The 115343-nt window shown below is 70.3% G+C and carries 85 protein-coding genes, 7 pseudogenes and 1 riboswitch (1 of these 93 running past the window's edge); of the genes and pseudogenes, 37 read left to right on the top strand and 55 right to left on the bottom strand.

Going from position 1 to position 115343, the window contains the following annotated elements:
• The 4 genes from AV521_RS19060 to AV521_RS19045 form a co-directional block, all read right to left on the bottom strand.
• A protein-coding gene (locus AV521_RS19060) for a GAF domain-containing protein (RefSeq protein ID WP_076089667.1) crosses the window boundary here: on the bottom strand, positions 1-1426 show its 5' portion. Its footprint begins 293 nt before the window's first position; only the first 1426 of its 1719 coding nucleotides appear in the window; it begins with the start codon at positions 1424-1426; its stop codon lies off the left edge, out of view.
• A gap of 374 nt (positions 1427-1800) precedes the next feature.
• Positions 1801-2289: a cytochrome P450 gene (locus AV521_RS19055; protein WP_218639357.1), complete on the bottom strand. Its 489-nt coding sequence runs from the start codon at positions 2287-2289 to the stop codon at positions 1801-1803.
• Between the two features lie 30 nt (positions 2290-2319).
• Entirely contained in the window at positions 2320-2997 is a 678-nt protein-coding gene (locus tag AV521_RS19050; protein WP_076089803.1) for a pyridoxamine 5'-phosphate oxidase family protein, read from the bottom strand.
• Positions 2998-3096: 99 nt separating this feature from the next.
• A complete protein-coding gene (locus tag AV521_RS19045; protein WP_076089666.1) occupies positions 3097-4167 on the bottom strand; it encodes a zinc-dependent alcohol dehydrogenase family protein in 1071 nt (356 codons plus the stop codon).
• Positions 4168-4379: 212 nt separating this feature from the next.
• Here AV521_RS19045 and AV521_RS19040 point away from each other — a divergent pair, with 212 nt between their 5' ends.
• The gene (locus AV521_RS19040) at positions 4380-4772 is read left to right on the top strand and encodes an STAS domain-containing protein (RefSeq protein ID WP_079249307.1); all 393 of its coding nucleotides are present in this window, start codon (positions 4380-4382) and stop codon (positions 4770-4772) included.
• A gap of 539 nt (positions 4773-5311) precedes the next feature.
• Positions 5312-6013 carry a response regulator transcription factor gene (locus tag AV521_RS19035; protein WP_076089665.1) on the top strand — a complete coding sequence of 234 codons (702 nt, stop codon included), beginning with the start codon at positions 5312-5314 and terminating at the stop codon, positions 6011-6013.
• 44 nt (positions 6014-6057) lie between these two features.
• Here AV521_RS19035 and AV521_RS19030 read toward each other — a convergent pair whose 3' ends face one another.
• The 4 genes from AV521_RS19030 to AV521_RS19015 all read right to left on the bottom strand — a co-directional run bounded on the left by AV521_RS19030 (position 6058) and on the right by AV521_RS19015 (position 11891).
• Complete coding sequence (locus tag AV521_RS19030; RefSeq protein WP_076089664.1) at positions 6058-6501, bottom strand: universal stress protein; 444 nt, start codon at positions 6499-6501, stop codon at positions 6058-6060.
• A gap of 197 nt (positions 6502-6698) precedes the next feature.
• Positions 6699-9452, bottom strand: a complete 2754-nt coding sequence (locus AV521_RS19025; RefSeq protein WP_076089663.1) for an alkaline phosphatase family protein — start codon at positions 9450-9452, stop codon at positions 6699-6701.
• A gap of 7 nt (positions 9453-9459) precedes the next feature.
• Positions 9460-10842, bottom strand: coding sequence for an ABC transporter permease (locus tag AV521_RS19020; RefSeq protein ID WP_076089662.1), 1383 nt, complete (start codon positions 10840-10842; stop codon positions 9460-9462).
• Positions 10839-11891 carry an ABC transporter ATP-binding protein gene (locus tag AV521_RS19015; protein ID WP_079249306.1) on the bottom strand — a complete coding sequence of 351 codons (1053 nt, stop codon included), beginning with the start codon at positions 11889-11891 and terminating at the stop codon, positions 10839-10841. Before AV521_RS19015 ends, AV521_RS19020 begins: the two co-directional genes overlap by 4 nt.
• Before the next feature lie 284 nt (positions 11892-12175).
• On the opposite strand from AV521_RS19015, the gene AV521_RS19010 reads away from it, so the two are divergent.
• A complete protein-coding gene (locus tag AV521_RS19010) occupies positions 12176-13402 on the top strand; it encodes a glycoside hydrolase family 88 protein (RefSeq protein WP_179023220.1) in 1227 nt (408 codons plus the stop codon).
• Positions 13403-13846: 444 nt separating this feature from the next.
• On the opposite strand, the gene AV521_RS49335 is transcribed toward AV521_RS19010, so the two are convergent.
• From AV521_RS49335 to AV521_RS18975, 6 genes are all read right to left on the bottom strand, one after another.
• Complete coding sequence (locus tag AV521_RS49335; protein ID WP_179023218.1) at positions 13847-14119, bottom strand: hypothetical protein; 273 nt, start codon at positions 14117-14119, stop codon at positions 13847-13849.
• 464 nt (positions 14120-14583) lie between these two features.
• Positions 14584-15459, bottom strand: a complete 876-nt coding sequence (locus tag AV521_RS19000) for an ABC transporter permease (RefSeq protein ID WP_079249305.1) — start codon at positions 15457-15459, stop codon at positions 14584-14586.
• Between the two features lie 78 nt (positions 15460-15537).
• Positions 15538-16683 (bottom strand): hypothetical protein, encoded by a 1146-nt coding sequence (locus AV521_RS18995; RefSeq protein ID WP_143658623.1) that lies wholly within the window; start codon positions 16681-16683, stop codon positions 15538-15540.
• Positions 16684-18333: 1650 nt separating this feature from the next.
• Positions 18334-19107 carry a class I SAM-dependent methyltransferase gene (locus AV521_RS18990; RefSeq protein ID WP_076089658.1) on the bottom strand — a complete coding sequence of 258 codons (774 nt, stop codon included), beginning with the start codon at positions 19105-19107 and terminating at the stop codon, positions 18334-18336.
• 515 nt (positions 19108-19622) lie between these two features.
• Complete coding sequence (locus AV521_RS18980; RefSeq protein WP_256725607.1) at positions 19623-20279, bottom strand: DedA family protein; 657 nt, start codon at positions 20277-20279, stop codon at positions 19623-19625.
• Between the two features lie 228 nt (positions 20280-20507).
• Positions 20508-22973, bottom strand: a complete 2466-nt coding sequence (locus AV521_RS18975) for a transglycosylase domain-containing protein (protein WP_076089656.1) — start codon at positions 22971-22973, stop codon at positions 20508-20510.
• Between the two features lie 239 nt (positions 22974-23212).
• On the opposite strand from AV521_RS18975, the gene AV521_RS18970 reads away from it, so the two are divergent.
• The gene (locus AV521_RS18970) at positions 23213-23593 is read left to right on the top strand and encodes a BlaI/MecI/CopY family transcriptional regulator (protein WP_076089655.1); all 381 of its coding nucleotides are present in this window, start codon (positions 23213-23215) and stop codon (positions 23591-23593) included.
• Between the two features lie 76 nt (positions 23594-23669).
• On the opposite strand, the gene AV521_RS18965 is transcribed toward AV521_RS18970, so the two are convergent.
• Both AV521_RS18965 and AV521_RS50940 read right to left on the bottom strand, forming a co-directional pair.
• On the bottom strand, positions 23670-24581 hold the full coding sequence (locus tag AV521_RS18965) for a M56 family metallopeptidase (protein WP_076089654.1): 912 nt from the start codon (positions 24579-24581) through the stop codon (positions 23670-23672).
• Between the two features lie 18 nt (positions 24582-24599).
• On the bottom strand, positions 24600-24734 hold the full coding sequence (locus AV521_RS50940; protein ID WP_256725606.1) for a hypothetical protein: 135 nt from the start codon (positions 24732-24734) through the stop codon (positions 24600-24602).
• A gap of 289 nt (positions 24735-25023) precedes the next feature.
• On the opposite strand from AV521_RS50940, the gene AV521_RS18960 reads away from it, so the two are divergent.
• Positions 25024-26637, top strand: a complete 1614-nt coding sequence (locus tag AV521_RS18960) for a glycosyltransferase family 2 protein (protein WP_076089653.1) — start codon at positions 25024-25026, stop codon at positions 26635-26637.
• Between the two features lie 12 nt (positions 26638-26649).
• Here AV521_RS18960 and AV521_RS18955 read toward each other — a convergent pair whose 3' ends face one another.
• Positions 26650-28857, bottom strand: coding sequence for a bifunctional glycosyltransferase family 2 protein/CDP-glycerol:glycerophosphate glycerophosphotransferase (locus tag AV521_RS18955; protein WP_218639356.1), 2208 nt, complete (start codon positions 28855-28857; stop codon positions 26650-26652).
• A 1335-nt stretch (positions 28858-30192) separates the two neighbouring features.
• On the opposite strand from AV521_RS18955, the gene AV521_RS18950 reads away from it, so the two are divergent.
• From AV521_RS18950 to AV521_RS18935, 4 genes are all read left to right on the top strand, one after another.
• Positions 30193-30942: an ABC transporter permease subunit gene (locus tag AV521_RS18950; protein ID WP_076089652.1), complete on the top strand. Its 750-nt coding sequence runs from the start codon at positions 30193-30195 to the stop codon at positions 30940-30942.
• 83 nt (positions 30943-31025) lie between these two features.
• Positions 31026-31895: an alpha/beta fold hydrolase gene (locus AV521_RS18945; protein WP_076089651.1), complete on the top strand. Its 870-nt coding sequence runs from the start codon at positions 31026-31028 to the stop codon at positions 31893-31895.
• An 88-nt stretch (positions 31896-31983) separates the two neighbouring features.
• Entirely contained in the window at positions 31984-32298 is a 315-nt protein-coding gene (locus tag AV521_RS50935; RefSeq protein WP_256725605.1) for a hypothetical protein, read from the top strand.
• A 162-nt stretch (positions 32299-32460) separates the two neighbouring features.
• Positions 32461-32940 (top strand): HIT family protein, encoded by a 480-nt coding sequence (locus AV521_RS18935; RefSeq protein WP_076089650.1) that lies wholly within the window; start codon positions 32461-32463, stop codon positions 32938-32940.
• Between the two features lie 86 nt (positions 32941-33026).
• Here the strand turns inward: AV521_RS18935 and AV521_RS18930 are convergent, their stop codons facing one another.
• A complete protein-coding gene (locus AV521_RS18930) occupies positions 33027-33926 on the bottom strand; it encodes a hypothetical protein (protein ID WP_076089649.1) in 900 nt (299 codons plus the stop codon).
• A gap of 364 nt (positions 33927-34290) precedes the next feature.
• Between AV521_RS18930 and AV521_RS18925 the strand changes: the two genes are divergently transcribed.
• Complete coding sequence (locus AV521_RS18925) at positions 34291-35199, top strand: PD40 domain-containing protein (RefSeq protein WP_076089648.1); 909 nt, start codon at positions 34291-34293, stop codon at positions 35197-35199.
• Between the two features lie 48 nt (positions 35200-35247).
• On the opposite strand, the gene AV521_RS18920 is transcribed toward AV521_RS18925, so the two are convergent.
• Positions 35248-35763 (bottom strand): hypothetical protein, encoded by a 516-nt coding sequence (locus tag AV521_RS18920; protein WP_256725604.1) that lies wholly within the window; start codon positions 35761-35763, stop codon positions 35248-35250.
• Between the two features lie 180 nt (positions 35764-35943).
• Between AV521_RS18920 and AV521_RS18915 the strand changes: the two genes are divergently transcribed.
• Complete coding sequence (locus tag AV521_RS18915; RefSeq protein WP_076089646.1) at positions 35944-36993, top strand: alpha/beta hydrolase; 1050 nt, start codon at positions 35944-35946, stop codon at positions 36991-36993.
• 25 nt (positions 36994-37018) lie between these two features.
• Here the strand turns inward: AV521_RS18915 and AV521_RS18910 are convergent, their stop codons facing one another.
• From AV521_RS18910 to AV521_RS18895, 4 genes are read right to left on the bottom strand one after another with little or no spacing between them, the layout of a single operon-like run.
• A complete protein-coding gene (locus AV521_RS18910; protein WP_107480949.1) occupies positions 37019-39205 on the bottom strand; it encodes an FUSC family protein in 2187 nt (728 codons plus the stop codon).
• A 55-nt stretch (positions 39206-39260) separates the two neighbouring features.
• Positions 39261-40118 (bottom strand): biotin-dependent carboxyltransferase family protein, encoded by an 858-nt coding sequence (locus AV521_RS18905; RefSeq protein ID WP_076089645.1) that lies wholly within the window; start codon positions 40116-40118, stop codon positions 39261-39263.
• Positions 40115-40795 carry an allophanate hydrolase subunit 1 gene (locus tag AV521_RS18900; RefSeq protein ID WP_076089644.1) on the bottom strand — a complete coding sequence of 227 codons (681 nt, stop codon included), beginning with the start codon at positions 40793-40795 and terminating at the stop codon, positions 40115-40117. The genes AV521_RS18905 and AV521_RS18900 overlap by 4 nt, the downstream gene beginning before the upstream one ends.
• A complete protein-coding gene (locus AV521_RS18895; protein ID WP_076089643.1) occupies positions 40792-41544 on the bottom strand; it encodes a LamB/YcsF family protein in 753 nt (250 codons plus the stop codon). The genes AV521_RS18900 and AV521_RS18895 overlap by 4 nt, the downstream gene beginning before the upstream one ends.
• A 169-nt stretch (positions 41545-41713) precedes the next feature.
• On the opposite strand from AV521_RS18895, the gene AV521_RS18890 reads away from it, so the two are divergent.
• The 4 genes from AV521_RS18890 to AV521_RS18875 all read left to right on the top strand — a co-directional run bounded on the left by AV521_RS18890 (position 41714) and on the right by AV521_RS18875 (position 45168).
• A complete protein-coding gene (locus AV521_RS18890; protein ID WP_076089642.1) occupies positions 41714-42433 on the top strand; it encodes a DUF969 domain-containing protein in 720 nt (239 codons plus the stop codon).
• Positions 42430-43404 (top strand): DUF979 domain-containing protein, encoded by a 975-nt coding sequence (locus AV521_RS18885; protein ID WP_076089641.1) that lies wholly within the window; start codon positions 42430-42432, stop codon positions 43402-43404. Before AV521_RS18890 ends, AV521_RS18885 begins: the two co-directional genes overlap by 4 nt.
• Positions 43405-43483: 79 nt before the next feature.
• Complete coding sequence (gene pcp, locus AV521_RS18880; RefSeq protein ID WP_076089640.1) at positions 43484-44134, top strand: pyroglutamyl-peptidase I; 651 nt, start codon at positions 43484-43486, stop codon at positions 44132-44134.
• Positions 44134-45168, top strand: a complete 1035-nt coding sequence (locus AV521_RS18875) for a DUF2891 domain-containing protein (protein ID WP_076089639.1) — start codon at positions 44134-44136, stop codon at positions 45166-45168. The genes pcp and AV521_RS18875 overlap by 1 nt, the downstream gene beginning before the upstream one ends.
• On the opposite strand, the gene AV521_RS18870 is transcribed toward AV521_RS18875, so the two are convergent.
• The 5 genes and pseudogenes from AV521_RS18870 to AV521_RS18855 all read right to left on the bottom strand — a co-directional run bounded on the left by AV521_RS18870 (position 45083) and on the right by AV521_RS18855 (position 49612).
• Positions 45083-45739: an HD domain-containing protein gene (locus tag AV521_RS18870; protein ID WP_079249303.1), complete on the bottom strand. Its 657-nt coding sequence runs from the start codon at positions 45737-45739 to the stop codon at positions 45083-45085. The genes AV521_RS18875 and AV521_RS18870 overlap by 86 nt on opposite strands.
• 211 nt (positions 45740-45950) lie before the next feature.
• Complete coding sequence (locus AV521_RS50930) at positions 45951-46334, bottom strand: class I SAM-dependent methyltransferase (protein ID WP_256725634.1); 384 nt, start codon at positions 46332-46334, stop codon at positions 45951-45953.
• Positions 46335-46344: 10 nt separating this feature from the next.
• Positions 46345-46422: pseudogene (locus AV521_RS50925) on the bottom strand (SAM-dependent methyltransferase); the annotation flags it as partial.
• Positions 46423-47009: 587 nt separating this feature from the next.
• The gene (locus AV521_RS18860; protein ID WP_076089638.1) at positions 47010-48266 is read right to left on the bottom strand and encodes an FAD-binding oxidoreductase; all 1257 of its coding nucleotides are present in this window, start codon (positions 48264-48266) and stop codon (positions 47010-47012) included.
• Positions 48263-49612, bottom strand: a complete 1350-nt coding sequence (locus AV521_RS18855) for an MFS transporter (RefSeq protein WP_076089637.1) — start codon at positions 49610-49612, stop codon at positions 48263-48265. Before AV521_RS18855 ends, AV521_RS18860 begins: the two co-directional genes overlap by 4 nt.
• Before the next feature lie 156 nt (positions 49613-49768).
• On the opposite strand from AV521_RS18855, the gene AV521_RS18850 reads away from it, so the two are divergent.
• Positions 49769-50896 carry a sugar diacid recognition domain-containing protein gene (locus AV521_RS18850; RefSeq protein ID WP_076089636.1) on the top strand — a complete coding sequence of 376 codons (1128 nt, stop codon included), beginning with the start codon at positions 49769-49771 and terminating at the stop codon, positions 50894-50896.
• 85 nt (positions 50897-50981) lie between these two features.
• The gene (locus AV521_RS18845) at positions 50982-51725 is read left to right on the top strand and encodes a class I SAM-dependent methyltransferase (RefSeq protein WP_076089635.1); all 744 of its coding nucleotides are present in this window, start codon (positions 50982-50984) and stop codon (positions 51723-51725) included.
• A 174-nt stretch (positions 51726-51899) separates the two neighbouring features.
• Here AV521_RS18845 and AV521_RS18840 read toward each other — a convergent pair whose 3' ends face one another.
• Positions 51900-52292, bottom strand: a complete 393-nt coding sequence (locus AV521_RS18840; protein WP_076089634.1) for a VOC family protein — start codon at positions 52290-52292, stop codon at positions 51900-51902.
• Positions 52293-52385: 93 nt separating this feature from the next.
• Entirely contained in the window at positions 52386-53819 is a 1434-nt protein-coding gene (locus AV521_RS18835) for an SMI1/KNR4 family protein (RefSeq protein ID WP_179023216.1), read from the bottom strand.
• A gap of 66 nt (positions 53820-53885) precedes the next feature.
• Between AV521_RS18835 and AV521_RS50920 the strand changes: the two are divergent.
• Positions 53886-54079, top strand: a pseudogene (locus tag AV521_RS50920) (dienelactone hydrolase family protein); the annotation flags it as partial.
• A 287-nt stretch (positions 54080-54366) separates the two neighbouring features.
• Here AV521_RS50920 and AV521_RS18825 read toward each other — a convergent pair.
• The 3 genes from AV521_RS18825 to AV521_RS18815 form a co-directional block, all read right to left on the bottom strand.
• Positions 54367-55818 carry an amidase gene (locus tag AV521_RS18825; RefSeq protein WP_076089632.1) on the bottom strand — a complete coding sequence of 484 codons (1452 nt, stop codon included), beginning with the start codon at positions 55816-55818 and terminating at the stop codon, positions 54367-54369.
• 223 nt (positions 55819-56041) lie between these two features.
• Positions 56042-56302: a hypothetical protein gene (locus AV521_RS18820; RefSeq protein ID WP_076089631.1), complete on the bottom strand. Its 261-nt coding sequence runs from the start codon at positions 56300-56302 to the stop codon at positions 56042-56044.
• A gap of 697 nt (positions 56303-56999) precedes the next feature.
• Positions 57000-57299, bottom strand: a complete 300-nt coding sequence (locus AV521_RS18815; protein WP_076089630.1) for a hypothetical protein — start codon at positions 57297-57299, stop codon at positions 57000-57002.
• Between the two features lie 197 nt (positions 57300-57496).
• Here AV521_RS18815 and AV521_RS50915 point away from each other — a divergent pair.
• Positions 57497-58214 (top strand): annotated as a pseudogene (locus tag AV521_RS50915) (hypothetical protein); the annotation flags it as partial.
• Between the two features lie 35 nt (positions 58215-58249).
• On the opposite strand, the gene AV521_RS18800 reads toward AV521_RS50915, so the two are convergent.
• Together AV521_RS18800 and AV521_RS18795 are read right to left on the bottom strand one after the other, a co-directional pair.
• On the bottom strand, positions 58250-60736 hold the full coding sequence (locus AV521_RS18800; protein ID WP_076089628.1) for a phosphocholine-specific phospholipase C: 2487 nt from the start codon (positions 60734-60736) through the stop codon (positions 58250-58252).
• A 1050-nt stretch (positions 60737-61786) separates the two neighbouring features.
• Complete coding sequence (locus AV521_RS18795; RefSeq protein ID WP_256725603.1) at positions 61787-62515, bottom strand: hypothetical protein; 729 nt, start codon at positions 62513-62515, stop codon at positions 61787-61789.
• Positions 62516-62729: 214 nt separating this feature from the next.
• Here AV521_RS18795 and AV521_RS18790 point away from each other — a divergent pair, with 214 nt between their 5' ends.
• The gene (locus tag AV521_RS18790; protein ID WP_179023214.1) at positions 62730-63461 is read left to right on the top strand and encodes a rhomboid-like protein; all 732 of its coding nucleotides are present in this window, start codon (positions 62730-62732) and stop codon (positions 63459-63461) included.
• Between the two features lie 799 nt (positions 63462-64260).
• Here the strand turns inward: AV521_RS18790 and AV521_RS18785 are convergent.
• Both AV521_RS18785 and AV521_RS18780 read right to left on the bottom strand, forming a co-directional pair.
• A complete protein-coding gene (locus AV521_RS18785) occupies positions 64261-65931 on the bottom strand; it encodes a CocE/NonD family hydrolase (RefSeq protein WP_256725602.1) in 1671 nt (556 codons plus the stop codon).
• Between the two features lie 431 nt (positions 65932-66362).
• Complete coding sequence (locus AV521_RS18780) at positions 66363-66908, bottom strand: MepB family protein (RefSeq protein ID WP_076089626.1); 546 nt, start codon at positions 66906-66908, stop codon at positions 66363-66365.
• A gap of 1139 nt (positions 66909-68047) precedes the next feature.
• Here AV521_RS18780 and AV521_RS18775 point away from each other — a divergent pair.
• Positions 68048-68809 carry a carbonic anhydrase gene (locus AV521_RS18775; RefSeq protein WP_179023212.1) on the top strand — a complete coding sequence of 254 codons (762 nt, stop codon included), beginning with the start codon at positions 68048-68050 and terminating at the stop codon, positions 68807-68809.
• Between the two features lie 135 nt (positions 68810-68944).
• Here AV521_RS18775 and AV521_RS18770 read toward each other — a convergent pair.
• A pseudogene (locus AV521_RS18770) lies at positions 68945-69344 on the bottom strand (VOC family protein).
• Positions 69345-69888: 544 nt separating this feature from the next.
• Here AV521_RS18770 and AV521_RS18765 point away from each other — a divergent pair.
• Positions 69889-71343: a benzaldehyde dehydrogenase gene (locus AV521_RS18765; RefSeq protein ID WP_076089625.1), complete on the top strand. Its 1455-nt coding sequence runs from the start codon at positions 69889-69891 to the stop codon at positions 71341-71343.
• Positions 71344-71615: 272 nt separating this feature from the next.
• On the top strand, positions 71616-71861 hold the full coding sequence (locus tag AV521_RS50910; RefSeq protein ID WP_256725601.1) for a phospholipase domain-containing protein: 246 nt from the start codon (positions 71616-71618) through the stop codon (positions 71859-71861).
• 75 nt (positions 71862-71936) lie between these two features.
• Here AV521_RS50910 and AV521_RS18755 read toward each other — a convergent pair whose 3' ends face one another.
• Positions 71937-72275 (bottom strand): GNAT family N-acetyltransferase, encoded by a 339-nt coding sequence (locus tag AV521_RS18755; protein ID WP_076089624.1) that lies wholly within the window; start codon positions 72273-72275, stop codon positions 71937-71939.
• Between the two features lie 155 nt (positions 72276-72430).
• Here AV521_RS18755 and AV521_RS50905 point away from each other — a divergent pair.
• Positions 72431-72559 (top strand): annotated as a pseudogene (locus AV521_RS50905) (hypothetical protein); the annotation flags it as partial.
• Positions 72560-72903: 344 nt separating this feature from the next.
• Here AV521_RS50905 and AV521_RS18750 read toward each other — a convergent pair.
• A pseudogene (locus AV521_RS18750) lies at positions 72904-74971 on the bottom strand (SpoIIE family protein phosphatase).
• A 174-nt stretch (positions 74972-75145) separates the two neighbouring features.
• Here AV521_RS18750 and AV521_RS18745 point away from each other — a divergent pair.
• From AV521_RS18745 to AV521_RS18725, 5 genes are all read left to right on the top strand, one after another.
• Complete coding sequence (locus AV521_RS18745; protein WP_076089623.1) at positions 75146-76114, top strand: cyclase family protein; 969 nt, start codon at positions 75146-75148, stop codon at positions 76112-76114.
• A 154-nt stretch (positions 76115-76268) separates the two neighbouring features.
• A complete protein-coding gene (locus AV521_RS18740) occupies positions 76269-79061 on the top strand; it encodes a SpoIIE family protein phosphatase (protein ID WP_076089622.1) in 2793 nt (930 codons plus the stop codon).
• Between the two features lie 123 nt (positions 79062-79184).
• A complete protein-coding gene (locus AV521_RS18735; protein WP_107480948.1) occupies positions 79185-80714 on the top strand; it encodes a sugar ABC transporter ATP-binding protein in 1530 nt (509 codons plus the stop codon).
• Complete coding sequence (locus AV521_RS18730; protein WP_076089621.1) at positions 80711-81805, top strand: ABC transporter permease; 1095 nt, start codon at positions 80711-80713, stop codon at positions 81803-81805. Before AV521_RS18735 ends, AV521_RS18730 begins: the two co-directional genes overlap by 4 nt.
• Before the next feature lie 66 nt (positions 81806-81871).
• The gene (locus AV521_RS18725; protein WP_079249299.1) at positions 81872-83092 is read left to right on the top strand and encodes a substrate-binding domain-containing protein; all 1221 of its coding nucleotides are present in this window, start codon (positions 81872-81874) and stop codon (positions 83090-83092) included.
• Positions 83093-83139: 47 nt separating this feature from the next.
• Here AV521_RS18725 and AV521_RS18720 read toward each other — a convergent pair whose 3' ends face one another.
• The 5 genes from AV521_RS18720 to AV521_RS18700 form a co-directional block, all read right to left on the bottom strand.
• Positions 83140-84330 carry a PP2C family protein-serine/threonine phosphatase gene (locus AV521_RS18720; RefSeq protein ID WP_076089793.1) on the bottom strand — a complete coding sequence of 397 codons (1191 nt, stop codon included), beginning with the start codon at positions 84328-84330 and terminating at the stop codon, positions 83140-83142.
• Between the two features lie 489 nt (positions 84331-84819).
• A complete protein-coding gene (locus AV521_RS18715; RefSeq protein WP_256725600.1) occupies positions 84820-88170 on the bottom strand; it encodes a lectin in 3351 nt (1116 codons plus the stop codon).
• Positions 88171-89211: 1041 nt separating this feature from the next.
• On the bottom strand, positions 89212-90420 hold the full coding sequence (locus tag AV521_RS18710; RefSeq protein WP_076089619.1) for a polysaccharide pyruvyl transferase family protein: 1209 nt from the start codon (positions 90418-90420) through the stop codon (positions 89212-89214).
• 125 nt (positions 90421-90545) lie between these two features.
• Positions 90546-91538 (bottom strand): NADPH:quinone reductase, encoded by a 993-nt coding sequence (locus AV521_RS18705; protein WP_076089618.1) that lies wholly within the window; start codon positions 91536-91538, stop codon positions 90546-90548.
• 83 nt (positions 91539-91621) lie between these two features.
• On the bottom strand, positions 91622-92509 hold the full coding sequence (locus AV521_RS18700) for an MBL fold metallo-hydrolase (RefSeq protein ID WP_076089617.1): 888 nt from the start codon (positions 92507-92509) through the stop codon (positions 91622-91624).
• Positions 92510-92798: 289 nt separating this feature from the next.
• On the opposite strand from AV521_RS18700, the gene AV521_RS18695 reads away from it, so the two are divergent.
• The gene (locus AV521_RS18695; protein ID WP_076089616.1) at positions 92799-94427 is read left to right on the top strand and encodes an OmpA family protein; all 1629 of its coding nucleotides are present in this window, start codon (positions 92799-92801) and stop codon (positions 94425-94427) included.
• A gap of 127 nt (positions 94428-94554) precedes the next feature.
• A complete protein-coding gene (locus AV521_RS18690; protein WP_076089615.1) occupies positions 94555-95169 on the top strand; it encodes a dihydrofolate reductase family protein in 615 nt (204 codons plus the stop codon).
• Between the two features lie 15 nt (positions 95170-95184).
• Here the strand turns inward: AV521_RS18690 and AV521_RS18685 are convergent, their stop codons facing one another.
• Entirely contained in the window at positions 95185-96375 is a 1191-nt protein-coding gene (locus AV521_RS18685; RefSeq protein ID WP_076089614.1) for an acyl-CoA dehydrogenase family protein, read from the bottom strand.
• Positions 96376-96634: 259 nt separating this feature from the next.
• Positions 96635-96858: riboswitch (cobalamin riboswitch) on the top strand.
• 154 nt (positions 96859-97012) lie between these two features.
• Here AV521_RS18685 and metE point away from each other — a divergent pair.
• Complete coding sequence (gene metE, locus AV521_RS18680) at positions 97013-99322, top strand: 5-methyltetrahydropteroyltriglutamate--homocysteine S-methyltransferase (RefSeq protein WP_076089613.1); 2310 nt, start codon at positions 97013-97015, stop codon at positions 99320-99322.
• A gap of 493 nt (positions 99323-99815) precedes the next feature.
• Here the strand turns inward: metE and AV521_RS46610 are convergent, their stop codons facing one another.
• The 3 genes from AV521_RS46610 to AV521_RS18650 all read right to left on the bottom strand — a co-directional run bounded on the left by AV521_RS46610 (position 99816) and on the right by AV521_RS18650 (position 103598).
• Positions 99816-101156 carry a DUF4157 domain-containing protein gene (locus tag AV521_RS46610; RefSeq protein WP_079249297.1) on the bottom strand — a complete coding sequence of 447 codons (1341 nt, stop codon included), beginning with the start codon at positions 101154-101156 and terminating at the stop codon, positions 99816-99818.
• Positions 101157-101466: 310 nt separating this feature from the next.
• Entirely contained in the window at positions 101467-102231 is a 765-nt protein-coding gene (locus AV521_RS18660) for an alpha/beta hydrolase (RefSeq protein ID WP_076089611.1), read from the bottom strand.
• A 395-nt stretch (positions 102232-102626) separates the two neighbouring features.
• Positions 102627-103598: an Lrp/AsnC family transcriptional regulator gene (locus AV521_RS18650; protein WP_076089792.1), complete on the bottom strand. Its 972-nt coding sequence runs from the start codon at positions 103596-103598 to the stop codon at positions 102627-102629.
• A gap of 126 nt (positions 103599-103724) precedes the next feature.
• Here AV521_RS18650 and AV521_RS18645 point away from each other — a divergent pair, with 126 nt between their 5' ends.
• Positions 103725-105347: an amidohydrolase gene (locus AV521_RS18645; protein ID WP_076089791.1), complete on the top strand. Its 1623-nt coding sequence runs from the start codon at positions 103725-103727 to the stop codon at positions 105345-105347.
• Positions 105348-105491: 144 nt separating this feature from the next.
• On the top strand, positions 105492-106673 hold the full coding sequence (locus tag AV521_RS18640; protein WP_079249296.1) for a mannosyltransferase family protein: 1182 nt from the start codon (positions 105492-105494) through the stop codon (positions 106671-106673).
• A 47-nt stretch (positions 106674-106720) separates the two neighbouring features.
• Here the strand turns inward: AV521_RS18640 and AV521_RS18635 are convergent, their stop codons facing one another.
• Positions 106721-107671 (bottom strand): LysR family transcriptional regulator, encoded by a 951-nt coding sequence (locus AV521_RS18635; protein WP_076089609.1) that lies wholly within the window; start codon positions 107669-107671, stop codon positions 106721-106723.
• Between the two features lie 65 nt (positions 107672-107736).
• Here AV521_RS18635 and AV521_RS18630 point away from each other — a divergent pair, with 65 nt between their 5' ends.
• The 3 genes and pseudogenes from AV521_RS18630 to AV521_RS52265 all read left to right on the top strand — a co-directional run bounded on the left by AV521_RS18630 (position 107737) and on the right by AV521_RS52265 (position 109507).
• Complete coding sequence (locus AV521_RS18630; protein WP_079249295.1) at positions 107737-108432, top strand: LysE family translocator; 696 nt, start codon at positions 107737-107739, stop codon at positions 108430-108432.
• Positions 108433-108531: 99 nt separating this feature from the next.
• Positions 108532-108870: pseudogene (locus tag AV521_RS50900) on the top strand (hypothetical protein); the annotation flags it as partial.
• Between the two features lie 265 nt (positions 108871-109135).
• Positions 109136-109507, top strand: a complete 372-nt coding sequence (locus AV521_RS52265; protein ID WP_305965174.1) for a hypothetical protein — start codon at positions 109136-109138, stop codon at positions 109505-109507.
• A 10-nt stretch (positions 109508-109517) separates the two neighbouring features.
• On the opposite strand, the gene AV521_RS18620 is transcribed toward AV521_RS52265, so the two are convergent.
• The 5 genes from AV521_RS18620 to AV521_RS18600 form a co-directional block, all read right to left on the bottom strand.
• The gene (locus tag AV521_RS18620) at positions 109518-109976 is read right to left on the bottom strand and encodes a PPOX class F420-dependent oxidoreductase (protein ID WP_076089607.1); all 459 of its coding nucleotides are present in this window, start codon (positions 109974-109976) and stop codon (positions 109518-109520) included.
• 8 nt (positions 109977-109984) lie between these two features.
• Positions 109985-111289: a phosphodiester glycosidase family protein gene (locus AV521_RS18615; protein WP_076089606.1), complete on the bottom strand. Its 1305-nt coding sequence runs from the start codon at positions 111287-111289 to the stop codon at positions 109985-109987.
• A gap of 174 nt (positions 111290-111463) precedes the next feature.
• Positions 111464-113656, bottom strand: coding sequence for an MMPL family transporter (locus AV521_RS18610; RefSeq protein WP_076089605.1), 2193 nt, complete (start codon positions 113654-113656; stop codon positions 111464-111466).
• A 175-nt stretch (positions 113657-113831) separates the two neighbouring features.
• Positions 113832-114485, bottom strand: a complete 654-nt coding sequence (locus AV521_RS18605) for a maleylpyruvate isomerase N-terminal domain-containing protein (protein WP_076089789.1) — start codon at positions 114483-114485, stop codon at positions 113832-113834.
• Positions 114486-114576: 91 nt separating this feature from the next.
• Positions 114577-114942, bottom strand: coding sequence for a 5-carboxymethyl-2-hydroxymuconate Delta-isomerase (locus AV521_RS18600; RefSeq protein ID WP_076089604.1), 366 nt, complete (start codon positions 114940-114942; stop codon positions 114577-114579).
• Between the last annotated feature and the right edge of the window lie 401 nt (positions 114943-115343).

The following is a 115343-nucleotide window of genomic DNA, read 5'->3' as shown; positions in this document are numbered from 1 at the left end:
TGTCGACCAGGCCTTCCATGCGCATGCTCGGGGCGAAGCCCAGCACGGGGGCGGCCTCACCGACCGCGCGGACGATCCTCGCCCGCAGTCCGCTGTCGGTGGCTCCCAGGCGTGTCCGCAGTCCGAAGATCGTCGACCTTATGATCTTGATGGTCTCGTCGAGGTCGTCCACGGCTCGCAACACGCGCTCGGCAGCCTCCGGGTGCTCGATGAACCGGCCCGCGCTCTGCAGGGTCATCCCGGTCGCGAACAGCCGCTGGATGGCGAGGTCATGCAGGTCCCGCGCGATACGGTCGCGGTCCTCCAGCAGTGCGATCTGCTGGGCGTCCTGCCTGCGCTCGGCCAGTTCCATGGCGATGGCGGCCTGGGCGGCGAATCCCAGCAGCAGCTCGGTCTCCTGCTGGAGGAAGACCGGCTCCCCTGTCTCACGAGCCACGAGGACCACGCCTCGCATCCCGCTCTCCCCTGTGCCGATCGGGACGGCCACGGCGGGGCCGAGCCCGCCGAAGCGCGGCGGCTCAGGGGTGATCCGCAGGTCGTGGACGATGTCGTCGCTGGTGACGGGCGCGGTGGCGGTGTACGCCAGCCCCATCAGGCTCTCGTGCATCGGCAGCACCAGACCGCGGTGCGCCTCGGCGTCCACTCCGACGGCGATCTCCACGGTGAGGGACTTCGTGCCCTCCATGGGCAGGGCGACCGCGGCCAGAGCCGAACCGGAGATCTCCCGGGCGCGCTCGGCGATCAGGCCCAGCGACCCGGCGCGGTCGATGCCGGACATCAGGCTGTGGCTGATCTCCGCGTTCGCCAGAAGCCAGCGCTCGCGCAGCCGGGATTCCTCGTACAGACGCGCGTTGTCGATGGCCACGCCGGCCGCGACGGCCAGCGTGGACAGCACCGACTCGTCCTCCTCGTCGAACTCCGCTCCGCCGCGCTTCTCCGTCAGGTACAGGTTGCCGAACACCTGGTCGCGGACGCGGATGGGGACGCCGAGGAAGCTGCTCATCGGCGGGTGGCCCGGCGGGAAGCCGTACGAGGCCGGATGCCCGGAGATCCTCGGGATCCGGAGCGGCTGCGGGTGCCGGATCAGCTCGCCGAGGATGCCGTGCCCTTCCGGATAGGGGCCGATCTCGGCGATCTGCTCCTCGGTGACACCGACCGTGTGGAAGGCGGACAGCCGTCTGCCGTCCGGTCCGATGACGCCGAGGGCGGCGTACTGGGCGTCCACGAGCACCGCGGCTGCCTCCACGATGGAGTGCAGGACCTGCTCCAGGTCCAGCTCACGGCCGACGGAGAGGACCGCTTCCAGCAGACTGTGCACGCGCTCCTGGGTGCCGCGCGCCGCGTTGATCCGCGCCTGCAGCTCCTCCAGCAGCTCGTCGAGTTTCAGCTGCGGCAGTCGTACGCGAGGCTCGTCGGGGCCTGTCACCGTGTCCCTCCAGATCCAGATCCCGTCGGATCAGGACCACGCACCGGCGGGTCCCCTCCACGGTATCGGCTCCGGCCTGTGGCCGGTATGCCGAGCTGACGACCGCGGCCCCGGGCACCACGACCCCACCGGCCGCCCGCCCCGGCCGAGCCGATCAGCCCGGTCAGGGGGCCGACAGCTCCTCCCCGGCGGCCCGCCCCCGTCCGACGGCCGCCAGGGTGCCCTCCGTGTACGACTCCCAGGACGGCACCGGCACTCGGCCGCCCCGCCTTTCTCCCTGCGTACCTCGACCAGGGTGTCTTCGCCGCTGCCGCCGCAGACCCAGGCCACGTGGTCTCCGAGGTGGGGCTGCGGCGGACTCGGCGGGCTGTTCATCAAGCCTGCGAAACCGACCCGTGGGGCCGGGACCCGGTGTCATCGTCGTGTGCCAGGGGGATGGCGAGGCAGGCTTCGGGAAAGTCGGTTCGCAGCACCGTGGTCACCGCGCGCCGTTCGAGTTGTGCGAGTTGGGCGCCGATGCAGAAGTGCGGACCGACACCGAAGGCCAGATCTGGCCCGGGTGAGCGGGCCGGGTCGGTGTTGATCCCCTGGATGTCGACGAGCGCGGGTGCCCGGGGGGAAAGTCGCGTTCCGGCGAGTTCGATCTCGGTGGTCGTGAACCGCCAGAGGGTGAAGGGGGCAGGCGGGTGCCGCCTGAGCGTGTCACGGACCAGTTCGTCGATGCTCCCTTCGTCGGCCGAGGGCTGGTGCGGGCGGTCCGCGAGGGCGGGCGCCATCACGGTGCCCGGGGCGGCGTCGGTGGTGAGCTGTCCGGCGAAGATCAGCGCGAACAAGTGGTAGTGCGGCGATCGACCATCTGGCATGCCCAGCGGGATCCGCGTGCCGGCCGGCGCTCAGGTCGTGATCCGGCGCCCGGTCACCGTGTGGGGCTCGATGCTCACCCACACATGGCGCTCACCGCCCGCCCAAGGGACGCTGTACGCCTGCTCGGTGAACCATCGCATGTCCCGCGGGTCGGTCACCGTCCGCGCGGGTCCGCGCACCAGAACGCTCCAGCCCTGGCTGAAGGCGTCGTCGATGCGGTCGACCTCCAGGGCCACTTCCTGGCCGGCCGCGAGGGACGGCGTCGCGCCGAGGCCGGTCCGGAAGACGATCGAACCGTCGATGATGCTGTAGTTCACGGGCACGATCACCGGCCCGGTGGCGGTGGGTACCGCCAGCCGGCCCACTCCGTGCGAGCCCAGCAGCGCCCGGCACTCGCCGAATGCCATCTCGGTCAAGCGGGGTTCGCGTACGGCACGGCCGAGGCCCGGTCGCAGGTCGGCGGCGGCGCCGGTCAGCTCGGTCACCGTGGTCTCCAGCGCCGAGGCCAGCTTGATCAGGCGGCCGGTGCCCGGGGCGGCACCGGGATGCTCCTCCAGATACCCGAGATAGCTGACGGCCATGTCAGCACGGTCGGCCACCTCGCGTCGGGTCAGGCCCAGCCGTGCCCGCCGGGCGGCCAGCCGCCGGCCCAGGTCGCCCAGCGCCACCTCGGTCACCACGTTCGCTCGCATCGTCTGTTGGGTCATGGCCGGCACGTTCCTTTCGCCCAGCATCGCCTCGGTCGCGACGTCCGCCGCGTCGACTCTCGTCGTCTGTTCGGTCATGGCGGGCACGCCCCTTCTCGATCAGGCCGCGGGAACGGCGACTTCCGCGTGCTGCTCCCCGCCGAGCACCACCTTGAGCGCGCCGGTCTGGGCGGCCTTGGCGAAGACGTCGTACGCCTCCGCCATCTGCTCCAGCGGGAAGGTGTGGGTGACCAGTTGCCCGGTCGGCAGCCGGCCGGCGGCGGCCATCCGCAGCAGGGTGGGCGTGGAGTAGGTGTCCACCAGGCCGGTCGTGATGGTCACGTCCCTGCTCCACAGGTCTTCGAGGTGCAGCGTCGCGGGCCGGCCGTGCACGCCGATGTTGGCGACATGCCCGCCGGGGCGGACCACACGGGTGCACAGCTCGAAGCTCTCCGGTACGCCGACCGCCTCCATGACCACGTCCGCGCCGAGACCGTCGGTCAGGTCGGCGACCAACTGACCGGGTGCCTCGTGGACGTCGGCCACGGCGTCGGCGCCGAGCCGCCGGGCGGCCTCCAGCCGGGCCGGTGCCGGGTCGACCGAGATGATCCGTTCCGGAGCGAACAGGCGGGCCGTGGCGATCGCCGCGAGCCCGATCGGTCCGGCGCCGACGATCACCACGGTGTCCCCGGGGCGTACCTGCCCGTTGAGGACGCCCACCTCGTAGGAGGTCGGGAAGATGTCCGCGAGCAGGACGGCGTCCTCGCTGGGCAAGGTGCCGGGCAGCGGGTGGACGGACAGGTCTGCGTAGGGCACACGGACGTACTCGGCCTGGGTGCCGTCGATCAGATGGCCCAGGATCCAGCCTCCGCCGCCCCGGCACTGCCCGTAGGCGCCTTCCCGGCAGAACCGGCACCGGCCGCAGGAGCTGATGCAGGAGATCAGCACGCGGTCCCCGGGCCGTACGGAGCGCACGTCGCCGCCGATCTCGACGATCTCGCCGACCGCCTCATGGCCGAGCACCGTGCCGGAGCGGACCTCGGGTACGTCGCCCTTGAGGATGTGCAGGTCCGTCCCGCAGATGGTGACGACGCCGACCTTCACGATGGCGTCGGTGGGTTCCTTGACTGCGGGGTCCGGGACGTCCTGCCAGGACGCCTGTCCCGGACCGTGGAAGACGAAGCCCTTCATGGCAGCTCCTAGTTCCTCTTCGTCGGCCCACCGCGGGTTCCGTGGTTCCGGCACGAGACCGGGATCACCCACACGTACAGCTTCGCCACTGGCCCGGCGGTCCCGCTTGGGCCGTCCGGCCCTACCGTGCATCCGTGCGTGCCCCGTACGGACCGGCACCCAGGGCCGAACGGCCCTACCGCCCGGTCCTGCGTCCCCGGTTCCCTCTTGCCATGCCCGAGAACGACCCGGCCGGCGCGGCGGCGGACCACAACGAGCAGGACGTGGTCATGGCCCAGCGCGTGGCAGGCGGAACAACCGTCGTGTCCCTGCAGGGCGACATCGACGCGCTGACCGCGCCGACCCTGTCGGAACGGCTCGACGCCCTCACCGCGTGTCACCGCCCCGACCTGGTGCTGGACCTGCGGCCGGTCAGGTTCATCGACTGCGCCGGCCTCGGGGTCCTGTGCCGCACACGCAACCGCACACTGGCCCGGCGGGGCCGCCTGCGGCTGATCACGGAGAGTGCGGCCTTCCGGAGGATCCTGCAGGTGACGGGCCTGGCGGACGTCTTCGAGCTGCACGCACAACTTCCCCAGCTCCGGGCCGGGGCCCCATACGGCTGACGTGCGCCCAGCCCACGGGGAACCGAACGGCCAGCCAGGGAGCCCGGTGCCCCCCTGGCCCGACCTTCCGCCACGGAACATGCCACGGATCTCGTGGAGCTCACCGTGTGCGGCGACTCGTACATCGCCGGCGATGTCATGCCCCACACGGTGGCCGCCGTCGGGCGGCACGCCCCTTCGAGGACGTCGTGCGGCTGATGAAGGACCGGCAGGTCAGCGCCGTGCCCGTGCGGGAGGGCGGGGCCCTTGTCGTCGGCATGGTCGCCCCGCCGTCACCGTCCGGGCCGACGCCACCCTTGCCGAGGCCGCACACGCCATGGCGCGGGAGCGGGTCGAACGGCTGTCGGTGGCGGACGAGGCGGGGCCGCGCGTCCGGGGCGGGCGGTGGAAGGCTCGGTGGACGTGCGGTTCGACCTCGCGCGCGGCGATCATGGAGTGAGTGGGGCCGGTCGGCCCTAGTCCGTACGACGCCGTTGGATGGATGATCAGCCTCGTGGGCAGCCCGCAGTCTGCCCGTACCCGGGGAACGAGAGGTCGTCATGACCGAGACACGCACCTTCACGGAGCAGCACCCGATCCGCGTGTTCCTGCTGGATGACCACGAGGTCGTACGACGCGGTCTCACGGACCTGCTCGACGCCGAACCGGACATCTCGGTCGTCGGCGACGCGGACACCGCGGAGCACGCCCTCGTCCGGGGCCCCGCGCTGCGGCCCCACGTCGCCGTGCTGGACGTACGGCTGCCGGACGGGGACGGCATCTCGGTCTGCCGCGAACTGCGCAGCCGGATGCCGGAACTCGCGTGTCTGATGCTGACCTCGTTCGACGACGAGGACGCCCTGCTCGACGCGATCATGGCCGGCGCCTCGGGATATGTGCTGAAGCAGATCAAGGGCTCGGATCTCGTCTCCGCGGTACGCACCGTCGCCTCGGGGCAGTCGATGCTCGACCCCGCGACCACCGCCCGTCTGATGCGCTCCCTGCGCACCGACCCGGCGGAAACGCCCTCGCTGCCGTCCGAACTGGCGGGCCTGTCGCCGCGGGAACGGGACATACTCGCGCTGATCGGGGACGGTCTCACCAACCGCGAGATCGGCAGGAAGCTGTTCCTGTCGGAGAAGACCGTCAAGAACCACATCTCCCGGATGTTGTCCAAACTCGGCGTCCAGCGCCGGGTCCAGGCGGCGGTCCTCGCGTCCCACCTGGAACCGCGGGGCTCCGGGGAACAGGCGGACCGCTGAGGCGCGCCGGTCCCCGAGCCACACCGGCCCCTTGAGGGATCAGGTCACTGCTTCTGGGCCCGCACGATCACGACCGGGCAGCTCGCGTGCTGCGACACATGCTGGCTGACCGAGCCGAGCAGAGCGGCCGCGAACCCGCCCCTGCCCCTGCTGCCGACGACCAGGACCTCAGCTCCTTCGGCCGCCCGCAGCAGCACGTCGGCGGGATTGCCGTGCACCACATGGCTGCGGACCGAGTCGGCCGCGTCCGCGCCGAGCACATCGGTCAGCTCCTTCCGCATCCGCTGCCGGGTCTCCTCCTCGTCGACATCCATGTCCACGGCCGGCGCCGACCAGCCGTACAGCCCCGGCAGCTCCCACACCGCGATCGCCTCCACGGTGCCACCGACGAGTCCCGCATACCGCACGGCCCAGCGCAGGGCCTCGTACGAGGACGACGACCCGTCGACACCGACGACCACCCGACGCTCGGCGACATCCCGTTCCATGTGTCCCACCTCTCCCACGGCTCACCCACCCCTCGACATCCCCTCCGTTTCCACGCTGCACGTGCTCCCGCCATCCCGCCATCCCGCCGGGCAAACGCGTCCCGGGCGGTGGCCAACCCCGCACCGGGCCGGAGACGGCGAGGGCCCTTGGCCGGCGGTGATGCCGGCCAAGGGCCCTCTGCCCGGGTCAGGCTGCGTCAGCCGTCGTTCTCCGCGGACGGGATGTACGCGCCCGGTACGTCGTTCGGGGCGTAGATCTTCTTCTCACCGGGGTACGGCTTGGTCCAGTTGTGGGTCTCGTACCACGTGAGGTGGTTCATCTGCGCGGGGTTCGCGTAGTCGGGCACGGCGTTGGTGCCGGTCAGCCGCTGCTGCGACTTCCAGGCGTTCCACTGGGCCACGAGCGACTGCTTGTCCGCCGGCACCTTCGCCGACGGCACGACCGACGCCTTGGGGTCCTGCGCGGCCGGGCTGTCCACGCCGCAGGAGGGCGGGGTCGTCAGGCCGTCGGTCAGCGAGGTCCGGTTGGGCAGCGCGGTGAACGGCGTGTAGTCCGGCTTCCGGGTGAACGCCCCGGTCATCGGCGTGGCCGCGCTGTCCTTCTGGTTCATCGGGTGGATCCCGAGGATCTGCTCGATGGTCCGGATCAACGTGATCTGCGAGTAGTAGTGGTCGTCGACGGTGCCGTGCTGGGCCCAGGGGCTGATGATCTGGATCGGGGCACGGTGGCCGTCGATGTGGTCGAGGCCGGCCTGGGAGTCGTCCTCGACGACGAAGATCGCCGAGTCCTTCCAGTACTTGCTGTGGGAGATCTTGTCGACGATCCGGCCGGTCGCGAGGTCGTTGTCGGCGACCTGGGCGGCCGGGCTCGCCGGGCCACCGGTGTGGTCGCTGGAGAGCCAGAACATGTTCAGGTTCGCCGGACCGTGCTTCTCGAAGTCCTGCTTCCAGATCTGCTCCCGGTAGACGTCCGGGACACTGGTGTCGAACTTCGGGAAGCCGGGCACCGACACGCTGTTGAGCGAGGGGATCGGCGAGGACGAGTTCAGCGGGTACGCGGTGCCCTGCCCGGTCGCGGCCATGTTCTTGGCGTCGCAGTACAGGTTCTGCCAGCTCGCGTCCGCCGGCTTGGTCAGGAACTGCTGGAACTCGCCGAAGTCGCGCACGCTGTTGCCGGCCGCCTGCGCACCGCTCCACAGGAAGCCCGACTTCTGGTGGCCGAGAGCGTCGTCCTCGGTGTCGTAGCTGCGCGCGTACTCACCGGCCGAGGACTCGGTGTACTCCGGGTTGTCGGCCTGCATCAGCCAGTTGTGGCCCTCGGCGGAGTTCGTGCCGATGTCGTAGGTGTTGTCGTACAGCCCGAACTGCTCGGCCAGCGCGTGCTGGTTCGGCGTCACGTTCTCGCCGAACTGCGTCAGCGACGGGTCGCCGTTGCCCTTCGGTATGTCGCCGTAGACCTGGTCGTAGGTCCGGTTCTCCTTGACGATGAGGAAGACGTGCTTGATCGTCGAGGGGTCGCCGATCCGCTGCGGGACCGGCACCGGCTGCGCGTGGCGCGTGCCCTTGGCCAGCCTGACCGAGCCGGGGGTCCAGCCGTTCTGCCGGAAGACCTTGGCGGTCTCGGCCCTGATGACCCGGTCGCTGGGCAGCGTGAACTGGGTCAGGCTGGACGTCGTGTCATGGGTTGCGTGGCCGCCGGAGCTGTCGGGGCGGCGGGCGTCGATACCGCGGGTGTTGGAGACGACGACCTTCTTGCCCACGGTGGTGATCTCCGCGGGGAAGTAGTCCGTGGGGAGCAGGCCGACGTAGCTGACCGGTTCCTGCGGGGAGGTGTACCGGTAGACGGCGACGGCGTTGGCGCGGCCGAGCGTCACCAGCAGGTGGCCGTCGTCGGTGAGCGTCACCGCGTCGGGCTCGTAGCCGACGGACGCCTCCGGCCACGGCTGGGTGGAGATGGTCTGTACGACCTTGTCCTTGGCGGTGTTGATGACGGACACGTTGTTGTCCGCGGTGTTGGTGACGAACACCGCTCCGTGCTTGGCGTACACGGCGGTCGGGTGCAGACCGACGTCGATGGTGCCGACGGCGGCGGACGGGTCCTTCAGGTCGATGACGCTGACCGTGCCGGTGGTGGTGGCACCCGTCTTCGGGTTGGCCGGCACCTGGGTGCCGTAGGAGTTGATCGTGGTGTCGCCGGGCTTCGCCGGACGACCGCCCTCGTTGCTGACGTAGAGCTTGTCGCCGACCTGGACCATGCCGCGCGGGGCGTTGCCCACGGACCAGCTCTGCTTGACGGTCCCGGTCGCCGCGTCGATGGCGACCACCTTGTTCTGGCCGTTGACCGCGGAGTACACGGTGGAGCCGTCCGCCGAGAACACCGCCGCGGCCACCAGGGCGTGCTTGCTGCCGTCAGCGGGAATCTTGACGGTCGTCGGGTTGGCGAGCGTGCCGTCCGCGTTCACCGTGAACTTGGTGTAGCCGTCGGTCTGGCCGAGCCACAGCTGCTTGCCGTCGGGCGAGTACGTCGGTCCTTCCTGGCCGACGGACCCGCTGCTGATGCGCAGGTCGTCCGCCGCGTTGGCGCCGACGCGCTGCTTGATCTGACCGGTCCCGAGGTCCACGACGACCAGCGCCGCATCGCCGTCGGTGACCGCGGCCGCGAGGTGGCTGCCGTCCGGGCTGACGGTGGACGACATGATCTTGCCGTCGTTGAGGACGACGCGGTTGCCGTAGGGGGAGATGTACTGGTCGCTGGCGACGACCTGGCCCTTGGCGGTGACCTGGCCGACCTGGTCGGTGCCGAACTGGCGTGTGGACGCGACAGCGGTTCCGGTGGCCAGGGCGACCGTGGTGATGCATGCCGTGACCAGCGTCGCCCGTCGGCCGACTCGTCTGCCGAGCAGGTCGAAGTATTCCTTCTCGACTTGGCGGCGGCGGCGAGTTACCTGCATGGAGGAGTCATCCCTTCGCGGTGGCGGGAAGCAGGTCGACGTGGCCGTCGAACTGCCAGAGCGGGTTCGGTGCGTCTCCGGTGGGGGTCCGCACCAGGAAGTAGCCGTTCACTTCCTTCGGTCCGTCGCCGTCGGCCACGAACCGCCCGTCTGCGGTGATGTCGAGCTGGTAGATGGCCTGTCCCGTGGCCTGGACGCCGGGCAGATGCCAGGAGACGACGCAACGCCAGTCGTTGCCCGCTCCCTCGGCGTCGTCCGTGACGTCGCCCTTGGTGCAGGCCGCCGTGGACTTCAGCTGCGCCTCGGTGACGGCCGGGCGGTTGAGTTGAGCGGTCTGCATGCGGTACAGGTGGGCGAAATCCTCGGCGAGCGAGGCCTGTACCTTGTCCTGCTGGATCCCGGAGCCCGTGGTCGCACCGGTCGTCACGGCGACGACCGCGACCGTGACGGCTACCAGCCCGGCGAGCGGCAGCAGCCCGGCGGTGACCACGCGGCGCGCCGATCCGTCGTCGGTCAGGTTGGTGAAGTCGCGCCGCAGGAAGAGCAGATAGGCGATCAGCGTCGCCATCACGGCCCACACCAGGCTGACCACGATGCCGATGACGAGCGGGCCGAGCTGTGCGGGGCTGGTGAACAGGCCGTTCCAGGCGATGAACGCCCAGCTGGGCAGGGCGAGTCGTACGGCGACGGGCAGCGGCAGCATCTGGGCGACCTGCATCGCGAGGGCGACGACCGCCGGAAGCAGCAGTCCCATCGGCGACCGCCCCAGTGCGACGGACCCGAGGAGGCCGATCCCGGCGAGGGCGAGGGTCGGGGCGAGTACGCAGACCCAGGCGAGCAGGACCTTGCCGGCGGCGTCCCCCGGGGAGAGCAGATGGCCGTCGAGGCCGACCAGGGGATGGTTGCCGACCGCCAGGAGGCCGCCGACTGTACTCGAAGCGGCCAGCCCGACCACGAGCAGGAGAATCACGGTGAGGCTCGCCAGCGCCTTCGCCGCGAAGATGCGACGAGGCGAGCGGATCGCCACCAGCAGATGCCGCCAGGTGCCGAGCCGGTCCTCGGAGGCGAACACATCACCGGCGACCACGGAGGTCAGCAGCGGCAGCGCCCAGGTGCCCGAGAAACCGAGGATGACCAGTGGTCCGGCCCAGCCCGTAGCGAGCATCCACCGGCCGAAGAGGGTGTCGGCGGGCAGGGTGCTCTGCTGGCTCACTCCGGCGACGAAGAGCGCCGGCGCGATCCAGCAGGCGAGGACCAGCAGGCGGACCCGCCATTGGGAGACGAGCTTGACGAGTTCGAAGCGGTAGCCGCGCGCAACAGAGACACGGGGGGAGCCGGCGTGCGGCGCGGGGTTGGGGGCTACGGCGGTCGCGGATGCGGACGCGGTCATCGGCCGGCCTCCTGCTGCTGGGCGTCGGTGCCCTCGGGTTGGGTGTCGGGCTCCTGCGGCCGGGCTTCGGTCATCTGCGGCTGGGCGTCGGCGCCCCGCGGCCGGGCCTCGGTCTCCTGCAGTTGCTGCTCGGTGAGGGCCAGGAACGCGGCCTCCAGTGGGGAGACCACGGGGCCGAGCTCACGCAGGGCGAGGCCCGACCGCACCAGTCGCACCACCAGTTCGTCGAGGGCGGGTGTCAACGCCCGTACGACGAGCACCTCGGCGCCGTGGCGTCCTCCCGCGTCGTCGACGACGCGCACACCGGGCGTGTCGGCGGCCAGCCGGCGGGCGGCCTGTGGGTCGGAGGCGACCAGCCGGTAGTCGAGTTCGCGGTTCTCGGCGGCCAGCTTGCTCAGCGGACCGGAGAAGACGATCCGCCCGGTGGCGAGGATGGTGACCTCGGAACACAGTGCCTCAAGGTCGTCCATGCGGTGGCTCGACAGCACGACACCGGTGCCTTCTGCGGCGAGCCGCGCGAGGACCCCGTGCACATGTTTCTTGCCTGCCGGGTCGAGGCCGTTGGACGGCTCGTCGAGCACGAGCAGCCTGGGCTTGGTGAGCAGGGCGGCGGCGAGTCCCAGCCGTTGACGCATGCCCAGGGAGAAGCCGCGGGCCCGGTCGTCGGCGACGTCGGCGAGGCCGACCTGTTCGAGCGCGTCGTCCACCCCTGCCGTGCGCACGTCCTGGCCGCGCAGCGCGGCCAGCGCGGCGAGGTTCTGCCGGGCGGTGAGCGAGGGGTAGAGCCCCGGCCCGTCCACGAACCCGGCGACGCCGTCGGGAGCGGCGAACGTCCGGCCCACCGGCGAGCCGAGGATCTCCAGCCGGCCGCCGTCGGCCACGGCCAGGCCCAGCATGAGCCCGAGGAGCGTCGTCTTGCCGGCACCGTTCGGTCCGACCAGGCCGTGGATCTGTCCCTGCGCCACATCCAGATCGATGCCGTCGAGTGCGACGACATCGCCGAAACACTTGGTGATCCCCCGTGCCCGGATCGCGAGGAGTGATTCCATGAGCCCCTTCTTTCGAAACCCTCAGGGACCCTAGGGACGGCACACGACACTCACAGCAATAGCCAGTTGAACGCTCAGGGAACGGAAGACAACAGACATCCGCCGCGCCGATAGCCGCAAGGTCCCGCCAATATCCTTGCCAAATAGGGAACATGACTATCCATCAGTTTGTCGCGTGTCGTTCACATCCATGAACTATACACACATGGGTGTACGGCGTTACCACTCCCGTGCCAGACTCGCTGCTCAACGCCCCAGCCGTACTGCTTACTTGGAGGCCCTCCATGAGCATTTCCCGGCGCGCTGTGCTCACCGTCGCAGCCGGCGCCACCGCAACCGGCGCCCCGTCCGCGCAGGCCGTGGCGGCGTCCGGCGGCCAGGGCTCGGCGTCGGCTGTGCCCGCGCTGCGCGCGGCGGCCGACTACGCGGTGGAGAAGTTGCGCGCCGTCGCTCCGGGGGTGAGTGCCTTTCCCGTAGGCACGAAGTTCGAGAAATGGGTTTTCTCCCAGAACGGCGACTGGGTGGGCGGATTCTGGCCCGGAACGCTGTGGATGGCGTATCTCCACAGCAAGGACGAGATATTCCACACGCTGGCCCTCGATTCTGCCCGCAAGCTCGCACCGCGCCGGTACGACACGAGCACCCACGATCTCGGCTTCCTCTTCTATCCGTCCTGGGTCACCGCCTGGCGGCTGACGGGCGACGACAGCTGGCGCGCGGGCGCGATACAGGCGGCCGGCTCACTGATCCAGCGATACAACCCGCACGGCCACTTCATCCGGGCATGGGGAGCACTGAACGACCCGAACAACGCAGGCCGGATCATCATGGACACGATCATGAACCTCGATCTGCTGGCCTTCGCCAGCCGGCAGACGGGCGACGAGAAATACCTGCACGTCGCCGTCGAGCATGCCAGGACGGCGCAACGGGTCTTTCCGCGCCGGGACGGTTCCACGCCCCACGTCTTCGATTTCGACCCCGAAACGGGCGCGCCGATCGGCCCGAACACCGTCCAGGGCTACAGCCCGGCCTCCTGCTGGTCCCGCGGGCAGGCATGGGGCATCTACGGATTCACCACGATGTATCGCCGTACCGGCGATCAGCAGTTCCTGTCCACGGCACGCAGACTCGCCGACTTCGCGGTGGGGGCGCTCAGTTCGGACCATGTGCCCGTGTGGGACTACCGTGCACCGCAACAGCCGTATGACGTCAAGGACGCGTCAGCGGGTGCGGTCATGGCTTGCGGTCTTCTCGACCTGTCCGCCGCGACCGGCAGGCAGGACTACCGGCAAGTCGCCCTGCGGATCCTCACCGCACTGTCGGAGACATGTCTGACGAGGAAGTCCAGCAGGGCGGAGGCGATAGTCGCCCGTTGCACACGGAACCGGCCGGCCGAGGACGGAATCGAGGTCTCCCTCCCCTACGGCGACTACTACCTGCTCGAAGGCATCCTGCGCGTGCTCCAGCCGCAGGACATCGACCGTGCCATTGACCTGTCGACGCTGTGACCACCGGTCCGCGGGACGTCGCGCCCGTTCGGGTGGTCATGTCCGGACAACCTCCCGGCCCCCGGATGGGCACAACAGCGTTGCCGACGGCCGGGGGACGGCTGGCTTCTGTGCCGGGTCTTGCTTGTTGACAGGGATTGTCGCGCGGCTCCTGGCCAGGGACCACCGGCCAGCGGACCAACCCCTCCGAGGCGAGAGGTTTCGCGGTGCCGAGCACCTGAAGAGCATGCTCACGAATCTCCCTGCTTACCGCAGCGTGCGCGGCGTCCAGGAACTGGCGGGACGTGCCCGGCCATGACCGCATGCGGCTTCCCCGTGCCGCATGTGGAACTGCCGCTCAGCGATCGCCACGAGGCAGTGCAGACGCCCTTGACCCTCCGGCGGGGAGCGGACCGAGTTGGAGCGGTGCTACGCCTGGACGGATCCCTCCGGGTGCTTCAGGTGTCACCTGGCGTGTGTCTTGTGGAAGGAGTAGGCGGCCCGGTCGTATCCGCCCAAGGCGTCCCGCCGGTTGTCGGCCTGCGACAGGCAGTCCCCGGTCTCGCAGAGCCGGGCGAGGGCGGTGAGCCGGTCCCCGGTCATCGGCGCGGCGGCGGCCTGCCGGCCTCGGAGGAACGCGACCACGCGCGGCCCTGCGCCGGGGGCTGCCTCGGCGGCGGAGTCGGCGGGTTCGAGTCCCTGTTTGCCATAGCCGAGGTGGGTTGCCCGAAGGGTCATACCGCGCAGCGCCCGGCAGTAGGTGGCGTGGTCTCCCGCCTCACCGCCGAGGTCCGGAGCGCTCCGCTGATACTTCCGACCGAGACCCTGTCGGTTCTCGTACATGGCCATCCGGCCCGTGAGACGGACCAGGTCGGATGCGCCGATGTGGACGGTCCGGCCTGCCGGGTCGTCCTCGACGTGCGTGGCGCGGTCGGCTGTGTCCTCGATGCGTGGGACGGCCAGCGCTGCGACATGGATGCCGCCCTTGAGTCCCCCGGCGCGCCGGATCCAGGTCTGCTCGGCTCAGGTCGATCACCTCAGTCACCGTGTCGTGAGGCTGGGCAGGGTCTGTCTCCCAGCCGACCTCTGCGCACGTTACGGGGCCCGAGTAGCCGCGGCAGGACGGCTCGACAGCGCTGCCTGGTTCCGTCAGGCACATGCCGAGTTCGACGTGCGGAGCCGCCTGACAGCGACACGGTCGACTACTCACGTGGACGGCTGGGCGTCGGCACCTTGAGAAACTTCCTTGCCTTGCGCGGTGACCCGGTGTGCACATCCGGCGCCGGGCGGTACAGGTGGTGACGGGCGACGAGCTCAAGGGTGACCGCCACCGCTATGGCCTGCACGGCCATGAGTGCGATGAGGACGAACAGTTGCACCGCTCCCGCCCTCACGGGACCGGCCCCTCCCAGGAGCATTCCGACGAACGCGCCGGGAAGCGTGACCAGTCCAACCGTGCGGGTCTGGTCCAGGCCCGGCAGAAGAGCGTCGGAGGCCGCGGGACGTGCGATTTCCATCCGCGCGTCCCGGTTCGAGAGTCCCAGCGCCATGGCGGCTTCCACCTCACCACGACGCTGGGACAGCTCGTCCAGAGCACGCCGTCCGGCGAGTACGGTCACGGTGAGTGCGCCACCGATGAGGATGCCTGTCACGGGTATCAGGGCGACGCCCTTGAGCGGTACGAGCCCGGTGACAAGAAGTGCCGCGACGACCGGTACCACGCCAGCCGCGATCGGGGCGGCCGTCAGCCACCAAGTGTGGTTGTCCGTGACTCTCCGTCCGGCTGTGCGCACGGCCACCACGAACATGACGACGAGGAACACGAGCAGCCCCCGCACCGACTTGACGGCCCAGGCAATGACCACCGAGACCACGGCGAGCTGGACGGCGGCACGGAAGCCGGCAACGAGGATCTCCCGAGCCCGGCTCTTGTGCGGGTGGGGATCGAGATGGAACCAGCCCGCGACTGCCGCCGCGCCCAACAGCAGAGCGGCGAGCAGCACACCAAGGGTTGCGTTGGCTGGTACAAGAGTCGCCCCACTCAACGTCACGTTCCCCACCTCAAGGAGTTGCCGCATGGACCGATGCGGTGCCCTCGGGACCGGTCTGTCCCTGTTCAGATACCGATGCCCGACTCCACCCCGACAACAGCGTTGTCACCAGCCGTGACCGCCGCTGTTGTGGACCAGGGCCAGGCCGGCGGTGGCCACCATGAGGAGCCGCGACAGGCGGACGGGGCAGAACAGTGCCGCCAGAGCGCAGGCGACAGCCGCGTACCACGGCATCGACCATGGAGCCGCGATGATCCAGGCGAAGGAGAGCACGAATGGCACGGTGACGACGGCAGGGGCCCCTGTGGGGACGTGCCGGTGAAGCACCAGGGCAAGCCCGAGCATCAGCACCGGCCACAGAACACTGACACTCGCCGCGGCCGCGCCACTCCCGATGACAGCGGCCGCAAAGTCTTCGAACACAGCCCAGAATGAGGGCCGTGACACCATGTGCGAGGCCTTGGTGAGCGGGTCCAAGGCATGCAGGCCGTAAATGCCGTAGAGCACTGCCAACATCAGCGCGGCCGCGCCCACCACGTCGGCAGCCCGCCGCCAGTCGCCGCGTCGGAGCAGCAGCCAGAGCACCCCGACACCGAGCAGTGCAGCACTGATCTTGATGCCGCAGGCCAGGCCGACCAGGCCTCCGACGGTCAGGTCCCGGCGCCTTCCGGTAGCGCCGCGCGCCAAGGCGACGACGCAGACTGCCAGCACGGCGACGACGGTGTCGAGGTGCCCACCCCCGACCAGCACGCCGATCAGCAACGGATTGGCACCCCAGAGGAGCGCGGCCCGGACCGGATCGTCGGCCATCCGCATCAACAGGAAGCCGGCGGCCAGAAAGGCGGCCGCGTTCGCGAGCATCAGTACCCATATCGTCAGCCACGGCTGGTTGCCGCCCACGAATGCGGCAGCAGCCTGCCACCACGTGGCGACCGGTCCGTACACCGACGGGGAGTTCCGCCAGGCATCGCCGACCAAATGCGCGTAGGCTCCGCCCAGTTGGGCAGGGGTCGTCACATACGGATCTCCACCGAGTGCCGCGATACGGCCGTAGGCGGCGTAACTAGCCGTATCGGAGGAGCCGACCGGGGTGAGATTCGCGAAGAGGAGCACGGCCAGCGCACCAGCGCGGAACAGAGTTCGGGGATCGGGGCTCCAACCTCGGCTGTGAGCATGGAGCAGACCGAGCGTCCCGAGACACGACAGCACGGTGGCGACAGCGACGGCCACCTCGGAGACGGTGCCGGACATGGCGGGCAGCCGGAGCCAGGTGATCGGCGCCCTCAGCGTGTTCGGGTTGGGCGCGCTCGCACCGACCAGCCCGTACAGGAAGACACTTGCCCCCGCCATCCACAACGCGGCGCGCGGCCGTAGGCGGCCGTCACTCGTCCGAGCCGCGTACGCGACTGCCCTGCCCCGGGCTACAGGCCGCAAAATCCATTCGTTGTTGTCAATCGTCAAGATCGGCCTCTGGGTAGTACTCGGGTCATGGCTCTTTCACACACGTGTCGCCCTCACCAATGGCCGCACCACGCCCGTCGATGACTGGCACCGCGCCGCCCTTCCAGACGGTCAGCCGTATCAGCTTGCACAAGTACGCGTTTGTGGAGGTACTCGTAAGGCCGCGCTACCTGGGTGATCTTCCGATCGTCCAGGGGCACGGACCTGATCACCGCATGGCAGGGGTCTGTCCCCGCTTCCAGGTCGGGCCAAGACCGAACACCTCGCGTGCCTCGTTCAACACGGCGCGCTCCCGCTGCACCGTTGTCGTCGGCACAAAGCATGTGACGCAGGACGCCACGAACTCCGCGGCGAGCGTTGTAGGGCCGATCCTCATGTTGTCCACATTGCGTCACATAAGATCGCCGTACGCGAAGTGTCCGGGAAAGCCCGGTGTCGGCAGGCAATGCCAGACTCGACGCTGCCCACGTCACGAGGGCATGGCCGTGTGAGCGAGGCCGTCGGCGTGGGCTGCCGCTTGTGTCGTGTTCCCTCGACTGCCAGACGGCGAGGCAGGGCCTGGCAGTGACACGCGCTCCACTCCGGGAATTCGCACTGATATTCACAGGACTGCCCCGGATCGCGCGCGTCGCCCCAGTCGCAGGGCGGCTCCGTTCACCTCCGCCCGAAGGGGCGAAATAAGCGACTGGCAGCCCAATTGGCGCCATCGTCCCGCAACCACAGGCGACTGCGGCCTTCGCTGGTATCTGCACGTCGCGTACTTGTCCCCTTGTGACGGCCTTTGCTGTTTCACGCCCGACCCGCACGACACTACAACGGAAGCCCGAAACTCTCGGATACGGGGACAAGCCTGATCACCCAGCGCCAGGTTCCTACGCCTGTGCCTCCAAGTCACCATGCTGTAAGGACTGATAGCAAACTCAGAGCCGCGACCGGCAGAGCGCAGCGTCCACCTTCTCAACGGTGGCCGACGAGAGGCAAGGATCGTGGCCACGGCCCGGAAGTTCTTGAGCCTGTTGATCGTCCGCTCGACCTCGCGTGGGGCGATGCCGCCCCGCCCCTCATCCCGGTCATCGAACGCATCCGCGTCGGCCGGCCGAAGGACGGACACCCGCACACCCGGCCCGACCACCTCGGCGGCGAGAACGCGCACTCGTCCGCCGTAACCGTCGCCACCTACGACGACGCCAGATCAAGCACACCGTCCCCGAGCCGAAGAATCAGCGGGCCAACCGGCAAGCCCGTGGCAGCGAGCGCGGCGGCCCCGCCGGCTTCGGCATGAGGATCCGCTAGCGCGGGAACGAAGTGGAGCGGACCACCAACACTCAGAAGAACTTGCGGGCTGTGGTCGCGAGGTTCGACAAACGCGCATCCGTCTTCCACGGCAGCGTCATCGTCGCCTTGGTCCGGCTCTGGACCCCGCCCGTGATCCGCGACTGGCTAGTCGTCCGAGCCGGTAGCCGACGGCGGTACCTCGACGACGAAGAACAGGAAGTTGGTTTTGGTCGACAGATCATGGAAGCCGTCGGGGAACAGTTCACGGGCGGCCGGGTCGGGCTGCGGCTCGCTGATGACGGCAAGGGAGAAGCCGGCGGCGGTGAAGGCATCGGTCATCGCATGCAACGGCCTGCGCCAGAACCTCATCGGGTAGGGCTGCCCGTTGAACGTCCAGTCGAAGGTATAGCTGGTGGTCGCGAAATAGTCGGGTCGAGGATCCTCGATCGTGTAGGCCACGAAAGGGTGGTCCACCGACGCGATCAGCCGGCCGCCGGGCCTGAGCACTCGCCGTATCTCAGCCAGCGTCGGCCCCCAGTCCTCCAGGTAGTGCAGGACCAGCGACGCGACCACGTCGTCGAACGCACCGTCGGCGAACGGCAGACGGTCGCTCAGGTCGACCAGGTGCAGGGCTACGTCGTCACCGAGCCGCCTCCTGGCCAGCGCCAGCATCCCGGCGCTGGCGTCGATGCCGGTCACGATGGCACCGCGGTCGCGCAGTGCGGCGGACAGGGGGCCGGAGCCACAGCCGGCGTCCAGGATCCGGCGACCGGCCACGTCTCCGGCGAGGGCCAACATCGCGGGCCGCGCGTAGTACGCGTTCACGAGGTTGTTCTCTGTTTCCGCCGAGTACGCCTCGGCGAAGCTGTCGTAGTCATTCGCCTGAGCCGGATCTGCAGGCTGGGCGCTGCTCTCGGGCACGTCGGTTAAGCGTTCCATCGTCGCAGCCTACTGGTCACATGATCCGCCGGACAGAACTCAGCGGGCCAGGATCCCTGCCGCACGGGACACCTGCCTGGGCGAAGGCATCCCTCAGGAGGTCACTCTCGACTAACCGCGCGGACGCGTCGAGCCCATCCCTGTCGATGAGCCGGTGGGGCGGATCACTGAACTGCCACAGGAAGCCGAGGTCGTCGCGTACTGCCGCGTCCAAGCCGGTGCGGCCGCTCGCCGACCGGGCACGGCATGATCAGCGCCCTTCCGCCGGATCCCGGGCCTGTCCGCGGACCGGCCTGTCTGGACTACGGCGCCGCCACGGCCGTCGACCGGGGTGCAGCCGAAACGGTACTGCCCACATCTGACCAGCGTTCTTCCGCGCCCCCTGTCAAAGGGGCTTGGAAGGGGCGCGGGCGCAGGTCGCCGCCCTGATCGGCATCAACGTCACGGACGCTACGCCTGTCCGGCATCCGACCGGGACCAAGAGGGCATGTCCGCCTGGGACATCGCACGACCCGCTACGGCCGACGACCATTGGTTCGGCGGGCACGCACCCATTGGACAGCGGGGGGCAGCAGGCCGAGGGCGACGACCGCGGCGATGGCAGGAGCCAGGTACACCGTTCCCCGCCGCCCGCTCTCGCCGAGTGCGTAACCGGCCAAGACCAGCGACTGTGACCAGGCGAGTCCGGCGATCGCCTGCCACAGGATGAAGGACGCCGTCGGCATACCCAGCAGCCCGGCTGCTGGATGAACCAGGGTCCGCACCACCGGCACGAACCGCCCCAGCACCACCGCCCGCCGGGGTCCGTACCGTGTGAACAGTTCCTCAGCTCGCCGCATGCGGGCCTGCCCCTGTCCCTCCGGCCGACGCAACCGAGTCGACCGCCCTCCACGTCGGCCCAGCCAGAACCCGGTCTGCGCCCCCGCGATGGAGCCCACCCCCGCACACAGCAGCACCAGCGGCAACGGCAAACGGGCTGTACCCAGCGTGCTCAGCGAGCACGCCAGCCCGGCCGGCAGGAGCAGCGTGTCCCCGGGCAGGAAAACACCGAGGGCGGGCAGTCCGGTCTCGGCGAAAACCACCACCAAGACCGCCCAGGCTCCGAACCTCGCCAGCATCGCGTGCGGATCCAGTGCCAGCATCCCTGCGACGGCCATGGGACCTGGTGTCATCGGTGACTCCTCCCCCTCTGCGCACCCCTGCACTCACCCTATCTCCTACATCTTGTAGTAGATCAGCTGTCGGTGCCGCCGCAGTTGAGCTGGGGACAGCAGTGAGCGTTGCGGGCAGCCGTGACGTATGTGTGACGGGCGTCCAGCGCTGGTGCTGGACGCCCGCCTTACTCCTGCTGAAGAGAGTCGGTGAAGCCGTGAGCGGCGTGCCTTGGCCCGGCCGCCGTTTTACGGATGCCGGCCGCGGTGGGTGGATGTAGGGGTGGGAGGGGGCGTGGGTGAGGTGCCGCCGCCGGTGGTGCCGCCCAGCAGACCACCGTCGCCCGCGCCGCCGGTCAGGCCGCCGTCGGTCCCACCCGTGGTAGTCGCTCCGGAGGTGTCGGTCGGGCTCGGGCTCACGCAGCCCTTCTTCCGGTGATGGCAGTCACCGGGGGTGGGACTCGGCGTGGCCGGGGTGGCCGATGGGCTGCTCGCGGTGGGCTTGGGCGTGGCCGTCGGGGTGCCGAATTCGTTGGCGCCCTGGCCCAGCGAAGGTGCGGCCGGGAACTGGCGTACGGGCTGTCCCTGGAGGGCGGCGGTCATGTAGCCCGTCCACACCTCGGTGGGCATGTCGGCGCCGAAGACCTTGGAGAAGCCGCCGACGCCCTGCATCGACTGCAGGCCGGCGTTCTTCGGATCCTCCTTGAACATGCTGACCGCCGTGGTCAGCTGGGGGGTGTAGCCGATGAACCAGGCGGACTTGTAGTCGTCGGTGGTGCCGGTCTTGCCGGCCACCGGGCGGCCCAGGGCCTGGGCGTTGGTTCCGGTTCCGCTCTTCACGACACCTTGCAGGACGTCGGTGACGGTGTCGGCGGTCGAGGAAGGCATGGCAGCGGTGCCCTTCGGCGCATCGAAGCCGGGCAGTTGCCGGCCGTCGGCGACGACCTTGGTCACCGAGTACGGCTCGTGCTGGACACCCTCGTCGTCGAAGGTGGCATACACGTCGGCCATGCGGATCGCCGACGGAGTGGAGGTGCCGATGTAGAAGCCGGGGGTGTCGAACTGAAGGCTCTTGCGCAGCAGACCCGCCTTGAGGGCCTCGCCCTCCACGTTGTCGTAGCCGACGTACTCGCCGAGCTGGACGTAGGGGGTGTTGACCGACTGCTCCATGGCCTTGCGCAGGGTGATGTAACCCCACTTCGTGGGCACGTCGTTGCGCTGGTGGAGGAGCCCCGTGGGGTCGCCCGGGTCCGGCATCTCCTGGCCCTGCCGGTTCTTGATGGTGATGCCGTCGTTGCCGTTGAACTTGGAGTCCGGGGTGATCGGCGAGGCCTGCTGGCCCGGGGACAGGACGGCACCGTGGTCCAGGGCGGAGGCCAGGTCGATCGGCTTGAAGGTGGAGCCGACCGGCACACCGGTGGCGTCCGCGTTGTCCGTCCAGTGGCCCTTGTTCCAGCCCGCGCCGCCGTACAGCGCCACGACCGCGCCGGTGGACGGATCGATGGACGCCGCCCCGACCTGGACGTCCTTGTCGGCCGAGCGGTGTTGCGGGTCGAGGTGCTTGTGCTCCATCGCCGCGACGGACGCCGACAGCGCGTTCACCCTCTTCTTGTTGAAGGTGGTGTAAATCTGATAGCCGCCGTGGCCCAACTGCTGGTCCGTGAGGGATGTGTGGGCTTCGACGTACTTCTCCGCGGTCTGCACCAGGTAGCCGGTCTGGCCGGACATCCCCGCCGACGGAGCGTAGGACTTGGGCGTCGGGAACCCGGCGTCCAGGTACTGCTGTTCCTGCGCGGCGGTGATCTTGTTGATCCTGACCATGCGGTCCAGCACGTACTTCCAGCGCGCCGCGGCCTGGGCCTTGGCCTGCGGGTCGCTGTCGGCGTGCATCAGCAGGCTCGGCTCGTTGACCGTGGCGGCGATGAAGGCGCCCTGGCTGACGGTCAGCTGGGAGGCGTGCTCGTGGTAGTAGGTGCGCGCCGCGGCCTCGATGCCGTACGCGTCGCGGCCGTAGTAGCAGCTGTTGAGATAGCCCTGGAGGATCTGCTGCTTGGACATCTGGCCGCCGATCTTCAGGGAGATCATGATCTCCCTGAGCTTGCGGGTGACCGACTGGTCCTGGCTGAGGTAGGTGTTCTTCACGAACTGCTGGGTGATGGTGGACCCGGACTGCACCTCGCCACCGGTGGCCATGTGGTAGACGGCGCGCAGCATGCCCTGTGTGTCGACACCCGGGTCGGAGTAGAAGGTGGCGTTCTCCGCGGCGAGGAAGTCCCACTGCACCAGCTTCGGGACCTGGGCGAGGTCGACATTCAGCCGGTTGGTCGACCCCTGCGTGGTCATGACCGAGCCGTCCGACCAGTAGTAGGTGTTGCTCTGAGCCTGTGTGCTGGGATTAGCGCTGGGGATCGTCGTCGTGGCGTAGGCGTACCCGAACAGGCCCACCAGGCCGCCGACGAACACCAGGAAGGTGCCGAGCACCTGCTTCCACGAGGGCAGCCACCGCCGAAGGCCGTGCTTGTCCGCCCGCGGGTAGTCGATGAGGCGGCGCCGGCCGGAGCGACCGGCCTGGGCACGCCGAGTGTCCGCCGCGCGGCGTCGCCGACCGCCGTCGCCCCGGGCAGCCCTGCGCGCCTCGGCCCGGCCGCCATGCGGCACGCCGCCCGAGCCGGACGGCCCGGTCCTCCCCGACGTCCGACGTCGGTGTTCACTCATACTCGCCACTCCTCGGCCAGGCGCGAGCCCACACACCGCCGCGAAACCGATCGTGCCTCGTCACCGTGGGTCGCGACAGGGGACCTGACCTGCGGGCGGACTGATGCTCCCGGAAAGCTACTACGTCTTGTAAGACTAACCAGTGCTCGATGCGTGCCGGAACCGGCCCCCCTTGGCAAGGCCCTACGGCGCGTAGGATCGGGCATGGCGCGAGCGCGGGAGGAACGGGAGGGTCGGGCATGGCTCAGGACAGCGGTGGCGAGCACGCCGACCGCAGAGCTAGCGGGGCCCTGGAAGCCGAGATCATGGCCGTGCTCTGGAGTGCTGCGGAGCCCATGACCGCAAGCGCCGTCCAGAGTGCCCTGGCACCGGGACTCGCCTACAAGACCGTACTCACGGTATTGGGCCGGCTGCACACCAAGGGGATGCTGGAGCGCGAGCGCGTCGGTCGAGCTCACGCCTATCACCCGCGCCAGGAAGCGGCCCGCGTTTCCGCCGAGCAGATGAAGACCGTGTTGGAGCGCGGCCACGATCGCGCAGCCGTGCTGCAGCGCTTCGTCGAGACCCTCGACCCCGCGGACGAAGCCGCGCTGCGCGCTCTGCTCGGCCCGGACGCATAGCACCCCGGTGAGGAACACCACGGATCAGACATTCGCGTTCCGCGCCGTGCACACCTGGCAGTTGCCGGGGTCGCCCTCAGGACAGGTGCAGAACGCGCAGGCAACGGGCCAGGTCGCAAGTGACTTCGGCGAAGGCCAAGCAGGTCAGGGCGGTGACGGCCACGGCGGGAAGGGCCGCGCCCCAGTGGTTGTTCGGGCGTTCGGCCCGTAGCGCACCGACGCGCACAGTGACCCTGTACCGCAGATAGGCCAGGACTCCCTGCGGCTCATGTGTGCCGGCGGCATCGGCGGTCGCCAGCGCGGCACGGATCAGGGAACGGGCCGCCAGCGGGCGGCTGCCGGTCGTCCGCGCGGCTTCCTCATCCGCCCAGCGTTCGATGTGGAAGGTGATGTGATCGCGCACCGACCCCAGCATCGGGTTGCAGGCGGCCGCCGCGTCGGCGACCGCTGCGTAAAGATGGTGTCGGTGAAGCAGGTGGGCACGTTCGTGGGCGAGCAGCACAGCCAACTCGTCGGCAGGCAGAGCGCGCAGCATCGCGGTGGTCACCACGACTCTCCGCGGTCGCCCCGGCAGCGCGTACGCGTCCGGCCGGTCCGCCTCGACCACGGCCAGGTCACCGGCGGCGGGCCGTCTCCTCAGCGGGGCGAGCGCGCGCAGCGAAGACCATCGGCGCCGTACGACCGTAAGAGCCCGGAGCAACCCGCCCATCAGCAGTCCGCCGGCCACCACCCCCATGACGTCGGGAACCGGGTCATAGCGGGCCAGGGCGGCGGGGCTGCTGTGTGCCTCGTCCTGGAAAGCATCGGTACGTCCCAGCCCACCCACTGTCAGGACAGTCAGACCCCACACGGTGGCGGCCGCCGCGATGATGCTCATCCCTGTCAGTGCGCGCACCAGGGCAGCCGGGGCCAGATGGCGTGCCAGGCGCGGGCCGAGGAACGCGAGTGCGGCCGGGGCCAGGAGGAGGAGGTAGACAGTGATGCGCACATCAACTCCGGGCAGCCTTCAACTCCGGACGTCGCGCAATGCGCGCAGCGCCACCTCGTCGGTGGGGACGAGGCCGTCGACCGTCCTGTGCGCCCGTTCACTGGCCGCCCTGTCACCGGGCCACTGCGTCGTCGTCCACTGGGCCATGGTCATGCTCTCGTCGACGTCCGCTCCTCGCCCTCGGCGCTCCAGTACAGCACGGCTACCAGCCTGTTTGACGCACGTCGGGTAAGACCTCAGTTAGTTCTGCAATCCGTGGCATCCAGCTACGCTCCGGCTTCAGCTGGTCGGGGAGCCAGTGCGGCATCATGCCGCACACGGTGCCGGACGCCCGTCAGCGTGGTCCCACATAATGTAGGAGTTCATCGGGTCCCGCCCACCGGCTCCTCTGCTCCGTCAACGGCGGAGGATGCCTGCCACGACCGCACGAATGGGAGCAGAGTTGTCCAACGCGAACGATGCGGCGGTTACGGTGGTGGTCATCGCCTACAACGACGCGGAGCACGTCGCGGAGGCGGTCGCCTCGGCTCTCGCACAGGGCGATACGGTCGGCGAGGTCGTCGTCGTGGACGACGCTTCCACCGACGACACACCTCACGTACTGGGACAGCTCGCGGCCAGCGAGCCGCGGGTGCGCGTCGTACGCCGTGCCGCCAACAGCGGCGGCTGCGGCACCCCGCGCAACGACGGTATCGACGCGGCCCGCCACCCGTGGCTCGTGTTCCTCGACAGCGACGACGTGCTTCCGCCGAAGGCTGTGGACACGCTTCTCGCCGGCGCGCTCCGGCATGGCGCCGATGTGGCGGCAGGCCTGTGCGTTCGGCGCGAGCTGCCCGGGGGACGTGAAATCCCCTGGCAGGAACAGTTGTTCACGACGGAGTCGGTGCACGACGGGGTGGCCGGGCGCCCGCAGACGCTGTGGGACACACTGTCGGTGAACAAGATCTACCGCCGTGACTTCCTGGTGTCCCGGCGGATCCGTTTCCCCGACGGCGCGGCGCACTACGAGGACTTCGTGTTCACCGCGCGTGTCTACGCGGCCGGGCCGCGCTTCGCCGTCACGCCCGAACCCGTCTACATCTGGCATGTGCGCTATGGCACCGGCCAGGCTTCGATCTCGCTGCGCCGGGACCGGATCCAGAACTGGCAGGACAGGGTCACTGCCCATCAGCAGGTGCTGGAGATCATGCGGGACAGCGGCGACCAGGATCTGCTGATCGCCGCGCAGACGAAATTCCTAGAGTTCGATCTCCCTGTGTACCTGCGCGAACTGCCGCAGCGTACGACGGAGTACCAGGACGCCTGGTGGCGGATCGCCCGTGAGCACGTGGGCGCCTTCGAGGCGGAGGCCGTGCGCCGGGCCACTCTCGCTGCCCGCTGGCGCACCGAGGTACTGCTCGGACGCGAGCGAAAAGCCGCGGGCACCCGGAGGCTGGCCGAGTTGGCGGCCAACCCGCCGCGGCTGACGCCGCCGTACGCTGGTGACGCTCGGCGTCCGCTGTGGGACGAGGCGAGTTCCGCCCCCGAGGGAACGGACGAGATCGTGCTCGACGGTCTCGCCGACGCCCCGGTCGCACTGCTGCCCTTCTACGTTCTCGGGAACGTGGGTGCGGGTCGCCGGCTCGTGCTCGAACTACGACTGGCCGACCTCTACGGCAGGACCGCGCATGCCGGCCCGGAGCGGGCGACCGTCGAGTTGCGGCACCGGGTGACGGGCGCGGCACACCGGTACGAGGCGGCGTGGGAAGCCGAGCCAGGCGGACACGGCTGGCGCGCCGTCGTCACTGCCGACGTGGCGGCGCTCTGTGAAGGCGGCACGATCACCACCTGGGATGCCTGGGTGACCCTGACCTTCCGGGACGGCGAGTCGGCCACGAGGCCGCTTCGTGCGGGATCCGGCCTCAGGCGGCTGGTACGGATGGGCCGTCGGGGACGGGTGCTGCTGCTCCAGCCGTACGCCACCAGCAGTGGCTGTCTCGCCGTGCGTGTCGCGGATGGCCTTTCCGGGTTGCGCCGCGTGGTCGTCGGACGCGTCATCCGCCGCGTGCGGAGTTGAGCGGCGACGACGTCAACTGCCCGCCGGTTCCGTCCCGTTCGCATTGACCGGCTCTCCCAGGAAGACGCTGCGCACCACGCGCTCGGCCGCGTGTCCGTCGTCGTAGGGGCAGAAGCGTTCCCGGAATTCGGAGCGCCTCTTGGCCACGCGCGGCCCCGTGTACTCGCCGCTGAGGAAGATCTCGGCGAGTTGCCCCTGCGTGGTGGCGACCACTCCGGGTGCCTCGGCGAGCAGGTCGAAGTAGACGCCTCGTGCGCGGCGGTACGTCTCCCAGTCGGGCGCGTAGATCACGATCGGCCTGTCCAGTGCGGCGTAGTCGAACATCACTGAGGAGTAGTCGGTGATCAGCACATCGGCAGCGATGCACAGGTCTTCGATCGACGGGTGGGACGAAACGTCCACGACGCCGCGCGACGGGGCGGTCCCAGGGGTGTCGAAGTAGTGCGAACGCACCAGTAGGACATGGTCGTCGCCGAGCTGATCGGCGAACCGCTGCACATCGAGCAGAGCCGCCGTCTGGTCCTGGTGGTCGCGGTGGGTGGGCGCATAGAGGACAGCGGTCTGTCCACGGACGATGCCCAGTTCGCTCCGCACGCGGTTCGTCTGGTCGAGCGAGGCGTTGACCAGCCGGTCGACGCGCGGATAGCCCGTCTGAAGTACCTCGTAGCCGCCGGGGTAGACCCTGGTGAACACCTCGGTGGTGTGCGGGTTCGGCGAAACCAGGAAGTCCCATCGCCCGCACTGCTCCACCAGCCGGTCGAAGTTCATGCCGCGTGCGGCAGCGGGGTGGTCCCGCAGATCGGTTCCCATCTTCTTCAGGGGGGTACCGTGCTGCGTCTGCACCAGCACCGCGCCCCGCCGTTTGGGCAGCTCATAAGGGAAGTTGACGTTGTTGACCAGGTACTTGGCCCGCGCCATGGTGCGCAGACACCGTGCCGATCCGTCCACCACGTACTCGACCCCCGGCGGGATGGACCCCGTCCGGTCCTTGGCGACCACCCACACCCCTCGGATGCCGGGCGTGAGCTCGCGGGCCTTCTCGAAGACGGCCGCCGGATTGCAGGCGTAACCGCGGCTCCAGTAGGCGGCATAGACGGCGAGACCGTCATCGACGGGAAGCAGCAGGCAAGCACGGTAGTAGGCCCGCCGAAGCGCCGTTGCCGCCAGCCGGGGTACCCGCCGTGCCGCACGGCGCGCCCGGCCGAGGGCGGTACGAAGCGTGAGACGGAGCCGGTTCACCGGTTCCAAGGCCGCGTACGCGGGATAGGCGCCGCGCTCCACCAGCCGGTACTGCAGGCCGCGCAGCCCGGACGGGTGGGAGTAGTCGCGCGGCCGGAATCTCCGGAAGTGTTCCGACGCCTTCCGGAAGAAATCGCGCCGCATGTTCTCGGGCACGAGTCCGGGCTCGGCGAGCACCGTCGCCGCATGGCGTACGGTCCGGTCGAACACCGCCCTACGGAAGGGCTCGGTGGTCTCGGCCTCGCGGTCGATGAAGGCGAAGATCCGCTCGTACTGGCCGAAGAGATCGAAGTGCTTCGGGCTGGAGGTGTTGGTGATCGCTCCCGCACGCCCGCGCCGGTAGTGGTAGCAGACACGGTCGAGCATGCTGAGCCGGCGCGCGGCGAGCAGGACGGGGTAGGTGACGGAGATGTCCTCGTAGTACCCGTGCCCGAACTCCAGGTCCAGGCCGAGCAGGAACTCGCGGCGCAGCACCCTGCTCCACGCGGTCATGATGAGGTCCAGGGTGCCGGGGCGCTCGGCGAGCGTGAACGTCTCGGGGGCGTCCCGGAAGAGATGAGCACGCACATTGCGCTCCACGCCTCCGTCCGGGTCGACGAGGGCGTGGTCGACGAGAAGCACGTCGGGCTCGGTCCGCTTCAGCCGCTCTGCGACCGCGGAGAGTGCTCCGTCGGTCAGCCGGTCGTCGCTGTCGACGAACCACACGTAGTCGCCCCTGGCTCGCGCCAGTCCCTCGCTGCGCGCTCGGCCGAGGCCGACGTTCTGCGGCAGGTGGACCACGCGCAGCCGCTGGTCTTGGGCCGCGTACTTGTCGAGCAGGGCACCGCTGCCGTCAGGGGAACAGTCGTCCACGGCCACGACCTCGATACCCTGAAAGGACTGCGACGCCCCGAGGACCGAGTCGAGACACTCCGGCAGGTACTCCTGCACCTGGTAGACGGGCAGGACGATACTGATGAGCACTTCTTCGGACGGCTGCACGGCCGGGGTATCAGTCGTTACCACATGGCCTCCAGACAAATGTCGGTGTGTATGTGTGTCCCGCTCGGACCGGGTTCAGCCGATGCCAGGGCTTCCCTCTGCGTTCCCGGAAACCTCGTCGCGCGCCTCGGCGCAGTGGGTCGCTGTGCCGAAGGCGTTGATGCCGTACCGCCCGGCGGCCCGCGCCATCATGCCGGACCCGATGCGGCGGCGCCGATCCGATGACGGCGTACCACCGCACCCGCGAGGCCATCCCATGTCATTCCTTGACATGAAAGGGCAGACCATCCTAATCAGCGACACACCAAGGCATCCCTTCACGGAGAAACGCGGCAGGTTCTCGAACACACGGTAGTCCTACGCAATGTAAGACTACTAGTGCGGTCGGGCCGGGCGAGACGAGCGATCGAATCGGAGATACCGAAAAGCGGTGTCATCACGCTTGAAATTCGACCAAAACACCACTCAAAAAGGGGAGTACCGCCCGGGGATTCAGTCACACTCATCGATCAGCTCTGCTCCGCCTCACGCGGCTCGCCTTCCCGGACGGATGACGTCCCATGCGGGCAGCTGACAGGTCCCACCCGCAAGCGCCCGCCGCCTGCGCCGCCGGCCAGCCGGCGGTACGCAAGAGCGACCGGTCCAAGCTAGCGCAGGCTGAGCGGGACGGGACGCCTGGCCGCCAACTCACGCAGATCCATCTCACGGACGCCGTCGGCTTCCAGCACTACCGACCGTCGCGGTCCACCGCACAACCCCGGCGCCCACCGCGGCGGCGGCCAGGCGCAGTACGTCCGGCACCTGGTGGTCCATGCGGTGCAGGGCCACTGCACCACCCATGGTCTCCCGGCCCAGCACGTTGACCACCTACAATTCACGCAAGGGGAATGGCGAGTTGAGGAAATCCGCCCCGCTGCCATGTGACCCAGACGCGTGTCGCCCCACCGACCGCACAGCGACCGACCTGCCTTCCTCTGACGTCGGACAAAGGCGGCAGGTATTTCTCGCCAGAGCGGGAGCTCATACAGGACCACACGAGCACTCGATGCCGGTACGGCGCACCACCAGCATGAGAACCCCGTGTGTCCATACCGGTGAAGCTGCAACTGCCCTGCGTGCCTTTCCCCGCGTTGCTGCGGCACCAAGGACGAAAAGCAGCGCGCAGTACGACAGCTCCGGCTATCTGCTGTGAGGCATGGCCGACGCCATCGAACTGGCCGCCGCCAACGTGCACAACCTACCCGGGCTCGCCGGATACTGGCGCGTGACGCGTCCAGCTCGAAGGCGCGTGGCCGAGCCAGCCGCCGGACACTGAGGCTGGTCGTTCTGCCGGCCATGGTGTTCGCGGCCGGCGAGCTGCTGCCCGAGGACGCGGCCAGCGCCACCTCCGAACGAGGCGCCACCACCGCGGACATCGCCGCCGGTCGGCACCAGCCGGGCTTGGACCGGCCGGTGTGGGAGCGCTTCTGGGACCGGATGGCCGACCCACTCGCCGACCCGCTGCCCAGCACCATGATCCTGGGCCTGACCGCGTTCGCCCCCGTGGTCGCCCTCGCCGTACCGCCGGGCCGGTTCGTCGACCGCACCGTCGGCCACTCAGCGGCCGCGTTCACCCTGCCCGAGTTCGTGATCTCCGTTGCCCTGGCTGCTGACGCTGTCGCCGTGAACCTGGCTGGAACGTCCGGATCACGCGCGGAGCCCTTCGCCGACCAAGCGGCCACGCCTCATAAGGAGGCCGCCCCCCCCACGGACGGACTGCCGGTCCACCGGGGGCTGCTGCGCCACCAGTTGCCCGGCGCCGTTCCCGCCACCGCCAAGGGCTTCGCCGCCTCCACCGGCGTACTGCCGGGCGGTGCCATGGTCGTGGAGACCGTCTTCAACCACCCCGGGAGCGGCAACCTGCCGGCCGGCACTGTCGCCTCCCGCGACACCCCACTGATCGCCGGGGTCGCCACCTGCACAAGCCGGGGCCGCGGTGTGCGACCAGCAGGGAAGCCACGGTCGGTTCGCCCCGGGCGCACGTTGATGGGCAGCAGCGTCGCCGTCGCCGACCTCCCCTCACCCGCCTTCCCGCATCAAGACTAACCGGCAACTCCACCTTGACAGGTTAAATCTGGCATGCTCGACTGGAGTTATAACCGCTAAAGCTCGATAGATGGGTTAGAAAAATGATCTCTGCAGTCCACCACCGCACCGCCACCGTCAGGGGCCTCGAGGTCTTCTACCGGGAGGCCGGCGACCGTACGGCACCCACCGTGCTGCTCCTGCACGGCTTTCCGACCAGCTCGCACATGTTCCGCCACCTGATCCCGGCACTCGCCGACCGCTACCACGTGATCGCCCCGGACCACATCGGCTTCGGCCAGTCCGCCATGCCGGCCGCGCAGGACTTCCCGTACACCTTCGACGCCCTCACCGAAGTCACCTCCGCCCTGCTCCGGCATCTGGGCGTCGAACGGTTCGCGATGTACGTCCAGGACTACGGCGCCCCCATCGGCTGGCGGCTCGCCCTGCAGTCCCCGGACAGCGTCACCGCGATCATCACCCAGAACGGCAACGCCTACGACGAGGGCTTCGTCAAGCCCTTCTGGGACGGCGTCTTCGCCTACGGCAAGGCCCCGGGACCGGACACCGAGGCCCCCATGCGCGGTGCCCTGACTGCCGAGATGACCCGGTGGCAGTACGTGACCGGAGTCGCCGACCCCAGCCTGGTCAGCCCCGACAACTGGGTCCACGACCAGGCGCTGCTGGACCGCCCCGGAAACGACGAGATCCAGCTCAAGCTCTTCCGCGACTACCCCACCAACGTGGACCTCTACCCGCGGGTGCACCAGTACTTCCGTGACTCCCGGGTCCCGCTGCTGGCGGTCTGGGGAGCGAACGACGAGATCTTCGGCCCCGAGGGCGCCAAGGCGTTCAGCCAGGACCTGCCCGACGCGGAGATCCATCTGCTCGACTCCGGGCACTTCGCCCTGGAGAGCCATCTCAAGGCCATCACCGGGCACATCCGCGACTTCCTCGGCCGCGTCCTCGCCTGACCCCCTCTCCGCGGGCGTCATCGGACGCTTCCTCACCCCTCAACCGCCGCCCGAGCGGCTCCTGTTCGCCGACCGACTGTGTCGCCGTATGCGGGTGCGGTTCAACTACACCTGGATCGCTGACAGCGAGAACGTGGTCCTGGTGCACGAGCCGGCCTGGTACGCGGTGCGGGCCGGCGACCGCACCGCCGTACGCGACGCCTGGGAGTTCACCGCGCTCCCCCATCACCCCACCGGCCTCCAGAGCCGGATCGCCTTCGCCTGGCGGGCCATGGACGCCATCTACGAAGAGAACGAACGCGTCCTCGGCGACACCGTGATCGCCCGGTCCGGGCGCCCGGTGGTGCTCTTCGAGACGGAGACGTGCGACGCGCGGACTGGCCGAGGTCCGCCTCGACGGTGAGCGGCTGCACGTGGAGCCTGGGCAGACGGTCGTCCCGCACAGTGTCGACCGCGGGCTCGACGTCGGCGAGGTCAGGCGCCGTTGAAGAGGCCGAACGGTCCCTCGGTCTGTCGGCGCAGGGCCGACTCAGCTGCGGGAACGGGCAGGCCATAGGTTGGGGCCATGAGTGATGACTGGCGGACGGATCGGATCGGGACTGCTCTGCGCGGTGAGAATCCGACCGTGCTACGGCGGCTCGATGCGGGGTTCGCGGTGATCGGCGACGTGCAGTTCCTGCCGGGCTACTCGGTCCTGCTCGTGGACGAGCCCGGTGTGCAGCGGCTGTCCGACCTGCCCCGAGGCAGGCGGCTGGCGTTCCTGTCCGACATGGACCGGCTCGGCGAAGCCGTGGAGCGGGCCTGCCGGTGCCTGGATCCCGCATTCCGCCGGGTCAACCTGGAGATCCTCGGCAACTCGGACCCGTTCCTGCACGCCCACGTCTGGCCTCGGTTCGATTGGGAGCCGGCCGAGTTGGTGGGGAAGCCCGTGTGGCTGTATCCGGCCGACCGGTGGAGCGACGAGCGGTTCAGGCTCGGGGCGCGGCACGACGAGGTGCGGCAGGCGATCGGGAGGGAGCTGGACCGGTTGGGTGGCATGGCCTGACGGGCGGGCAGTCGCTGGTTCCCCGGCCGATCATCGATGCCGAGCAGGCGGTGGTGTTCGGCATCGGCATGCGGCCGTGGCCCGACTCAGTTCAGCGTGAGGGCCGCCGAGTCGTTGCCGCCGTTCGGATCGAACGGGAGCCACTGGGAGTGGGCCGGATCGAAATCCCGGACCAGTAGGACGCCGCCCTTGGCAGGCGCGACCGGTTGATCGACCCGGACGGTCAGGGAGAGCTCGGTGACCTGCCCCTTGGGCAGTTCGATGCCGGGTGGAAAGCAGATGTACGGCGCATGGGCCGCGGCCGTCGGGTTGTGCAACTGCCAGGGCGAGCAGTTGGCCGAGTGACCGACGGCGGTGGTGCCGGTCGGCAGCGTCACCCAGACCGTGGGCACGCCGTCACCGTCGCTGCGGTCGAACAGCGTTGCCGGGCCGTTGACGGAGAGACGGAAGGCGAAGGTCGCGTTCCTGCCCGCGCCCGCTTGCGCACTCGCGCCGGTGACACCGAAGCCGGCCGTGTTGCGCGCTCGGAGGGAGACGATCCGGTAGTCGGTGACGTTGCCCGCCTGAGGCAGGGACACCGAGCCTGCCGGGGCTGAGGACTTACGGCCCGCCTTCACCTTCAGCGCGAGCGTGGAGAGCGCGGCGGAGTTCACGCGCAGACGCACCGGTGCGGCCAGGGCGGCCGTCTCTCCGAGGTCGATCGCGCACTTGGGACAGCACTCCGAGTAGTGGGTCTTGCCGATGTTCCCGTACTCGCAGTTGGAGTAGCGGTCGGCGAAATCCAGGCCCGGTGAGAGGGCCAGGACGGTCTGGACGCCCCTGGCCGGCCGGTTTGCCACATTGGTGAAGTGGACCGGTTCGCTCACGGTGCTGCCGGCCTTCAGGCCGGTGTGGTCGGTGAGCTCGTCGACGCCGAAGGAGGGGCCTCCCACCTCGACCTCGCAGGTGCCGCCCGAGAGGAGCCGGACTCGAAATCCTCCGAGCACGTGGCCACCAGGCCCTTGGCCGTGCAGTTGCCCGAGAACGTCACCTTGGCGATCTTCGACAGCCCTCGGGCGTCCACGGTCGGCGTGGTGTCGTACGCCGCGTGAGCACCGGCTGGAGGGTCGCGGCGCCGGCCGGGGCCGCGCCCAGCAGCGCCGCAGTCAGCCCGGTGGCGGTCAGGAGGACTGCAGCCGGACAGCGCGCCCGGGCCCGGCCCGCGCGCCGAGCCGCCTCGCCCTCCCCGCCAGGCGTGTTACGCCCCTGTGACACCGAACAGACGATTCAATGATCAGCATCTGTCAGGCTCGGGGCAGGCGCCGGTGTATCGCGCCGCCCGACCTTTCCATGTTCCTGGGGGAATACTTCATGACCACCCGTACCCGCACCATCGCGGCCGCCATCGCCGTGGCCGCAGCCGTCACCGGCACCGCACTCCTGGGAGCCTCCGGCGCCGCCTCGGCCGCCACCAGCGCCGCGCACGGCACCCTGACCATCAGCAACGGCACCAGGAACGTGCTGATCGGCGGCCACAAGGTTGACTTCGGGGTGCCGGTCCGGGACCTCGCCTGGTCCCCGAACGGCGCCAAGGCCGCCTTCATCGACGGGTCAGGGAACCTGGACATCGCCAACCCGGACGGCAGCGGGCGTGTGGTCGTCGCCAAGAACCCCGGAAACCAGAACTGGTCCCACCCCACCTGGCAGGTGACCGCGAAGGACAGCCAAAACGGCATCCCGGCCAAGGACAACCTCATCTTCGCGGCCCGGGACAAGGGTGTCTCCCGTCTGAAGTACGTCTCCGCCAAGGCGGTCCACGGCACGCCCAAGACGCTGTCCCTGTACGGCGACCCCGGCCCGGGCGGGGCGATCCCGCAGACCGGCAACGTGTGGCCCAACGCGGCCGGACAGTACGGCACTTCGGTCTACGCCAACGTGGACACCGACGCCGTCTACATCCGTGACGACTACACGCGCCAGCAGGGCAGCAAGCTCACCAAGGGCTCCCAGCCGGCCCTGTCCCCGAACGACGAGGAAGTCGTCTTCGTGCGCTCGGTCGCCGGCCACGACCACGTGCTGGTCGAGGACTTCATGCACGGCAACCACATCAAGGACCTCACCCCGCACGCCACCACCGACTACACCGAGCCGACCTGGTCGCCCGACGGCAAGACCCTCGCGGTGCGCACCCCGTCCGGCACGGTGACCCTGCCGTCCGACGGCACGGGCCACCCGACCAAGGTCACCTCGACGGTCGGACTGGCGGCGTACCGCCCCTGACGTCGTACGACGGGACGGGCCGGGCGCGTCCGGGGCGCGGAGTGCGGGTCACTTCGCGGTCCGGGCGAGCTCGGCCCGCAGTTCGTCCAGGTGGGCGTCGGCCGTGTCGTGCGGCAGGAACTCGACGACGTCCAGGAACCGGAAGAGCACCCGGCTGCCGGTGACGGCGTACTCGAACTCGGCGAATCCCACCACGGCGCCCATGGCGCCCCGGACGGCGCCGCGCACCACATGAGCGGTCAGGTCGTCCGGTTCCGTCGCCGACATGCCGCGCCGGGCGTTGGGCCGGGCCAGATACGGGCACACCATCGAGGCGTACAGCATGCAGGCCCGGTGCCCGGGTCCTTCGAGGGTCGGAGCGAGATTGCGATAGGGCCGGCCGGCGGCCAGCGCCTCGCCGATCGCCGCGCTCTCCGCGGCCCCCACCACACGCCATACCGGCCCCTGTGGCATGCCCTGGTTGCACACCGAGCACAAGCGCTTCTTCGCGCACGCGGCGCTGCGTTCGTAGTCGGTCAGCGCGAACTGGGGCTCCTCCCCTTCCCAGGGCGTGATCGCCGGCACGGGATATCCACGAGCGTCGCGGGGCCGTGCCTCGACCCCCGCCGGCATGGGAACACTCTCGAATCGCACAGGCCATGCCTACCAGGCCGGACGGCTTCCGGCCAAGGCGGCAGGGGCGGGCACCGTCGCCCGGGCGTTCGGCAGGATCAGTGCATGACGGCAGGTGATTGACTGGGCCGCATGGACCTCGCCGATGACACGCCCTCGGAGACCGGCCCCGTCGCGACGGCTTGGGGCGCGCCGCCGTTCGACCCCGAACTGGCTGCGGTACTTGCTGAGTTGGGGGACGAGGATAGGGAGCCGTTCACCCCGGAGAACCTCGCCGACCGGCAGGCGCGGGACACGGCCGTCCGGCCCCGGCCGACGGTGCGGGATCTTGAGGCCGACGGCCGCTTCGCGGTGGCGGAGCTGCGGGTGCCGGGGCCGCCGGGCGGTCCGGACGTCACGCTCGTGAGCGCGCGTCCCGCCGGGATCGCGGAGCCGTTGCCCCTGTTGTTCTACCTGCACGGCGGCGGCATGATCATGGGCAATGCCTGGTCGGTCCTTCCGCGGCTGCTGCGGGAATGGACCGGCAGCCTGGAGTTGGCGGTGGTCTCCGTCGAGTACCGGCTGGCGCCTCAGGCGCGTTATCCCGCGGCGGTGGAGGACTGTTACGCCGGGCTCGTCTGGGTGGCCGCGCACGCGGCCGAGCTGGCCGTCGACGCCGACCGGATCGTCGTAGCGGGAAAGAGCGCAGGCGGCGGACTCGCCGCGGCGCTCGCCCTGCTCGCCCGTGACCGGGGCGGGCCCGCTCCGGTCGGGCAACTGCTGCTGTGCCCGATGCTCGACGACCGCAACGACACGGTCTCCAGCCACCAGCTGGCCGGCATCGACACCTGGGACCGGACGTCCAACGCCACCGCGTGGCAGGCGCTGCTGGGTGACCGGTACGGCGCGACGGACCTGCCGCCCTACGCGGCTCCCGCCCGTGCCACGGATCTGTCCCGGCTGCCGCCGGCCTACCTCGAGGTCGGTTCGGCCGAGACCCTGCGGGACGAGGGCGTGGCCTACGCCCAGGCGATCTGGCAGGCCGGAGGCCAGGCCGAACTGCACGTCTGGCCCGGTGCCTTCCACGGCTTCGACACCGCCGCCCCCCACGCGGCGCTCAGCCGGGACGCTCGCGAGGCCCGTACCCGCTGGCTCCGGCGCGTCCTCGCCCAGCCCGATGCGCGCCGCGGCTCCGCCTGTTGACGCCTGTCGTCGACACGCCCGCGTCTCACGGCGCGTGGCGGCCCTGCCCGGGCCCGGTGCCGCCGCGTGCGATCCGTGTCAGGTCGGTCATCAGCGACTCCAGCCATGACACGGTCGCGTAGTAGAGGCGCGGAGCGCCGGGTGGTTCGGTGACGGACCCTTCGAGGGCAGGGTCAAGCAGCGGAATCCGACCGGTCGGGGTGTCCGCTCCGGGATCCAGCGCGGCCGAGACCAGCAGCATCCGCCCGGCCACCCGCTCCCCCAGCCCGCTGACCGACTCGGCGGCCGCGGGCCCCAGTGCCGTGAGCGGCGGCGTCAGCAGCCGGTCGGAACCCCACAGGGTGTGGTGTCCGGCCATCAGGGTGGCCTGCCAGTCCACGGTGCGTACGACGCCCCCGCGTGCCGTGCCGCCAAAGGGCGTCGGCTCGCTCTGGAACTGCGCGTACGCGGATTCGGCGAGGACGACGGCGCGCTGCAGGGACCGGTGACCGCACTGCCCCGACGCCGCGACGACCGCACCCCCGCCGGCCACTGAGGCACCGGTAGCCACCACGATCTCGGCAGCCCTGCGCAGGAGTTCCGCGGCCGCGTGGCGCAGTTCGTCATGGGCTCCGCGCGGCCAGGCCAGCAGCCCGAAGACGGCGCCGATCGCGCTGCCGACCAGCACGTCCAGCATCCTGACCTCGGCCAGCCGCCAGGTCGGCACGGACAACTGGGCGAACACCAGGGCCACGAGCACGGTGAACAGGCCCTGCGCCCAGCCGACGCCCTTGACCGGCCCCACCGTGAAGGCGAACAGCATCCACACCGGCAGCGCGACGGCGTAGACGACGGTGTGGGGCCCGGCCAGGCTCAGGGCTCCGGCGGTGACGAGGGCCCCGGCCAGGGTGCCCGCGAGCGCCAGCCGGATGGTGCGCCAGGTCTCGTCCATGGTGGTCCGGGTGAGGGTGAGTGTCGCCAGCGTGGCCCAGAAACCGTGCGGGAGTGTGTCCACGCCCGCCACGAGCCGGGCGGCGGTCAGGGCCAGGGCGATGCGGGCCGCGTTCTGGAAGAACACCGAGCGGCGCCCGGCATGGCCGCGCAGCCGGTGCCACCACAGGAGCGGCGCCCAGGTCCTGGCGTACCAGAAGCGGCTTTGCGCGACCTCCACCGCGGCGTGCCGGCCGCGTACCGCCAGATCGGCCGCCGCGGCCATGGCGAGTGCGGCGTCGGCGATCTCCAGCACGGCGGCGTGCCGGCGCAGTACGGCGGGCGGGAAGTCCGGTGCGCGTGCGGTTCCCGGGACGGGATTCCCGACGGGGCCCAGGGACACGGCCGACAGCCGGGCGCGTGCCCCGGCGAGGTCCTCGTACGCTGCCACCGGTGACGGCCCGGCGCCCAGGAAGGTCGCGGTCGCCGTGGCCAGCCGTGCCACGGCCTGCAGTACGGCCGTGGCCGCGGGGCCCGCGTGACCGTGCGGCGGGGCGGGCAGTTGGGTCAGGCGGCTGAGGAGGGTGCGCGTGGCGAGGCCGGTGTCGGCGAGGGCGCGGTCGCGCACTCCGGGTCCGGCCGGGCGTTCCGCCTCCGGCACCGTCAGGGACCGAAGCGCCAGGCTCGCGTCCCCGGCTGCCCGGATGTCCGGACAGCTCAGCGCGTACGGCGGTGTGGCGAGGAGGGTCGCGCAGTGTGCGGCGCTGCGCGCGGCGTGGGCGGCTCGTTGTTGGTACGAAGGCGGCGTCGGCTCGGGAAAGATCAGTGCCTCGGCGGCGATGAAGAGGGCCAGTCCGGTGGTCGTACCGATGAGGCGCTCGCCGAGCGTGCCGGGAGCGTACGGCGGGAACGACGGGAGGATGTAGAGGAGTTGCAGGCCCGGCACCGCCCCCGCCGGGCGCGGGCCGCCCACTGCGGCGAAGGCCAGCGCAAAGCCGACCGCCAGCATGCCGATGACGGCGCTCCAGGTCCGCACCGACAGATAGGTGCCGACGACGACCAGCAGCCAGCACACCGGCAGCAGACGTAGCACGGTCGCGGCGCGCTGCCGTCCGGTGCCGGGGATCTTGGCGAGTCCGCCGACGGCCACGGCGGCGAACAGCGCGTAGGTCGCCGCCACGGGGCGGTCGAGGCCGTAGCGGAAGAGGTGGAAACCGGCCGCGGCGACCAGCGTGACGCGCACCGCCTGTCGACCCGAGACGGCGTAGTCCACCGGAATCCGGCGGACCGGGACACGACCCACCCCTCCAGAATCGCCCACCCCCGAAGGCCCGGCACGCCGCCGCCGGGACGGGGCTTCACCCCGGGATGAAGCGGATCGGTGTGCCCGCCGCCGCCTGGGCCGCCGCCGCCAGCGCGGTCTCGGCGACGACGGCGATGACTGGGTAGCCGCCGGTGGTCGGGTGATCGTGCAGGAACACCACCGGACGCCCGTCCGGGGGCACCTGGACGGCACCGAGCACCATGCCCTCGCTCGGCAGCTCGCCGGCCGACACGCGTTCCAGTGGCGGCCCTTCGGTGCGCAGGCCGATGCGGTTGCTGTGCTGCGACACGCGGTAGGTCGCCGAGGTGAGGGTGCGCAGCGCGACGGGGGTGAACCAGTCGGCGCGGGGGCCGAGGCGCAGCGGCAGGGTCAGTTCGGTGGGCGGCGCCGGCCAGAGGGCGGCGTCGGGCAGCGCCGGCTGCCGGGCGGGAGTGCCCAGGGGGAGCACGTCCCCGTCGCGCAGGGGCGCCGGGCCGAGGCCGGAGAGCAGGTCCGTCGCGCGGCTGCCGAGGAGCGGCTCCACGGCGATGCCTCCGGCGACGGCCACGTAGGAGCGCACGCCCGCCGTGACACTCCCGGCGTTCAGGACGGCGCCCGCGGGCACCCGTACGGGCACGCCCCAGGCCGCCGGCCGGCCGTCGACCGTCACCGGGCAGGGCGCGCCGCCGACCACGACGGTCACGCCGCGGTCGGGGCGCAGGGCGCAGCCGGTCAGGGTGGTCTCCAGGACGGCGGCGTCGGAGGCGTTGCCGACGAGCCGGTTGGCGAGGCTCATGGCGGGGGCGTCCAGGGCGCCGGAGCGGGGAACGCCCAGATGGGCGTGGCCGCCCCGGCCGCGGTCCTGGACCGTGGTGAGGGCGCCGGAGCGTACGACGGTGAGCTTGACGGTCATGGTGTGCCGTCCTCCGTCACCGCCACGAAGCGCACCTGCGTACCCGGAGTGAGGAGTGCCGGTTCCTCGCGGCCGAGGTCCCACAACGGTGTCGGGTCCGGCATGGTGCCGATGAGCTGCCAGCCGCCCGGGGTGGCGCGCGGGTACACCGCGCTGTAGGGGCCGGCGAGCGCGACCGCGCCTGCCGGGACCCGGGTGCGGGGTGTGTCGCGGCGCGGCACGTGCATCTCGGCGGGCAGGCCGGTGAGGTAGCCGAAGCCAGGGGCGAAGCCGCAGAAGGCGACGCGGCAGGTGTACGCGGAGTGCCGGGCGGCGACCTCGTCGACGCCGACGCCCCACAGGGCGGCCACCTGGGCCAGGTCCGGTCCGTCGTAGCGCACGGGAATCTCCACCACTTCCCCGGCGTCGACGGCGCGGGACGGTACGTCCCAGTCGGCGATCCGGCTGGCGAGTTCCTCCGGGTGCGCGACTCCGTCCAGGAGTACGGTGCGCGCGCCCGGCACGATCTCCTGGACCTGCGGCAGGGTTCCCGCAGCGCGCCGGCGCAGAAGTTCGGAGTGGAAGGCTCCGGTGCGCTCGGCGTCCGGCAGTTCGACGAGCAGCGCGTGCCGCCCGGCGGGCCGCACCTGCACGGACCGGCTCGGCGTCGGCACCTCCACCGACCGGCCCGGTGTCATGCGAATGCCCCGACCTCGGCCCCGGCCGCCGTGAGGGCCTCGCGCACCCGCACCGCGATCCGGGCGGCGCCCGGCGTGTCGCCGTGCACGCACAGGGAGCGGGCGGCCACCGGGACGGTCGTACCGTCCACGGCCTCGACCGCGCCGTCCACCGCGAAGGCGAGCGCGCGCCGGACCACGGTGTCCTCGTCGGTCACCACGGCCCCCGGCTCGCGACGCGGCACAAGGGTGCCGGCGGGGGTGTAGGCGCGGTCCGCGAAAGCCTCCGGTACGGCGGTGAGGCCCGCCTCCTCCGCGGCAGCGAGCAGCCGCGAGCCGGGCAGGCCGAGCACCGGTAGCGCTGCGCCGGCCAGCCGCACGCCGGCCACCACGGCCGCCGCCTGCTCGGCGTCGTGCACGGTGCGGTTGTAGAGCGCGCCGTGCGGTTTGACGTAGGCCACCTCGGCGCCGGCGGCCTGGGCGAAGACCCTCAGTGCTCCGATCTGGTAGGCCGTCTCGGCCGCCAGTTCGTCGGCCGGTACATCCATGGCGCGGCGGCCGAAGCCGGCCAGGTCTCGGTAGGAGACCTGCGCGCCGATCCGTACGCCGCGTGCGGCGGCGAGGTCGCAGACGCGGCGCATCACCGAGGCGTCGCCCGCGTGGAAGCCGCAGGCGACGTTGGCGCTGGTCACGACGGAGAGCAGGGCGTCGTCGTCGGTGAGGGTCCAGCGGCCGAAGCCTTCACCGAGGTCCGCGTTGAGGTCGATCACCCGACTGAACGTAATCGATTGTTGAACGATCCGACAAGGGGCAGATTTTGTGGCGCAAGCCTTGTTCGATCGTTGAACGATCCCCTAGGGTCCGTGCATCCTCACGGATTCGGACCCCCCGGATCCGCGCCGCTCGGGCATCCCGCCCGCTCACGCCTAAGGCCGTCGCATGATCGTTCTCCTCGGCGTGGTCGTGGTGATCCTCGGATTCGTCACGCGCCGCAATCCCGTCCTCGTGGTGGGCGTCGCCGGTGTCTTCACCGGACTGATCGGCGGGATGAACCCGCTGGAGGTCCTCGCGGCCTTCGGCCGGTCCTTCGCCGACAGCCGCTCGGTCACCGTCTTCGCCATCGTCCTGCCCGTGATCGGCCTCTTGGAGCGCTACGGCCTGCGCGAACAGGCGCGCAGGCTCATCGGCCGGCTCGGCAGCCTCAGCGCCGGCCGGTTCCTCACGGTCTATCTGCTGGTCCGTCAGGTCACCGCGGCGCTGGGCCTGAACAACATCGGCGGTCCCGCGCAGACGGTGCGGCCGCTTGTCGCTCCCATGGCCGAGGCCGCCGCCGAGCGCTCGACGGGCGCGCCGCTGCCGGAGCGTCTGCGGGAGAAGGTACGGTCCTACGCGGCGTCGGCCGACACCGTGGGCGTGTTCTTCGGCGAGGACTGCTTCATCGCGATCGGCTCGATCCTGCTGATCACCGGCTTCGTCAACTCGACGTACCACCAGAACCTGGAGCCGACCCAGCTGGCCCTGTGGGCGATACCGCTCGCCGTCTGTGCCTTCCTCATCCACGGCGCCCGACTGCTGCTCCTGGACCGGCAGCTGCAGCGGGACATGGCGCTCGCCGCCGCCGAACACGACCTGCCGCTGCCGAAGGAGACCAACAAGTGATCAAGGTCGAATGGCTCTACTGGCTGGTGGGTCTCGTCTTCGTCGTCATGGCCGTGCAGATGGCCGCCGACCGCAGCAACCCCAAGCGGTGGACGTCCGCCGCGTTCTGGGGCCTGCTCGGGCTGACCTTTCCGTACGGCACCGGGGTCGCCAACGCCACCGCGAAGAACGGCGGCTGGACCCTGCCCGCCCAACCGCTCGGCGTCGCGGTCCTCGCCCTGATCGTGCTCGCCGGATTCAACTTCCTCGGCAAGGGAGTTCCCATCACCAGCACCGCCGAGGAACGCGAGGCCTCCGCGACCCGGCTCGGCAGCAAGGTCTTCATCCCCGCCCTGACGATCCCCCTCGTCGCCATCGTCTGTGCCTCCGCGCTCGACACGTCCGGCCTGTTCGAGACGGGCAAGGCCACCCTCCTCGGGCTCGGCGTCGGCTGCCTCGTCGCCCTCGGCGTCGGCATGCTGGTCACCGGCGAGCGGAAGCTGTCAGTGCCGCTGCACTCCGGGCGTTCCATGCTGGAGGCGATGGGCTCCGCGCTGCTGCTGCCCCAGCTCCTCGCCGTGCTCGGCTCGATCTTCGCGCTGGCCGGGGTCGGCACCCAGGTCGGCAAGATCGTGCACGATGTCCTGCCGGACAACTCCAAGTATCTCGCCGTCATCGCCTACTGCGTCGGCATGTTCCTGTTCACCGTGATCATGGGCAACGCCTTCGCCGCGTTCCCCGTGATGACCGCGGCGATCGGCTGGCCCGTCCTCATCCAGCAGATGCACGGCAATCCGCCGGCCGTCCTCGCGCTCGGCATGCTGGCCGGCTTCTGCGGAACGCTCTGCACCCCGATGGCCGCCAACTTCAACATCGTCCCGGCCACCCTGCTCGAACTGAGGGACCAGTACGGCCCGATCAAGGCCCAGATCCCGACGGCGCTCCCGCTCCTGGTCTGCTCCACCGTGATCATGGCGGTGTTCGCGTTCTGACCGCTGCCGGCACCGACCGGCGCCGGGGTCGCCTCCCGGGCAGCACCCACCGGCCCCTGCCTTTCGTGAAGGAAGTGCCATGACCCACGTGCTCATCACCGGCTTCGCCCCCTTCGGCGGCGAGACGATCAACCCGTCCTGGCAGGCCGCCTCCCTCGTGGCCGCCGAGCCGCCCGCCGGGCTCATGGTCACCGCGGTCGAACTCCCCTGCGTCTTCGGCAAGTCCGTCGACACCCTCCGCGACGCCATCCGCGAGGCGAACCCAGGCTTGATCCTGTGTCTGGGCCAGGCGGGCGGCCGCCCCGGCGTCACCGTGGAACGCGTCGGCATCAACGTCGACGACGCCCGTATCCCCGACAACGCGGGCCACCAGCCCGTCGACGAACCCGTGGTCCCGGGCGGACCCGCCGCCTACTTCTCCACCCTGCCCGTGAAGGCCTGCGTCGCCGCCGTGCGCGCGGCCGGGGTGCCGGCCGCCGTCTCCAACACGGCGGGCACGTTCGTGTGCAACCACGTCGCGTACGGCCTGGGTCACCTCATCGCCACCGAGTACCCGCACGCCCGCGGCGGTTTCGTGCACGTGCCCTGGGCGCCGGAACAGGTCACGGACGGCACCGCCCCGGCCCTGGAGCCCGTCACGGTCGCCCACGGACTGCGCGCCCTGCTGGTCGCCGCCGCCCACACCCCCGCGGGGCACGACCTGAAGGTCACCGAGGGAGCCACCCACTGATGCCGCTCACCGCGTACGCGGCCCGCTTCGCCCGGCTCGCCCTCGTCAACATCACCCGGGAGTACCCCAACTCCCCCGCCCACCTGATGACTTCATCCGGCGAGGACGTACGGCCGAGCGCCCTGCATCCGGCCTTCCACGGCGCGTACGACTGGCACTCCTCGGTCCATATGCACTGGCTGCTGGTCCGGCTGCTGCGCCGCCACGGTGCCACGCCCGCCTTCCCTGAGACGGCGCCCGTCATCGCCGTCCTGGACCGGCACCTCACGCCGGAGAACATCGCTGTCGAAGCCGCCTACCTCCTCGACCGTCCCTCCTTCGAGCGGCCGTACGGCTGGGCCTGGCTGGTGGCGCTCGCCACCGAATGCCGGGCGTACGGGGGCGCGGCGGGCGGGCGTTGGGCCAAGGCCCTGGCGCCGGGCGTCGCCGCCGTCGACACCCTGCTGGCCGGCTGGCTGCCGAGGGCCACGTATCCGGTGCGCCACGGCAACCATCCCAACAGCGCCTTCACGCTGGGCCTGCTGCTCGACACGGGCGAGCTGCCCGCCGCGACCACCGAGGCGGTACGACGACGCCTGCTGGACTGGTTCGCCGACGACCACGACGCGCCCACGCACTGGGAACCATCGGGCCAGGACTTCCTGTCCCCGGCGCTGACCGAGGCCGACGCGATGCGCCGAGTGCTCGACGGGGAGCGGTTCGCACCGTGGCTCGACCGCTTCCTGCCCGCACTGCGCTCCGGCGCCGCCTGTCCGCTGCTGGAAGTACCGGTCGTCTCCGACGACGCCGACCCGCAGATCGGCCATCTGCTGGGCCTGACCCTCAGCCGGGCCGCCGCGCTGCGCTCGATCGCCGCCGCGCTGCCGGACGGGCCGGTCCGTGGGCGGCTCGCGGAGGCTGCCACGGTCCACCTGGCGGCGGGTCTGCCCGCCGTGGAGCGCGAGGACTTCACGGCCGACCACTGGCTGGCCACCTTCGCGGCACTGGCCCTCGACGCCGGCTCCGAGCCCGCCGCGGTCCGGGCGCCCAGTTGACGCCCGGCGGCGACTGGCACGGCTGACAGCCGGCGGCGACTCGCTCCGCGGCCGGTCGCCACGACTCCAGCGGAGCCACCGCAAGGCCCACCACCTTCCCCGCGTCGTCGGCACGGCGCAGGGCGATCGCCGCCTGGAAGTCCGGGTCCGCCTCGAAGGCCGCCGCCTCCCGCGGAGTCATCGGGCCGCCCTGGCAGCCGAGCGTGCGTGCGCTCTCGGGAGAGAGTACGAGGTCCGGATCGGCGGCCGCGAGATAGCGCTTGGCCGGGATGTGCGCGGCGACGAGCCGGGCAACCCTCGACCCCAGCAGCTCCTCGACCGCCGACGCGGCGTGCCTGCCGTGCCCCTGCTCGTCGGCGGGCACAAGATAGTGGCCGATGTCGTGGACGAGCCCGGCCAACTGAAGCTCCTCGTCGTCCGGATGGCTCACGGCGAGCAGGGTCGCCACCTGGAGGCCGTGGTCCAGGATGTCCACCGGGTCACCGGACCGGTCCGGGGTGTCCCAGACATCCGCACAGTCGGCCAGCAGGGCCATGAGCGCGTCCACGGTCGGAATAAGGTCGTACGTCATGGGGCCACGCTGCAGCAGTGGGGCGTACGGCGGCCTCGCGGGCCGGGGAGGACGAGCCGGCCTCCGGCTTCGTCTCACCACTGCTGCCACCATTCCCGTCACCGGACGCGGCGCAGCCCGCGCACAGCGAAGCGGCAACGGCGGCAACAGCGGCCAAGGGCAGGGCACAACGCATCGGCTTCCCGAAGAAGCCCGCCCCGTACGGGCGACTCTACTGTGATCTTTCTGTATGACCGGTGGGGACCATGGTCATGGCCGCCAACCAGCCCTGGATGCCCGGCCGGTCCAGGTTGATCTCAAGAGTGACGGGCACGACGAAGTCGATGCGCAGCGTGTCGGCGAAGGCGTTCGTAAGGTCGTCGCGCGTCAGCCGATGTGGTCCCACGGCGCCCGGGATCCTGGGCTCCCGGTCGCTGAAGCACAGCAGGAAGTAGCGGCCGCCGGGACGCAGGACGGCCTGCAGACCGCTGGTGAAGGCCGCGCGGTCGCCCGGATCGAGCATGTGGAACATGCCGCAGTCCAGCACGGTGTCGAACCGCTCCCCCCAGATCGGCCAGCCTCCGGGTGTCGAGGTGCAGGAACCGAACGTGGGCACCGCGCCGACGGGCCTTGTCCTCCGCTGCCCGCAAGGCCGTGGCCGCCAGATCCACCCCGGTGGCGTCGAGGCCGAGCTCCGCGCACATGAGCACGTGCTCCCCGGTTCCGCAGCCGACGTCCAGCACCCGCCCCCGGATGACACCCGACCGCGCGAGGTCGAGAAACGCCGGCTGGGGGTGCCCGATCTCCCACGGCGGCCGGTCGGCGTACAGATCGTCGAACCGCTGCCAGGGGTTCACCGCATCCGCTTCGCCACGTGGGGTCGTTCCGGACATTGCTACGACCTTCCGCCACTGCCGTCGCCCGGAGCCGTCCCCCGGGATCCCGTCACGGCAGCGCTCCGTCACTTCGACGTTACGCGTTCTTCCCTCGCCTGGGCGCCCCCGTCCAGGGACTTCCGGACGGAATCCGGAGGCGTTGAAGGAACTGCCTGCCGAGCACCGGCTCCTGGAAGGCCAGCGGTAGCGGTGACGCTGACCGAGCGTCGGCGCTGCAAGGCCCAACCCGCAGCAGATCGCCCTGGCGTGGCTGCTGAGCCGCTCCTCCGCGCTGATCCCGGTACCGGGAGCCAGTCGCCCGGCCTCCGTCACCGCAACGGCCGCCGCCGCCAGTCGTCTCGGCCACGAACCATCGGCTCTCCGGCCCCGGAGAACACCGCCGTCCCGCACGGGGTTCACCGAGCCCTCCCAGTCGCTCTGCCCGCGGCGAACCGGGCGGCCAGTTCCGGGTCCGCCCGGCCCGTCAACAGCCCGGCCACCAGGCGTCCCGTGGCCGGGGCCAGCATCAGGCCCAGCATGTTGTGGCCCGTGGCCAGGAGGACCGCCGGGTGGCCGGGAACGGGCCCGATGAGGGGAAGGCCGTCCGGCGTCATCGGGCGCGGGCCCATCCACTCCTGCTCACGACGGTCCCAGCCAGCGCCTGGGAGATACGGGCGGGCTGCCGCCACCAGGGCGTCCACGCGCCTCTGCCGGAAGTGGTCCGGGTCCCGGTCGAACTCCATCGTCCCGGCGACCCTGACGGCCTTGCCCAACGGTGTCAGGACAGCCTTCGCCGTCCCCAGGTGCACCAGCCGGCGCGGCAGCGGCTCGGCCGGGACCGAGAAGCTGTAGCCCTTGCCCGGCGCCAGGTCGATCCGTACCCCCAGGGATCGGCACACCTCTCGGGACCACACCCCTGCCGCGATCACCACCGCGTCCGCGCTGTACGTTCCCGCGGTCGTGCGCACCTCGACGCGCCCGGGGCTCTCCCGCACCGTCGTCACCCGCCCGCCCTCCACGAGCTCCGCGCCGTCCCGGCGCAGCCGGTCGGCGAGCGCGTCCACGAACTGCCCGGGGTCCAGGGACCACTGGCGTTCCACCAGGAACCCGGCGCGAGCCGCGGGCCCCAGGGCGGGCTCCAGCTCGGCCAAGGCCGCACCCCGCAGCAGCCCCTCGGCCTCGACGGGCGCGCCAAGCCTCCGGAAGCCTGCAAGCCCGTGCGCCGCGTCCTGGTCGGACGGATAGGCGAACAGAAAGCCGTCCTTCTCGGCCTTGCCGTCGACGCCGAGCGCCTCCAGCTCCTCGAACAGCGCGAAGGTGTCCTCGGCCAGGGCGGCGAGCGACGTGGCCCCGGCGCCGTACCGGCGGGCCGTGCTGTTCAGGCCCAGGCGGGCCAGGAAGCGCAGCAGCGGCAAGCTCGGCACCGGGTTGATCCACAGTGGGCTCGCCGGGCGGAACAGGCCGGTCAGGGCCTTGGCCGCCACTCCTGGGGCACCGAGCGGTTCGACGAGGTCGGGGCAGACCTCGCCGGCGTTGCCGCGTGACGCGCCGCTGCCGATCCGGTCCCGCTCCAGGACGGTGACCTTCAGACCGGCTTCGCCCAGGTAGTGCGCGCAGGCCAGGCCGACCACGCCGCCGCCGACGACGAGGACCGAGGAGGGTGATCGGGTCACGAAAGTTCCTTCACCGTAGGGGGGTTGGACACGAAGGATCCGTCGCCGCTCGACTCCGCGAGGCTCCTGCCGCTGGTCTCGGGGGCGAGCCGGTAGGACACCAGCCAGCCGATTCCGCAGATCAGCGCGCCGAGGAGCATGGCAAGGCGGGTGCTGTGGCCAAGGACCACGGGGGCTCCCCAGGTGCCGATGGCGGCCCCGATACGGCTGGTGCCGGTCGCGAAGCCGTTGGCCGTGGCCCGTACACCGGTCGGGAACAGCTCGGAGGGGTAGATGGCCTGCAGGCACTGGCTGGAGAAGGACGCCACGCCGAACACCGCGAAGAGCACGATCACCGCCGTCGGGGTCGGTTCGGCGATCAGTGACAGCACCAGCAGCGGCAGCGCGGACAGCGCGAAGCTCCACAACAGCAGTGGCCTGCGGCCCCTGTTGACGAACAGGATCCCGGAGAGGGAGCCGAGGATGTAGAAGATCTGGAGCGCCACCGACCCGAGGTAGGCGCTGTTGCCGTGGGCGAGGCCGAGAGAGGACAGGATCGTCGGCTCGTACGTGGTGATGGCGTAGATCGGCAGCAGTTGGCAGGCCCAGAAGACTCCGACGAAGACCGTGCGGCGCAGGTAGACGCCCTGGAAGATGTCGGTGTAGCGGCTGCGGGTGGTGGTCTCGGCCTCCAAGTCGCCGAGGTCCGCGTCGGGGCCGAGCATCTGGCGGACGACCTGCCGGGCGTCCTCGGTTCGTCCCTGGTTCATCAGCCAGCGCGGCGACTCGGGCGTGCCGAACCGCAGCAGCAGGATCAGTACGGCCGGGACCGCGCTGCTGGCCATCATCCAGCGCCAGTCGTCGTGCCCGGAGCGCATCATCAGCCAGCCCACGACGTACGCGGTGGCCGCGCCGACCGACCACATGGTGACCATGACGACCAGAAGCGGCCCCCGGGACCTGCGGGGCGCGAACTCGGAGGCGATGGTGCCGGCGATGGCGAAGTCGGCGCCGATCGCGATACCCATCGCGAACCGCAGGAGCGTGAGCGTCCAGGGGTCGGGCGCGAAGTACTGGGCCGCCGAGAGCAGGATGAAGGCGGTGATGTCGGCGAGGTACACCTTCTGCCGGCCGATACGGTCGGTGACGTGACCGAAGACGAGTCCGCCGACGAACATACCGATCAGCGAGGCCGATCCGATGAGTCCCGACATGGTGGAGCCGAGGTTGAAGTCGTGCGTGATGAGCGGCAGGGCGACACCGATGATGCTGAGGATGTAGCCGTCGCAGAACTCGCCGCCGCCGGCGTACAGGGTGATGAGCCAATGGGTTCTGGTGGGCCGGGACTTCTCCAGTGAAGCGGGCATGACCGTCTCCTGACGAAGAGGAGGGGGACGGAGGAGTGGGGAGGGTGGGGGACCGCCCGTTGCCCGTAGAAGGTAAGGATCCCGTGCGTCGGCGTCATCGTACGAAGTGCACGAACAGGCTGCCGGATTCAGGGGATTGCGCTGTACTTTCCGTACATGGCAGCCGGCGACGTCCTCACCCCCGAACTCGCCCAGGAGATCGCCTGCGACATCGGGCGCATCACTGGTTTCAACGTGCTGATCACGGACCGGGACGCGGTGGTCATCGGCTGCGGTGACACCGAGCGGCTGGGCACGGTCCACGAGGCGTCGTACGAGGTGCTGCGCACCCGGCGGCCCGCCACGCACACAGCGGACCAGGCGCGGCGGCTGCGCGGGGTGCTGTCGGGCATCAGCCTGCCCATCACGGTCGGCACGGAGGCGGTCGGCACGGTGTGCCTGACCGGCGACCCCGACGAGGTGCGACGCTTCGGGCTGGTGGTACAGCGGCAGACCGAGATCCTGCTGGAGGAGGCGGTCCTACTGCGTTCCCGGCTGCTGCACGAGCGGGCGGTCGACGACTGCGTACGGGACATCGCGCTGTACGATCCCGAGGTCGTCGACGCCGAGACGGTCGAGGGGCGGCTGGCAGAACTGGGACTGGACCCGCGGTTGCCACGGACCGCCGTGGTGCTGCAGGTGCGGGCGGGCGGGGTCTCGCGGATGTCGCTGATGCGGACGGTGCGGGAGGTGTTCGCCGGCGGCCAGGACGTGGCCGGGGAACTCGCCGCCGGGCGCTATGCGGTGCTGCGTGCCGCGACGGACGGACTCGCCGACCGGTGCGCGGCCCTGGTCGAACGGATCCGTGAGCGGCACGGTCTCGATGCACGGGCCGGGATCGGCGAACCGGGGCGGGGAGTCGCCGGGATGCACGACTCCTACCGGGACGCGGCGATGGCGCTGCGCACCGGACCCCGGCTGGAACCCGGTCGGCGCGTCTTCGCCGTGACCGAGCTGCGGGTGCCGCAGCTGGTGGCGGCCGCGCTGCGTCCGGAGCGCGCCCGGTACGCGGCCGTCCTGCTCAGCGGGATACGCGAACGCGTGGACTGGCCGGTGCTGCGGGAGACCCTCGTCGCGTGGGCCGAATGCGGCTTCCATCTCGTACGGACGGCGGAGCGGCTCCGCGTGCACCGCAACACGCTCCTGCACCGGCTGGCGAAGATCGAGGAACTGAGCGGACGCGGGGTTCGGGAGCCGGGGACGGCGATGGCGCTCTACCTGGCCTGTCTGGCGGACCTTCTCTGACTTCGGCACCCTGGCGCTCACTGTGCCACACGTTGTCAGCGCACAAACGGGCCGGGGACCACACCCGCTTCGCATACTGACTGACATGGCCACCTATGACTCACTCGGCACAACGTATGCCCGCACACGGCAGCCCGACCCGCGGATCGCGGCCCAGATCCGTGCTGCCCTCGGGACCGCCACCGATGTGATCAACGTCGGAGCGGGCACCGGCTCGTACGAACCGCCCCAGACGACCCTCTCGGTCGAACCGAGCGAGGTCATGATCGCCCAGCGGCCGCCGGGTTCCGCGCCCGCCGTGCAGGCGGTCGCAGAACACCTCCCGCTGGTCGACGACGCCGCCGACGCCGTGATGGCCCTGCTGACCGTCCACCACTGGTCCGACCTCGCAGCCGGAATCGGCGAACTGCGCAGGGTCGCCCGCCGCCGCATCGTCATCCTGACGTGGGACCAGGAGATCTTCCGGGAGCGTTTCTGGCTCGTCCGGGACTACCTCCCCGAGGCAGCCGCGTTCGACGACACCCGTGCCATCCCGACCGACCAGCTGGCCGACCTGCTCGGCGGAGCGCGTCAGGAACCCGTCCCGGTCCCCCATGACTGCCTGGACGGATTCGGTGCCGCATACTGGCGCCGCCCTCGCGCGTACCTCGACCCCCAGGTGCGCGCGGGGATCTCCATGCTCGCCCAGAACGGCGAAGACACTCTCGCGCCAGGCCTGACCCGGCTCGCCGACGACCTGGCGACCGGCCGCTGGCACACACGTCATGCCGAACTGCTCACGCTCGACACCATCGACGTCGGATACCGGCTCCTGGTGTCCGCCCCCTGATCCACACACAGCGCCCGGATCCACGTACATCGCCCGGGCGAACCGGTCACCGATGTGCTCCCTGAGTTCCCGACCGGCCCGTCCATGAGCCGTGCGTCAAAAGCCCGCTGCAGTCCAGCCGAACTCACTCGACAACCAGGGCTTACCTCATGGAAATTGCCCCGGGGCGAGAGCTCAGGCGCTCAGGTAGTCCGCGTGGCCTTGGTCGTCGACGTCGAACGGTCCCTGAGGGATGACACAGAACTCGTTGCCCTCCGGGTCGGCCATGACCAGGAAGCCGCTGGCGGCGAACTCCTGGAGTCGGCGGCCACCCAGGGCCTCGATCCGCCGTTGCGCGGCGGCGGGGTCGGGCGCGGATACGTCGAAGTGGACGCGGTTCTTGCCGCTCTTCGGTCCCTCGACCTGCTGGAACCCGAGACCCGGGCCGCCGGCTCTGGCCAGCCAGACGAACGGGCCGGTCCTGGCCGCGATCGGACGGCCGAGCACCTCGGACCAGAACGCAGCCAGCCGCTCAGGGTCCCGGCAGTCGACGATGATGTCCTTGATCTCCACTTGGGTATCCGTCACTGCCCGATGTTCGCACAGTCGTCCACCGGCTCAGCCGCCCCGCGCCGGTTCGGCCAACGCTTCAGGGATGCCGCGCAGGCGACACGACTGGCATCACTCTCCAGTCCGGCACATCGAAAGGACTTCCCGCCCCCGCTCCTCGGTGATCATCTCGGCGAGTACGGGGTCGGCGAACAGCACCACGGGGGCTATGTGGTCCTCATGCAGTGGGCGCCACAGCCGTATCGCCTCCTTCAGTTCGGGCCAGGCCGCGTCAACGAGCTGCCGTTGCCGCTCGCGTGCCCGCTCGTAATCGCCGAACGGGTCGGGCACTTCTGAGTCGGCGGCCACGGCGTCTTCCGATTCCTCGCTGATGAGGACGGCGGAGGTGGTCAGGGTTGGCATTTCCATGCGGATGGTGAGCTGGCCGTCCACCCACATCTGTTCGTAGGTCGCGTTCCGTCGCTGCTCCTCATACAGGTCCCGGACCTGGAAGGCCGGGTCGGCGGTCAGCCGGTCCACGATGCGGTGGACGGCGGCGTTGAATTCTGCGTTCCCGTAGGAGATTTGGAATTCTGGGGTGGCGCGGCGTGCCTCATGGTCGGCGATGAGCGACTGCAGCCAATCCGTGCCATTCTCCTTGCAGGATTGCAGCGTTGACCAGCCGTGTGGCAGATATCGAGTGCGATCTTCCGCAAAGACGAGGGGAAGCAACTCTGCTACGAAAATGGGGTGTTGCAGAATACTTGGGTGGTGTGCACAGTCCACGACATGACTGATCTTTGCCTCGTGTTCACCACCGCCGAGCATGACCAGCATCTGGAATCGCAGAAGCAGAGCGCGCTCGTTGCCGAATTCTTCCGCCTCGGCCAACACCTCCAACGGCCCCTCGATTTCACCTCTGAGGGTGGCGAGCCGAGCCTCTTCCACCTTGGCGTCCCAACTGTCCTTGGTCTCCCCTTCCGGTTTCCGCAAGGCATGGAACGACTTGTACTGGTCGTACATCAACTCGTAGAAGGAGTCGAACGGCTCCAGCCCGTTCCCCGACCATGAAGCGAGCCAGTAAGCGGTCCATTCCCCGCGCTCATTCACCTCCCCGGGGTCAAGGAAGACATCCGCCGCGTCACCGTCGAGCGAGACAAGCAGAGAACGCCTCAGCACCTCAGCCTCGTTGATCACATCAGCGCCCTCTTCATCATCCTCGCTCTCCGCATCGCCCTCCGTGAGTTCGTCGTAGATCTCGATCAGGTACGACCGATCGGAATCGGCCAGCCACTCCAGCTCGGCCGTGCCGGCCAGCCGGTAGATGAAACAGCCCGCGTCCCGCCACCCGTTGGTGACTGCCAGGAATTCACGCAGCGACGGCGGCAGGGTACGGCCCAGTCGGGCCTCGGCCGCCGCGATCTCCTCCTCGTTCGCCGGGGCGAAGCCGAGCCAGCGGTCACGCACCACCGCCCCGTCCAACTCACCGTCTCTCTCCGGGGCATGGCTGTTGATCCACTCCTCGCTCCACCGCTGAAGGAAAGGACTCCACTGCTCACGGTTCACCGGCGTACTCCCTCGCCTCGAAGCCACTGCCACAAGACAAGGACAGCACAGGGGTACGACAACGCAGTCGACCGGCGCCTCGTGGTCTACGGCGGAGCCCCGCACGCCTTCCATCACCCGCCGGTACCAGACCGTACTCCCCGTGCTGCGGCTACCACCCGCAGCGCGCTCGGCGAACCTGGCGCTACATCGTCGACCTGCTCGCCGAATGCCTGCCCGTAACAGGGAGTCTCACAGCGGCAGCACAAGCGCGGCCGTGATGCCGTCGCGGCCGAGACTGTGCACGAAACCTGAGGTTCTGCACTGGCGTTACAGAGTCTTGTGCTCGGCTCCATATGGCTTTGCGACCTGCACCTTCCACGCTGTCTCAGGTTGCTTCATCGGTGGGCCGTCTCAACTCCGCTGCATTACCCTGTGGTTCGCCAGACCACCGATGAAAATGCACGCCGCTGGCCTGCGCGATCCGGGCAGTGACTGCGCGCATGCGGATCACCTCGTCGTGATGCTCACCTCACCTCACCTTCGACGAACACCCAGGTAATACGCCCTACTTCGCTGCCTGGAAGCCGCCGATCTTCTGCTCCAGCAGTTCGGCCAGCCGCAGCGGGGTGCGGTCCTCGAACATCGGACCGATGAGCTGCACTCCCACCGGCAGACCCTCGGGGGACCGGCCCGCTGGTACGGCGGTGGCGGGCAGGCCGGGCATCGTGGCCAGGCCGGCCCAGACGAGCTGGTCGAAGTACGGGTATTCGACGCCGTCGATGGCGATCCGGCGTTCTCTCGGATCGGGGTTGTGGTCGTGCGGGAACGCGGGAGTGGGCGTGATGGGACACACCACGGCGTCGAACTCGGCGAAGAGCTGCCGCCAGCCGTGGCGATGGAGCTCGCGACGGCTGTTCGCCTCGATCCAGTCGCGGTGGCTGAACACCATGGCCCGCAGCAGCGTCGCATCGAGACTCTGGTCGTCTGGGCTCAGTTGGGCGGCGCGGGTCCGCAGCTGCTCGTACGCTTCGACGGGAAAACGCGCAACGGAGCCCGAAAACAGCAACTGCCTGTAGAGCATCGCGGCTTCGGCCAGATCGGGCAGCAGCGGGCTGTACCGTTCGACGCGGGCGCCGTCGTCGACAAGCGCGTCGGCCACCCGGTTCACGCCCGCCCGCACAGCGGACCCGGTCGGAATGAACGGATGCTCGTCGAGTACCAGGACCCGGAAGTCGCTGAGCCGCTCGTGGCGCGCGGGCGGCAACTTCAAGTCGTACGCCACACCGAGCGTCACCGGGTCCGGTCCGGCCATGACGTCGAGCAGGAGCGTGAGGTCGCGGGCAGTGCGCGCCATCGGACCGACGACGGCGAGGTCGGATTCGGTCGGCAAGGCCGGCGCGGGCGGCGGGACCATACCCCGGATCGCCGCCAGCCCGAGTGTCGGCTTGTGCGCGTAGATACCACAGAAATGCGCGGGGGTGCGCAACGAACCGGCGAGGTCGGAGCCGATGGACAGCGCGCCGAATCCCGACGCCAGGGCCGCCGCTGATCCGCCGGAGGATCCACCTGACGTACGACCGTGATCCCACGGGTTATTGGTAGTGCCGTAGATCTCGTTGAAGCTCTGTATGTCTTGCAGCCCCAAGGGCACATTGGTCTTACCGAGCACCACCGCGCCTGCGGCCTTGAGCCGCGACACCTGCACCGCGTCTTCGGCGGGCCTGTAGTTCCGATGCGCCGGTATACCCCAGGTCGTGGGCAGCCCGGCGATGTTGTAGGACTCCTTGACCGTCACCGGAATGCCGAGCAGCGGCCGGTCCTCACCGCGGGCGCGTGCCTGGTCGGCACCGCGCGCGGCGGCCCGCGCACGGTCGAAGTCCGGCACACAGATCGCGTTGATCGCCTTGTCATCCCGCTCGATACGGGCGATCGCCCCGTCGGTCAGTTCCACCGAGGTCACTTCACCGGCACGCAAGGCAGCCGCGAGTTGTTCGGCCGTCTGAAAATTCCAGTCCATGAATCCGACCGTACCGGGCTCTGGAAGGGGCCATGAAATTCCGTATCGCGCAACGGGGTTGATGCCTCAATACTCATCATGTTCCTGGCATTGACCACGCGACCTGGTGTTGAGACCCCGCAGCTGGTGCTGCTCGGGGGCTACCGCGGAGGTCTGCCAATGCCCCGAAGCGTGTGGACCGGCGCCATCAGCTACTGCTGGAGTGGTCGAGGGACGAAGGCCGTCATGCGGCGACACCCCACCACACCGCCCACGGTACGAACCCGACCGCGGCCAGCCCGACCGGGGCCAGACGCAGCCATACCGCCCAGCTCGGCGTCAGCCGTCGGCGCCAGAGCGCGGCTGCCGAGACACAGGCGGACACCACCACGGCGACGGCGAGCCCCTGCACCACCAGCCACATGGCCGGACGGCCCCACACAACGGGCGCCGCCGCACCGATGCCCGCCACGAAGACGGCGAGCGGGCAGGCCATCGTCGCCACGACCGCCAGCGGGCCGATTGATCACGACGTGATACGCGCCCTAGTGGCCCTGAACCAGCCGTTCAGGGGATGTCGACCGGTGACCCTTGGATGTCGCCGTACCAGCTGCTGGGTGATGACGGTGTCGTGGTTGTGCCGGTGGAGTCGTTCTTCGCGGAGCTGCGGGCGCAGGCGAAGCCGGCACCGACGATTCGGTCCTACGGCTCAGTGCAGGCGATCGCGGGGGTATGTCATCTGGATGGCGGTTGGGACTCGACGGCTGGGAGGGCAATGTGCTGTCAGCGTGATCCATCGGTGCTGGAGGACCATCCCATCCGGGCTTCACGACGGACCCCGACGGTGGCAGACCGTATGCCTGCTGCTGACCATTGGGCAGGCGGGTAGCCGCGCCCTTGCACCGCTGAGCCCCGTGCCGGAGTGGCCGCTGTGCAGTGGAACAGGGCCATTTGCGCGGCAGGCCGGGCAGATCAACCGGGCGTTCTGCCGTACCGAACGCTTCGAGCGCCCCGATCCCGCGCTCCAGCCATCGCTCCAGTTTCATGCACCTCCCCCGGCGCCACGGCCCACCCGACTGGGCAGCCGTAGCCGGGGCTTCCCCCAGGCACAGGCGCCGGCTGCCGCGTCGCCCGAACCGAGGACGCTCCGGACGGAAGGGCCGGGGAGGAGCGTGCGGACCGCCCCTCCCCGGCCGTTCGGCTCAGCGGAGGACGACGTTGTGGGCGGGCGAGACGTCCGGCCGGATGGCCCCGTAGCCCAGGTCGGCCAGGACAGGGCCGAGGATCTTGGCAAAGGCCTCGAACGCCTCGGGAGACTCCCACACGTCGGTGACCCGCCAACAGCCGGCGACGGGCCCCGCGATGTGGGCGAGCAGTCCTGGTACGGGCAGGTCGGTCGGCGAGCTGAAGCCCCGGCCCTCGGTGACGCGGTCAAGGCAGGTGTCGTACAACTCCTGGGCGGCAGTCGTGTTCTCGATGTCGAAGGTGACGATGATGGCCATGGTCGGCGCCCCTGTCCGTTATTCGCTGGATTCGACGGATGCCGCCCCACAGTCTCCCCTCCCCGACGACGGCGGCAACGGCGTACGGGGGCGGCTGGTCGGAGCGCCGGGAGCTGAATCGCGTGCGGGCCTCACCGTGCGCACCCCTGGGGACTGTCCGCGGTTGTGATCAAAGCCGGTTTTGGGTCCCGAACGGTGTGCCGGTCCGGTGGGACGGTGGCGAGACGCGGGTGCAACTTGCGGATGCGGATTGGGAGTTCATCGGACCGTCTCTGCCGGTCGGCAGGTTCGGGCCATACCCGGAGCGGCTGCGTGAGCGGTTCGGAGCCCGGCAGACGGTCTACAACGATTTCATGCAAGGGCGGGACGCGGGCGCCTTCCAAGGCCTGCCGGGCGAGGCGATTACCGAGGCCACTCGTAGGGACGAGATCGACATGTCTCTGGGCAGCGTGGATTCCGCCACTACGCGCGCTCATCACGACGCAACCGGCCTCCGGGCCAGCGAGGAAACCCTGGCCGCACTGGAGTAGGTGGCAGCCTCAAAAAAAGGGGGACCGCCGGAGGAACAGGGCGGGCCGGACGGCGCAAGCGACCCGGCCCCGGCCCAAGCCGAACGGCGGCGCATCCGCCGCAGACGGCGGACCCGCCCGAAGGCCGCCCTGCTCGGCCGGTCCCGTGGCGGGCTCACAAGCAAAATCCACCTGGCCGCCGGCCGGCGCTGCCGACCCACGGCGCCCGTCCTGACCGCCGGGCAGGCCGCTGACACCCCCGAATTCATTCCCGTCCTGGGCAAGGTACGCATCCGCTTGCCCGTCGGCCGTCCTCGCACCCGGCCCCGGCGCGGTAGCTGGCGACAGGGCCCACTCTTCCCGCGCCAACCACGCCTACCTGCGCAAACGCCGCATCAAGGCCGTCGGCGAATCCTTCACCACTGCTGTATCGGAGGGTTTCTATTGACGGGTGAGGACGTTGATTTCAGCGGCTGAGGTCCAGGGGTTGCCGTTGATCTCCGAGAGGGCTCTCAGGCGTAGATAACGGCCGTTGACGGCATCGGCGAAGGCGACCTGCTTGGGGGTGGTGTCGGCAAGCCAGGTGCCGGTCGCGACCGGCGCACCCCAGTTGGTGCCGTCGGGGCTGACGTAGATCTCGTAACTGCCGATGGTCCCGTTCTTGTTGCCGTCCTGACGGGGAACGTATTCGAGCCCGGCGCAGGAGTATGTCTGCTTCATGTCGAGTTGGATCTCGTGCGGGGGTGCGGGGTTGGCGGCGTACCACTGGGTGTGCCAGATGGTGCCGATCACGCCGTCGAGGACGTTGGCGGCGGCCCCGTTCTCGCCGGATGTTTCCTCGCTGTCGGCGTACTTGACGGTCCAGCCGGCGCGGGAAATCGGTGCGAGGATGTTGCGGAGCGGGTCGGTGATGCTCGGCAGGCCGTTTTCGATGTGGCCGGCCAGGCGGCGGGCGAAGGTGGTGTCCGAGCTGGTGACGGTCAGGTCGTACCAGCCGTGGTCGGTGGGGTAGTCGGCCTGGGCGGTGCCCGAGGCGGGGACGTCGACTGTCCAGGGGCCACCGGTGCCGTAAGCCCCGTCGGTGACGGTCACGGTGACGGCGGACGGGCGCAGGTTGGTGAACTTGAGGGTGATCTGTGAGGCGTCCGCGGCGTAGGTGGAGGCGACCTCGACCGACGGGGCTGAGATCTTGCCCGCGAACCGGCGGTGGAATCCGTTCGGCCCGTACAGCGAGACGTCGAACTGGTCGTCCTTGCTGAAGTAGTCGAACATCGGCGTGGTGGTGTTGCCGCCCACGGTGTAGTGCCACGGGCCATCGGTCCGGATCGCGTTGGGCAGCACGGTGAAGGTGACGGCGGCGCTTCCGGTGTTGGTCATGTCGAGGTAGAAGCGGCTCTCGGCCCCGCTCGTGCGCCCGACGACGTTGGGCTGCCAGGGAATCGGGCGGGCCGGCTTGGTGCCGGCTTCCTGTGTGGCGGCCACCGGGTTCGACGGGACGGTGACGGTGTAGCAGGACGCGTCGATCGCTCCGCCCAGCGGGCTGGGATCGGGCATCACGGCCGGCCAGTCGCCGGGCACGGAGAAGTTGAACACCGAGGTCAGGTCGCCGCACACGGCACGGCGCCAAGGGCTGATGTTGGTCTCGGTGAAGGGTTTGCCGACGGCCGCCGACCAGGACTCCAGAAACCGAAGCAGCGAGGTGTGGTCAAAGGTCTGGGAGCAGACGAACCCGCCCGTACTCCACGGCGAGACCGCGATCATCGGCACTCGCCAACCGGGGCCGGTCGGCACGTCCTGGTGGATCTCGCCGGTCACCACGCCGTTGGCGTCCACGCCCACATTGCTCTTGCTGCCGCTGCCGCTGGCAGGCGACGGCGGGACCGGCGGCGGCACATGGTCGTAGAAGCCGCCGGCCTCGTCGTAGGTGATGAGGAAGACGGTGTCTTCCCAGACACCGTGCGGGGAGCCGTCGAAGGGCGCGTACAGCGCATCGATGATCTTCGAGGTGAACGCTTCGCCGGCCGGCGGTTTGGCCTCCGGGTGCTCGGACTCGGCGTAGTCGGCCACGATCCACGACACCTGTGGCAAGGTGCCCGCCACCACATCGGCGCGAATCGCCGCCGGGATGTCGGAGACGGTCTGCATCCCCCGCTTGTAGAGGTCGCTGCTGGGGTCCTGGTACTGCTTGAACCAGACCAGTGGGTTGTCATCGAAGTTGCCGCCGTCGCCGCCGAGCGGGCCCTTCTGGTAGAACTTCCAGCTGATGCCTGCGTCGGACAGGCGTTCGGGTGTGGTCGTCCAGGTCAGGGTGCGGTTGCCCGCGTTGTAGGAGTTGTCGATCGCGACCGGCTGGCCAGGCAGGGAGACGCCGTTGGTGCCGGTGAACATGAACAGCCGGTTCGGGTTTGTCTGGGTGAACGACGACTTGTGGTAGTTGTCGCAGATGGTGAAGGCATCGGCGAGCTCCCAGTAGAAGGAGAGCTCATGGCGGCCCACGTAGCCCATCTTGACGCCGCTTTCGGACAGCAACCACTGGTCGCACTTTCCGCCGTGCCACCATATGTGGTCCGAACTCCAGTCCTGGCTGCCCGCGGCGACACAGAACGGGGACGTCGACGTCCAGTTCATCCGGAATGGCCGGGTGTTCGCTGGGCCCTGGGTGAACACGGACTTGCCGTTGACCTTGATGGCATTGCGGTCGTTGAACCCGCGGACGCCGCGGTAGGCACCGAAGTAGTGATCGAACCCCCGGTTCTCCTGGCTGAGGATCACGATGTGCTTGACGTCGCTCAGCGAGGTGCCGGCCGCTGCCACCGCGACGGCCGAGCGCAGCGAGGCGGGCAGGAGCGTCGCGGCCGCAGTGGCACCGGCCGCGGCCCCAAGGAACTTGCGGCGGCTGAAGGGTTTCTTTTCCGGTCTGGCAGACACTGCGGCTCCCTGTGGTCGAGTGAGGCTTGAAAACTCAGTGGTGCGCGGTCGGGAAAGGACAGCCCGTCGCCCGGGCAGGCCGCGCCCTGGCCGTCACACGGGTTCTGAGCAGCGGTTGGCATTCTGGCCCGGAGGCCCGCCGGGCACCCTGTTCCAGAGGAGCCCCGGCCCCTGCTGGTCGTCTGCCGTCCCGCCCGGTATGTCGCCAAAGGCGTCGGCGCAGGTGTGCTCCAACCGGAGAGGGCAGGCTCGCCTTCGGCGTGGTCGTACGGGGCAGGGCGCCGCCCCTGCGTTTGCGCGGGAAAGCGGTGCCGAGGCCTGGGCAGGTCGACAGGGCCTCGCCGTGCCCGGATGATCCGGGCGTGGCGTTCCCGATGTGCCGAAGACCGGCGCGGCGCCATCGGAACCGGAGCACTGGCGGCAGTCCGCTCGCCGAGCCCGCCGAGAGGGACAGACCCGGACAGTACGTGCGACGGCGGATGGCCGCTGATGCGTCTACGCCGGGGCAAGGGACGCATATGAACTCCTTGAGGTGAAGGCGGTCAGCCGGTGCCCGGCGCACGTTCACACGAAGGAAGGCCCAGGCGCGCGCCCTTGTAGGCCAAGACCCTGGCGCTTCCAGATGGCCCTCGGCGGCAGGTTCTCTGAACTGGGCGCGAACGGGTCCCGATGATTGGGCTAGTCCCGTTATGGATTCGTTATGATTGGACGCATGCTGCATGGGTCCAGGTGGAGTTCGGGGTCTGCAGGTCGCACCCCTGTACGAAGCTGTCGGCGTCCACGTTGATGCTGAGGGTGGGCTGGCCACGTGGATGCTCCGGTACGGGGCAGGGAGCCAGGCGCCTGGCGGGGCCCGAAAGTCGGATGCCGGCCGGCAAGCGGCCGCCCCCGGGGCGGTGAGGGCCGCACAAAGAGACGCGCTGCCAGTTCGCGGAACCGCGAATGCGTCCGATTCGGGCGCCGCGCGATCTCCGAGGCCCTGCGCCCTGGCAGCAGGATGGCGCAGCCGAGGCATTCCCGCGCGACGCGGCGAACCCTTGCGCGGCAGCTTCAGGCGTCGCCGGGAAGCAGGTGTTGGCCGACCTGGTGGAAGGCCCAGGAGCCACGGGCGTGGGTGAAGACCCACACCAGGTCGAAGCGGTCGGGCCACGCCGAGGGCGCGCCGCTGTGCGATGCGCCGAGGGCGTCGACGATGGCCGGGATGCGCGAGTGCTCCCAGCAGATCAGGACCGGTTGGGCAGCGGAGAGCGCGGCCTTGGCCAGCGCGGTTTCCTCGGACTCGGCATAGGTGGTGTTCAGTGTGATGCCCATGCGCTGGGAGAGTGGCGTGACGGTCTCCCGCATCCGGTGGGCGCCGGCGAGCGGACCTTGGTCGGCGGCGGCGTAGATGGTCCGCGGGCGCATGATGCCGGGTTTCAGGGCCTGGCCCTTGGGCGGGTCGAACAGCCTCGGCAGCGCCCTGGCTCGTTCCCAGCCGCGCTGGGTGAGGGACTTGGCGTCAGGACGGCCGTTCTGGTCGAGGCCGGATTCGTGTTTGCCGGGCTTCTCCCCGTGCCGGATGATCATGATGACCGTGTTGTCCGCGACCGGGATCCCGGAAGCCGACGCGTCGGAGGGGCCGGATGCGGTTTTGTGCGCGTGCTTGCCGTCGCAACCCGCGAGGATCACGGGCACGGCCAACGCCATCGCGGCCAACGCCCCACGCCGACCGACCGTCGCACGACCGACGCCGATGCCGCCAGGCACCTGCGCATGTCCCGCCGTACAGCGTTCCACCATGCGAACTCCCTCCCCCGTACGTCGAACCACTGATCGCCGCGGAGCAGTACAGCATCCCTTCATGAGAACGCCTCTCATGTTGGTCTTCGCAGGAACCTCACGCGGCGGCCGATGGTCTCTTCCTGAAAAGGCCGGGCACATCGCCCGTGAGCACCCGAGCGTGGGCGACGAGAACAGGACCGAAAAAAGGATGAAACGGACGGCAATGAGGGCTGTGACGACGTTGAGGCGGCGGCTGCCGGGTACCGCCGTGTACGTGGTGGCCCTGCTTTTGACCGCATGGTGGCTGAAGGGACAACCGGCGGCAGAGCGCGCCCGTTTCATGCGCCACAACAGCAGCAACGTCCATCACATGGATGTCGGCAAGTGGTGGACCCTGTTCACCAGCGGTCTGGTGGTCGACGGCGTCCCGGCCCTGGTCGGTATCGCCGCCGTGGCCGGGGTCCTGGGATGCGCCGAATGGCGCTGGGGCACACTGCGCGCCTGCGGGGTGTTCGTCTTCGGTCACCTCACCGCGACCCTGCTCACCGAGGGCACCCTGTGGCTGATGCACGTCGCCCATCTGCCGGGCGTTCCCACCCGAGCCCGTGACGTGGGAATCAGCTACGGCCTGGTGACGACCGGCGCCTGCCTACTCACCCTCGCCGACGGCCGACTACGCCGTTACGGCCTGCCCCTGCTCGCCGCGGCACTGACGGCCGCGTTGCTGTACGACCAGGAACTCGCCGACGCCGGCCACCTCGCCTCCCTCGCGCTCGGCTCCCTCGTCGCCCGCACGGGGTGGCTGCGCACCCCGCCCGGCCCAGCGCACACGAAGCCCGTCGCACCGGACCCAGTCGGCGCCGACGCATCGCCGAGTCGGCATCACCCTGTTCGAGGCGACGCCACCGGCGCCGACCCGCACTCCACCGATCACGAGGGGGTGTCGCCTGCCCCGACCCCTTGAGCGAGAGTTCAGAGTCCCGGGACTTTCGGCAGGTAGCCTCGTCAGGGCCCTGCGGGTGTTGTCAAGTTGCTGTTGTGGCAGGCGAGTTCAGTCGTGTCGGCGTGTGTGAGCGCGGCTGGGACGTTGCTGTTTCAGGCTGCGACTGCCGAGGGGATTGACAGCCTGCGCCTCCCCCATGGTTTCGGACGACTTCCGGTCGGCGTAGCGAGCGCGTCAAGGACACTTCTCTCTCGGGCTGAAGGAAGAGATCGTTCCGGTGGATCGCCGGGCTTCCGGGTCTGGTGCGTACTGGTGCTGCCGCTCACGGCTTTTGGCATGGGAACGCCGGTGCATGTGAACGCGGACGCGCAGAGCCCGCTGACGGCATATCAGCGGGATGTCCGCCGCCGCATCTCAGGCTCCACAATCACCGCGGTTCAACTGCGTCCTCCGAGAACGGCTGCGAGGCGGCGTCGACCACGACACGCTCGCCGAGTACATCGAGACCGCGCTGCACCGCCACGAGACCTTCCGGCTCCTGGCACTGGCCACCACCCGGCCCAGGACCCGGTACTGGTCTCCGACGAGGCGACCGGCCCCCTGCGAGCCAAGGACGTCTGCCAGGCCCTCGGGCCACGGCCTGCTGCCCAAGAACGTCGAACGCACCTGGGTAGAACGAACCCGGGCCCAGGAGCGTGGCAGTGGGATGCTCTGCGGCGATCAGGAAGACTCCTGTCCCCCCGGGGCCTGCCCAGGGGGACGACGGGCTGCCCGCCGGTCTCGTCCCCGTCCTCGCGCAGGACACCCCACCATCGTCCGGTCAACGCAGTGGCAGCACCAGACGGGACGGGTCGGTCTGCGGGGAGCTGAACGAGACGTCGCTGCCGAGCGGGGTGCTGCCGCCGTACGCGGGGTCCTTGGTGTCGAGGACGAGGGCCAGGCGGTGGCCCGCCGGCAGGTCGTAGGCCGTGGTGAAGAGTGCGACGTCGAGCGGGAAGGCCTGCCCCGGAGTGCGGCCGGACCAACTCTGTGGTGCGTGCGAGATGAGTTTGCCCGCGCCGAGGGCGTTCACGTCGTAGACGTAGGCGAAGACGGTCCCCTGCGACGCGGAGGAGGTGACGGTGGTGTGCAGCGTGACCACACCGCGGATGCGCTGGACGGACGGGTAGGGCGCCGACTGCCAGACGGCCGCAGCGAACCGGGGCAGTAGCGGAACCTCGACGCTCGGCGGCAGCTCGGCGATCTGGTCAAGCACCCCGGACAGTTCGGTGACCCCGGCGTCCGCACCGGAATCGATGCCGCCCGTGATCGAGGTGCGCCATCCGGTGTCGGCCGCACCATCCAGCGCACCGGTGCCGAAGGCGTCCGCGCGACCGAGCGGCAGTGACCGGGTCCGCGAGCTCACGGCCTGCCAACTGGGATAATCCTCCTCACCGCCGCCATTCCTGACGTGCAGTTCCACGGACGCGCCATGGTCACCGGAAGTGCCGCCGCTGCCCTTCAGCTGCTGGTCGAACCAGTCATGTGCGTTCGCCCATGTCTCGTTGTCCACCCCCAGGAATCCGGTCAGTTCCTGGGTGGCGTGGTCTCCAGGACGCATGATCAGACGCTTGGGTCCGGTCAGCTTCTGGTAGAAGTCGGTGATCTGGCTGGAGTTGAAGACGCTGTCGCTCCACGCGTTGGCCAACAGGACCGCCGTGCCATGGGAGTTGATGCGATCCAGGTAGGTACCGGGAGACCGCGTTCTTGCCCAGTTGACGACTTCCTGCATGTCGCGATTGGCGTAGAGGTCGGCCACGGCCCGTGCGTACTCCGCGCCCGGACGGCCGGTTGGCAACTGCACGGCGTTGAGCAGCGCCGCCGCCTGCAGATGCCGGGTCTGACCGCTGTAGAGGGAGTTGACCAGGTCGCCCCAAGCACTCATCGCGGCCACCGCCTTGATCCGCGGATCGAAGGCGGCACCCAGCAGGGACATGCCCGCGCCCAGTGACAGGCCGAGCATGCCGACGCGCCGTGGGTCGGCCTCGGTGTGAGCGAGGGTCCAGTCGATGACGGAGGAGATGTCGGCGACGTCTGCGGGCCCGCCGACGTCGATCCGTCCGCCGGAGAGCCAGAATCCACGCACCGTGTATGTGACCACCACATAGCCGTCGGCAGCCAGCTTCCTGCCCTGAGCGACGTACTCCAGGTCGTTCTGCCCCCAGGAGGCGGGCTGCACGATCACGGGATAGCGTCCCCGCGAGTCGGCGCCGGGTGTTCCGGCGGCGGGTGTCAGGACGTCGGCCTTGAGGACAACGCCGTCCTTCATGGGAATGTCGACCAGGCGGAAGGACGGCCCGGCGGTAACGGCGGCCGCCGACCGCGCCGGAGGCGTGGCGGCCGAGGCGGGGGCCGCGCCGATGCTCGCGCACAGGGCGAGTGAGGTCATCGCCGCCGCACCCGCCAGCCGGCCCCGGACCATGTGCGCACGGATACGGCCGGATCGCGTCATCGGTGTCCCCCATCAGGCTCGGACCGGATCGCGATACCCCGACGGCATCCATCCGGTGTGGTGATCGGAGCCTAAAGAGACTCAGATGGTCGCAGCGAGTGCACGATCAGCCAAATCTACCGGCCGGTAACCGCCCCCGCCGAGGTACGGGTTCGAAGGGCCGGCCGGGACGGCCGCCTCACCCCCGACCAGGCCGAGGTGCTCACCCCGCTGGCGCATTCTCCGCCGGGGCGGCGGGGCCGCCGGGCACGGGCACATCCGGCAGCAGCCCCCCGAAGGCCAGGCGCACGCCCACGAGCGGGGCGTGCACGGGGCGCCCAAGGCCGTCGACGACGACATGGCCGCCAACACCGTCAGCCTGGGGCCGATCGCGTCCCGTCCCGTGGCACGGGGAACACCACCAGCAGGACCGCTCCTGAGGCCCGCCCCGGTCAAAGGTCCCGTGGTTGGTGTTCGTGTGGGTGATAGAGGGCCCTGGCGTGCTCCAGGTCCACGGCCCCGGACTCGCTGATGGGCAAGAAGTACTTCACTTGCCATGCTTGGGTGTTGCGGGCCTGGCGGCTCGCGGTGGACACCCATGGCGGGTAGACGCGGAATGCCCGCTTTCCGCCTGAGCAGTTCCTGGAGACGATGTCACGCTCGCAGAGCACGTCCTTGGGGAACACGAAGTGCCCGAACCGGCCGCCGTCACGGCAGCTGATGACGAAAAGATCAACGGAGTCGTCAGCGTCGAAAGGCCGGATCGGCCCCTCCGCGGACCTCTGCCACACGGTGACGAACTGGCCGACCTTCGTCGGGGTCGTCTTGGCCACACGGAACCTGACCGACAGGTCGTCCAGCGTGAACTCATGCGCCGCGTACTCCGCACTCTCCGTCTCCGGTACGGGCGGTGAGCAGGAGAACCCACATGGGTCGTACACCCATTCCTTCGCCGCCAGCACATCGCTGTGCGTCGTCCAGCGCTGGTCTGTTCCCATTCCCTCACCCTGTCATCACGCCGGTCGAACACGTGCGCTGGACAGCCGGAACTCGTCCACTTGTCCGTTCCCGCGTTCTGGTACCGGTTTTGTGGTGCGGGTACGGCGATGCAGCGGGTCGGCTTCCGGCTCCTGAAGTGATGTGAACCGATCCAGCCGGCTGGGACGAGCAATGCGCACTTGCGAAGCAGTTGGGTGACGGCGTCGCGGTCACGTCGATGCCGACGGGGGCTGTGGAAGCGGGGAAGGTCGTCGCGCCCGACAGCGTCGAACCAGGGACCAGAAGCGTGACCCACGTCCCACCCTGGGCGCACTTTGACACAACCGATCCATGGGGCCATGGAGACGGCGCCCGGAACGTCCCGGCTGCGGGCGAGACTGAGGACGCCCGCGCCTTCGCAGACGTCGAGCACATCGGCGTTGACAGGATCGTCTCCGGGACCGCTGTCTCCCCCTGCATCCCGCCACTGCTCGCCGTACCACTCCAGGAGCGCAAGGCGCTCCAGCATCCGCGACGTCGGCATCGGCCGACACCACGGTCAGTACGCGCCGCGGCATCCACCACGGCTGCGGGTCACCTCTCGCCAGCACCCGCCTCACCACACCCTGCAGAAAGGACTCCAACCGGGGTCCCATCCACACAACCTCCCCTCATGCCTGCATGCGCCTTCGACACCCGGTGCATGAACGCATCAGCCCGGCGCTGTTCGGCCAGGCCGGGCACGGTGAACGAGGTCGGTACACAGCGTGAACGTCGTGGGCTCCGCAGACCTCGACGTGCCACGGCCACCCATGCACGAGGTCATCAGAAGCAGGCGGGCGCCCGGCCGAGACGAAGGGCGCGCTCATCCGAATGGCCGAGTGAGACGGGCGGGCGTCCGACCGGACAACCGAGGCGCGGGAAGCCAGCTCTCTGGCGCAATGAACGAGGCGGAGCACTCCTCGCGCACTGCGACGAAAGACGCTGGCACAGCAGCCCCAGACGCATGACCTTTACATATGCAATAGATTCGGCGTCATGCCGTGCGGCGCGCTGCCCGCCCGTTCGGCGTTCCAAGCCTGACCGGCTCCGGCATCCGGAGTCGCAGAAGCCCACTCAGTCGCAGCTTCTGTACGAGGAGCAACGAGGAGAGCACACAATGGTCAGTACTGGGCACCCGCAGCGCAGGTGCATACTCACCGGAGGTCTGCTGACCTCCGCCGCTCTGATCACCGGCTGCTCGTCGAAGTCGACCGAGTCCAGGAACCAGGCCGTCGTGGCGACCCCGTCCGTGTCCGCGAGTCCGACCGCATCGCCGCACTCCCCCTGGCCGGCCTTCGCGCGGCTGATGGAGGGCAACAAGCGCTGGGTGAACGGCACACTGCAGCACCCCGACCGGGACCCGGCTCGCCGCCAGTTCGTCGCCGCGGAGCAGCATCCCTACGGCGTGATCCTCTCCTGCATCGACTCCCGGGTGCCGCCGGAGCTGCTGTTCGACACCGGGCTCGGCGACCTGTACGTGCTGCGCACTGGCGGACAGGTGGTGGGACCTGTCGTCACCGGCTCCGTCGAATACGGGCCGCTGACCTCCGGCACGCCGTTGATCGTGGTCCTCGGGCACCAACGCTGTGGCGCCATCAAGGCCGCATACACGGCACTGAAGGACGGGAAGGAGCTGCCAGGCAATTTGGACGCCATCTCCAGCGCCCTGAAGCCCGCGTACGAGGAGACGGCGAAGGGCAAGCATTCCGACCCGGTCGACGCCATGATCCGTATCCACACCAAGCAGACCTCCGCCGCCCTGCGGTCCAACAACGACCTCGCCCCGATGGTGCGGAAGGGCGATCTGGCCGTGGTCAGCGCCTACTATTCCCTTGACACCGGCCAGGTTGAGGTCCTCACCGGCGCGCCGTCCTCCTGACGCGGATCACCAGGCCGTGAGCAACCGTCTGCGGCCCGGGTGACGGAACCTCCCCTCCTTGCGCGGCAGCAGCGGCTGGCGCCAATCCACCTCATTCTGCGGGGCGTTGTCGGGCCATGGCCTCTTCGGCGACCTTCAGTCGAGCTGCTCGGCGAGCCCGACGATGATGCCCTCGGGGCTGCAGACGTGGCAGAGCCGATAGATGTTCTCGTACTGCTCCAGCTCGCCCACGAGTTCGGCGCCGTGGGTGCGCAGGCGGGCAAGGACGCCTTGATGTCGTCGACTGCGAACATGATGCGACGAATGCCCAGCGTATTCGCCGGTGCGTTGTTCAGCTCGGGCTTGATGGCGCTCGGCCTGTGGAACTTCGCCAGTTCCACTCGTCCGTGGCCGTCCGGGCTCCGCAGCATGGCGATGTCCTGGCGGACGTCATCAAGCCCGATGACACGTTCCGCCCAGCACCCTTCGAGTGGTCCCTTGCCCCCAGCTCCATGCCGAGTTCGGCGAAGAACGCAATAGCAGCCCCGTCGGCCAGCCGATGGCGCGAGGCGGGTCCAGCACCTGGACCTTGTTGACCACCTGGAGGCGTCAGGGCCGCCGGCGCCGCGAACACCCTGGCGACGGGCACGGCGACAGTCAGGGTGGCGCTCACGTTCTCCTGATCCATGGTGTGCACGCTCCTTGTCATCCCGTCTCGGGCCTCCCGCTGCCGACGGGGAACGTTCCCAACATGGAGACGACGCGGCGAGACGGAACTCTGCGTCCTGAAAAAGTGGTGCTGTTGCGCAAGGGGACGTACGTGGCACCGCGCTGGTGCGGCGGCCTCCTCGGTGTGCCGGACGCGACGGGCCTGGGCATCCGGGCCTGGACTTCACCCATATCGCGGACGGCCACGGGGTACCTGCCCGGCACGTCGGCGGTGTGGAGGGGCTGGGGGCCGTACTGTCCGGAGCATCGGACGGCTCCGCCTCGTCCGGTCGACACAGCGCGCGCTCACCACGCCCTCCGGACAACCGCGCGCGACCAAGTCCCGCTCCTCCGCAGAGAGTTCGCCCGGCACGGGTGACGGAAGGAAACCGATGACACTCCTGGACAGCGACATCTGGAACAAGAAGCTCTTCAGCGACGGCTGGAAGGATGCCACCCGCGAGCAGCCGGTGACGGAGCCTGCGACCGGGGCTCGGCTCGGCACCGTGGGCCTGGCCACCGCCGAGGACGTGGGCCGCGCCGCCTCCCGCGCCGCCGAGGCCCAGCAGTCCTGGGCGGCCACCTCTCCGCAACAGCGGGCGGCCGTACTGCGCCGCGCGGGCGCGCTGTTCACCGAGCACGCCGCCGAGATCGAGGACTGGCTGGTGCGGGAGGCGGGGTCCGTACGGGCCAAGGCGGGTTTCGAGGTGCAGCTGGCACTGGGCGAGTGCTTCGAGTGCGCGGGGCTGCCGACCCATCCGCAGGGCGAGGTGCTCACGTCCGAGGACGCCCGCTGGTCGCTCGCCCGGCGGCGCCCGGCCGGCGTGGTGAGCGTGATCGCACCGTTCAACTTCCCGCTGATCCTCGGTCTGCGCTCGGTGGCGCCCGCGCTGGCGCTGGGCAACGCGGTGCTGCTCAAGCCGGATCCGCGCACGGCGGTCAGCGGCGGTGTCGTCATCGCGCGGGTCTTCGAGGAGGCCGGGCTGCCCGCCGGGGTGCTCCATCTGCTCCCGGGCGACGGCTCGATCGGGCAGGCGGTCGTCGAGGCGCCCGAGGTGCGGGTCGTCTCCTTCACCGGATCCACGCCGGTCGGAAGGGCGATCGGCGAGCGGGCCGGCCGGCTGCTCAAGCGGGCCCACCTCGAACTCGGCGGGAACAACGCCCTGGTGGTGCTGCCCGGGACGGACGTGCAGAAGGCGGCTTCGGCCGGTGCGTTCGGCTCGTACCTGCACCAGGGGCAGATCTGTATGACGACTGGCCGGCACATCGTGCACGAGTCGCTCCTCGACGAGTACACCGCCGCGCTCACGGCCAAGGCCGAGGCGCTGCCCGTGGGCGACCCCGCACGGGAGGACGTGGCGCTGGGGCCGCTCATCGACCGGCGGCAGCTGGAGCGGGTGCACGGGATCGTCTCCGACAGCGTCGCGGCGGGCGCGACGCTGGCCGCGGGCGGCGAGATCGTGGGCGCCGGGTACCGGGCCACCGTACTGACCGGGCTCACCACCGACATGCCGGCGTGGCGCGAGGAGATCTTCGGACCCGTCGCACCCGTCATCGGCTTCTCCACGCTGGAGGAGGCCGCGCGGATCGTCAACGACTGCGAGTTCGGGCTGTCCGTCGGCATCCTCGGAGACGTCGGCACGGCGATGAAGCTCGCCGACCGGATCGACTCCGGCAAGATCCACATCAATCAGCAGACGGTCGACGACGAGCCCAACGCCCCCTTCGGCGGAGTCAAGGCGTCCGGCACCGGGTCCCGGTTCGGCGGAGCCGCCGCCAACGTCGAGGCCTTCACCGAGACGCAGTGGGTCACCGTACGCCCGGACATCGCCGACTACCCGTTCTGAACCAACCTCTCCGCGCCCCTCCCCCCTCCGTCCATCTCCCGCAGCGACTCCAGGGGGAATGCCGTCATCCCATCCGTCGACCCATCCCACGCGTCCGGTACCTCCGGGATGGCATCGGGATGTGGGGCCTCGTTCAAGGACCTGCTGTTGGTCAACGCACCCGCACCGGAGGTGACCGTCGAGCCCGCCGTCTGACGTACTGTGCACAGCACGGCTTGAGTCGACGTCAGCGGCGAGGTGCCCCGGCATATCCGGGTGGGCGATACGGAAGCGTGCGGTCCGGGCGGTCCGAGCACGCGTCGATCGAGCTGGAGCTGCGCAACTCCGGTGGCATCGAGGTGGCCTTCACGCTCACGCCGAACGACTTCGCGGGCAAGGAGCACACCGTGTGGGTCGGCGCCGGCGACCGCGCACGGCTGACGTGGCCCACCGGAGAGGGGCGGTACGACGTCACGGTCACCGCGGGTACGGGCACCCGCTTCGCCCAGCGGTACGCGGGCTCCGTGCACGCGGGCTGAGCCGGCGCCGGGTGGGACCGGGCGGCATCTCGCGCGGTCCCCCCGGAGTGCCCGCGCCCGGCGCTGTGCGGACGGTCAGCCCAGTTCGGTGTCCAGCCACTGCAGGACGTCGGGGGTCACTTCGTCGGTGACGTCGGCGAACTCCTCGTGCTTCTTCAGGAACTCGGCCACGTACGGGCAGACGGGCACGATCCGCTTCCCGGACGCCCGTACGTCGGTGAGCGCCTCCTCGACCAGCCGGGAGGCCAGGCCCTGTCCGGCGAAGGCCTCGTCGATCTCGGTGTGGAAGAACACGCGCTGATCGCCGTGGTCGCGGTAGGCGGTCAGCCCGGCGCGCTCGCCGTCGACCAGGATCTCGTACCGGTGCTTGGCGTCGTTGCGCTCGACGGCCGGAACGGCGGGAGGCTGGGTCATCGGATGCCTTTCGGGGCGAGCAGCCGCTTATCGTTACCGCAGGTCAGCGGAGTGCGGCAGGGCTGTCGGTCAGCAAACCGTCAACGTCGGTCGCGGGACTTGGTCGTCGGGGGCCAGGATACGTTGTCTCTTAGCCGGACCAGGTCGAACACGACCGCCTCCGAAGCTTCGCTCTGGCGATCCATGACCCGGTCAGCGGCCGGAGCATCTGGGCAAGCGCGGGCCATCCCCCGCCGATCGTGGCCGATGCGAGCGGGGCGGTGGCCTGCCCTGCGAGAACGTGAGCTGAACTTGTCCAGCGACAGCGTCGTGGCCTTCTTCACCGGCGGCGTCGTGGCGGACCGGCGCACCGACGTCGACAGCGGAATCGATCGCCTTGCTCATGCGCTCACCTGGCACCGACGCCCACTGGAGAACTGTGCGACCGGGCGCTGTAGGCCCCACCGCCCGACCCGTCCATGCTGGCGCAGGTGTCCCAACGCTGGGGCACGCGAGACACCTCGTCAGGGAAGACCGTCTGGGCCGAGGCGGCCATCCCTTGGACGGGTACCAGCGGCCGACGAGGAAACCGCTGGGACGAACGCGTACAGCAGCGCCGAGTCCCCCGGCATTCGCCTGCTGTGACCGGTCAGGGCTGGGATCGGGCGATGAGCAGAGCGACATCGTCCTCGCCACCGGGCGGCCGGAGAATCTCCAGGACGCGGTCGCAGGTCTCTTCCAGATCATGGCCACGTGTCGCCGCGACTGCGTCGAGCAGGGTGTCGAGGCGGGCGTCGATGGGTTCGCTCCGCGTTTCGACCAGGCCATCGGTGTAGAGAACCAGCTCGTCGCCGGGGTGGAAGGCGAAGGTGGCGGCCTCGAAGGGGACCCCGCCGACGCCCAGCGGTGCGCCGGTGGGAAGGTCGAGAAGCTGCGGCGCGTGGCCGACACGCAGCAGGGCAGGGGGCAGGTGGCCGGCGAGGCATATCCGGCACCGGCTCCGGTGAGGGTCGTAGACGCAGTAGATGCAGGTGGTGATGGCCTGCTCGACCCCTTCGGTCAGGTGACCGAGGTGATACAGGGCCTCGGCCGGGGCGAGATCGAGTTCGGCGAAGGCACGGGCAGCGCTGCGGAGTTGACCCATGGTGGCGGCGGCGTTGATGCCGCTGCCCATGACATCCCCGACGACCAGGGCGGTCTTGTCTCCCTGCAGGGGTATGGCGTCGTACCAGTCGCCGCCGATCTCGCTCGCGGCACCGGCGGGCTGGTAGCGGCAGGCAACCTCCAAGCCCGGCAGGTGCGATGGGAGCTTGGGGAGCATGCTGCGCTGGAGGGTGAGTGCCGCATGACGCTGGGCCTGATATCCACGGGCGTTGTCGATGCAGACCGCGGCTCGGGCGGCCAGCTCCAGGGCGAGGAACACGTCGTCGTCGTCGAAAGGAGCGGGGTTCCGGGTGCGTACGAGGTCGAGGGCGCCGAGGACTTCACCCCGGGCCATCAGCGGTACGGCCAGGTAGGAGTGCACGCCGGCCGTCGCCAGGAGGGAGGCGGCCTCACCATGACGGGCGATGCGCTCCAGATCCGCACGGGTGGTGTGGGGCACCAGTACCGGTTGGCGGGTGCGCACGCACCGGGTGATCAGGCAGTCGCTGTCGTAGGAGGCGAGTCCACCTGGCGGGTCGGCCGCGCGGGCTGCCTCGGTGGAGTGGGCCGCTCACGGCAAGGGCACGGAAGAGGGCCGGTCCCTCATCTGGCGCGGTCCGGCCGTCGAGGGCGCTGTCGAGTACGTCCACGGCGGCCACATCGGCCAGGACCGGTACGACGACGTCGGCGAGCTCGCGCGCTGTCGTCTCCAGATCGAGGGTGGAACCCACGCAGGCCGAAGCCATGGCGATCAGTGCCAGCCGTTGCCGGGCCTGTGCCGCCTCGGCAGCGGCTCGATGACGTTCGGTGACGTCGATGACGGAATAGGCCAGGCCCAGCACCCGCCCCCCGGAATCCTCCAGCCGGTAGTACGAGACGGACCAGGCATGCTCGTGGTCCGGGTCGCCGGGGGGACGGCAGACGATGTCCCGGTCCACGACCGACTCGCCCGTCTCCAGGACACGGCGCAGACGCGCCTCGGGGTCCGTGTCCAGGAAGGTCAGGACCTCGCCGACCGGTCGGCCAAGACGCTCGGCGGCGGACTGACCGGTGATGCGTTCGAGAGCAGGATTGACGGCCACGTACCGCAGGTCCGGGTCCAGAATGGCGAGTCCGACCGGGGACTGGGACACCAGACGCACGGCAAGGGCGGCATCTCGCTCGACCCGCTCCACAGCGGCCTGATCCGCGGCCAGCCCCAGGGCGTAGACGTCACCGAGATCGTCCAGCAACCGCATGTTGCGGAACTCCACCAGGCGGGTGCTGCCGTCCTTGTGCCGGATCGGGAACGCCCCGGCCCAATCGGTGCCGGACTCCATGACCTCGGCGAACAGCTTGATCACCGCGTCCTGATGCTCCTCGTGGACCGTCAGCCGAGCCGCGGACCGACCCAGCGCTTCCGCCGCGGTGTAGCCGAACAGCTCCTCGGCCTTCGGACTCCAGAAGACCACCTGGCCGTTCGTATTCAGCACCACGGCCGCGACGCTGAGCCGATCGAGCAGGCCACTGGGCGGCGTGGACGGGCCGGTCAACGGCCGGCCGGCGGCTGCTCGGGAGAAGTCCGTCGTGCCCATGCCTCATTTTGCCTCCGGCTCGGCGCCTTTGGCTCGTGCCGGATCGGGACGCTCGGCGCGCGCACCGCGGCTGGACCCGAGTTCCCGGGCCGAGCGGCGCGGCCACTGTGCCAAGCTGGAGTTGATCACGAGCGCCACGCTCTCTGTGTCACGCCCGGAGAACGGTGAGTACAGATGACTTCGAAGTCCGCCGATGCCCCCGATCCCGGATCAGCCGCTACCGGAAACGGACCCGCCGTCTCGCGTCGGGAATTCGACGCGCTCTTCGAGGCGGTCCGCACATGGGGGCGCTGGGACCCGGCCGACCGGGGTGCCTGGAACCGAGTGACCGCGGACCATGTGCGGCGGGCCACGGCCGGAGTGCGGTCCGGGACGGTCGTCCCGTTGGCGCTGCCCTGGAACACGCGCCCCGGCCCCGACAACCGCAATCCCGCTCTGCACCACATGACGGATCTCGGTGACGTGGAGAGCCCGGAGCCCTCGACCCACAAGGACTTCATCGCCGCCGACTACCACGGCAAGGGCATCACGCATCTCGACGCCCTGTGCCACATCGCCTACCGGGGACAGCTCTACGGAGGCCGGACGGCCGGCGACGCCGTCGGCTCCTCGGGCGCCCGCTTCGGAGCGGTGTCGACGCTCGGGCCCCTCGTCACCCGGGGTGTGTTCCTCGACCTTCCCGCTGTTCTCGGGATCCGCTGGCTGGAACCGGGACAAGCGGTGCACGCACAGGACATCACCGCCGCGGAGAAGGCGCTCGATGTGACGATCGGCGAGGGAGACGCGGTGCTGCTGCGGTCCGGGCACGTCCGCCGCCGCACGGAGCTCGGGGCCTGGGACCCCGACACGGCGAGCGCGGGCTTCCACGTGGACGCCGTACCGCTGCTCGCAGAGCGTGGCATCGCGCTACTGGGCGGTGACGGCGACAGTGATGTACGGCCCTCGCCCGTGGAAGGCGTGCACTCGCCGGTCCATGCCCTGGCCATGGCCGCGATGGGGGTCCCGCTGCTGGACAACCTCGATCTGGAAGCCCTCTCCGCCGCCACCGCAGAGGCCGGGCGATATGAGTTCCTGCTGGTCGTGGCGCCGCTGAATGTCCCCGGCGGGACGGGCTCACCCGTCAATCCGGTGGCGGTCCTGTGACGACCGGCCCGACCGGCCATGCTCATGAAGAATCTTCCATACCGTGACCAAAGCCATCAATGTTCGTATTCTCATATATGCCAGATATTTTCTGAAAAACGGACTATCGCAAGTGAGGCGAAGCGTGGTTCGGTTCGGCGGGACGGCGACGCCGATGGGACGTGCGACAGACGGCACAGGGCCCGTACGTTCGCGTGAGCGATTTCTGGAGGGTGAGCCCGTCGAAGCGGGCGTACGCACGCCCATCTCGAATTCCTGGCAGCGCTGCCGGTCCCTCGGGCTCTCGCCGGACCAGTCCGACCTTCCCTTCCGAGAGGATCTCGATCCGGACGCACGGATCATCCGCGCGGCCGTGCCGGTGCTCGACCGGCTGCAGTCCAGCTTCGCCGGGAGCCAGATGAACATCTGCGTCGCCGACGCGCGTGGAACGGTCCTCCTGCGTCGCTTCGGAGAACCGTCCCTGGCCAGGAGCCTCCCGGCGATCCAGCGCGTGCCGGGGTTCGTATTCGCCGAACACGTCGCAGGCACGAACGGCATCGGTCTCGCGCTGGCGGAGCGGCAGCTCATCCGGGTCTACGGTGCCGAGCACTTCGCCGAGCGCTCCCAGGGAAGCGCCTGCCGCGCACTCCCGGTCCGCGACCCGCTCAGCGGCCGTATCGAGGGCGTCCTGTGCTTCGGCTATCCACGCAGCTTCGACCATCCCGCGCTGGCCACCGTGATACGCAACGCGGCGCGAGCCATCGAACGGCGGCTGCTCAGCCACAGTTCCGCACGCGAGCGCGCTCTGCTGCGGGCCTACCTGGCCACCGAAGCCGAAGCCGCCATCGGCCGTCATCACACCATCGGATTGGACGAGCTGGCCCTCGGACAGCAGCCCCATGACCGTGCGCTCCTCATGGAGAAAGCCACCGAGTTGATCTCCTGCGCGCAGCGGGCCGCCGTTCACGTCCCCCTGTCCGACGGACGGTGGGTCACGCTGCTGAGCCGTCCGATGACGAGCGCCACCGGGGTGCAGGGGCTGGCCATCGAGGCCGTCCTTGCCGGCCCCGCACCACGAGATCCCCTCATCGGTCTGCGGCAGATCGAGGAGGTGCCGTGCTCCCCTGCCGAGCCGGCCGCCTCCCGTGACGTCCTGCCGTCCGGAGCCGCCGCCATCCCCGCACCCGGCCAGGTCGCCGTGGGCGGCACGGGTGTCACCGTCGTCGGAGCGGGACACACTCATCCTGCCTCCGCGCCGCCGTCGAGAGGGCTGCTGCTCGTGGGGGAGCCAGAGGTGGGACGGTACGCCCTCGCCGCACGACGCCGCCTGGAGCTGCTGTCCGAGGCCAGCACGCGGATCGGCACCACCTTGGACGTGCGCCGCACCGCCCAGGAACTGGCCGAGACGGCGGTGCCCCGACTCGCCGACTACGTCACGATCGACCTGCCCGAGGCCGTACTGCGCGGAGAGGAGTCCAGCGACCCGCACGGCGACCTGCGCCGTGCGGTCGTCCACGGCATCCAGGACAACTGCCCCTTCCACCCGGTCGGCAAGCAGGTCGACTACGGCCCGACCACGCCACAGCTGCGCTGTCTGACCAGCGGTGAGGCGGTGCTGGAACCGGACCTGAAGGTCGCCGCGGGCTGGCTCGCCCACGACCCCGAGCACACCGAGGAGCTGCTGACCCACGTTCACTCCCTCATCGCGGTCCCTCTGACGGCCCGCGGTGTCGTCCTAGGGGTCGCCGCCTTCTACCGCGGACAGGGCACCGCCCCCTTCGGCGACGACGACCGTTCGCTGGCCCAGGAACTCGCCACCCGTGCCGCCCTGTCCATCGACAACGCCCGGCGCTACACACGCGAACGCACCATGGTCCTGGCCCTGCAGCGCAGCCTGCTCCCCCAGGGGCTGCCCGACCAGGACGCCGCCGAGGTCGCCCACCGCTACCTGCCCGCCGAATCCGACGTGGGCGGGGACTGGTACGACGTCATCCCCCTCTCCGGCACCCGTGTCGGCCTCATGGTCGGAGACGTCGTCGGCCACGGCATGCTCTCCGCCGCCACCATGGGACGACTGCGCACCGCCGCACGCAGCTTCGCCGAACTCGACTTCCCCCCGGACGAAGTCCTCACCCACCTCGACAATCTGGTGGGACGCCTGGACCGGGAGGACCCAGCCGCCGGCGAAGCGGACATCATCGGCGCGACCTGCCTGTACGCCATCTACGACCCGACCACCCAGCAGTGCGCCATGGCCCGCGCCGGGCACCCTCCCCCCGCGCTGGTCCGCCCCGACGGCACGGTGTCCTTCCCCGAACTGCCCGCCGGGCCTCCTCTCGGCCTAGGGGGCCTGCCCTTCGAAGCCATCGAGCTGGACGTCCCCGAGGGCAGCCAGCTGGTCCTCTACACCGATGGACTCATCGCGGACCGGTACCGCGACGTCGACGGGGTCCTCGACCGGTTGCGCGGGGCCCTGCGCCACCCGGAACGCACGCCCGAGGAGACCTGCCAGGTGGTCCTGAACAGCGTGGCACCCGCCCACCCCGGTGACGACATCGCCCTGCTGGTCGCCCGCACCCATGCCCTGGCCCCCGACCGGATCGCCAGCTGGGACCTGCAGCCCGACCCCGCCCGCGTCGGCGAAGTCCGCGCCCGCGCCCTGCGTCGGCTGGCCGACTGGGGACTCGACGAAGCCGCCTTCGCGGTGGAGCTGATCCTCAGCGAGCTGGTCACCAACGCCATCCGGCACGGTTCCGGACCCGTCCGCGTGCGGTTGCTCCACGGCCGCACCCTGATCTGCGAGGTCTCCGACACCAGCAACACCGCCCCGCACCTGCGCCGGGCGGCCAGCACCGACGAGGGCGGCCGGGGCCTGTTCCTCGTTGCGCAGCTCGCACAGAGCTGGGGTACGCGCTACCTGCCTCGGGGCAAGGTCATCTGGGCCGAATGCGGCCTCGACGGCATCTGAGGCCGGCGGGCGCCACTGACCCGTTGGTGTCATATAAACCAGCAAATATCCAAAATGTCATAGATCGGCCCACTAGGATCAACGGCGACAGTCGGGAAAGACTCGCCAGGCCGACCTTCGGAGATGTCCGTGCACGACCCTCCCGACACCTCTGCGGAACCCCTGGTCCGCATCCGCGGACTCGCCAAGCGGTTCGGCGGGACGCTCGCACTGGACAGGGTCGACCTCGACATCCACGCCGGCAGCGTCCTCGCCCTCCTCGGCCCCAACGGAGCCGGAAAGTCCACCCTCATCAAGGTCCTCGCGGGCGTCCACCACGCCGACGACGGACAGGTCACGGTGGACGGGCACCCGCTAGGGAGTCATGCCGCCTCCCGCGCCATGTCCTTCATCCACCAGGACCTCGGCCTCGTGGAGTGGATGACGGTCGCCGAGAACATTGCCCTGAGCACCGGATATCAGCGCCGGGCCGGACTGATCTCCTGGCCGCGCACCCAGCAGCGCTGCACCGACGCCCTGCGGATCATCGCCGGACACTTCGACCCCGCCACGCCGATCGCCCGCCTCTCCCCCGCCGAGCGCTCGCTGGTCGCCATCGCCCGGGCCCTGGCCACCCAGGCGAAGCTCATCGTCCTCGACGAGCCGACCGCACGCCTGCCCGCCACGGACTGCGCCCGGCTCTTCCGCGTCCTGCGCGCCCTGCGCGGCCAGGGGCACGGCCTCCTCTACGTCAGCCACCGTCTGGACGAGGTGTACAAGGTCGCCGACGCCTTCGCCGTCCTGCGCGACGGCCGCCTCGTCAGCCACGGCACCCTGGCAGGCCACAGCCCTGCCCGTCTGGTGCATGACATCGCCGGCGACGAACCGACCCACTACCGCCCCGCCACCGTCCCCGCCGAAGGCCCGGCTCTCCTGACCCTCGACGGCGTACGGACCGCCGGCGCGGGACCGGTCGGCCTGGAACTCAGGGCCGGGGAGGTCCTGGGCCTGGTCGGCCTCTCCGGCGCCGGGCACATGGACCTGGGCCGAGCTCTCGCCGGTTCCCGGCCCCTCCTCGACGGCCAAGCACTCCTCGGCGGCCGGCCGTACCGGCCCCGCACGGTCGCCCACGCCGTTCGCCTCGGTGTCGGCTTCGTGCCCGGCGACAGACAGCGCGAGGGCTGCGCCGCCGAGCTGACCGTACGGGAGAACCTCCTGGCCAACCCGCGTGCCGGAGGCCTGTCGGCGCTGCACTGGATCGCTCCACGCCGTGAACGCGCCGAGGCCGCCCACCTGATCGAACGGTTCTCGGTGCGTCCCCGCGACAGCGAGGCCCCCATCGGCACGCTGTCCGGCGGAAACCAGCAGAAGGTCATGATCGGCCGGTGGCTCCGGGTGGGCCTGCGCCTGCTGATCCTGGAGGAACCGACCGCGAGCGTGGACGTCGGAGCCAAGGCCGCCGTCTACCGCCTGCTCGACGAGGCGCTGGGCACCGGCCTCGCGGTGCTGCTCGTCTCCACGGACTTCGAGGAGATCGCGGGTGTGTGCCGGCGCGCCCTGGTGTTCGTCCACGGGTCCGTGACGGCCGAGCTGAGCGGTCCGGCCCTCACGGTCGCCGGGCTCACCCGGGCGGCCTCGGCCATGCCCCCCTCCGGAACCGCGACCACCTCATGAGCGCGTCGCCCTCTTCCTCCACGTCCCCGTCCCCGCCGCACCGACGGGGCCGCGCCGGACAACTCGTCAGCACCTACGGCCTCCTGGCCCTCACCGCTCTGCTCCTCCTGGTCTTCTCTCTCCTCCTGCCGCGCACGTTTCCCACGCGGGACACGGTCGACTCGACCCTGTCCGACCAGTCGATCCCCGCCGTCCTCGCGCTCGCCGCCACCGTCCCCATCGTGACCGGCGCGTTCGACCTCTCCATCGGCTACGGTCTCGGCCTGGCGCACGTCATGGTGATGCAACTCATCGTCAACGAGCGGTGGCCCTGGCCGTGGGCCTGCCTCGCGGTGATCGCCGGAGGGGTGGTCGTGGGCGCCCTCAACGGTGTCGTCGTGGAGTTCGGCCGGATCGACTCCTTCATCGCCACCCTCGGGACCGGGGGCATGATGTACGCCGTGACCGGCTGGGTCACCGGCGGCGGACGGATCGTCCCCGGCCCGCAGGGTCTCCCCACCGCCTTCACCGACCTCTACGACTCCAGGTTCCTCGGCCTTCCGGTTCCCGCCTTCTACGTACTCGCCCTCGCCGTCGCCCTCTGGCTGGTGCTGGAGCGGCTGCCGCTCGGCCGGTACCTCTACGTCGTCGGCTCGAACCCGCGCGCCGCCGACCTGGTCGGCATCCCGATCCGCAGGTACACCGTCTACGCGTTCACCGCGTCAGGACTGCTCGTCGGCTTCGCCGGTGTACTGCTCGCGGCCCAGCAGCAGATCGGCAATCCCGACGTCGGCCTCGACTATCTGCTGCCCGCCTTCGTCGGCGCCCTCCTCGGCTCCACCGCGGTCAAACCCGGCCGCCCCAACGCCCTGGGAACGCTCGTCGCCGTCGCCGTGCTCGCCGTCGGCCTCACCGGCATCGGCCAGATGGGCGCCGACTTCTGGACGATCCCCCTGTTCCACGGCGGCACTCTCCTTCTCGCCGTCGGTCTGGCCGGCTACTCCGCCCGCCGCCTGCGCACCGGGACGGGCACGTCGCGTGACGCGCCCACCCCGCCCCCGGAGCCGTCGTCCTCGACACCGGACGGTGGCACAGCGGGCACCCCTCCATGACCCACGCCACGGCTCTCTGCGTCCCCCTCCAGCCGCGTCACCCTCATTCCCCGGCGAGGAGCTCCCGTGCCCCGCAACCTCAAGGCCGTCCCCCGCGTCCTCACGGTGCGATCCGTCTCCCTCGCCCTGCTGCTGGCAGCCGTAACCGCCCTCGCAGGCTGCGAACGCGGCTCGTCGAACGGCCCCGGGTTCTCCACCGCAGGTCCGAACGGCTGCCCCGCCGACCAGGCCAGGGCCCAGACCGCCGTCGCCCGGGCGGAGAAGACCGACATCCCCTGGAACGGGCCGGCCACTGGCCCCGCGGCGGTGTCCGGCAAGACGATCGTCTACGTCGCACAGACGATGACCAACCCCGGAGTCGCGGGTGTCGCGCAGAGCGTCAGGGAGGCCGCGAGGGTCATCGGCTGGAACGTCCGGGTGATCGACGGCGAGGGCACCCCCGCCGGCATCCAGTCGGCGCTGAGCGAGGCCGTGGCACTCAAGCCCTCGGGCATCGTCATCGGCGGTTTCGACCCCAACTCCACCTCCGAGCAGATCGGGTGGGCCACTGCCGCGCGCATCCCGCTCATCGGCTGGCACGCGGTCGCATCCCCCGGCCCCAGCGTGAAACCCAGGCTCTTCACCAACGTCACCACCAACGTCGACGACGTCGCCGCGATCAGCGCGCAGTGGGTCATCTCACGCTCCCACGGCCACGCCGGGGTCGTCCTCTTCACCGACGCCTCGATCCCCTTCGCCAAGCACAAGTCCGAACTGATCAGGAAGAGGCTGGCCGCCTGTGCGGGCGTACGGATGCTGGCGTACGAGAACATCCCGATCCCGGACGCGAGCAGCCGTACGCCCAGGGAGGTCTCCTCCCTTCTCTCCCGCTTCGGGAGCCGGTGGACCTACTCCGTCGCGATCAACGACCTGTACTTCGCCGACGCCGCCCCCGCGTTCCGCTCGGCCGGAGAGAAGGGCTCTGGCCCGCCCTTCAACATCGGCGCCGGCGACGGCGACCCGTCCGCCTTCCAGCGCGTCAACAGCAGGCAGTACCAGGCGGCCACCGTCCCTGAACCGCTGTCGCTGCAGGGCTGGCAGATCCTCGACGAGTTCAACCGCGCCTTCTCCAGCCGTCCGGCCAGCGGTTATGTCGCGCCCGTGCACATCTCCACGGCGGCCAACAGCGCAGGGGCCACGACCTGGGACCCCTCGGGCTACCGGGAGGCGTACCGGAAGATCTGGGGCAAGTGGCCCAGAGGGTATGCAGGGAACATCCGGCTGGTCGCGCAGCCGGCGGCGCCATGACGACCCCTCACGAACAGGCGGCGACGGCGGCTCGGCGTGATACCGCGTCACCGGTACGGCGGGTGCCATTCGAAAAGCAGGATGGTCACGTCGTCCCCCAGTTGGTTGCGCTGGTAGTCGAGGACGGCGTGGATGAGCAGCCGCAGCACTTCGGCCGGGCGCTGGCCGGCGGCATTGGAGCGGATGATGAAGTCGGTGAACCGGTCGAGACCGAACTCCGCACCGTCCGCATCCCGGGCCTCGACGACACCGTCGGTGTAGAGCAGGACGCAGTCACCCGGTTCCAGTGTCGTCTCGTGGACCTGCCGGGCTGCCGGGGCGAGTGGGCCGGCCAGGCCGATGGGCGGCTGTGGGGGGCTGTCCAGCGCCCCGGCGAGCACCCGCTCCCCACGGATCAGCAGCGGTGGGGGGTGACCGCAATTGACCCAGTGCAGCACCCCGGTCTCGGCATCGAGCCGACACAGCACGCCGGTGCAGAAATGGTCGGGCAGCCACTCGGCGAGCGCCCGGTCGACGGTGCCGACGACGTCCGCCAGGCCGCCACCGCCCCGGCGGGCGTTGCGCGCCGCGGCCATGGCGACCGACGTGGTCAAGCCGGCGGCCAGATCGTGACCCATGGAGTCGAGGATCATGGTGTGCAGCACGTTCTTGACCACCGAGTGGTCGTAGGCGTCGCCGGCGATGTCGTACGCCGGTTCCAGGACCGCGGTCGAGACGCACCTGCGGCTGCCGACGGTGTGGGGCGGCAGGAAGGCCCGCAGCATCTCGGCCGGCAGTTGCATGGGCGCGGTGCGGGAGCGGGCGGCGAGCCAGTCGCTGTAGGCGCGCTTGGAGGTGATCAGCATGGCGAACAGATGGGCCAGCATCCGGCCGCGGCGCATCCGTACCTCGTCGAGCGAGGCGGCCCGCACCGACAGCACGCCCAGCCGCTCCGAACCGTCGATCAGCGGCATCCAGACGATCGAGCCGTCGTCGGCTGCGGCCACCCGCGGGGAGACCGTGCGGTACGCCAGGCCGGCCGGCGAGTGGTCCACCGGCAGCGGATCCAGGGCCTCGTCGAGTGGGATGAGCAGCCGTTGCTGCAGGTCGACGAGGTAGATCGCCGCGGTGTCCAGGCCGAGGGCCGAGGCGCACCGGTTCGCCAGGGCGGGCAGTTCGAAGGGCAGGGCCGTCTGCGCCTCGCTGATCAGCTCTTCCAGCCGATTCTCGTCGACGGCGGTGTCGGGACCGGAGGACACGTGCGATGGGTCCGACACACGGATCACCCCTTCCGTGCCCAGTCTCACACCGTTCCCGTCCTCTCTCACGTCGGACACGACCGCGGCGAGGGCGAGACTGCGGCCAGGGCGGTCCTTGGCTGTGCGCCCCGGAGACGGACCGCGGGCCCGCCGACCTGATCGGCGGCGACCGGCTCAGGAACAGGGCCGCCCATGGGGACGGCCGTGCGGTGCGGACCTTGCATACACGCGGCGGCGCGGTCGGCAAGCTGGACCATCAGGTCGAAGAACTTGGCCCATGATGTCGGCCGCACTGTCCTGGTGCACCGGCAGAGCCCGGATCACCGGCCGCACGGCAGGACCGGTCCTGGCCGTGGCCGCATCAGCGGGGAGGGTGCCGTCGGGACGCCGCACGCGGCCGGAATGGCCGGGCACACACGCCCCGCGAGGCCGGTCCCCGCGGCTCGTGCGCCCCGGGAACCGGCCCCCGTCGTCAGTGTCTGCCGGGTCTCACTGGCCGAAGCCGTAGGCGAACAGGTGGTCGGTGCCTGTCGAGCCCGTCACCGGCAGGGTGATCGACGCCACCTGCTTGGACGCGTCGAGCGGGAGCTTCATGGCGAAGACGTAGGTCTTCACGCCGTCCCGGCCGCCGCTGCCGGTGTTCCGGTAGCCCGTGGTGACGGCCGTGGTGTCACCCGCGATCGGCTTGCTCGAACCGGCGTTGAGCGTCCAGTCCGAGAAGCCGACCGCCGCCTTCGAGGTGGTGCCGTCGGTGTAGGTGACGGTCATCGTGCCCGAGACCCCGCTGCCGTCGGTCGGTGCGTCGGTCGCCGTGCCCAGCAGGCCCAACGACGCGCCCGACATGCCGGCCGGCATCGGGATGGTCTGTCCGGCCATCTCCAGGTTGTCCAGATGACCGGACGTCACCGTCGGCCAGGTGTAGGAGATGCCGTCGACCGTGACGGTGGAGCCACTGGTGACGCCGGCCGCCGCCAGCGCGTTCTGCGAGAACGCCCAGCCGCCGTTGTCGAAGCCGCCCGAGAAGCTCGTGCCGTCGGGGTAGATGCCTTCGTTGGTGTCGTACGGCCACAGCGCGCCGGCCTTGGCCACGGCCACGCGGAGGGCCGCCCCGCTCAGTGCCGCCCCGGTGCTGTGGTCGGTCAGCGCGAAGGTGACCGGGAACGTTCCTTCACTCGCGCCCGCGGTCACGTGGACTTTCGCCTCGGCGCTTCCCGAGGCGGGCACCTGCACCGAGCCGGACGCGGAGTCGAGCGTGACGCCGGAGGGCGCCGTCGCCTTCCAGTCGACGGTGATGTCCTTGCTGCCGAGGTTGGTGAGGTCCAGCGTGCCGTCACCGGACGCACCCGGCTGGAGCACCAGGCCGTCGCTGGAGGGGCCGGTCGCCGCCAGGACACGGTCGCCACCCGTGGTGTCCGACGGCGGCACCGCCGACGGGTCGGAGGCCCAGGACTTGTCGGGCTGGGTGCCGAGGGTGAAGTCGACCGTGCCCGCGCCCTTGAACTGCTGGTACGTCAGCCAGGAGGTTTTCCACTCCTTGCCCTTGACGTCGAGGGACTGCACGTACGGGGCCTCGGGTGCCGCCTGCGGCGCGTTGATCTGCACCGTCTTTCCACCTGCGAGGGCCACCGCGGCTACCGGGAACGCCGGGCTGCCGAGTGCCAGGGTGTCCGTGCCCGGGGTCTCTGGGTACATGCCCAGCTCGGACCAGACGTACCAGGAGCTCATCGCGCCGAGGTCGTCGTTGCCGAACGAGCCGACCGGGGCGTTGAAGTACAGCTTCTGCTGGGCCTCGCGGACGGCCTCCTGGGTCTTCCACGGCTGGCCCGTGTAGTCGTACTCCCAGGGGATCTCCACGCTGGGCTCGTTGCTCAGGTTGGCGTTGGTGTTGCCGGGGTTGGTGATGTTGTCGAGCAGGCTGTCCAGGTAGGACGAGTACGCCTTGTCACCGCCGCGTGCCTGGATGAGCTGCTGGACATTGAAGGGGACCATCGGCGTGTACTGGGCCGACGTGCCCTCCACGAAGCCGTTGGAGGTGCCCGGGGTGAAACCGCCTGCGAACTGGCCGTCCTTGTTCTTCGCCTGCATGTAGCCGGTCTGCGGATTGAAGACGTTCATCCAGTCCTGGGCACGGGTGGCGAACTTCTGGTAGACGGCCGTCCTGCCCAGCGACTTCGCGAAGGCGGCAAGGGCGTAGTCGGCGGAGTCGTACTCCAGCTGTGTGGAGACGGGGCCGTAGAAGTTGCAGCAGCCGTAGTCGTTCTCGTCCAGCGGGAGGTAGCCCTTGGTGTCCCGCACCGACTCGCCGGGGCGGTCGTTGTTCGGGGCGGTTGCCTCGTGCTGGAGGGCGGCGAGCGCCTTGTCCGCATCGAAGCCCCGGGCGCCGAAGGCGTACGCGTCGGCGATGATGCCGGCTGCCGGGTCACCGACCATGACGTAGCTCTCGCCGTTGTTCGAAGCCCACTTGGGCAGCAGGCCCGTCTGGTCGTAGCCGTTGAGCATCGAGGTCACGACGTCGCTGGTGACCTTGGGCTCGACCATCGCCATCAGCTGGGTCTGGGAACGGTAGGTGTCCCAGCCCGAGTAGTTGGCGTACTGGGCCTGCTGGCCCTTGGACAGCTCATGGATCTGGTTGTCCATGCCCATGTACTGGCCGTTGTCGTCCGAGAAGACGTTCGGGTGCAGCAGCGCGTGGTAGAGCGCGGTGTAGAACTGCGCCTGCTGGTCCGAGGAGCCGCCGCCGATCTGGATTTTCTTCAGCACCGCGTTCCAGGCGTCGTGGTTCGCCTGCGCCACGGCGTCGAAGTTCCAGTTCCTGACCTCGGTGGCGAGATTGCCCGCCGCGCCTGCGTCACTGGTGTAGGAGATGCCGACCTTTGCTTTCACCGTCGGGTTGGACGAGGTGTCGAAGGTCAGGTACATGCCGTTCGCGCCCGTCGTGGGGGGCTCGGCGGTCTTGCCCGAGGCTGACGTCCGGGGCGTCGCGCCGGCACTCGCGGCCGGGGACGGCGTGCCGGGGGACTTGTCGGCGCTCCCGTGCACGGTCGGGGACGGGGCCGCGGGAACGGTGAAGTGCTTTTCCTTCAGCGGCTTTGACGGGTGTGTCTGCAGGTTCTGCCGGGCCTTGCCGGCTTTCAGTGACCTCGCGTCGGGGTTGATGGTGCTGCCGACCCAGGTGCCGCTGCCGGTGAACGGCTGGTCGAACTTGATGTCGAAGTGCAGGGTGTAGCGGTTGTTCGCGCCGCAGAAGTGGCCACTGTCGACCGACCCGCTGATCTCCTTCTTGTTCACCACCTGGACGCGGGTGCCGTCCACCTGTGTGGCGCCGCCGCTGAGCTTGAACAGCAGGTTCGCCTGGCGGCCCGCGGGGAAGGTGAAGGTGCCCAGGCCGGCGCGGGTGGTGTCGGTCAGCTGGGTCGTGACCCCGCCCGCGTCGGTGACCTTGTAGGACCCGATGACGGTGTGCTCGTCGTCGTGGCTGAAGCCGACGGATGCGTTGCCGAGGTTGCCCGACAGCGTGCCGGTCACCGGCAAGACGGGCAGGTCTCCCGCGACGCCGCAGCCGGGTCCCGAGACATGGGTGAGGCTGAAGCCCGATATTTTGTCGTCGTTGTACTCGTAGCCGCCGCCGGAGGGGCGGTCGGGCGTCGTGTCGGGACCCCACTGCACCATGCCGGCCGGCATGTCGGGGCCGGGGAAGGTGTCCACCTCTCCGGACGTACCGATGAGGGGGTTGACGAGAGACGCGGGGTCTTGCACCAGGGCCGGTGTTGCGGCGCTCGCGGCATGGGCGTCCCCGATCGCCGGGAGCGGGAGTGCCGCGATACCCAGGACGGAGATCACGGCCAGGCGTTGCCGGAGTCCTTTTCGGTTACGTGGCGCAGCTGAACGTCGGGGTCTGACCATCGGTTGCCTCCGCAGCGGTTCGTGCTTCGCACAGGTGGTGACGTGCCGAAGGACGTCAGTGCATGGCAACGGCGCCGGTCACCTCCCGGCCTGACAACGTTGCCATGCACGAGTGTCGAGTGAAACGCGTGGGCTCAGGGCATGTCAACGAGGCCAACAGCAGTTTCTGAGCGCGAAGTTCGCATTCTGTGTCCTCGGCACCACACCGCCGAGGCCGGCGGGCGATCCCGGCCCCCTGGGAGATCCGGGGTCACCCGGCCGGACTTCACGCGGGCCCCAGCGGTCGAGGACAAAGAGCCGCCTGCTTGGCCCGACCAGCCGGAAGCCAGGCCGAGTTGGGGAGCCTCAGCTGGGAAGACTCCGGCCGCACAGCTGCCGCCACGGGCGTGCAACACCGGCGAAGACGCAAGCGAGCACCAGTTCTCCCTGCAGCACTCGGGCGTCATGGGCGGGCGGCCGCGGGGGGTGGCCCGGAAACGGTGAAGCTGCTTCCCGCCCGCCCCCCGGCGACACGGTCAATGGGCTGATCAGGCAGCACTATTGAGGCGCCGCGTTCGGTGCCGTTCTACTACGCGGTCACAGTCGAGGAGCTCTCGATCTCGACCGGGTACGGACACCTGTCACCTCTCCACCATCACCGCGCCGCCCTTCGCGGATATCCGCGAAGGCAAACAGCAATGAGCGCCGCTGCAAGGAGTCCTGACATTCGTCGGCGCAGTCGCGGGCTCCCACCCGACGTCAGCGCCGGACCGCGCACAGCGCACTCCGCACGGCCTTGTTGAGACGGTCCTCGTCGACGGGAGCCGTGGTGGACGTCATCGACAGGGTCACCGCCCTGCTTGTCCGCTTGTCCGCTTGTCTGCGGACGGAACCGGCAGGTCGTCGTACTCGACAGGGGGCTCACCACCCCGGAGTCCGCGGTGTGCCGGAAGCTCTCCTCGGTCAGGACCACCGGCTTGCCTCCGGGCCCGTCGTTGGTCACCCGCTCGTGACCAACGACGTGAGTGTCTCCGTGAAGGAAGTCGCCGAGTGGTCGGCGTGCTCGCGGATCCGCGTTGCCACGGCGTCGGCTCCGCCGTCCTCCACGAGGTGTACGAGCCGGTCAGCGCGGCGCTCATGGGCTTCCAGGGTGTCGGGGAGCGTGGAGAGGTAGAAGTCCGTGGCGTCGTAGGCCATGTGGAACACGTGCTTCTTCACGTCGCTCAGCGTCAGGTAGTCGTCGTCGGTCGTCGGACGAGGTTCGGGGGCGCCGACGCACACCACCGGAGTGCCGGCACCCCAGGCGTTGACACACAGGTGGTAGGTGTCCGTGATCACCAGTCGATAGCGGGAGAGGACGCGCACCAGGTCGCCGATGGTGTGGTCACCCGGGCGGGTCGGTATGTGACCGACCCGGGACGGGATGTCCCGGTCGAACCACGGCAGCCATTCGAGGGGCGCTCCGAAGCGATCGGAAAGGCTCTGGCAGAAGGCGGGCAACCAGTCGGGGATCGGGGTACGGGCGCCGAGGAACACGCCGATCGCACCGCCCTCCGGGACCTGCTCGGACCATCCCGTGGCCGGGAGGCGGTCGAGGTCGCCGGGGCGGGACAACAGCGCCGCGTCGGAGCCGAAGTAGTCGGTCGTACGGTCTCCCCGGAGGTGGGCGATCTTGGCCGCCGACAGCGGGTCGCGCGCCCAGACGCGATGGCTTCGCGTCATCAGGCGGGAGAAGAGGGGGCCGTACTCCTTGTCCTCGTAGTCGGACTGCGTGTTGTGCAGGATCGTGCCGCCGTAGCTGAGGGTCCGGGAGAGGAGTTCGTCCGGCTGGTCCGCCAGCAGCAGGGTGCGGTGCAGCAGGGCCCGGGCGGCGTCGCGGTCCTCGGCGATGCCGAAGTCGAGCAGGCGGTTCGTCGCGTCCTGGGCCAGATAGTGCCGCGTGTGCAGGAAGTCGCCCCAGAAGACGACCGCGTCGTGGTCGCGGAGCGAGTCGAGGTGCTCGGTCAGCTCATGGAAACGGAACGGGAAGTCGGTTCCCTGGGCGCACGCGCGCAGCGGCACCGTCTCCGGCAGATGGAGGGTGTACCAGGCCGCGTCGATCTCGTCGCCCAGTCGCCGTCGCAGGGACTCGAAAGCCAAGTCGACGGTCAGCATCCCTGTGTTGCGGTATCCGATGTTGGGCGCGGTGATGACGGCGACGCGTGCCATGTGTTCGTCTTCCCCTTGGCCGTTGCCGAACGGCTCGACATGTGGCGCTGACATCGGCCAACGTACACATCGACGTCGCTCCGATGTGGGCCCGCCCGCTGACTGGCTGCTTTCCGACGGGCGCGTCAGTCGCCGGCGGTCACGTCCGTGCGCAGGACGGCGCGCCGTCCGTGCAGTTCGCCCTTCTCCATGCGGGCGTGCACGTCGGCTGCCGCGCTCAGCGGGAAGACCTCGATGCTGCGCGGGCGCAGCACGCCCTGGCGCAAGAGGTCGTTGATGTATGCGGCGGCTTCGGCGAGTTCGTCGGGGGTCGCGTGGGAGATCACGAATCCCACGACGGACCGGTCGTTCATGTAGAGGGCCCCGGCGGGCAGCACGGGGCGGGTCCTGGCACCGGCGAGCAGCACCACGCGGCCCCTGCGGGCGAGGAGGCCGACCGCGGTCTCCAGGTCGTTGACGCCCGCTGTGTCCAGGTACAGGTCGACCCCCGAGGGCGCGGCCCTGCGGATCCGCCCGGTCAGGTCCGGATCCCGGTAGTCGAACACCTCGGCCGCGCCCAGCTCCGCGCAGTACTGGGCGTCGCGCGCACCCGCCGTCGTGAGGACGCGGGCGCCGGATCGTACCGCCATGGTCACCAGGGCGCTGCCGACGTTGCCCGCGGCGCCCGCGACCAGCACGGTCTCGCCCACGTGGAGCCGCCCGTGGACGAACAGGGCCAGATAGGCGGTCGCCGCCGGATGGACCGCGGCGACCGCGGCGTACGGGTCGACTCCGCCGGGCAGGCGGTACAGCCGGTCGGCCGCCACGACCGCCTGCTCCGCCGCAGCGCCCTGCCTGCCTCCGTGCCCGAGGCTGTTGCACCACACCCGGTCCCCGGCCCGGAGGCCGGTGGCACCGGGGCCCGCCTGCGCGACCGTGCCGACCAGGTCACGGCTGACGACGAAGGGGAAGTCCACGTGTGTGGGGAAGAGACCCGACCGGACGAACGTGTCCACCGGATTGACCGTGGTGGCCAGGACATCGACCAGCACATCGGTGGGACCGGGCCGGGGAGCGGCGATCTCGCCGTACCGGATGACGTCCGCCGGGCCCAGCTCTTCGATGTAGGCAGCACGCATGGGATCACATGCTGGCACAGGCGGCCGCGTCACCACCGGATTGCCCTGGCCCGCCAGGCGTTTCGACGGCTTGGACCGGGCCGCTACCAGCGCACCGCGGTCAAGTCGATGGGCTGGGGCCGCAGTTCACGGGTGTGGGCCGTCAGCGTGCGCAGCCGCCGGGCCATCTCGTCGGCGGGCAGGCGTCGGCGGTCGCCGTGGCCCGGCAGCAGCCACTCGAAGCGCAGCCGGCCGGCGGTGCGCGCCAAGGAGGCGGCCAGCTCGGTGATGGAGTACCAGGTGACGCTCTCGGCCACCTCGAGGTCCCCGGTCGTGCGTGACCAGTAGAAGCTGTCGCCGCTGAAGCAGTACCGCTCGTCGGCGACGTAGAGCACGCTGCCCTGGGTGTGGCCGGGCAGTGGGTGGGCGATCACGCCGTCCGCGATCTCCGCCGGGTCGGTGCCGCGCAGGACGTGGTCGGCGTCCGGGGCGGCGTCGAGGTCTCCCTCGTGGATCCACAGCCGGGCGCCGAAGCGGTCGGCGTAGCGCCGGCCGTGCGCGGCATGGTCGCGGTGGGTCAGCAAGACGTCGGTGACGGCGCCCAGTTCCTCGTAGCGGGCGGCCAGCGCGGTGCTCCAGCGCGGGGTGTCCACCATCATCGTCGTGCCGTCGGGGCGACGTAACAGGTAGGAGTTGGCGCCGGCGGTGTGCGTGGAGTTGTGTCCGCACAGGTGGACGGTGTCGTCCAGGGCCATCGGGAAAGGGTCCTGTGCCGGGTCCAGCCGTCCGCCCGGGCGACGGATCGACCGGGTGTGGCAGGCATACGCGGCAGCGTGGACCAGCCGCGCCTCGGCGTGGTCGCGTGGCTGGCGCAGGACGGCCGACCGGCCGTCGACCTCACCGATCAGGCCTGGCGCGAGCTGCCGTGCGACATCGCAGTTCGTGCATCGCTCATCCACGTACCAGCCGTCCTCGAACCGTTCCTCACTCATGGCTCGTCCTCTCCGCGTCGCGTCCGCCGTCCGGCTTCTCACCCTCCAGGGTTTCCACGCCCCTCGGATAAGGGAAGGGGGCCCGGATCTTGTGCTTGCGGCGGCGCGCTGCTCCGAGCAGACAGTATTGACAATGACATCCGTTTCATATCAGAGCCTTGGCCGGTGGGTGCCGCGGACTGATTGCCTCGGCAGTGGGCCGGTTGTCCCCGGAGGGCACCCCCGGATGCACCACGGACTGCCCGGGTGCCCCTTCAACCCGCCGGGTTCAGACGCCAGTCTGGGAGGGGTGTATGCACGCGACAACAGGCGGACGGACAGTGCCGCCCAAACGCAGCGCACCGCCGCCTACCCGGCCGCCCGCAGGCCGTTGCGGCCCGCCGGACCCGCCGGCGTCGTCATGGACCTCCAGCGCACCGCCGGCAACCGCGCGGCGACCTCCTACGTCCACCGGATCCAGCGATACGTGGACGACTCCGCCCCGGCCACTCCTCAGTACGATGCGGCGTCCGGCGACCAGCTGCCGGCCTTCGCCCTGAACGAGCCCTCGGTCACCGTGACCCTCGACGAGGGCACCTTCCAGGGCACGGTCGGACGAAACGGCCCGGCGGCGGCCCCGGTCACCCTGACCTGGTCCAACGACCGGACGATTGCCATGAACTCCGAGTTCGGGGCCAAGGAGTTCTACGCCGTTCCGGCTGTCGTGGCCGCCGCGAACCGGTCGCTGGCGGATGCGGGCAGCTATATCCGGCTGGCCTCGGGCGGCTACTCGCTGACCAGCACCGACGGGGAGCGGCTCGTGGTGGTCCGGCCGCGCCGGGCTACCGATCTGGACGACGTCGTCCTGACGAGGTTCATGCACCTCGTCCAGCACGAGTGCGTGGAGGTCGCCCAGAAGCTGACCGGCGGCCCCCTGGGCCATGCGGTCTTCCGCGGACCCGATGGCCAGGGCGTCTCCTCGGACATCGGTCCCAAGGGCGTCACCGGGCTCCCGCGGCTCGCCGGCGCCCTGAGCTCGGCCCGGCCGCCGGGGAATCCGCGCGAGGCGGCACGGGCGACGCAGAGCGCCGATCCGCAGCGGGCTCCCGGAGAGGCCTACGGCACGAGCCTGTTCCACCAGGAACTCCGGGACAGCGAGTACGCCGTAGGCCTCAACGAGCATGCCCGTGCCCGGGTCGGCGAGGCGCTGACCACGCAGACCATCGGCTCCGAGCCGCGCGCGGGCGTCCCGGGCAACTTCGACTTCTCCCGCAACCGGGTGCCCGCCGAGCGGATCTGGGTCTACCACTACGCGGCGGTGGTGGCCGAGAGCAGCGACGGCGGCGACCAGATCACACTGGAGAACTTCAACCGCAACACGCTGATGGAGCAGCTGCTGCGCGAGGCCGCGCGGCAGGCCGCCGAGGCGTACGCGGCTGCCAACCCCGGGCAGGTCATGCCCCCGCAGCAGGCCATGCGCACGGCCCGCGAGGTACTGGAGCGGGAGACCAGGTCCGCGATGGGCGACATGTGGTACTTCAAGATGTACGAGCCCGGCGACGCGCGCAGTTTCCACGCCAAGAACCGCATCACCGCGCTCAATCCGATGACGGTGGCCACCACCACCGTCCCCCACCTGCTGTTCGAGAACCACTCGGACGTCCTGCTGCCCAACAGCGCCGCCCTGCTCGACCGGGTCGCCCCGGCGTGGCAGCAGTCGGCGGCACCGGTCGTGGTCGAAGGGCACGCCCGCGGCGGTCCGCTCCCGGTGCGGAACCTGGCGCGCAAGCGGGCCGACGCCGTGGTGGCCCACCTTGTCGGCCTCGGCATCGCCCGTGACCGCATCACCGTCAGGACCCGCGCGCAGAGCGACCGCGCGATGGCGGCGGTCTACCCGGCGGACCGCCCCGAGGAGTACGTACCGGGCAGCCGCGCCTGAGCGCGCGCCGTTGCCCGGCTCGTCTCCCGGTTCCCGAGGATGTCGTGCGGGATCTGTCGAATGCGCGGGCTCCCGATCGACATGAGGGTGAAGGCAGGACATCCCAGGGACCTCAGGAGCATCCATCGTGACCGTGACCGCGGATATGGCCATCTCCCTCGACGGGTACGTCGCCGGCACCGACGTCTCCGTCGGCAATCCCGCAGGAGACGGTGCCGGGCCGCTCTTCGAGTGGATCCACGACCTGGCGAGCTGGCGGGAGCGCCAGGGCATGACCGGCGGGGCGGAGAACCGGGACTCGGAGCTGATGCGCGAGTGGTTCGACGCCACGGGTGCGGTGGTCATGGGCCGGATGATGTTTGACACGGGCGAGGAGTTCTGGGGCGACAATCCGCCGTTCCGGACCCCGGTCTTCGTGCTCACCCACCAGCCCCGGCCGACTCTGGTCAAGGAGGGCTGCACCACGTTCGTCTTCGTCACCGACGGCATCCGCAGCGCCCTCGATCGGGCGAGGGCCGCCGCCGGGGACCGGAACGTAGACATCGCGGGCGGGGCGAGCACCGTGCGGCAGTACCTCAGGGAGGGCCTCATCGACGAGTTGCAGTTGCACGTGGTGCCCGCGCTCCTCGGAGCGGGGCTGCGGCTCTTCGAGGGCGCGGGCGCCGGGAAGCAGAGCCTCGAACAGGTCAGGGTGGTCGAAACGCCCCTCGCCACCCATCTGAAGTACCGCTTCGTGCGGTGACCCCGGAAGACGAGGTCACCGCCTCGGTTCCGCGCTCTCGACGCCCAGTGCCCAGGCGCCGTAGGCCGCCCCGGCGGTCTCGAAGGAGAAGATCACGTGGGACGCGGCGGTGTTCACGTCCCGCCAGAACCGCTGGACCGGGTCGGAGTCGAAGTGGCCCGTCGTCCCGGTACCGCGGAAGAGGCGTTCGACGGCCGACACGGACAGTTCGACCGCCAGCGCGAAGTCCCGCGGTCCGCGGACCGCCGCCTCACCGTCCCGGGTCCCCTCGACGCCGTCGGCGACCCGTGCGGCGCGCTGGACGAGGAGTTCGGCGGCGTCCACCTCGGCGGCCGAGCGGGCCAGTTCGATCTGCACCGGCGGCTTCTCGCGCAGCGGCGCGCCGCGGCGGTCGGTCCGGCGGAGGTTCTGCTCGGCCGCGGCGCGGAGCGTGCCCCGCGCGGCGCCCACCACGGGGACGGCGAGCGGCAGCCCGTTCACGGCGTTCACGGGGACCGTGTGGCACCGGGCTTCGGAGGCCGTGGCCCGCCCCGCGTTGATGTCGAACCGGGACAGGGTCAGATACTCGGGTACGAAGACGTCGTCGAGGACCATGGTGTCGCTGCCGGTCCCGCGCATGCCCAGGGTGAACCAGGTGTCCTTGACGGTGATGTCCGCCTGCGGCACCGCGAAGAACCGCACCTCGCCGCGCCCGTCGGGGCCCACCTTGCCGGGTACGGCGGAGCAGGCGAAGACCCAGTCGGCGAAGCGCACCCCGCTGATGTACTTCCATTCACCGCTGAGCCGCCAGCCGCCGGAGGCGCGCTCCGCCTTGCCGGCCGGCATGAGCGCGCCCGCCATCAGGGCGTCCGGCCCGTCGGCCCAGAGCACCGCCTGACCCTCCGGGGGCAGGTACGCCCCGTACCGGGCCGCGTGGGCGGACAGCGAGGCGGCCCAGGCCGCCGAGGCGCAGCCCTCGCCGACCAGGATCACCGCCGAGGTCATGTCCGTGAAGCGGCCTTCCGTACCGCCGAAGGCCGCGGGGACGAAGTGCCGGGCGAACCCGGCCTCCCGCACCGCCTCGACCACCTCGGGCGCAAGCCGCCGGGCGGCCTCCGTCTCCTCGCTGCACCGCGCCGCGATCTGCGCGACGCGCGGAGCAGCGGCGACGACGTCCGCCACGCTCGACCTCTCGGTCAGGATCGTCGCTGTGCTGTCGCTGAGCATATGTTCGCCACCTCCACTGGGATGGCCGCAGTCTCTCCGCCCGAGCCCGCGACGGGCCGCACCCAAGCCGGGACCGGCCCGTCAATCACCCGACCGGCTTCAATCAGCCCGCCGGCGGGTAGCGCGGGCCGTTCCCGCACCGTGCCGACGCCACCCGGGGACCGTCCTCCCCAGGAATTCGCGGGGCAGCCGTGGCCGCGTGTCACACCTCACCTTCCGAATGCCGGACGTACGCCACCGCGTCTCCGGGCGGCCCCGTAGGGTGACTTCTGCAGCTGGTTCGCCCCGTCAGCCAGGCGGGACGCGTCGCAAGAGGGAACCCGGTGGGAATCCGGGACTGCCCCGCAGCGGTGAGCGGGAACGACCGCCGTCATACGCACTGGGTCCGATGTACCGGGCCTGGGAAGCGACGGCCAGTAGGTGTCCTCCTGGGAGAGGACGTGCCCGCGAGTCCGAAGACCTGCCAACTGCCCGTGTGCGGGACGACCCGTGCACGGACATCCCGGTGACCTCGAGGGCGGGTCGGCGCAGACAACCGAGCGGGCGGCCGTGGGCCGTTGCCGTCCGGTCCTTCGCCCCTTCGCGCTCTCGTCCCGTCTCCGGGATCTCAGGGATTCATCTCGCGAAGGAGATCTCCGTGACCAGCAAGTCCGCAGCCGCGGCAGCACGGGCCACCGTGTACGGCTATCCCCGCCAGGGCAGGAACCGCGAACTGAAGAAGGCCATCGAGGGCTACTGGAAGGGCCTCGTCACCGCCGACGCCCTCCGGGCCACCGCGGCCGAACTGCGCCACGGCACCTGGCGGCAGTTGGCGGACGCCGGCGTCGACGAGGTGCCGACCGGCGACTTCTCGTACTACGACCATGTACTCGACACCACCGTCATGCTCGGCGCGATCCCCGTGCGCCACCGGGACGCGGTCGCCGCGGATCCGCTCGCCGGGTACTTCGCCATGGCGCGCGGTACCCAGGACGTCGCGCCGCTGGAGATGACCAAGTGGTTCGACACGAACTACCACTATCTGGTGCCCGAGTTGGGCCCTGACACGGTGTTCACGGCCGACTCGGCCAAGCAGGTGGCGGAGCTCGGGGAGGCCCTCGCGCTGGGCCTGACCGCGCGGCCCGTCCTCGTCGGGCCCGTCACCTATCTGCTGCTGGCCAAGCCCGCGCCCGGCGTGGCCGGCGACTTCGACCCGCTCACGCTGCTGGACCGGCTGCTGCCGGTGTACGGCGAGATCATCGCCGACCTGCGCGCGGCCGGCGCCGAGTGGGTCCAGCTGGACGAGCCCGCGCTGGTGCAGGACCGCACTCCGGCCGTACTGAACGCCGCGGCCCGCGCCTACCGCGATCTCGGAGCCCTGACCGACCGGCCCCAACTGCTGGTGGCCTCCTATTTCGACCGGCTCGGCGAGGCGCTGCCCGTGCTGGCCAAGGCTCCGGTCGAGGGCCTGGCCCTGGACTTCACCGGGGCGGCCGCCGCCAATCTGGACGCCCTCGCCGCGGTCGGCGGGCTGCCCGGCAAGCGCCTCGTCGCCGGCGTCGTCAACGGCCGCAACATCTGGGTCAACAACCTGAAGCAGTCGCTCGCCACGCTCGGTACCCTGCTCGGACTCGCGGACCGTGTCGACGTGTCGGCGTCCTGCTCCCTCCTGCATGTGCCGCTCGACGCCGCCGTGGAACGGGACATCGAGCCGCAGATCCTGCGCTGGCTCGCCTTCGCCCGGCAGAAGACCGCCGAGGTCGTCACCCTCGCCAAGGGCCTCACCCAGGGCATCGACGCGATCGCCGCGGAACTGGCCGCGAACCGGGCCGACCTGGCTTCCCGCGCCCACTCCCCCATCACCCGCGACGCGGCCGTACGGGCCCGTACGGCCGCCGTCACCGAGGCCGACGCGCGGCGCTCCCTGCCGTACGCCGAGCGGGCCTCGGCCCAGCGTGCCCGCCTCGGGCTGCCGCTGCTGCCCACGACCACGATCGGTTCGTTCCCGCAGACCGCCGAACTGCGCACCGCCCGCGCCGACCTGCGGGCCGGCCGCATCGGTGTGGCCGGCTACGAGGAGCGCATCGAGGCGGAGATCCGCGAGGTGATCTCCTTCCAGGAGAAGACCGGACTGGACGTCCTGGTCCACGGTGAGCCCGAACGCAACGACATGGTCCAGTACTTCGCGGAACAGCTCACCGGCTACCTCGCCACCCGGCACGGCTGGGTCCAGTCCTACGGCACCCGCTACGTCCGCCCGCCGATCCTCGCCGGTGACATCGCGCGGCCGGCACCGATGACCGTGCGCTGGACGCGGTACGCCCAGTCGCTCACGGACCGCCCCGTCAAGGGCATGCTCACCGGCCCCGTCACGATGCTCGCCTGGTCCTTCGTCCGCGACGACCAGCCCCTCGCCGAGACGGCCCGGCAGGTCGCCCTCGCCCTGCGGGACGAGGTGAACGACCTGGAGGAGGCGGGAACTTCGGTCATCCAGGTCGACGAGCCCGCGCTGCGCGAGACCCTGCCGCTGCGCGCCGCCGACCGCCCCGCCTATCTCAACTGGGCCACCGAGGCGTTCCGGCTCAGCACCGGTGGCGTACGCCCGGACACCCAGATCCACACCCACATGTGCTACGCCGAGTTCGGTGACATCGTCCAGGCCATCGACGATCTCGACGCCGATGTGATCAGCCTGGAGGCCGCCCGCTCCCATATGCAGGTCGCCCGGGAACTGGCCGCGCACGGCTACCCGCGCGAGGCCGGGCCCGGTGTCTATGACATCCATTCCCCGCGCGTCCCCGGCACACAGGAGGCGGCCGAACTCCTGCGCACCGGCCTGCGGGCGATCCCCGCCGAACGGCTGTGGGTCAACCCCGACTGCGGCCTGAAGACCCGCGGCTGGCCGGAGACCTGCGCCTCGCTGGAGAACCTGGTCGCGGCCGCCCGCGCGGTACGAGCGGAGCTGTAGCGGATCCGCATCGCCCATCCGGTCCGGGCCGGGAGCGAGCCCGTCTCACTCCCGGCCCGGACCGCTCCACGGGCAGCGGGGCTGCGTGTCCCTCCCGGGGGCCGGTCCGGTCGCGCCGGGCGGCTGCTCGACCGTCTGCCCAGGCTGCACCGGGCCCCTGCCCGGCCGACGGGTCGGTCGCCGACGACGAGGTGCTGGACGGCTCGAACGGGCCTGTGCGTCATCCACACGCCAGGTCATTCCCCCGGGCACATCGTGCTCTTCCACGAGCCGACCCGCACCGCCCTGGTGGGTGATGCGGCCTTCCACCGCGGTGAGTCGGCCCTGGGGCCGGCCGTCCTGGCCGCGGATCAGGCGCTGCGGACCGGGAGTCCCACCCGGCTCCCCCACGACCTGCGGGCGGTCGGTTTCGCACACGGCACCGGGCTGGTGGGAGCCGATGCCGACGCCTTCCTCGGATTCCTCCGCGCGATGTCGGGCCGTTCGCCTGGGCCTACTTCTTCTTCCACTCCGTGACCGTCAGCCCGCCGGGCACCTTCAGCTCGAAGGGACCGCCGATCGCGGTGTCCAGGGCGGCGGCCGGGTCGTTGCCACTGCCGAAGGCGCTGACCGCCAGCAGTTCCTTGAGCTGCGCGCCGGTGCCGCGGAACGCCTTGGCCGTCTTCATCGCCGCGCGGGCCTCGTCGGCGTCCATGGTCTTGTTCATCTTCTCCAGCAGATCCGCGGAGACCCAGCAGTCCTGGATCTCGTCGAGGTCCCACTCCGCGTACCAGTGCGTGTTGTTGAGCCAGTTGCGCTGGGGTACCTTGCCGTCCACGGCCACCAGGTAGAACGTGAACTTGATGTTGCCGAGCGAGCGCCAGTCGGCGACGTTCGTGTGCTCGCTCGCCCGGCCGGCGGCCGCGTTCTCGTACGTCGACGCGATCTCCGTGAAGCTCGGCGGGCTCTGCGGATCCCTGCCGGTGTAGTGCCGGATCGTCCACCGCTTGCTCAGCAGATCCGCGGCCTGCCGCTTACGAACCGTCGGAATCCGCTGCTGTGAGGCCTGCTTGATGCTGTCGAGGATGTCGAACTCGCTCTGCCCCTCACCGGGCCGGAACTGCTGCGAGGTCATGTACTGCATCAACTGCCAGGCGTCGTCGTCCGAATGCCCCGACTTCTTCAGCGCGGCGACGATCTCCTCCGGCGTCTTGGCGTTGCGCAGGTCCTCGTCCTCGGTCCGCTGGATGCGCGCGGCTCCGTCGCCCGGGACCTGGCGGGAGCCGGTGTCGTGACCGGCCGTGTTCTCGTCGGCCGCCCGCCGCACCGGCGCGCCGCCGTTCATCACCTTGCGCGCGTTGGTGACCGCACGGCGTTCGCCCACGTCCGAGGGGTCCGAGACACGCAGGCCCGAGCCGTCGTCCGTCCCCGGGACCGGACCGGCCTGCTGGTCCAGGTAGTGGGTCAGCTCGTGCGCCCAGTCCTCCTTCGTCATCCGGCCGCCGTCGACCACGTGCGCCCCCGAGGTGTACGCCTTGGCCTGGATCCCCACCGCCGACCGGCGGGCGTCCGCATCCGCGTGGACACGCACACCGCTGAAGTCGGCACCCCCGAACCGGGCCTCCATCTCCTCGCGCAGCCCGGAGTCCATGGGCCGGCCGGGAGAGCGCAGCACCTCGTGGACCAGGGAGCGGCGCTGCACCTGCTGGTCCCGCTCCCGTGCGACGGCCCGGGCCACCGCCTCGTTGCCCACCGCCCGCTGCAGCGCCTCCAGGCCGGCGGGCGCCGGGCCGGCGGGTCGACGAGGCGCGGGCCGCGTGTCGCTCTGCTCGTTCTCCCTGTCGTGCGCGCGCACGGGCGCTCCCCTCGAAGCCGATCCCACTTCAAACACCACAGCCTGCCGGGCCACGGCCGACCGAGGAATGACCTCCAGGGCAGCCTTGCGGGCAACGGGATTGCCGCCACCGGTCACGGCTTCTGGTGCAACACCCGGGCCGAGAACCCGGCCTGGAAGTCCGTCACCGTCTGCCTCGGCGACGACGTCCCCTTCTGGACCGAGTTCCTCCGCGCCGCCACATCGACCCACTGAGCCTCGTACGGGCATCGGCCCGACTCCCGCCGACGGGCGAGAGCCGGGCCGATGTCTCATCAGAGAAGGCGCCGCGTCAGGCAGGTGACATGACGTCCCGGCTGAGGTGCCGGACGAAGAAGCGGACCGCGCTGTCGGCCTCGAACCTGGGCAGTTCCTTGTGTCTGCCCGCGTTGGCGTGCAACGTCTTCTCCTTCGAGGCGAAGGCGTCGAACAACGCCAGACCGGACTCGCGCGGGATGTGCTCGTCGTCCCACTGCATGTCGAACTCGACCGGGATGGTGATCTGCTTCGCCTTGCCGGCCAGGCGATCGGGCCAGTGCTGACCGAAGACCGCTGCGGTGATCCTGGGTTCGATCGCCACAAGCGGCACGCCGATCGCGGTGCCCATGTTCAGGCCGAAGTAGCCGACCGGCCCGTCGCCGCCGATCTCCGGCAGTACCTGGAGGGCGTCCAGGGTCGCCCGCCACTCCGGGACGGCACGCTCCGCCAGGTGGGCGTTGTAACGGACGACGACCGGGCCTTCCGGCTCGCCCGCCGCCCTCGCCCGGTACAGCGCGGCGATCTCTTGCTCGTCGTGTGCGGTGCGTGGGCGGTCGCCGTGGCCGGGCGCGTCGATCACGGCGACGTGGAAGCCGCCGCCGGTGACGAGGCGGTGTGCCCGGCCCGTCATCGCCGGCCACCTCTTGTGTGTGCCGCCGCCGTGGCCCATGAGCACCAGGGGTGCGCGTTCGGGGCCGGTCGCGGGCGACCAGAGTACGCCGGGGATCTCGCCCACGGTGAAGTCGCGTTCCACGACACCGTTCGATGTCGTCTTCGCAGTGAAATGCACTGTATTCATGGGGTGTTGCCTTTCGGGAGGCCTTGTTGTCGAGGCGCTCCCGGCGACACCTATGCCGATCGCCCGACCGTGGAGAAGAGGGGGAGCACCCACTCAGCTACAGCGTTCATGGGTCTCACCTCCTCGACTGGTGTCACGGTCGACCGAAAGCTATCAACCCGAGCGTCGTGCGGCCCAACTCTTTTTTCCCACTGAGTGGCGAGGGAAGGCGCCACCAGGTGGAACGGCACCTTCACGTTCAGGTCGTGGCCGGCGTCCACGTCGCTGGGCTCCGGCTGTGCCGTCGGGCCGAACGGGAAGTTGCCCGCGCTGTTGACCAGGACGCAGGTACCTTCCCCACCGTCAGCGAGATCTGGCTCTTCCTGCTGGCCGCCTACCAGCGGGACCGGGACACATCACGGACCGCCTCCGGGTGAGCGGCGGGTGAGGCCGGTGCGTTTGGCCGTCGCCAGGAGCGGGGTCGTGTCGATCCCGGTGATCCCGCCGAGCGGGCCGATCACGGTGACGAGGAAGGCGTAGAGGGCGTCCAGGTCCGCCGCGGCTACGGCGGCCAGGAGGTTGGCGGGTCCGGTCGTCGCGGCGGTGAACCGGACCTGCGGGTGGCCGGCGACGGTCTCGGCGGTCTCCTGCAGTGCGCCGGGCTGCGCGGTGATCCACAGCAGGGCCTCGGCGTGCGCGCCGAGCAGAGCGAGGTCCACCTCGGTGGCGAGGCGCACGACCTGGCCACGCACGAGCACGTCGAGGCGCCGGCGGGCGGTGAGCGCGGTGGTGCCCGCGCGGCGGGCGAGTTCGGTGTACGTGCTGCGGCCGTCCTCCGCGAGGGTCGCGATCAGCGCCCTGTCGAGGTCGAGCGGCTCGGGCCGCGCGGTCGGCGCGGCGGGGACGAGCCTGTCGGCCTCCTCCGGTGAGAGCAGGCCGGCGGTCCAGCGGAACGCGGTGGGGAAGACCCGCAGCAGGGTGTGGGCCGTCCAGGAGTGCACGGCGTCGGTCGCGGGCAGGTCGCGCAGCAGAAGGGCGTTGCGGGCCTCGGGGCCGTCGAGGAAGAAGACGGCGCAGACCTCGTCTCCTCCGCCGAGGATGTCGACCCACACGGTGTCGGCGCGGCGCGCGAGAGCGCGGGCCACCTGCCGGATCCGGTGCGGGCGGCAGCGGATGCGCAGGGCGATGGGCACCAGGCCGGGGAAGTACGCGGGGTTGCGGACGACGGTGGCCCGCAGGGTGCCGTCGGCATACAGCGGAGCGGCGCGGCGTACGACGGTGCGCTCCGAGAGTCCGAGGACGCGGCCGACCTCACGCCAGGAGGCGCGGGGCGAGGCGAGGAGAACGGCCACGATCCGGCGGTCGGTCTCATCGAGAGCCTGTCGCATGATCTGCATCCTAGAGCCCGCCGATGTCGGATTTCCTGTCTGCGCAGCTGCCGAATGGGAGGCGATCTGCTGTGAGCCCGTACAACGGTCTGGTCGGAGGACATCGAGCTGATGTGGGAGACGACCATGAACGATCACGGTGCCGATCTGCTGGTCCGAGCCGCCGCGGTGCACACGCTGGTGCCCGGTCAGGAGCCGCAGCGGGCGCTGGCGGTGCGGGGCGATCGCATCGCCGCGGTGTCATCCGATCCGCAGGGGCTCGACGGCTGGGTGACCGCGCGTACCCGGGTCCTGGATCTGCCCGGGGCCACGGTGCTGCCCGCGTTCGACGACACGCACACCCATCTGGTCTTCGCGGGCCACAGCGCACATTTCGTACCGGTCCACCAGGCGCGCACCCTCGCCGAGTTCCTGGACCTGATCCGGCAGCGGGCCGCAACGACGCCCGAGGGCGAGTGGATCCGTACGACCACCAACTGGCAGGAACTCCATCTGGCGGAGCGCCGTATGCCCACCGCCGCCGAACTCGACCGGGCCACCGACCGTCACCCGGTCCTGGTCAAACGCGGCGGCCACAACGACGTGGTCAACAGTTACGCCCTGCGGCTGGCGGGCATCACGGAGGACACGCCCGTACCGGTGGGCGGTGTGATCGGGCGGGATGCCGACGGCCGGCTCAACGGCCGGCTCATCGACAACGCGCTGGGCCTGGTGGAGCGGCACGTCCCGGCGCAGAACCGGGCGCAGCGCATCGACGGGCTCCGGCTGGCCAGCGGCCGGTACGCGGCCACGGGCATCGGCACCGTGCGCGACTGCGCCGTCTCCCTCGACGACTACGCCGCCCTGCTGGCCGCGCGGGAGGCCGGCGCGCTCCACACCCGGGTGCGGGCGCTGGTCTCCGCGCTCGGCCTGTCCAGCACCGCCCAGGTGGAGGACCTGCTCGACGCCATGGAGGACTGGCGCTACGGCGCCGACCCGGGGCTGCGCGTGTGGGGGGTGAAGTTCGGCCTCGACGGCGGCCTGGAGGCGGGAGCCACCGAGGAGCCGTACGCCTGCGACCACACCTTCTCGGGCACCCTGATCTGGGAGCCCGACGCCCTGGCCGAGGCCGTGGAAGCCGTGGTGCGGCGGGGTTGGCGGGTCGGCACCCACGCCTACGGCGACCGTGCCGTGCGTATTCTCCTGGACGTCTACGAGCGCGTGCTGCGCAACCATCCCGGCCTGCCCGCGGGCACCCTCGTCATGGAGCACGGCGGTCTGGCCGGCCCCGAACAGCGGGCCCGCGCCGTCGCGTTGGGCGTCCCCGTCACCATCCAGCAGCCGCTGCTGCACGACACCGCCGACGTCGAGCGCGAGTTCTGGGGACCGGAGCGCGTCGCCGCGCTGTTCCCGGCCCGGGGGTGGCTGGACCAGGGCGCGCTGGTCGCCGCCGGCTCCGACTACCCCGTCGGTCGGTTCGGCGCGATGCGCTCCGTCTGGGGCATGACCACCCGGCAGACCGTCATCGGCGTCCAGGGCCCCGAGCACTCCGTCACTTACGGCGAGGCCCTCGCCCTCCACACCACGCAGGCCGCGCGCCTGCTCGGCGAGGAACACCTGCGCGGCACCCTCACCCCCGGCCGCCTCGCCGACCTCACCATCTGGGACCAGGACCCCGCGCGGTGCCCGGGCGAAGCCCTGCGCGACCTCAACCCCACCCACACCCTGCTTGGCGGCCGCCTCGTCCACGGCCCCGAGCCCACCGCCTGACCGGGAACAAGCCCCGGCAAGCCGCGAGTCGGTCGGACAGCGTGCTGATCGCTCGCGAAGGAATCCTTCGGTACGAGAGGTACGGCAGACGGGTGACGACGCATTGCGCTCGTGTTCTGCGCCGCTCATCGTCGGAGAGTGAGCATGTCCTCCGCGCTGCGGCGGTCCGACGGCCCTCGTGAGACCGGCCGCGGCCGGGTGGAGGGTCCCCCTGGCGTTCTCCGGGCTCTCGCCGTCTTCGCGGCGGTCCGTCTTGCCGGGGTCGTCCTGATGGTGATGGTCGACGCGGTCGCCGGCCGCGCGTTGGGCAGGAGCCTCGCCCACAGGTGGGACTCGGTCTGGTACCTGCACATCGCCGAGCACGGCTACGGGACCGGGCTGCGCATCACCGCGACGGGCGCGGTCCAGACCGACTGGGCGTTCTTTCCGCTGTATCCGTGGCTCATCCGAGCCCTACGCGGCCTACTTCCCGTGACCGCGGGGCGGGCCGGGCTGCTGATCGCCTGGAGTTCCGCGGCTCTCGCCGTGTGCGGCATCTACGCGATCGGTCATCACCTCCACGGGCGGAGGGCCGCCACCGCTCTCGTCGCCCTGTGGGCCGTACTGCCGCAATCGGTCGTCCTCGGCCTGGCCTACACCGAGCCGCTGTTCACGGCGTGTGCCGCCTGGTCCCTGTACGCCGTGCTGCGCCGCCGCTGGCTGGTCGCGGGCACGCTGGCACTGCTGGCCGGCCTCGCCCGGCCGAACGGCATCGCGGCCGCTTTGGCCGTCGCCGTCGCGGCCGCGCACGAGGTCGTACGGCAGCGGGGGCGCGCCTCCCCCGGCGTCCTGGCCGGCGCGTTCCTCGGTCCGCTGGGCTGGGCGGCTTATGTGCTGTGGGTGGGCCGGCGGACCGGCGACCTGGTCCACGGCTATCTGCATGTGCAGAGTGCCTGGAACTCACAGCTGGACCTCTCCGTCGGGCCCCTGCGGTTTCTGGAGTCGATGCCGTTGCGGGGCAGTTGGGTGACCTATCCGGTGGCCTTGGCCGTCGTCGTGGCGGGCATCGTGTCGTTCTGCCGGCTGTGTCTGGACCGCGCCCCGCTGCCGCTGATGGTCTTCGCGGGCGTCCTGCTGCTGTTGGTGGTCGCGGTGTCCGGCCCCTTCTCGTCCAAGCCGCGCTTCCTGCTGCCTGCGTTCCCGCTACTCATCCCACCGGCTCGCGCTCTCGCCCGGGCGTGGCCCACAGGTCCCTCGCCCCGGGCCCGGCTGCTGTGCGGCGGCCTCACCATCGCGACCCTGCTGTACGGCACCTACCTGGCGACCCTCGCCAGCCAGCCCCTGTGAGTCCAGCCGCAGAAGTGTCCGACGTGGGCCGAGGCAGCCCCGGCCCGTCAGCCGACCCCGGGTTGTTCGTCCCATGTGGCCGAGCGCTCGCGGGCGACATCGCGCAGCAGGCCGAGGAAGACCTCGACCAGCGGGGTGAGTGTCGTGTCGGACTGGGTCACCGCGCGGATCTCGCGGTGCAGCGGCGGCCGGGCCAGCTCGCGGTGCGTGGTGCCCGGGATACCGGTCAGTGCCAGGCGCGAGACCAGGGCCACGCCGCTGCCTGCGCCGACCAGGGCCTGGGCGACGTCGAAGGACTCCGTCTCGAACCGCACCCTGGGCTTGAAACCCTCCTCGCCGGCGGCCCGGTCGAGTTGTTCGCGCGCGGCGTGGCCCGCCACGATCGCGACCCAGGCATCGCCGCGCAGTTGCTCCAGCCGTAGCGCGCTGCCCGGCGGTGTCGCGGCGGCGAGCGGATGGTCGTCGGGCAGGACCACGACCATGGGGTCGTGCAGCAAGCGGTGTCCGACGATGTGCGGGGGCAGGACGGGCAACGGTCCCGGGCCCCAGGAAGCGACGATCGCCAGGTCCAGCCGGCCGGCGGTGATCTCGCCCAGGCCCCGCTCCGACACCAGGTCGACCACGGACACATCGGCGTCGGGATGACGGTGACGCAGCGCCGTCAGCGCCGGCGGCACCAGGTGCAGGGCGGCGGCCTGGAAGGCGCCGATCCGCAGCCGTAGAGACAGATGCCCGAGGAGTATCTGCATGTCCGCGGCTGCCTGCTCCGCCGCCTCGTTCACGGTCCTCCCGTGCGCGGCGAGCAGCGCACCGGCCTCGGTGAGCATCGCTCCACGTGGCCCGCGCAGCACGAGGGGCACCTGCCACTCGCGCTCGGCTCTGGCGACCTGCTGGGTCACCGCGGCGGGCGTGAGCCGCAGGGCGTGGGCGGCCGCTGTGAGCGAGCCGTACTCCTCGATCAGGGCGAGCAGCCGGAGCTGTCCGGGGTCCACGAGCATGCAGTCATCTTAACGCTCTACGGAAGTATCTTAACTTCTCTTAAATCACCTGGTCAGAGAAGCTGATGAGGCCCCGTCCGACCGTCCCGGAAGGCCGATCCGTGCTCACCCATCTGCCCGCGTTCCTGATCACCACGTGGCTGCTGGCCATGCTCCCGGGGGCCGGTCAGGCCGTGATGATCCGCCAGGTGCTGGCAGGCGGCCTGCGCGCGGCCCGGGGCACGATCGTCGGCAACGCGTCCGGCTTGCTGCTGTGGTCCATGGCCGCGGCGGCCGGGCTGTCCGCCGTCCTGCTGGCCAGTCCCCGTGCGTACGCGGTGCTGAGGATCGTGGGCGGGATCGTGCTGGTCGCGCTCGGTGTGCGGACGCTGCTGACCGCGCGCCGCCCTGCGCCGGGTCCCAGGGACGCCGACGAGGCCGGGGAGGCCGGTTCGGCGGCTGTCCCGGCCGGCGGGGACCGGGCCGGCTTCCGGAGCGGCTGGGCGACGGGGTTCGGTACGAGTCTCGGCAACCCCAAGGCCGGGGTGTTCGCCGTGTCGGTGCTGCCGCAGTTCGTCACGGGAACCGGTCCGGTGTTCCTGTCCAGCGCTGTGCTGGGCGGGATCTGGGCCCTGGTCAACGCCTGCTGGTATCTGCTGTTCACCTGGCTCGTCCACCGCGGACGCGCTCTCGTGACCAGGCCGGCGGTCAGCCGGGGGCTGGGGGTGGCCACGGGCGTCGTCCTGCTCGTGCTGGGCGTGGCGGTGGCGGTGGGCACCTGACGCGGTCCGTCCGCCATGGCGAGATCTGTGGGATACACGTCGAGATCGCCATGGCTTGTGCCGGCCACGGAGACGGTCCTGAGATCGGGCCGATGAAACACCAGCAATCTGATACACCACCACTCGCGCCGGGTCTTCCACTTCGTCAGAGTCCAGGCACAGCAGCGCGGCCTCCACTTCGATCCGGAACTCCTCTGCATCGGCGGGTACGACGTCCTGGGCATCGGCTGCGGCACGGTCAGCGACGAGGACCGAGCCGCCATCGTGTCCCTGCACCCGCGTCCCGACTTCAAGTGGCAGATCCTCGCCGCGTTCACCGAGGGCATCCGGCCCCAGCCCGAGACCACCTTCGGCAACGTGAAGACGCACGTGCTCGAACGGTTCGTGCCCGGCTTCGAGCGCGGGAGCTTCGTGGACACGATCCTGGAATCACCGTGGTGGACGTCACCGACCCGGCCGAGGTCCTCACCACGGCCAACTCGTTCGGTGCCCGCCGGCTCGGCGTGGACGGAACGCCGTCCGTCCTCCCCCGGCGGCTCGGCACGCTGATCGTCCCGGGCCGCCGCGACTGGCGGCGCGCGGTCGCGGTCACGGAACTGGTCGTGCTCACCGAGGAGTTGTCCGCAGGCTGCTGGACGGCCGTCGGGCCGCCACGCACTGGGAACTCGCCGCGGATCTGGCCTCGGCCTTCCCGGACGTGGGCGTGCAGGCCGATCCCCTGTTCGTGCGGGACGGTCCCGTGGTGACGTCGGCGGGTGTGACCGCCGGCATCGACCTCGCCCCGTCCCTGGCCGAGGAGGACCATGGCCCCGACACCGCGCGCGAAGTGGCCCGGCAACTCGTCGTCTTCATGGCCCGCCCAGGAGGGCAGTCGCGGTTCAGCGCGCGGTTCGCGGCCAAGCGGGCCGACGACTCGGCCGTACGACGGGTGATGGACGCCGAGGAGGTCGCCCAACTGGCCGGGTTCGGCTCGTCCGAGACCCGCCGCCGGGTCTTCCAGCACCGCCTCGGCATCGCCCGGACGACCTACCGCGCCTGCTTCCGCTCCACCGCCACGGCGCCCTCGCCGTCGTAAAGAACAGGTCCTAGCCGTCGATGTCCAGGGCCGTGCCGTACAGCCGTTCCGCGTGCAGCCGGATCACGAGCCGGCGCTCGGCGACCTGCTGGGCGAGGAAGGCGTCCTCGTCCTCCGGTCGCGCGGCCGGGGGGATCATGGCGAGCAGTTCCCGACCGACGGCGTCACCGGGCACGATCGTGGCCTCGGAGACCTCGGCGGACCCCTCGGCGACGGCGAACGACCATACGTCACCGCCCTGTACATGCAACGCCGCCCGCGGATCCCGCCGCAGATGTTTCGCCTTCACCCGGTCGGCGGTCGTGGACAGCCGTACGACACGGGTCTCGGGGTCCCAGGTGTAGAGCATGGTGGTCATATGCGGGTGACCGCTCTGCTTCACCGTGGCGAGGGTCCCGAACTGCTGCTTGGCGAGCAGGTCCGAGAGGGCCGCGTCGGACAGGGGTCGGGGTGCGGAAGCTTGAGTCATGTGGTTGATCAACTCCCTTCGGCGGAACGGTATTCCAGGGCGCGGTACGGGCCGGGTACGAAGACCAGGGCGTCGCCCACGGCCCGTTCGGCGGTCCCGCTGGGGTGGTTGACCAGTGCGCCCTCGACGGACATGGTCGTGGAACCGCCGCCGTCCAGGTTGACCGCGTCGGTCAGGCCCAGCGCGTGGGCGACGGCCGCCGTTTCGTCCATCGTGGTGCCGACACTGGTCGTCATCCGGCCGTCGATGGTCGCCAGCACGACCTTGCCGCCACGGGTCGTACCGGCGATGGTGCGCGGGTTGCGCGCGAAGAAGCTGCCCGAGCCGGACGGCACCACGACGCGGCCGTGCGCGGTGAGGGGACAGCGGCCGTTGACGCCGAACAGCCCAGGGTGAACGGGCAGTCGCCGGCCCTGCTCGTCGGTGAGCACGGAGTCGGTCCGCAGGCAGCCCCGTTCCGCGGTGTGCAGCAGGGCGGCCGCGTCGGCGCCCGTGGCCTGTACCGAGGTCTGGCCGGAGGTCAGGTGGGTGCCGCGCGACGAGTGTGTGCGTACGACGCAGCCGTGCCGGTCGAGGACCACCTCTACGCCCGCGCCCGCGGGCGTGGTCTCGGCGAACTCGGGTGTGAAGCGCACCACGGCACCGGGCACGGTGCACCGGGTCTGGTCGGTCAGGCCGGCGCAGGCGGGCGGCACGACGGGCGGATGGTTCACGTACTTCAGCGGCAGTGTGGCTCCTGTCCGCCGGTTGTGCAGGCTGCCCTTCCAGCTCAGCCGGCCCATTACGACGCGGTTGTCGTGGGCGTCCACGACGAGGTCGGCCTCCGTGTCGTCGCCGGTGGGCTCGCTGAGCAGCCGTCCGTCGTACAGGCCGAGCCCCACCGGGTCGCCGGGGTACTCCGCGCTGGCGGTGTAGGTGAAGAAGGAGGCGTTGACGCCTGCCAGAGCCCCGGAGGACCGCACCAGCTCGGTCGTCTTCTCCGTGCGGGCCAGGTCGGGGCCGTACGTCGCCTGCAGGTGCCCATGGGCCCGGTGCGGGTCGATCGTCAGGACGTCGATCTTCCAGGGGCCGTGGGTCGTGGTGTCGATCTGGCCGGCCGGGGCGGGCTCGGTTCCCCGGACGATCCGGGTGAGGGTCACGCCGTCGGCCAGGGTCTGCGTCGTACGGGTCTCGGCGAGGCCGGGATCGCCGAGCGGGAGGGTCGCCCCGGCGGCGGTGGCCCGGCCGGCGGGCGGAGTGAGGAGGACGAGCAGGGCGGTCACCGTGACGGCCGCCGCGCGTGTCGGTCCGGGTCTGTACGAGGTGAATGCCATGCACGGGAGCGTGCTCGCCGTGTCGGACGTCCATCCGTGCGGGGGTTGATGCCCGGATCCCGATTGGGTTAACTGCCGGTGCCATTCGTCCAGTTGACAGGCACACCCTGATGCGTGGGCGGGGAGTCCTGCCGGACCGTGGCGGCTCGGCAGGACTCCCCCGTCACGCTGCCGCTAGTTGCGGCGTCCTGCGGGATCGTGGGCGAAGGAGTCCCGGTCGGTGCCGTGGGCCGGCTCGGAACCGTTCGGTCCGGTGCCCGCTCCCGGTGTCGTCACCTCGCTCCGGTCACCGTGCCCCGGCCACCACGCGGCGTGGCCGATGAGGGCGGTGAGGCTCGGCGTGAAGAACATCGCCATGACGAAGGCGGCGACGGCGATACCGAAGGACACCGCGAAGCCCATCTCCGTGAGCAGCGAGTTGCCCGCGAGCATCATCGTGGCGAAGGTCGCCGCCAGGATGAAGCCCGCCGCGGCGACGGTCGGCCCGGCGTGCCGCAGTGCCATGCCCGCCGCCTCGCGCGGCTCGCGGCCCTCGCGGGCCTCCTCGCGGAGCCGGGCGATCATGAGGATGTTGTAGTCGGTGCCGATGGCGACCACGAACAGATACATGATCACCGGGAGCATGAACATCAGACCCGAGTGTCCCTGCCCCTTCTGGAAGATCCACACCGTGGCCCCGAGAGTCGCGCCGAAGCCGAGGCCCACCGAGGCGATCAGGTACCAGGGGGCGACCACGCTACGCAGCAGCAGGCCCAGGATCACCATGATGAGGACGGCCGCCACCGGGAAGACCGTCTTGTAGTCGTGGTTCACCGCGGTGTTGATGTCCTTGTAGATCGAGGACATGCCGCCTACGAGCGCCTCGGTGCCGGCCGGGGCGTCGGAGTGGGCGGCGTCGCGCACCTTGCCCACGGTGTCGATCGCCTTGTCCGTCGACGCCTCGTACTTGAGCGTGACGGTGAAGTCGGCGGTGGTGCCTTCCTTGTTCAGCTGGGTCATACGGGCGCTGGCGACCCCGTCCACGGCGCCGAGCTTCTGTGCGTACGCGCCGAAGCCGGTCTTGTCCAGCGGCTTGCCGTCGGTGCTGGACAGATAGACGTCCGTGGGTGCGGCGGCGCCCGCCGAGTACGCCTTCTGCATCTGGTCCTGGACGACCATGGACTCCTTGGTCTTCGGCATGGAGCCCGATGCCAGGTCGAAGGTGGCGTGGAAGCTGAAGATGCCGAGCGACAGCGCGACCAGGATGAGGCCGGACACCGCTGCGGCCAGCGCCGGACGCCGCTGCACACCGCGGCCGAGGGCGGCGAACCGGGCGTTCTCCGGCTCCTTCTGCCAGGACTTGGAAGGCCAGAAGACCTTCGGTCCGATGAGCGAGACCACGGCCGGGATCAGGGTCAGACCGGCGACGAGGGTCGCGCCGACCGCGATGGCGAGCGCCGGACCCATCTGCTTGAGGAAGCCGAGAGTGGACAGCACCAGCGCGAGGAAGGCGATGATGACGGCACCGGCCGCCGAGGCGATGGCCTCCCCGACCCGCGCGACCGCGTTGACCATGGCTTGCTTGGGTTCGTCACCCGCGCGCAGGCGTTCGCGGTAGCGGAACATCAGGAAGAGGAAGTAGTCCGTACCCACGCCGAAGAGCACGACGATCAGGATCGACGAGATCGAGCTGTTGGCCTGGAGGTCGAACAGCTTGGTTGCGTAGGCGATCAGACCGTTGGCGATGGCCGACACCAGGCCGATCAGCACCAGGGGCAGTACGGCCAGGATCGGTGCCCGGAAGATGATCAGCAACGTCACCAGGATGATGGCGAAGGTGCCGAAACCGATCAGTGCCTGTCCCCGCTTGGACGAGTCCTGCTGGTCGAGGGCCTGGGCGGCGGAGCCGCCGAGCTTGACGTCGAGATGCGTGCCCTTGGCCAGTTGTTTGATGTCGTCGCGCAACGTCTTGGCCGCGTCGGCCTGTTTGGGCTGACCGGCGTTCTTGCTGTCCATCTGGACCAGGGTCAGGTCATACCTGCCGTCCTTGGACGGCAGGCCGGGGACTACCTTCTGCACCTGGTCGATGTGCTTGTTGCCCAGTTCGGTGGTGATCCGGGCGATGTCCTGCTGGTCGGCGGCGGTCAGCCGGCCGCCGTCCGTGCGCTGGTAGAGCGCGATCGCGGACGGGGTGAAGGCGCTGGGGAACGCCTTCTGTTGAAGATCCGCCGCTTTGATCGACTCGTAACTCTTGGGTAGAAAGCTGCTCTCGTCACTGTTCGAGGGCAGACTCGGTGCGGTGGCGACGATCGCCACGGCGGCGATCAGCCATGCCACGATCGTCCACACGGGATGTCGGACGACAGTACTGCCAATACGTCGGAACATGCGGAAGGTCCTCCTGGACAGGAAGATCACCGCAGCCCGGGGAGCGGTCCCTGGCATCGGCGACCCCGAACGGCCCATGTTCGACGGGTCGTTCGAATGGTTGTCTTGCGGCCACATGATAGTGACCGGATACGAAGTTCATCTCATCAGGTGATCTCGGTCCGAGCTGCGCCGTTCAGCCGAGAACGAACGGGAGTTCGGCGGCGAGATCGCCCAGCACGGCCTTCTCGGCGTCGGTGGGGGCACGACGCCCGGTGCCGATCAGCAGCGCGTCCTTGTCGGAGAGTGCGGCGGGGAACGCCGCACCGGCGATCTTCTCCAGCGACGCGCGGGCCGCCGCGAGGGTCTCGGCGGGCGGCTCGGCGGCCGCCGGCAGATGGGCGATCAGGTCGAGGTGATGCAGGGTCCACTCGACCACGTACGCGGACAGGTAGTCACCGACGGTCAGCACCTCGTCGCGGGTGCCGACACGAGCGGCCGGATCGGCGAGTTCGGCGGCGCGGCCCGCTGCGGAACCGACGTCGTCCAGGTGGAACTTCAGCCACCGCGGCTCACCGTAGGCGGCAGCCAGCCGAGGGATCAGCGCGTCGAGCGGATCCTCGCCGGTCGGGGGCTCGACCAGCTTCCAGTAGGTGACCGCGTCCACGGTCGGTTCGGTGTCGGCGGGAGTGACAAGCGTGATCAGGACGTCCTGCGCGTCGATGACCAGGTGGCACACCAGGTCCCGGACCAGCCAGCCGCTGCAGCCGGACGGCATGGCGAAGTCCGCGTCCGGAATGTCGGCGACCGTCGTGCGCAGTGCCGTCCAAGAACGTGAGAAGAATTCCACCGCGGCAACGTAGTGCGGGCGCAACGCGGCGGACAACCGAATTCGGGCGGGTCGCAACCGCCGTATCCGTATCCGAATTCGGCCCGGCGACTCAGCGCACGGACGGCGAAAGCCGGTAGGAGCCGGCGAGGTCGCGTACCTCCACCGAGATGACCACGTGCTCCTCCGCACCGTCGCCCGCCGGCACATGCCGGGCGAGCAGGTCGAGCACGCTCTCGGACAGCCGCGCCTTCTGCGCCTCGGAGCGGCCGGGCATGAGGCCGACCTCCACGTGGACGAATACGGTCTCCCTGCTCGGCGGTTCCCCGACATAGGTCTCCACCGGGCGGACCAGCGTCTTGCACACGCCCGACGAACCGGACTCCTCGACCACGAGCGGGTGCAGCTCCTTCACAAGAGCACAGACATCGAAGGCTCCGGCCAGGCAGGCGGAGTGGTCGATGGCGAGGTGCGGCATGGCAGGCCTTTCACGCGTTCCCCGTGGTTTCTCCAGGCAACCATTTTCCCTCATGTCGCATCAGGGTTTCACCGCACCCCCGCCGGGCGCCGGCGGCCTGCACCGCGACTCGGGGCGCGCGAGCACCAACTCCCTTATTTCATGGCTTACTTCACCACTTGACGCAAGTGGTCTGGACCTCTAGTTTCACGGTTCAGCCACATCCCGCACGCCGCGTTCACCGTTGACCAGTCGTTCCAGAGGCGAACGCTGCCCGTTGCCCACCCCCATCCGAAAGGGCCACCGTCTCCATGGCCAGGTCCCTCCCCGCTGCCGTCCTGGCAGCCGCACTGGGCCTCTCCGCGATCCTCCTCACCCCTGCCCCCGCCCAGGCCGCCACCGGTTCCGTCACCGGGCTCGCC

It is taken from the genome of Streptomyces sp. IMTB 2501, from assembly GCF_001953885.1.
In the GTDB taxonomy this organism is placed as follows: Bacteria; Actinomycetota; Actinomycetes; order Streptomycetales; family Streptomycetaceae; genus Streptomyces.
This window is presented reverse-complemented; position numbering and strand designations above follow the sequence as displayed.

Bases quoted from the DNA above. Each gene is read 5' to 3' on its own strand.
- AV521_RS19055 (WP_218639357.1), bottom strand. From the start codon at position 2,289: ATGCCAGATGGTCGATCGCCGCACTACCACTTGTTCGCGCTGATCTTC.
- AV521_RS19050 (WP_076089803.1), bottom strand. From the start codon at position 2,997: ATGACCCAACAGACGATGCGAGCGAACGTGGTGACCGAGGTGGCGCTG.
- AV521_RS19045 (WP_076089666.1), bottom strand. From the start codon at position 4,167: ATGAAGGGCTTCGTCTTCCACGGTCCGGGACAGGCGTCCTGGCAGGAC.
- AV521_RS19040 (WP_079249307.1), top strand. From the start codon at position 4,380: ATGCCCGAGAACGACCCGGCCGGCGCGGCGGCGGACCACAACGAGCAG.
- AV521_RS19035 (WP_076089665.1), top strand. From the start codon at position 5,312: ATGACCGAGACACGCACCTTCACGGAGCAGCACCCGATCCGCGTGTTC.
- AV521_RS19030 (WP_076089664.1), bottom strand. From the start codon at position 6,501: ATGGAACGGGATGTCGCCGAGCGTCGGGTGGTCGTCGGTGTCGACGGG.
- AV521_RS19025 (WP_076089663.1), bottom strand. From the start codon at position 9,452: ATGCAGGTAACTCGCCGCCGCCGCCAAGTCGAGAAGGAATACTTCGAC.
- AV521_RS19020 (WP_076089662.1), bottom strand. From the start codon at position 10,842: ATGACCGCGTCCGCATCCGCGACCGCCGTAGCCCCCAACCCCGCGCCG.
- AV521_RS19015 (WP_079249306.1), bottom strand. From the start codon at position 11,891: ATGGAATCACTCCTCGCGATCCGGGCACGGGGGATCACCAAGTGTTTC.
- AV521_RS19010 (WP_179023220.1), top strand. From the start codon at position 12,176: ATGAGCATTTCCCGGCGCGCTGTGCTCACCGTCGCAGCCGGCGCCACC.
- AV521_RS49335 (WP_179023218.1), bottom strand. From the start codon at position 14,119: ATGACCCTTCGGGCAACCCACCTCGGCTATGGCAAACAGGGACTCGAA.
- AV521_RS19000 (WP_079249305.1), bottom strand. From the start codon at position 15,459: ATGCGGCAACTCCTTGAGGTGGGGAACGTGACGTTGAGTGGGGCGACT.
- AV521_RS18995 (WP_143658623.1), bottom strand. From the start codon at position 16,683: ATGTCCGGCACCGTCTCCGAGGTGGCCGTCGCTGTCGCCACCGTGCTG.
- AV521_RS18990 (WP_076089658.1), bottom strand. From the start codon at position 19,107: ATGGAACGCTTAACCGACGTGCCCGAGAGCAGCGCCCAGCCTGCAGAT.
- AV521_RS18980 (WP_256725607.1), bottom strand. From the start codon at position 20,279: ATGACACCAGGTCCCATGGCCGTCGCAGGGATGCTGGCACTGGATCCG.
- AV521_RS18975 (WP_076089656.1), bottom strand. From the start codon at position 22,973: ATGAGTGAACACCGACGTCGGACGTCGGGGAGGACCGGGCCGTCCGGC.
- AV521_RS18970 (WP_076089655.1), top strand. From the start codon at position 23,213: ATGGCTCAGGACAGCGGTGGCGAGCACGCCGACCGCAGAGCTAGCGGG.
- AV521_RS50940 (WP_256725606.1), bottom strand. From the start codon at position 24,734: ATGACCATGGCCCAGTGGACGACGACGCAGTGGCCCGGTGACAGGGCG.
- AV521_RS18950 (WP_076089652.1), top strand. From the start codon at position 30,193: ATGGTGTTCGCGGCCGGCGAGCTGCTGCCCGAGGACGCGGCCAGCGCC.
- AV521_RS18945 (WP_076089651.1), top strand. From the start codon at position 31,026: ATGATCTCTGCAGTCCACCACCGCACCGCCACCGTCAGGGGCCTCGAG.
- AV521_RS50935 (WP_256725605.1), top strand. From the start codon at position 31,984: ATGCGGGTGCGGTTCAACTACACCTGGATCGCTGACAGCGAGAACGTG.
- AV521_RS18935 (WP_076089650.1), top strand. From the start codon at position 32,461: ATGAGTGATGACTGGCGGACGGATCGGATCGGGACTGCTCTGCGCGGT.
- AV521_RS18925 (WP_076089648.1), top strand. From the start codon at position 34,291: ATGACCACCCGTACCCGCACCATCGCGGCCGCCATCGCCGTGGCCGCA.
- AV521_RS18915 (WP_076089646.1), top strand. From the start codon at position 35,944: ATGGACCTCGCCGATGACACGCCCTCGGAGACCGGCCCCGTCGCGACG.
- AV521_RS18905 (WP_076089645.1), bottom strand. From the start codon at position 40,118: ATGACCGTCAAGCTCACCGTCGTACGCTCCGGCGCCCTCACCACGGTC.
- AV521_RS18900 (WP_076089644.1), bottom strand. From the start codon at position 40,795: ATGACACCGGGCCGGTCGGTGGAGGTGCCGACGCCGAGCCGGTCCGTG.
- AV521_RS18890 (WP_076089642.1), top strand. From the start codon at position 41,714: ATGATCGTTCTCCTCGGCGTGGTCGTGGTGATCCTCGGATTCGTCACG.
- pcp (WP_076089640.1), top strand. From the start codon at position 43,484: ATGACCCACGTGCTCATCACCGGCTTCGCCCCCTTCGGCGGCGAGACG.
- AV521_RS18875 (WP_076089639.1), top strand. From the start codon at position 44,134: ATGCCGCTCACCGCGTACGCGGCCCGCTTCGCCCGGCTCGCCCTCGTC.
- AV521_RS18870 (WP_079249303.1), bottom strand. From the start codon at position 45,739: ATGACGTACGACCTTATTCCGACCGTGGACGCGCTCATGGCCCTGCTG.
- AV521_RS18855 (WP_076089637.1), bottom strand. From the start codon at position 49,612: ATGCCCGCTTCACTGGAGAAGTCCCGGCCCACCAGAACCCATTGGCTC.
- AV521_RS18850 (WP_076089636.1), top strand. From the start codon at position 49,769: ATGGCAGCCGGCGACGTCCTCACCCCCGAACTCGCCCAGGAGATCGCC.
- AV521_RS18845 (WP_076089635.1), top strand. From the start codon at position 50,982: ATGGCCACCTATGACTCACTCGGCACAACGTATGCCCGCACACGGCAG.
- AV521_RS18825 (WP_076089632.1), bottom strand. From the start codon at position 55,818: ATGGACTGGAATTTTCAGACGGCCGAACAACTCGCGGCTGCCTTGCGT.
- AV521_RS18815 (WP_076089630.1), bottom strand. From the start codon at position 57,299: ATGGCCATCATCGTCACCTTCGACATCGAGAACACGACTGCCGCCCAG.
- AV521_RS18795 (WP_256725603.1), bottom strand. From the start codon at position 62,515: ATGGTGGAACGCTGTACGGCGGGACATGCGCAGGTGCCTGGCGGCATC.
- AV521_RS18785 (WP_256725602.1), bottom strand. From the start codon at position 65,931: ATGACGCGATCCGGCCGTATCCGTGCGCACATGGTCCGGGGCCGGCTG.
- AV521_RS18780 (WP_076089626.1), bottom strand. From the start codon at position 66,908: ATGGGAACAGACCAGCGCTGGACGACGCACAGCGATGTGCTGGCGGCG.
- AV521_RS18775 (WP_179023212.1), top strand. From the start codon at position 68,048: ATGGTCAGTACTGGGCACCCGCAGCGCAGGTGCATACTCACCGGAGGT.
- AV521_RS18765 (WP_076089625.1), top strand. From the start codon at position 69,889: ATGACACTCCTGGACAGCGACATCTGGAACAAGAAGCTCTTCAGCGAC.
- AV521_RS18755 (WP_076089624.1), bottom strand. From the start codon at position 72,275: ATGACCCAGCCTCCCGCCGTTCCGGCCGTCGAGCGCAACGACGCCAAG.
- AV521_RS18745 (WP_076089623.1), top strand. From the start codon at position 75,146: ATGACTTCGAAGTCCGCCGATGCCCCCGATCCCGGATCAGCCGCTACC.
- AV521_RS18740 (WP_076089622.1), top strand. From the start codon at position 76,269: ATGGGACGTGCGACAGACGGCACAGGGCCCGTACGTTCGCGTGAGCGA.
- AV521_RS18735 (WP_107480948.1), top strand. From the start codon at position 79,185: ATGTCCGTGCACGACCCTCCCGACACCTCTGCGGAACCCCTGGTCCGC.
- AV521_RS18730 (WP_076089621.1), top strand. From the start codon at position 80,711: ATGAGCGCGTCGCCCTCTTCCTCCACGTCCCCGTCCCCGCCGCACCGA.
- AV521_RS18710 (WP_076089619.1), bottom strand. From the start codon at position 90,420: ATGGCACGCGTCGCCGTCATCACCGCGCCCAACATCGGATACCGCAAC.
- AV521_RS18705 (WP_076089618.1), bottom strand. From the start codon at position 91,538: ATGCGTGCTGCCTACATCGAAGAGCTGGGCCCGGCGGACGTCATCCGG.
- AV521_RS18700 (WP_076089617.1), bottom strand. From the start codon at position 92,509: ATGAGTGAGGAACGGTTCGAGGACGGCTGGTACGTGGATGAGCGATGC.
- AV521_RS18685 (WP_076089614.1), bottom strand. From the start codon at position 96,375: ATGCTCAGCGACAGCACAGCGACGATCCTGACCGAGAGGTCGAGCGTG.
- AV521_RS18660 (WP_076089611.1), bottom strand. From the start codon at position 102,231: ATGAATACAGTGCATTTCACTGCGAAGACGACATCGAACGGTGTCGTG.
- AV521_RS18650 (WP_076089792.1), bottom strand. From the start codon at position 103,598: ATGCGACAGGCTCTCGATGAGACCGACCGCCGGATCGTGGCCGTTCTC.
- AV521_RS18645 (WP_076089791.1), top strand. From the start codon at position 103,725: ATGAACGATCACGGTGCCGATCTGCTGGTCCGAGCCGCCGCGGTGCAC.
- AV521_RS18640 (WP_079249296.1), top strand. From the start codon at position 105,492: ATGTCCTCCGCGCTGCGGCGGTCCGACGGCCCTCGTGAGACCGGCCGC.
- AV521_RS18635 (WP_076089609.1), bottom strand. From the start codon at position 107,671: ATGCTCGTGGACCCCGGACAGCTCCGGCTGCTCGCCCTGATCGAGGAG.
- AV521_RS18630 (WP_079249295.1), top strand. From the start codon at position 107,737: ATGAGGCCCCGTCCGACCGTCCCGGAAGGCCGATCCGTGCTCACCCAT.
- AV521_RS18620 (WP_076089607.1), bottom strand. From the start codon at position 109,976: ATGACTCAAGCTTCCGCACCCCGACCCCTGTCCGACGCGGCCCTCTCG.
- AV521_RS18615 (WP_076089606.1), bottom strand. From the start codon at position 111,289: ATGGCATTCACCTCGTACAGACCCGGACCGACACGCGCGGCGGCCGTC.
- AV521_RS18610 (WP_076089605.1), bottom strand. From the start codon at position 113,656: ATGTTCCGACGTATTGGCAGTACTGTCGTCCGACATCCCGTGTGGACG.
- AV521_RS18600 (WP_076089604.1), bottom strand. From the start codon at position 114,942: ATGCCGCACCTCGCCATCGACCACTCCGCCTGCCTGGCCGGAGCCTTC.